The following is a 109,267-nucleotide window of genomic DNA, read 5'->3' as shown; positions in this document are numbered from 1 at the left end:
GGCAGCGCCACGCGGATTGCCGAGGACATTCGTCGGCGGGTGGCCCAGCAACTGCACATCACGGTGTCCGCCGGGGTGGCGCCGAACAAGTTCCTGGCCAAGATCGCCAGTGACTGGCGTAAACCCAACGGGCTGTTCGTCATCACTCCGGATCAGGTGGAAGAGTTTGTTTCCCACCTGCCGGTGGCGCGCTTGCACGGGGTTGGCAAGGTGACGGCGGACAAGCTCTCGCGCCTGGGGATCGACACCTGCCTGTCGCTGCGCGACTGGTCGCGGCTGGCGCTGGTTCGCGAGTTCGGCAGTTTCGGCGAGCGGCTGTGGGGGCTGGCGCGGGGGATCGACGAGCGTGCGGTACAGAACGACAGCCGGCGGCAGTCGGTGAGTGTCGAGAACACTTACGACCAGGACTTGCCTGATCTGAACAGCTGCCTGGAAAAACTGCCGGAGCTACTGGTCAGCCTGAACGAGCGGATAGCGCGGATGGACAGCAGCTATCGGCCCGACAAGCCCTTCGTCAAGGTCAAGTTCCATGACTTCAGCCAGACCACGATGGAGCAGGCGGGGGCGGGAAGGGATCTGGAGAGTTACCGTCAGTTGCTCAGCCAGGCGTTTGCCCGGGGTGGCAAGCCGGTGCGGTTGCTGGGGGTGGGGGTGAGGCTGCGTGATCTGCGCGGGGCGCATGAGCAGTTGGAGTTGTTCGACGATAAATAGAAGAGGGGCCGCCTTGCGGCCCATCGCGGGGCAAGCCCGCTCCTACAAAGCCAACACAGGACCTGTAGGAGCGGGCTCGCCCCGCGATGGGCTGCAAAGCAGCCCCTTTTCTGTTTACTGCACGCCCGGATCGGCTACCAGGCGCCCGGTGGCCTTGGTCAGGGTCTGCAGGAATTCCTGCTGCAGTTCCGGATCGTTGCGGGTCAGCTCGATCAGGCTCTGCTCCAGTTCACTGGCTTCTTCTTCCAGTCCCAGCTCCGACAGGCGCTTGACCCGGTGCACCCACTGGCCGACATCATCGTCCTCGAGATCGTCGAAGATCAGCTCGTGAGCCTCGAGCAGCTTGCCACGCAGGTTGCCACTGACCAGCAGGCTGGCGTCGCCGCGCACCTGGTTTTCCTCGTCGGCCACCTGCAGGTGCAGGGTGCCGATATGGTTGAGGTTCTGCTCGGAGAACGGGCTGTCGAGCAGGTTCAGGCGCAGCACACCGTTCTTGTCGGTGGTCAGCTCGTGGGTCATCTTGCCGGCTTTGACCTCAACCAGGCGCTCGTTCCACGGCAGGCTGATGGACTCCTCGCGCTTGCCCTTCTCGACCTCGTCGATACCGGCCAGGTTCTGCTGGGCGCGACCGTTGGACGGCACGTTCATGAACGGGTTGACGCCTGCCACGCCATAGCTGAGCCAGTCGTGGGTGACGCTGTCCGGCAGGTTGCCCAGGGCGAACACGTTGACCACATTGGCGCCGATACCGGCCACCACCGCTACCGCGCCAAGCGGGATCTCGTAGATCTCCCGCCAGGGTTGGTAGGGGGTGTAGCGGTCGTAGCGGCGGGTCACCTCGAACTCGGTGACCTCGAAGCGCTTGAGTTCATGGATGCGTACACGCCGTTGCGGAAGCTCCATCACCTTCGGCTCGCCGACGTCGATCTGCAGACTGTGCTCGAGCAGCTTGCGCTCGACGCGCTCCTCGTGGTCGCTGCGCTGGGACATCTGGTTGGCGCAGCCGCTGAGGAACAGGGCGCCGCACAGTGCGGCGCCCCCCAGGGTGTAGGTACTTCGCTTGGACATGATCACTCGCGTAACGGGTTATCAGCGGCGGATTTGGGCCTGCAGGAAGGACAGCGCGTCCGCGAGCGGCAGTGCCTGGGCCTCCGATTCGGTGCGGTGCTTGTACTCCAGGTTGCCTTCGGCCAGGCCGCGGTCGCTGACGACAATGCGGTGCGGAATGCCGATCAGCTCCATGTCGGCAAACTTGATGCCGGGGCTGGTCTTCTTGTCGCGGTCGTCCAGCAGCACTTCGAAGCCGGCAGCGGTCAGTTCGGCATACAGCTTGTCGGTGGCTTCGCGGACCACATCGGTTTCGTAGCGCAGCGGTACCAGAGCGATCTGGAACGGTGCCAGGGCGTCGTTCCAGATGATGCCTTTTTCGTCATAGCTCTGCTCGATGGCGGCAGCGACCACGCGGGACACGCCGATGCCGTAGCAGCCCATGGACAGCACGACAGGCTTGCCGTTCTCACCCAGCACCTGGCACTTGAGCGCCTCGCTGTACTTGGTGCCGAGCTGGAAGATATGGCCGACTTCGATGCCGCGCTTGATTACCAGGGTGCCCTGGCCGTCCGGGCTCGGGTCGCCTTCGACCACGTTGCGCAGGTCGGCAACTTGTGGAACCGGCAGGTCGCGCTCCCAGTTCACACCGAAGTAGTGCTTGTCGTCGATGTTGGCGCCGATGCCGAAGTCGCTCATCAGGGCGACCGAGCGGTCGATGATGCACTCCAGCGGCAGGTTCAGCGGGCCGAGGGAGCCTGCGCCGGCACCGATGGCGGCGCGCAGCTCGGCGTCGGACGCCATCACCAGCGGGTCGGCGACCTGCTCCAGCTTGGCGGCCTTGATCTCGTTGAGTTCGTGGTCGCCACGGACGATCAGGGCGACCAGCTTGCCTTCCTCGGCGCCATGCACGATCAGGGTCTTGACGGTCTTCTCGATCGCCAGGCCGAAGTTTTCCACCAGTTCGGCGATGGTCTTGGCATTCGGGGTGTCGACCAGGCGCAGCTCTTCGGTCGGGGCCGGGCGCACGGTTTCACGCGGGATGGCCTCGGCCTTCTCGATGTTGGCGGCGTAGTCGGAGCTGTCGCTGAAGATCACGTCGTCCTCGCCGGAGGAGGCGAGCACGTGGAACTCGTGGGAGTAGCTGCCACCGATGGAGCCGGTGTCGGCCTGCACTGGACGGAAGTCCAGGCCCAGGCGGGTAAAGATGTTGGAGTACGCCAGGTGCATGCGGTCGTAGGTTTCCTGCAGGGAAGCCTGGTCGGCATGGAAGGAGTAGGCGTCCTTCATGATGAACTCGCGGCCGCGCATCAGGCCGAAGCGCGGACGGATCTCGTCACGGAACTTGGTCTGGATCTGGTACATGTTCAGCGGCAGCTGCTTGTAGCTGGACAGCTCGTTGCGCGCCAGGTCGGTGATGACCTCTTCATGGGTCGGGCCGACGCAGAAGTCGCGCTGGTGGCGGTCCTTCAGGCGCAGCAGCTCGGGGCCGTACTGCTCCCAGCGGCCGGATTCCTGCCACAGTTCAGCCGGCTGGATGCTCGGCATCAGCACTTCGAGGGCACCGGCGGCGTTCATTTCCTCGCGGACCACGGCTTCGACCTTGCGCATCACCCGCAGGCCCATCGGCAGCCAGGTGTACAGGCCGGAGGCCAGTTTGCGGATCATGCCGGCACGCAGCATGAGCTGGTGGCTGATGACCACTGCATCGGCAGGGGTTTCTTTCTGGGTGGCGAGCAAATATTGACTGGTGCGCATGGTGGGCCGTGTCGATTGCCTGAATGTGAAATGACCCCGCATTGTACGGGGGCGAAACGAAAGCGTACAGAATGCAGCAGTCAGGCCTTTCTGTCAGCCAGGAAAAAGCCCGGCGATTGCCGGGCTTCTTCATTTGCAGAGCAATGCAAGCGCGGGCTTACAGGATGCTCAGCGGGTACTCGACGATCAGGCGCAGTTCGTCCAGCGAGTTGGAATAGACCGCGTCGGAGGAGCGATAGGTGGCCTGGCGGACACGGAAGCTCAGGTCCTTGGCAGGACCTTCCTGCAGGACGTACTTGACGTCCACGTCGCGTTCCCATTCCTTGCCGTCGTTGGTGTCGGCAGTGTGGGCGCCGGTGCCGCGGACGTAGCGGGTCATGAAGGTCAGGCCTGGCACGCCGAATTCGGCGAAATTCAGGTCGTAGCGGACTTGCCAGGATTTCTCGCCTTCGGCGTTGAAGTCCGAGCGGGCCACCGAGTTGGCCAGGAAGATACTGCCGCCACCGTCGATGCCGTATGCATATTCGCCGTCACCGGTGACTTTCTGGTAGGCCAGGGTGAAGGTGTGGGCGCCGATGTTGTAGGCGCCGGAGAAGCTGTAGGCGCGGTTGTCGAGCTTGTCGCCATCAGCGGCGGCGCGGTACAGGTTGTCGCCTTCGCCCTTGGTGTCATAGATGTTGAAGTCAAAGACCAGGCCTTGCTTGTCCGAGATCGGCAGCGCCCAGTTGACGTTGGCGTAGTACTTGCGCCAGTAGTCCTCGACCTTGGAGTAGTAGAGGCTGGTCGACAGACTGTCGGTGAAGGCGTAGGAGCCACCGAATACGTCAGCTTCCTTCAGGCCGCGGCGGCCGAGGCCGTCACTGATGCTGTCGCGGTCAGTTTCGGACTGGGCGGTCATGCTGGTGAAACGGCCGGCGTGCAGGGTCAGGCCCTTAATCTCGTTGCTGGTCAGCAATGCGCCTTCTGCGGTTTCAGGCAGCAGGCGGCTGTCGTCGGTGGCGAAGACCGGCAGCGCGGTGAACTGGTCGCCGACTTTCAGCACGGTGTCGGAAATGCGGAACTTGATGGCGGCGCCGCCCTTGGAGTAATCGTCCTGGGAGCGACGGTCTTCACCGGTAGGGAACAGGCCAGTGCCCGAGTAACCGCGGCCGCTGTCAAGTTTGAGGCCCAGCAGGCCGATGGCGTCGACGCCGACACCGACGGTGCCCTGGGTGAAGCCCGACTCGAAGGTGCCGATGAAGCCCTGGCCCCATTCGCGCTGATCGTGCCGCACGTTGGCCAGCCTGTTGGCGTTCGACTCAGTGTTGCGATAGTCACGGCTGAAGTACAGGTTACGCATCTTGACATTCAGCTTGCTGTCTTCGACGAAACCTTTCGATTCATCCTGCGAAGAGGCGACAGCCAGTTGCGAGGTCCCTGCCGCTACGGCCAGGGCGATCATGCTCCACTTCATCACGCGCATCGTGATTTGCTCCTTTGGTTTTTAGGAAGAGTACCGCCGCACCCGGGTATTTTAATTATGGGGCCGGCTCTTTCTTGTTATGTCGGCGAAAATGTATATCACGCGGACTATTCTTGGCGATATGGGCAGAAACAACCTTTCGGTAACTTTATGGCCATGTCGCTGTTGGTTGTCTCCATGTCGCAAATCACGCCTGTCATATAAGGGCGTACAACTCCAGCGCTGTCTCGAAACCGTCATATTTGTATAAATACAAAGTACGGCTTGTGAAACTCCCTGGTTTATCCGATGCCGCTGTTGTTATTTGTCGCGTTCACCCTGCGATGCAGGGGTCGTGCCGACTTGGCGTGAAGCGAATGCAACAAGCGTGCTCAAAATCACGAACGCTTGATGAAATTTTCACATTTGCCTCGAAAAGACCTGGGAAACCTCCGCAAACACGGGCTGCGGCCGGTATGTCGGTGGGTCGCGATCCTCCCTTGCGTTTGCCTGTGAAGCTGCCTTCCAAGTCAAGGTGTTACCGTCGATTGTTTATCCTGGCTGTTTTATGTGAAGGATGTGTGGCGCAGGCCTGACGAGCGGCATCATTTTGGTGCGAAAAGTAGCGCAGTGTTACCGAAGCGGGGCGTCGATGTTGTCATTCGCGTGCCACAAGTGCTTTGGGTCGACGTCGGCGGGTGTGGCGGCGGTCGAAGCGGAGTATCCTTGCGCACTTGTGCCCGACCGCTCGGGAGGGCTGTATCACTTGTAAGGAGGTTTGCCGTGTTTACCCTCGATTCGCGCCTGCAGCAGGATTCCCTGGTACTGGGCGATCTGCCGCTGTGCCGCCTGCTGCTGAGCAAGGATGCCAACTACCCCTGGTTCATCCTGGTGCCGCGTCGCGCCGATATCACTGAAGTGTTCGAGCTTGATGAGGCGGACCAGCAGCAGCTTTGGGTCGAAACGAGCGCCCTGGCAGAAGCGCTGAAGGATGCCTTCGCCGCAGACAAGATGAATATCGCGGCCTTGGGCAACGTGGTCAGTCAGCTACACATGCATGTGATCGTGCGTCGCCAGGGCGATGCCGCCTGGCCTGCCCCGGTGTGGGGCAAGGTGCCGGCCATCGGCTACACGCAGGAGCAGATCGACGGTATTCGCCAGCAAGTGCGCAAGCTGCTGGGCGAAAGCTTCAAGGAGACGTGAGGATGTCTCAGGAGCTGGAAATGCGCATGATCGAGCTGGAGACCCGCCAGGCGTTCCAGGATGACAGCTTGCAGGCGCTCAATGACGTGATTGTCGAGCAGAGCCGGGCGATCGAACGCTTGCAATTGCAGATGGCGGAGCTGATCAAGCGCTACGAGGAGATGGCCGGCCAGCAGGGCGGCGGGGGGGAGGAAGCGCCGCCGCCTCATTATTGAACGCGGCGGCGGCAAAGGGTCAGCGGCGCGCGACGGCGACCACGTCTTCGGCCTGCAGGCCCTTGTCGCGGTGCATCACCGAGAACTCCACGCGCTGGCCTTCGACCAGGACCCGGTGGCCCTCGCCGCGGATGGCGCGAAAGTGCACGAAGATATCGTCACCGGAGTCGCGGGAGATGAAGCCGAAGCCCTTGGAGGTGTTGAACCACTTCACGGTGCCGGTATCGCGATTGCCTGCGTCATGCGAGGTGCCCTGGGTGGAGCGGGCCTTTCGCGTGCCGCGAACGAAGCCGGCAATCAGGTGCAGGACGCAGGCCAGGACAGCACAGGCCAGGGCTGGCAGGTTGCCCAGCTCCGGGCGGGCCAGCAGGGTGACGGTCTGCAGCACCACGGCCAGCACCAGCAGCAGGCTGGCGGCGTGTTGCAGTTGCTGGCGCAGGCCTTTGTAGTACTGCGGCAGTACCGGGGCGATGACCAGGTTGATGAGCCCGAGCAGCGCCAGGTAGACGGCCTCGGGTTGTTGCAGGAAGGGTGTTGCGTCAGCTTTCAGGCTAGGTATGAGCGATAGCAGCAACGCCGCCAGGCCCGTCACCAGATGGACGATCTTGAACATTGGTTTGGCTCACATTGATAAGGCCGATCACAGGATGAGCTGGTCGCACGGTGCGCGTGAACGAGTAGGCGCGAAAACGTGGCGGGCCAGCCTATGCACCCGGCACTGACAATCCGCACGGGTGGCACAGTGCCTATTTAACAGCAAAGACGCAGGCTTCTCAAACCGGCTGGCACGGGCGGTCCTGTGCCGCATGCGCCAGCCGGAAACTCTTGTTAGAGTGTTTACTGCCCGCTTGATGATCAAGCCTTATGGAAAGGGGAGCTTCATGGCAATCGATATCGGTATCAGTGAAGAAGATCGCAAGTCCATCGTCGATGGGTTGTCCCGCCTGTTGTCGGATACCTACGTGCTGTATCTGAAAACCCATAACTTCCATTGGAACGTCACCGGTCCGTCGTTCCGCACCCTGCACCTGATGTTCGAGGAGCAATACAACGAACTGGCCCTGGCGGTCGATTCGATTGCCGAGCGCATTCGCGCCCTGGGCTTCCCGGCGCCGGGTTCCTACGCCTTCTATGCCCGCCACTCCTCCATCAAGGAAGAGGAGGGGGTGCCGCCCGCCGATGAAATGATCCGCCAGCTGGTGCAGGGGCAGGAGGCGGTGGTGCGCACCGCGCGCAGCATCTTCCCGGTGGTGGACAAGGTCAGTGACGAGCCGACCGCTGACCTGCTGACCCAACGCATGCAGGTCCACGAGAAAACGGCGTGGATGCTGCGAGTCCTGCTCGACGGGAACTGATTGCCGGTTGCTTGTCGTTCTACCCAGTGAATCCGGGCCCGATACCGCCAGCGGTATCGGGCCCGCGTGTTTGCGGGGAAGGGTTTGCCGCTGCTATCGGCCTGGCCGGTGGCGCTTCATGACGGTCATGGACCCATTCGGCTGACGAACGGGGTGTGGTTTCGTGACGATGGAGCGGTGCGATGGGCGATCCGATGCGTGGTATCGATGGTAATGCAAGGCAGGGGGGTGGCAACCCTCGTCTCGACCCGTTCAGGCGGGATTTCGACATGGCCCAGGCCGGGCCCGTGTCGCGCTCGGTGCGGCTCAACGGCTTTGCCACCTGCCTGCGCCTGGAAGTGGTGTACTGGCGCATCCTGGAGCGTATCGCCCAGGCCAACCGCTGTTCGGTGAGCGCCGTGTTGTCCTATGTGGATCGCGAGGTGCACCTGCGCCATGGCGGGGTGAGGAATTTCAGCGGCCTGGTCCGGGTGATCTGTGTCACTTGGCTGCAGGAAGCGCGAGACGCGCACTGATCGCCGGGCTGCGCTGCTCTCCTTTACCATATATAATCCCGCTCTTTGCTGCCTTGGGCAGCGTGCGATGTGGTTGACGAGAGACACCCATGCCCCTGTACGACTATCAATGTGCATCCTGCGAACACCAAATGGAGGTGTTGCAGAAGATCAGTGCCGCGCCGCTGACCGATTGCCCGGCGTGCCAGGCGCCGGCATTGAAGAAGCTGCTGTCGGTCCCCGGCTTTCGCCTGAGTGGCAACGGCTGGTACGAGACCGACTTCAAGACCGGGGCGAAAAAGAATCTGGCAGGCGGCGACAAGGCCGACTGAGTTGAATTGCACCCGCCAGGTCTTGCAGTATTAGCCCCTTGGGCGGCCAAGACCTCCACCGAACACACGAATCACGAGAAGCGAAACCACGATCATGATGCGCAGCCATTATTGCGGCCAACTGAACGAGTCCCTGGACGGCCAGGAAGTCACCCTTTGCGGCTGGGTCCATCGTCGCCGCGACCACGGCGGGGTGATTTTCCTCGACATCCGTGACCGCGAAGGCATGGCCCAGGTCGTGTTCGACCCGGATCGCGCCGAAACCTTCGCCGCCGCCGACCGCGTGCGCAGCGAATATGTCGTGCAGATCACCGGCAAGGTACGCAAGCGCCCTGACGGCGCGGTGAACGCCAACATGGCGTCCGGCGCCATCGAGATCCTCGGCTACCAGTTGAAGGTGCTCAACGAAGCGGAAACCCCGCCGTTCCCGCTGAACGAATACTCCGACGTCGGCGAGGAAACCCGCCTGCGCTATCGCTTCATCGACCTGCGTCGTCCGGAAATGGCCGACAAGCTGCGCCTGCGTTCGCGCATCACCAGCAGCATCCGTCGCTTCCTCGACGAGAACGGCTTCCTCGACGTCGAAACGCCGATCCTGACCCGTGCCACCCCTGAAGGCGCGCGTGACTACCTGGTGCCGAGCCGCACCCACGCTGGCAGCTTCTTCGCCCTGCCGCAGTCGCCGCAGCTGTTCAAACAGCTGCTGATGGTCGCCGGCTTCGACCGCTACTACCAGATCGCCAAGTGCTTCCGTGACGAAGACCTGCGCGCCGACCGCCAGCCGGAATTCACCCAGATCGACATCGAGACCAGCTTCCTCGACGAGTCCGAGATCATGGGCCTGACCGAAAGCATGATCCGCAAGCTGTTCAAGGAAGTGCTGGACCTGGAATTCGGTGAGTTCCCGCACATGACCTTCGAAGAAGCCATGCGCCGCTACGGTTCCGACAAGCCGGACCTGCGTATTCCGCTGGAACTGGTCGACGTCGCCGACCAGCTGAAGGATGTCGACTTCAAGGTCTTCGCCGGTCCCGCCAACGATCCGAAGTGCCGCGTCACCGCCCTGCGCCTGCCGGGCGGCGCCAGCATGCCGCGCAGCAAGATCGACGAGTACACCAAGTTCGTCGGCATCTACGGTGCCAAGGGCCTGGCCTACATCAAGGTCAACGAGCGCGCCAAGGGTGTCGAGGGTCTGCAGTCGCCGATCGTCAAGAACATCCCCGAGGCCAACCTCAACAACATCCTCGACCGCGTGGGCGCCGTGGATGGCGACATCGTGTTCTTCGGTGCCGACAAGTTCAAGATTGTCAGCGAGGCCCTGGGCGCGCTGCGTATCCGCCTGGGCCACGACTTCGAGCTGCTGACCTGCGAGTGGGCGCCGATGTGGGTCGTCGACTTCCCGATGTTCGAAGAGAACGAAGACGGCAGCTTCACCGCGCTGCACCACCCGTTCACCGCGCCGAAGTGCACCCCCGAAGAGCTGGAGGCCAACCCGGCCACCGCGCTGTCGCGTGCTTACGACATGGTCCTGAACGGTACCGAACTGGGTGGCGGTTCGATCCGTATCCACCGTAAAGAGATGCAGCAAGCGGTATTCCGCCTGCTGGGCATCGAGGCGGCGGAACAGGAAGAGAAGTTCGGCTTCCTGCTCGACGCCCTGAAGTTCGGCGCGCCGCCTCACGGTGGCCTGGCCTTCGGCCTGGATCGCCTGGTCATGCTGATGACCGGCGCCCAGTCGATCCGTGAAGTGATCGCCTTCCCGAAAACCCAGAGCGCCGCGTGCGTCATGACTCAGGCCCCAGGCCTGGTCGATGCCAAGGCCCTGCGTGAGCTGCACATCCGTCTGCGCGAGCAGACCAAGGTCGAGTGATCGACCGGGGCGCCTCGGTCACGGGGTGCCCCCGCGCTTGAGGCGCAGGATTCTTCACGTTCCGCCCTTCGGGGCGGAACCTGTTTCTGTTTCAAGGATTCGGAGTCGTTATGGCTGGTCATTCCAAGTGGGCGAACATCAAGCACCGCAAAGAGCGCCAGGATGCAAAAAGAGGCAAGATCTTCACCAAGTGGATCCGCGAGCTGACCGTCGCGGCCAAGCAAGGGGGCGGTGACCCGGCCTCCAATCCGCGTCTGCGCCTGGCGCTGGACAAGGCCCTGGGTGCCAACATGAGCCGCGACATCATCGATCGCGCCGTGGCCCGTGGTGCTGGCACCAACGAAAGCGACAACGTCGAAGAGCTGAGCTACGAGGGCTATGGCCCGGGCGGCGTGGCGATCATGGTCGAGGCCATGACCGACAACCGCAACCGTACCGCCGCCGCCGTGCGTCATGCCTTCACCAAGTGCGGTGGCAACCTGGGCACCGACGGCTCGGTGGCCTACCTGTTCGAGCGCAAGGGGCAGATCAGCTTCGCCGCTGAGCTTGCGGTCGACGAGGACGCACTGATGGAAGCCGCGATGGAGGCCGACGCCGACGACGTGGTGGCCAACGACGACGGCTCCTTCGAGGTGTTCACCTCGTTCAACAGCTTTTATGCCGTGCGCAATGCGCTCGAAGAGGCTGGCTTCAAGGCCTCGGACGCCGAGATCGTGATGCAGCCGACCACCAGTGCCGAGCTGGACAAGGATGGCGCGGAGAAGGTGCTCAAGCTGATCGACATGCTCGAGGACCTGGATGACGTGCAGAACGTCTACTCCAATGCGCAGATCTCGGATGAGATCATGGAAACGCTGGGCTGATAAGCTTTCGGCTACCTGTGCGCCTGTATTGGCGCAATCGCGGGGCAAGCCCGCTCCCACGAGACCGGCAAATGCTGGCGTGGGAGCGGGCTTGCCCCGCGATTGCGTCCAGCAAAACCTTATGCATCGACGACTGACTGCACACGCTATGACTCTGATTCTTGGTATCGACCCCGGCTCGCGCATCACCGGCTTCGGCGTGGTCCGCCAGACCGCCCGTGGTTGCGAATATGTGGCCTCGGGCTGTATCCGCACCGGCGGCGGCGAGCTGCCCGAGCGACTGCAGATCGTCTTTCGTGGCGTGAGCGAGATCATCCGTGAGCATGGCCCGGTGACCATGGGCATCGAACGGGTGTTCATGGCGCGCAATGCCGATTCGGCGCTCAAGCTGGGCCAGGCCCGGGGCGCGGCTATCGTTGCCGCGGCCGAGGCGGGCCTGGAGATCGCCGAGTACAGCGCCAGCCAGGTCAAGCAGGCCGTGGCCGGTACCGGCGGGGCCAATAAGGAACAGGTGATGATGATGGTCATGCACCTGCTCAAGCTGACCCAGAAGCCGCAGATCGACGCCTCCGACGCCCTGGCCATCGCCCTGTGCCATGCCCATACCCGTTCCAGCCTGATTCCCCATGGGCTGGCGACGGCGCGGCGGCGCGGCGGGCGCTTGCGTCTGTAACCGCTTCATGCGCTGATACACATTTTGTCCGGGTGGCGCGCGCTCCCGGCGCATTTGCTGATAGGGTGGACCGGTTTTCGACCGGCGCCCGAGAGGAAGGAACGGAACGTGATTGGACGTTTGCGTGGCACCCTGGCGGAAAAACAGCCGCCGCACCTGATTATCGACGTCAACGGCGTGGGCTATGAGCTCGAAGTGCCGATGACCACCCTGTACCGCCTGCCCAAGGTCGGCGAGGCAGTGACCGTGCACACCCACCTGGTGGTACGCGAAGACGCCCACCTGCTCTATGGTTTCGCGGAAAAGCGCGAGCGCGAGCTGTTCCGCGAGCTTATCCGCCTGAACGGCGTAGGGCCGAAGCTGGCGCTGGCGCTGATGTCCGGCCTGGAAGTGGACGAGCTGGTGCGCTGCGTGCAGGCCCAGGACGCTTCGGTCCTGGTGCGCGTGCCCGGTGTTGGCAAGAAGACCGCCGAACGCCTGCTGGTCGAGCTCAAGGACCGCTTCAAGGCATGGGAAACCTCCCCGGCGATGTTCACCCTGGTCTCCAACGGCCCTCTGCCGGCTGCCAGTGAATCCTCGGCCGAGGCCGACGCGGTCAGTGCCCTGGTCTCCCTGGGCTACAAGCCGCAGGAAGCGAGCAAGGCGATTGCCGCGATCAAGGACAAGGCCGGTCTGAGCAGCGAGGAACTGATCCGTCGCAGCCTTAAAGGGATGATTACCAAGTGATTGAGACCGACCGCCTGATCGCCGCCAGTGGGCGCGACCGCGAAGAAGTCCAGGACCGCGCGATCCGCCCGCTGCGCCTGGACGACTACATCGGCCAGCCGGTGGTGCGCGAGCAGATGGCGCTGTTCATCCAGGCCGCGCGCGGGCGCAACGAATCCCTCGACCATACGCTGATCTTCGGCCCGCCCGGCCTGGGCAAGACCACCCTGGCCAACATCATTGCCCAGGAGATGGGCGTGTCGGTCAAGAGCACCTCGGGCCCGATCCTCGAGCGCCCGGGCGACCTCGCGGCAATGCTGACCAACCTCGAGCCCCATGACGTGCTGTTCATCGACGAGATCCACAGGTTGTCGCCAGTGGTCGAGGAAGTGCTCTATCCGGCGATGGAAGACTTCCAGCTGGACATCATGATCGGCGAAGGCCCGGCCGCGCGCTCGATCAAGCTCGATCTGCCACCGTTCACCCTGGTCGGCGCCACCACCCGTGCCGGCATGCTGACCAATCCGTTGCGTGACCGCTTCGGTATCGTCCAGCGCCTGGAGTTCTACAGCAACAAGGACCTGGCAACCATCGTCAGCCGTTCGGCTGGTATTCTCGGGCTGCCGATGGACGACAAGGGTGCCTTCGAGATCGCCCGTCGGGCGCGGGGCACGCCGCGGATCGCCAACCGCCTGCTGCGGCGGGTGCGCGACTTTGCCGAAGTGCGTGGCAAGGGCGAGATCACCAAAGCCGTGGCGGACATGGCGCTGAACCTGCTGGATGTCGACGAGCGTGGCTTCGATCACTCCGACCGGCGTCTGCTGCTGACCATGATCGAGAAGTTCGACGGCGGTCCGGTGGGGCTCGACAACATTGCTGCGGCGATCGGCGAAGAGCGCCACACCATCGAGGACGTGCTCGAGCCCTATCTGATCCAGCAGGGCTACATCATGCGTACCCCGCGAGGCCGCGTGGTGACCCGACACGCCTACCTGCATTTCGGCCTGAACATCCCCGGGCGCTTCTGCGAAGGTGGCGAATATGCCGCCCAGGACGACGAATGACAGATCGAATCGGGAATTTCGTGGTCCTAGCGCTGGCACGCCGCAGGCTCGCTGGCAATAGGACATTATTGATGAAAAAACAGTTACCGCGGCGGATTGGCAAGTTCAGGAGTAACCACTAGAGTATGCGCGCGCAAAATGGGCTGGAACCGTTCGCACACCGCTGTCGCGTCTATTACGAGGATACCGACGCCGGTGGCGTGGTGTATTACGTCAACTACCTGAAATTCATGGAGCGCGCCCGCACCGAGCGGCTGCGTCACCTGGGGTTCTCCCAGGCCCAGCTGGCGCAGGACAACCTGCTGTTCGTGGTCCATTCCAGCGAGGCGCGCTACCACGCGCCGGCCCGCCTGGACGATGAGCTGCGGGTGACCGCGCAAGTGCTTGAACTGAATCGTGCCAGCCTGCGCTTCGTGCAGCAGGTGTGGCGAACACAGGATGAAGTGCTGCTCTGCGAGGGGCAGTTCCTGGTGGCCGCCGTGCGCGCCGACACTTTCAAACCCCGGGCCATTCCCCCAGAACTGCGCGACGCATTCCTGGCGGACGGCGCGGGTACTCAATCGAACGCAGGAGAATAAGCGTGGAAGCAAACGTCGTCGACCATACCTCCATGTGGAGCCTGGTCGCCAATGCCAGTGTCGTGGTTCAGCTGGTAATGCTGACCCTCGTGGCAGCCTCGGTGACCTCTTGGATCATGATCTTCCAGCGCAGCACCATGCTGCGCGCCGGTCGTCGTGCACTGGACGCTTTCGAAGAGCGCTTCTGGTCGGGCATCGACCTGTCCAAGCTGTACCGCCAGGCAGGTAGCAACCCTGATCCGGACTCGGGTGTCGAGCAGGTGTTCCGCGCCGGCTTCAAGGAATTCTCGCGTCTGCGCCAGCAGCCGGGTGTTGATCCGGACGCGGTCATGGAAGGTGTCGGTCGCGCCATGCGCGTGGCGATCTCCCGTGAGGAAGAAAAGCTCGAGCAGAGCCTGCCGTTCCTGGCCACCGTCGGTTCCACCAGCCCGTACATCGGCCTGTTCGGTACCGTGTGGGGCATCATGAACTCGTTCCGCGGCCTGGCCAGCGCCCAACAGGCGACCCTGGCCACCGTGGCTCCCGGTATCGCCGAGGCCCTGATCGCCACCGCGATCGGCCTGTTCGCCGCGATCCCGGCCGTTATCGCCTACAACCGTTTTGCCGCGCGCAGTGAAGTGCTGATTGGCCGCTACTACACCTTCGCCGACGAGTTCCAGGCGATCCTGCACCGCAAAGTACACACCAGCGAAGAGTGATCAGGTAGAAACCCATGGCCCGAGTTCGCCACAAACGCAAGCCGGTCGCCGAGATGAACGTGGTGCCCTACATCGACGTGATGCTGGTACTGCTGGTCATCTTCATGGTGACCGCCCCCATGCTCAACCAGGGCGTGAAGGTGGATCTGCCCAAGGTTTCCAGCGAAGCCCTGCCGCAGGACAACAACGTCCAGGTCCTGACCATCTCGATCAAGGCCGACAAGACCTACTACTGGAACCTTGGTAGCGAAGTAGACACCGACAAGCAGATGGACAAGGCCATGACCTTGCCGGAAATGACCGGTGCGGTGACCAAGATCATCGCCGCCGGCCGTGACCAGGGCAAACAGACCCAGGTCTTCATCCGTGGCGACAAGGCCGTCGACTACGGCGCGGTCATGGGCGCCATGGGCGGGTTGCAGAAGGCCGGTGTCGGTAACGTTGGCCTGATTACCGAGGCGCCCTGATGCAGCAGCGAGAGCCATCCGCCTCGGAAAGCTACTTCTGGCCCAGTGTCTGGGCCATCGGCCTGCATGTGCTGGTGTTCGGCATGCTGTTCGTCAGCTTTGCCATGACGCCCGAGCTGCCGCCGTCCAAGCCCATCGTCCAGGCCACGCTCTACCAGCTCAAATCCAAGAGCCAGGCGACCACCCAGACCAATCAGAAGATTGCTGGGGAAGCGAAGAAAACCGCCTCGCGCCAGACCGAGGTCGAGCAGCTGGAGCAGAAGAAGGTCGAGCAGGAGGCCGTGAAGGCCGCGGAACAAAAGAAAGCCGACGCCGCTCAAAAAGCCGAGGAGGCTCGCGAAGCCGCCGAGGCGAAGAAGGCTGAGGCCGCCGAGCAGAAGAAAGCCGCCGAGGCCAAGAAAGCCGAGGAAGCGAAGAAGGCCGCTGAAAAGCAACAGGCTGACATCGCCAAGAAGAAGGCTGAGGAAGAGGCCAAGAAACAGGCCGACGAAGAAGCCAAGAAACAAGCTGCGGAAGAGGCGAAGAAGAAAGCCGCCGAAGACGCGAAGAAAAAAGCTGCCGAGGACGCCAAGAAGAAAGCGGCGGCCGAGGACGCGAAGAAGAAGGCAGCTGAAGAGGCCAAGAAAAAGGCCGCGGCAGACGCCCAGAAGAAAAAGGCACAGGAAGCGGCCCGCAAGGCGGCGGAAGACAAGAAGGCCCAGGCGCTTGCCGAGCTGTTGTCCGACACCACCGAGCGGCAGCAGGCGCTGGCCGACGAGCAGGGTGACCAGGTGGCCGGCGACTTCGACGACCTGATCCGCATGCGCGCGGCCGAAGGTTGGGCGCGTCCGCCATCTGCGCGCAAGGGCATGACGGTAGTTCTGCAGATCAACATGCTGCCGGACGGCACCATCACCAACGTGAGTGTGGCCAAGTCCAGCGGTGACGGCCCGTTCGACAGCTCGGCCGTGGCCGCGGTGAAGAACATTGGTCGGTTGACCGAAATGCAGGGCTTGAAGCCGAGCGATTTCAATCCGTATCGTTCATTCAAGATGACATTTACACCTGAGGATCTAGCGTTGTGATTAAACGTCTGAGAGGACTCCTGGTCTTGCTCTGCTGCGTGGCAGGCATGGCCATGGCAGAGGAAAAGAACATCCTGGTCACCAGCGGTAGCGACCGGGCAACCCCCATTGCGGTAGTACCGTTCGGCGTGCAGGGCGGCAGCGTGCTGCCCGAGGACATGGCCGACATCATCAGCAACGACCTGCGCAACTCCGGCTACTATGGTCCGATCCCGCGGCAGAACATGATCAGCTTGCCAACCCAGGCCAGCGAAGTGATCTTCCGTGACTGGAAAGCCCTGGGCGCCCAGTACGTCATGGTCGGCAGCATCGTCCCGGCAGGCGGTCGCCTGCAGGTGAGCTATGCGCTGTTCAACGTCGCCACCGAGCAGCAAGTGCTGACCGGCAGCGTTGCCGGCGGCGTCGACCAGCTGCGCGACATGGCCCACTACATCGCCGACCAGTCGTTCGAGAAGCTCACCGGTATCAAGGGTGCGTTCTCGACCCGCATGCTGTATGTGACTGCCGAGCGTTTCTCGACCAACAACACCCGCTACACCCTGCAGCGTTCGGACTACGACGGTGCCCGTGCAGTGACCCTGTTGCAGTCGCGTGAACCGATCCTGTCGCCGCGTTTCGCGCCGGATGGCAAGCGTATCGCCTATGTCTCGTTCGAGCAGAAGCGCCCGCGCATCTTCATCCAGCACATCGACACCGGTCGTCGCGAGCAGATCACCAACTTCGAGGGCCTGAACGGCGCCCCGGCCTGGTCGCCTGATGGCACCCGCCTGGCGTTTGTGCTGTCCAAGGACGGCAACCCGGACATCTACGTGATGAACGTGGCTTCGCGCCAGATCACCCGCGTGACCGCAGGCCCTGGCATCAATACCGAGCCGTTCTGGGGCAAGGATGGCAACACCCTGTACTTCACCTCCGACCGTGGCGGCAAGCCGCAGATCTACAAGCAGTCGGTTGGTGGCGGTGGCGCCGAGCGCGTGACATTCGTGGGTAACTACAACGCCAACCCGAAACTGTCGGCGGACGAGAAGACCCTGGTGATGATTCATCGCCAGCAGGGTTTCACCAACTTCAAGGTGGCCGCTCAGGACCTGCAACGTGGAAGTGTAAAGATTCTCACCGAGACCAGTCTTGATGAGTCTCCCACTGTTGCGCCAAACGGCACCATGCTAATCTACGCCACCCGCCAGCAGGGCCGGGGAGTCTTGATGCTCGTGTCGCTTAACGGCCGCGTGAGGCTCCCACTTCCTACCGCTCAAGGCGAAGTCAGAGAACCGTCCTGGTCCCCTTACCTGAACTGATTGCGGCGTAACACGTTTTGCTTAACACACTGGGGTTTCATTAGGAGTTTCACGATGGAAATGCTGAAGTTTGGTAAATTCGCTGCGCTGGCTCTGGCCATGGCTGTAGCTGTAGGTTGCTCCTCGAAAGGCGGTGACAACGCTGGTGAAGGCGCTGTTGATCCGAACGCTGGCTACGGTGCCAACACTGGCGCTGTTGACGGCTCCCTGAGCGAAGAAGCCGCCCTGCGCGCAATCACCACCTTCTACTTCGAATACGACAGCTCGGACCTGAAGCCAGAAGCCATGCGCTCCCTGGACGTTCACGCCAAGGACCTGAAGTCCAACGGCAACCGCGTTGTCCTGGAAGGCAACACCGACGAGCGCGGCACCCGCGAGTACAACATGGCTCTGGGTGAGCGTCGTGCCAAGGCCGTTCAGCGCTACCTGGTTCTGCAGGGCGTTTCCCCTGCTCAGCTGGAACTGGTTTCCTACGGCGAAGAGCGTCCAGTTGCCACCGGCAACGACGAGCAGTCCTGGGCTCAAAACCGTCGCGTAGAACTGCGTAAGTAAGTTCTTATGCGTATGTGCCGTCGTGCTGTAACCGTCCTCGCACTCAGCCTGCCCCTTTCGGCGTGGGCTGCGGTTCCCGTAGTAGATGACAACGCGGGTGGCTATCCACCCGCGGGTTATGGCACGAGCGGCGCCTATGCCGGAGCAGGGGCTTCGGCCCCTGCTTCTGCAAATGGCCAGCTGTTCATGCAGCTGCAGCAGATGCAGGACCAGATTTCCCGCCAGCAAGGCATCATCGAAGAGTTGCAGAACGATGTGTCGCGCATGAAGCAGGAAAACCTCGAGCGCTACCAGGATCTCGACCGCCGCCTCAGCAGCGGTGCCGCGCCTGCCGCGACTCCAGACAATTCCTCCACCGGTGGCGCGAACAACGCAGCCACGGGTGCCGCTGCCGGCGCCAGCGCCGCGCAGCCACCGGCCGCCAGCAGCGAGCCGGGTGATCCGGCGAAAGAGAAGCTGTATTACGACGCCGCTTTCGACCTGATCAAGCAGAAGGACTTCGACAAGGCCAGCCAGGCCTTCAACGCCTTTCTGCGCAAGTACCCCAACAGCCAGTACGCCGGCAATGCCCAGTACTGGCTCGGCGAGGTCAACCTGGCCAAGGGCGACCTGCAAGGCGCCAGCCAGGCGTTCGCCGAAGTCGGCCAGAAGTACCCGAAACACAGCAAGGTGCCGGATTCGCTGTACAAACTGGCCGATGTCGAGCGCCGCATGGGCCACACCGACAAGGTCAAGGGCATCCTGCAGCAGGTCATCACCCAGTACCCCGGCACTTCCGCCGCACAACTGGCCCAGCGCGACCTGCAGAAGCTCTGAGCGACCCGTTGATGAAGAAACCCGCGCCTGTCGCGGGTTTTTTCGTTAGAATCACTGCCCTTTTTTCTTAAACACGCTGCCGCGGATAACGCCATGTCGAGTCCGCGACAGTGCCTGACGGAGGCGGACAGCCTGTTCAGCTGTCACGCCCGTGGCGATCATGCAAGACACATTACGCATCACCGAAGTGTTTTACTCGTTGCAGGGTGAAACGCGAACGGCCGGGCTGCCCACGGTTTTCGTGCGCCTGACCGGTTGCCCCCTGCGCTGCCAGTACTGCGACAGTGCCTACGCCTTCAGTGGCGGCACTATTCGCACCCTCGATTCGATCCTCGAGCAGGTTGCCGGCTTCAGGCCGCGCTACGTCTGCGTGACCGGTGGCGAGCCACTGGCCCAGCCCAATGCGCTGTCGTTGCTGCAGCGCCTGTGCGATGCCGGTTACGACGTGTCGCTGGAAACCAGCGGCGCCCTCGATATCAGTGGTGTCGACACCCGGGTCAGCCGCGTGGTCGACCTCAAGACCCCGGGCTCGGAAGAATCCCATCGCAATCGCTACGAGAACATCGAGCTGCTGACCGGCAATGACCAGGTCAAGTTCGTCATCTGTTCCCGCGAGGACTACGATTGGGCGGTTTCCAAGCTGATTCAGTACAACCTGGCCGAGCGCGCCGGGGAAGTGCTGTTCTCGCCCAGCCACCATCAGGTGAGCGCCACCGACCTGGCCGACTGGATCGTCGCCGACAACCTGCCCGTGCGTTTCCAGCTGCAGCTGCACAAGCTGCTGTGGAACGACGAACCCGGACGTTGAGGAGAAAAAAGACATGACTGACAAACGCGCGGTAATCCTGCTGTCCGGTGGCCTGGACTCGGCCACCGTGGTGGCCATGGCCAAGGCCGACGGCTACCAGTGCTACACTATGAGCTTCGACTACGGCCAGCGCCACCGCGCCGAGCTCAATGCCGCAGCGCGGGTGGCCCGTGACCTGGGCGTGATCGAACACAAGGTGATCGGCCTGAACCTCGACGGCATCGGTGGCTCGGCCCTGACCGACAGCAGCATCGATGTGCCCGAGGCGCCGAGCGAGGGGATTCCGGTCACCTACGTGCCGGCTCGCAACACCGTGTTCCTGTCCCTGGCCCTGGGCTGGGCGGAGGTGCTCGAAGCCCGTGACATCTTCATTGGTGTCAACGCCGTGGACTACTCCGGTTATCCGGACTGCCGCCCGGAATTCGTCGAGGCCTTCGAGCGCATGGCCAACCTGGCCACCAAGGCCGGTGTGGAAGGGCAGGGCTTCCGTATCCAGGCGCCGTTGCAGAACCTGAGCAAGGCGCAGATCGTCCAGGCGGGCATCGCCCGTGGCGTGGACTACAGCCTGACCGTCTCCTGCTACCAGGCTGATGACGACGGGCGTGCCTGCGGCAAGTGCGACAGCTGCCGTCTGCGTGCCGACGGCTTCAAGGCGGCCGGCATAAAGGACCCCACCCGGTATTTTTGAATTTTTTGCGATGGGGTGTTGATTTCCTCTGAGAAATCAGTAATATACGCGCCATCCAACGGGTCGTTAGCTCAGTTGGTAGAGCAGTTGGCTTTTAACCAATTGGTCGTAGGTTCGAATCCTACACGACCCACCATATGCAGTACGAAAGAGCCCGCCTTCATGGCGGGCTTTTTCATGCCTGTCGAAAAGTGCCCTGGCCCACTGTCAACGATTCAACCGCCGCGCATCGAAGGCATCACGCGCCTGGTAGGCAGTGTAGGTGGCCTGCGCGGCCACCAGGCCGGCCAGGCCGAAGGTACGGGCGAGGCCGAACTGGCTGAAACCGCTCGGGATCGGCAGGCGACGGGCGATGGCGTCCGCCAGCACTTCGCCGGCGACCGTGGTCGGGGCCATGCCGTGGCCGCCGAAGCCAACCGCGTGCCAGATGCCATTGTCGTCCTGGCCGATCTGCGCCATCTGGTGGCGTCCGTAGCTCATCAGGCCGCCCCAGGAATACTCCAATTCCACGTCCTCGAGTTGCGGGTAGACGCTTGCCAGGTCGGCCTTGAGCAGCCTGGCGATGGCCTGCGGCCCGCGATCGAGAATGGAGATGCGTCCCCCCCAGAGAATTCGGGTGTCTTTCAGCGGGCGGTAGTAATCGAAGGCGAAGCGTGTGTCGTAGATGGCCGACTGGCAGTTGATGGCCTCCGACAGGCGATCGCCCAGTGGTGGGGTGGTCACCACGTAGGTGGCGATCGGCAGCACGGCGCGTTCGATCGGGGCATAAACGCCGCGGCTATAGCCCCCTCCGGAGAACACCACTTCCTCGGCATGGACTTCGCCCTGGCCGGTGCGCACGATGTAGCCGCCAGCCTTCTTCTCGATGCCGGTCACCGGCGACTGCTCAAAGATCGTCACCCCGGCCTGGGACGCGGCCTGGGCGAGGCCGCAGACGTACTTGAGCGGGTGGAAGTGGAAGGCGTTGCGCTCCAGCAACCCGCCGTAATAGCGCTCGGTCCTGAGCTGTTCCTTCAGCTCGCCGGGTGCGATGTATTCCCAGTCGACGCCATAGGCCTGCTTCATCAGCTGGCGCGGTTTCTCCAGGCGCGACGGGTCGTTGAACCAGTTGGCGAGGATCACGCCCTGGTCGACCAGGTCGCAGTCGATGGTGTAGCGGCGGGTGCGTTCGCGGATCAGGTCGACGGCGTCGAGTGTCAGCCGATACAGCTTGCGGGCCTCGTGGGCGCCCAGCGCCGATAGCAGGTCGGCGTTGCCGAGGCTGTAGCCGCCGAAGACGAAGCCGCCGTTGCGTCCCGAGGCGCCATGGCCGACACGTTGCGACTCGAGCAGGGTCACATCGCTCACTCCGCGCTCGGCAAGCCCTATCGCGGTCGACAGGCCGGCCAGGCCGCCACCCAGGATGCAGACGCGGGTATCGGTGCGCCCACTCTGGGTGGGGTAGAAGGTTCTGCTGGCGGTGGCTTCGTAGTAGGAGTCGAAGGTGCTGTTCATCAGGGTCCCGGAGCAGTGGTGGGCGGACCGGAGCGGGTCCGCCAATGGAGTGTTCAGGCGGGCTGCTGGCTGGCTGCGAGCGCATCGCCGGCGGGCTCTGCCTTGCTGCGTTCGGCCTTGCGCATCTCGATGCTGGAGAAGTCCATTTCCCTGTAGCGCACCACCCTGGAACCTGTCATCAGCTTGTGCCCGAACCAGACCACCACGAACAGCACCAGACCGACGTAGGTGGCGAAGGCGCCGATCCAGTCGATCTGCCCGCCGATGAATGCCTGGTAGTTCTGTCCGAGCATCACCACCATGCACAGGCCGAAGGCGAACAGTGGGCCGAACGGGAAGTACTTCGACACATACGGCAGTTTCGCCAGGTCGTTGCCATGGAACAGGTAGCCGCGGCGGAAGCGGTAATGGCTGATCGCGATACCCAGCCAGGCGATGAAGCCAAGCATGCCGGAGGTGTTCAGTAGCCACAGGTAGAGCTTGCCGGGGCTGAACAGGAAGCTCAGCAGGCACAGGCCGGCGACTGCGGCGGTGGCCAGCAGCGCCCAGACCGGCGTGCCGCTGCGAGTTACCCTGGCGAAGATGGCCGGCGCCTTGCGCTCCAGTGCCAGGCTGTAGAGCATGCGCGAGGAGGCGTACATGCCCGAGTTGCCGGCGGACAGCACCGAGGTCAGGATCACCGCGTTCATCACGGCGGCGGCGGCAAGCATGTCGGCCTTGGTGAAGATCAGGGTGAACGGGCTAATGGTGACGTCCGACAGTCCGTCCTTGAGCAGCCGTGGGTCGGTGTAGGGGATCAGCAGGCCGATCACGACGATGGTCAGCACGTAGAACAGCAGGATGCGCCAGAAGATCTGGCGTACGGCCTTGGGAATATTGCGCCCCGGGTTTTCCGTTTCGCCGGCGGCGATGCCCACGAACTCGGTGCCCTGGAACGAGAAGCCGACGATCATCGCCACGCCGATCAGCGCTGGCAGGCCGCCGGCGATGGGCGCGTCGCCGATCTGCCAGAGATGGGCGCCGCCGTCCTGGCCGCCTTCGAGGATGCCCAGCAGCATCAGCACGCCCACGGCGATGAAGATGATGATGGTGATGACCTTGATCAGGGCGAACCAGAACTCGGCCTCGCCGAAGAAGCGCACCGAGGCGACGTTGAGGGCGAACAGCAGTACCAGGAAGGCCGCGCTCCAGATCACCCCGGGGGTGTCCGGGAACCAGTAGAGCATGATGATCTGCACGGCCACCAGGTCCACGGCGATGGTCACGGCCCAGGAGTACCAGTAGTTCCAGCCCAGGGCGAAGCCGAAGCTTTCTTCGACGTAGCGCGAGGCATAGGTGGAGAACGAGCCGCTGACCGGCATGCACGCGGCCATTTCGCCGAGGCTGGTCATCAGGAAGTAGACCATTAGGCCGATCACCGCGAAGGCCAGCAGCGCGCCGCCGGGGCCGGATTGGGCGATGGTGGCGCCGGAGGAGACGAACAGGCCGGTGCCGATGGAGCCGCCGATGGCGATCATGTTCAGGTGGCGGCTGGTGAGCGTGCGTTTGAGGTGTCCGGAAGGCGGGGTTGCGGCAGTCAAACTTGCGTTGTTGTTCGAATGGGTCATGGGCAACCTATTGGATCTGCATTCGGGTGAGTTGTTGTTTTTGTTGTGATCTGACCACTTCCAGTTGCAGTTGACGGGCGCGGTTTGGGCGCCGGTCGGCCGGCGGCTTCTCCAGTGCCGCGGCGGTCGCGATTGCATTGATTGAAATCAGTATTGGCGTTGAAAGGTGTTCGCAACAAACGACAATTAGTTGCTACATCATTCCGTTTTGGAATGTTTGATTTCGTCGTTTTGATGATGTGCCAATGCGGGTGTTTGCACGTACTCATTTGAATTGCCCATTATTACTGGGGTGTATTGACGTCATTGTGGAGTGGAATATTGTCGTTTTGTAATTGTCATGAAATGTACGAAACAATATGGCAGAAATTTATTCATCATTGATGCAGCAAAAAACCGATACCTGGGGGCCAGATATCGGTTCTTGGGGGGGGCGTGTCCCTTCAAGCGGAGGGACTGGTGTGAGGGGCGGCCTTGTCGCGGGCTGTCAGCCTTCGTCAGGGCGAACCGTGCTGCTGCTGGCGGTCCGCTGTTGCTGTTTCGCCCGGGTGTCGGGAAGGTTGTCGAACGCGTGCAGCCCGTTTTTCGCGTACGGGTCGCCGATCCAGCGTGGGCTGGCGGTGAACGCTTCGTTGACCAGGCTCTTGGCCGGCTCGTAGCGGTCGTAGCTCAGGCCCGCCAGGTCGGACAGGGTGTGGATCAGGTGTGCGCTGCTATAGGGGCGGTTGGTCATCGACTGCAGGTCGCGCGGGTGCCCCGCCTGCCAGCTGGGCGAGGTCCAGAGCAGGAAGGGGATGGTGTACATCGGCCGGGTCGGGGCGGCCTCGTTGCGGCCGAGGCGATCATGATTGCCGGAGCTGTAGACGTCCTCGCCATGGTCGGAGAGGTACAGCAGGAAGCCGTTCGGTGTGCTGGCCGAATAGCGCTTGATCAGGTCGGACACGACGAAGTCGTTGTAGCGCACGGCGTTGTCATAGAAGTTGTAGGTTCGTACCTGGTCGGGGGACAGCGCCGCCGGCGCGCCGGTGTTGTCCTTGAAGTGGTCGAAACCGGCCGGATAGCGGTAGCGGTAATCCATGTGCGTGCCGAGCAGGTGAACGATGATCAGCTTCTTGCCGGCCGGGTCCTGCAGGGCTTTTTCGAAGGGCTCCAGCACCACGCTGTCGTACTGGCTGGCGTTCTGGTTGCGCTGGTTGTTCAGGTAGACCGGCACGTCCGTCTGTTGCGAGAAGGTGGTGAGCATGGTGTTGCGCTTGGTCATCGTCTGCTGGTTGGTGATCCAGAAGGTCTTGTAGCCGGCCTGTTTCATCAGGTTGATCAGCGACGGGTCGGTGAGGAAGCGATCAGGATGCTGTTCATCGCCGAACGTCAGGATTTGCTGCATCACTTCGATGGTGTACGGACGTGGCGAAACGACGTTGCGGAACACGGTGAGGCCCTTGTCGCTGGCGGCCAGGGCATCGAGGTTCGGCGTGGTGTCGCGGTCGTAGCCGTACAGGTGCATGTGCTCGCGGGTGGTGGACTCGCCCAGTACCAGCACAAGTGTGCGTGGCGCGTCGCCGCTGTTGTCCTTGAGGTCCTGCAGCGGCGGCAGGGCGGCATTCTGTTCCAGCAGGGCCTGCATGTTGTCGAGCTGCTGGCGGTACTGCCGGTAGCCGACCACCAGTTGCCAGGGCACCGCGGCCGCCATGCGCTGTTCGACCTTTTCCTGGGCGTCGGCGAAGCTGCGTTGCTGGGAGACCATCTGTTTGTAGAACGGGTAGCCCAGGGTCGCTGTCAGCAACAGGACGACCACCGGCAGGCGGCTGTACCGTGGCAGGGTGACCGGGCGTATGCGTCGCCACAGCAGCACGGCGATCGCGCTGTAGAGCAGCAGCCCCAGGCACAGCCAGATACTGAAGTACTGGCTGAAGTATTCCCCGGCTTCGGCGGTGTTGGACTCGAACATCACGAAGATGACGCTTTGCGAGAACTCCTGGCGGTAGATGCCGAAATAGCTCAGGCCGACCAGCGAGCTGGCCCACAACACCAGCCCGATCAGCGCGGCGAGGGGGCGGGTCAGGCGTGGCAGCAGCAGTACTGGGGCCAGCCACAGGCTGCTGAGGAACAAGGCGTCGCGAAAGCCGGCAAAGCCGGTGGTGCCGCTGAACAGCAGCAGGGCCTGGGTGACGCCGGAGAAGTACCAGAAGAACAGCAGGAGCCAGCCGAGGCCAGACCAGTCGATGGATTTGCTAGCGGGGGGAGTTGTACGGGACACGTGTGCCTCAGAGAGCGGTTGCCTGCCGGATCGGTTGGCAGGCGACGCTAAAGGGGGGAGCGTGAAAAGATCGTCAACAATTCATGAAAGTCCCGGAGAGACCGACGAGTGAGATACAAGTAACTTGCTCTTGTTGTTCGCTCTTGTTGTTCGCTCTTGTTGTTCGCTCTTGTTGTTCGCTCTTGTTGTTCGCTCTTGTTGTTCGCTCTTGTTGTTCGCTCTTGTTGTTCGCTCTTGTAGTTGCTGTTTGCTTTTGCTTCTAAGCGCGCGGTAGATCAGGCAACACCAATTGCGACTTCAGGAGGCCGAGCGGAGTTCTTGCGAAGGGAGGTGACGGGCATGGATGCCCGTCAAGCGCTGCGCCCCAGGATGGGGCGTTCAGCGCGGTCCTCCCGGGAGCAAGAACGGAGCGAGGGAACCCCGGAGCGAAGCGTAGGGGCCGGATGATGGAGCGAGGATTTTTTGGTTCCTTTTTGATCCTTCAAAAAGGGACCCGCCGTAAGGGCGGAAAGGTGACTATGCGTCACCATCGCAAATGAATGCGCATATAGATTTCAAAACAGACTATTTAAAAGTCAAAGTCAAAGTCAAAGTCAAAGTCAAAGTCAAAGTCAAATGCGGTCGGCGTCGGTTTTAATAGTTGTAAGTGCATTCATTTGCGATGTCGACGCATAGTCACCTTTTCGCCCTTACGGCGAGTTCCTTTTTGAAGGATCAAAAAGGAACCAAAAAATCCTCGCGGTATGACTCACCCACATGGGTTACAAATCAGTTCACGCACATAGGTAACAGTCTTTAACTGGCAGGGCCGGTTTTCGAGGATCTGACCATGCCTTGGCGAGAGCTGAAACCTATGGACCTGAAAATGCTTTTCATCGCGGATTACCTACAGGGGGCGCCCAGCTTCAGCGCCCTGTGCCAGGCCTACGAGATCAGCCGAAAGACCGGCTACAAATGGGTCGAGCGATATGAGAAAGAGGGGCCTTCGGGGCTGGAAGAACGCAGCCGCCGCCGGTTGACCCAGGACTGGATCGTGCCTGTTGCAGTTCGCGAAGCCATTATCGAACTGCGCAGTCGAGGCGAAACGGAACCGGGTCCGAAAAAGATCCAGGCTGCGCTGCAGGAGCGTTTCCCTGATCAGGCGCCGCCGTCGAAGACAGCGATCTACAACATCCTCAAGAAGGCCGAGTTGGTCAAACCACGCCGCTTACGTCAGCGGGTAGCGGTCTATCCCAAGCCCCTGGAGAAGGCAGAGTCGCCTAACCAACTGTTCAGTGCGGACTACAAAGGCCAATTTCTGACAGGTGCAGGCGTCTGGTGCTATCCGCTGACGATCATGGATCACGCCAGTCGCTTCCTGCTCGCCTGCCACAGCATGCCCAACACCAATCTTCTGGAAACGCAGGCCGTTTTCACCCAAGTGTTCCGGGAGAATGGCCTGCCTGAGCGGATTCGTACCGATAACGGTGTGCCGTTTGCCAGTAAGGGACGTGCGGGACTTTCCCAGCTGTCGATCTGGTGGCTGCGTCTAGGCATCATTCCCGAGCGCATTGCGCCTGGTCGGCCTGAACAAAATGGCCGCCACGAACGCATGCATCGGACGCTCAAAAGCACGCTACCATCGCCGCCGGCAGTGGCCTGGGAGGCTCAACAACGGCACTTTGATCGCTTCCGGCAGCACTACAATCACGAGCGCTTGCATGAAGCGTTGAAGCAGAAAACACCGGCGTCTTGCTACCAACCCTCGCCGCGCCCATTCCCTGAAAAACTCCCCGAGATGACCTATCCCAGCCATATTGAGAGCTTGCCAGCGGATAGCTGCGGCATCATCAACCGCCGCGGCTTGAGGATCTACGTAGGTTATGTGCTCAAGCACCAGACCATTGGCCTGGAGCAGGTTGGGGATGGCGTCTGGGATGTTATTTTCGGTCCCATCATCCTTGGCAGGGTCGATGTGCGAGATGCCACTGATGGTTATGTAACACTCAAGGTGTTGTCACCTATGTGAGTGAACTTTTGTGTAACCCATGTGGGTGACCCGTACATCGCTCCATTCATCCGGCCCTACGATTCGCTCCGGGTACCCTCACTCCGGCCTTGCTCCCGGGAGGGCCGCGCTGCAGGGCCCATCCTGGGCCCCAGCGCTTGACGGGCATCCATGCCCGTCACCTCCCTTCGCAAGGCCTGCGTTTGAACTGGCCTAATGATTTTGGACACCTTCATCGGGCGCTATGATGGCGCCCAATTGGAGGCAAAATCAGTGCGTAAATCTTATTCAAGAGAATACAAAGTCCAAGCTGCCGAAATGGTGCTGGACGGTGGGCAGTCAGTTCCTGAGGTCTGTGCCGCCCTTGGGCTGGGCCCTACCGCGCTTCGCCGCTGGGTTGATCAGGTGCGTGAAGAGAGAGCCGGTAAGGTACCTGCTGGAGCCAAAGCGATCACACCCGAGCAGCAACGAATTGAAGAACTCGAAGCGCTGGTTCGGCAAAAGGATCGGGATATCGAAATCCTAAAAAAGGCCAGTGCTCTCCTGCTTCGGGACTCCAAAGATCGTTCTCGCTGATCAACGAGCTGAGTGAGCAATACCCTGTTGTCGACTGCTGCCGCGTGCTTGGGGTTAAGCGCAGCAGTTTCTATGCGTGGCGCAAACGGCAAGGACGTGAAAACCCGGCCAGAGATGCGCTACGCCTGCTGGTAATCAAGCACTTCAACGCATCGCGAAGTGCTTCTGGCTCGCGAACCCTGGCGCAGGAATTGCGGCACGAAGGCCATGAAATAGGACGATACAAGGTGCGTGCGCTAATGCGTGAAGCTGGCCTGAAGTGCAAACAGCGCAGGCCGCACCGCTATCGGTCATCAGGGGCAGAAGCGTTGATCGCCGAGAATCAGCTGAAGCGCAATTTCAAGGTTTCGGCGATCAATGAGGTTTGGTGTGGCGATGTGACCTATATCCAGGTTGGCAGGCGCTGGCTGTACCTAGCCGCCGTGATTGACCTCTATGCCCGTCGCGTAGTGGGTTGGGCATTCTCGATGATTGCAGATGCCAACTTAGCTTGTAACGCCCTGCGCATGGCCGCTGAATCGCGGGGTAGGCCGGCGGGCGTAATGTTTCATTCAGACCAGGGCTGTCAGTACACCAGCCATAAATTCAGAGCCGCGCTCGATGAGTACAACTTGAACCAGAGCATGAGCCATCGAGGCCAATGCTGGGATAACGCTGCCATGGAGCGATTCTTCGGAGCATTGAAATCAGAATGGGTGCCGGCAGAGGGTTACGAGACCGAAGCGCAGGCACGAGTGGATATCCAGGCTTATCTGATGCGCTACAACCTCAAGCGCCTCCACAGCTACAACGGCTATGAAACGCCAGTAGCCATGGAGGAAAAGCTCAAGGCAGCGGCATGAACCTTAACCGGTGTCCAAAATTACTTGACCAGTTCAGTTCGGCCTCCTGAAGTCGCGAAGTTACGGGCGGCGCCTGGGCTGACGCAGCTGTCGCTAGTGGGGAAGGGGTTAACCTTGCGATCAAGATCAAGATCAAGATCAACCAACGGCTACACTCGGAACTGCTCCATCAATACCTGCTGCTGGTTGGCCAAACGGTTCAGTGCCTGGCTGATCCGCGCCGATTCGTCGGCCTGACCTGCCAACGACTCGGTCACATCACGTATCCCCGCCACGTTGCGGTTGACCTCCTCGGCCACGGCGCTCTGTTCCTCGGCCGCCGAGGCGATCTGCAGGTTCATGTCGGTGATCACCGCCACCGCCTCGCCGATCCGCTGCAGTGCCGGCAACGTCTGCTCCATCTGCGCGGCGCTGTCCTGGGCCTGACGCTGGCCGGCGTGCATCGCGCCGACCACGTCCTGGGTACCTTGTTGCAGCCCCTCGATCACCTGGCGGATCTCCTCCACCGAGACCTGCGTACGCTGGGCCAGGTTGCGCACCTCGTCAGCGACCACCGCGAAACCACGCCCGGCTTCGCCCGCGCGGGCAGCCTCGATGGCGGCGTTGAGCGCCAGCAGGTTGGTCTGCTCGGCGATGGCGCGAATCACCTCGAGCACCGAGCCGATCTGCTCGCCACGGCTTTCCAGGGCGCGGGCCTCGTCCATGGCCGCATTCATGCCGCCGGCCAGCTCGCCGATCGCCTCGCGGGTGGCGGACACTCGCGCCAGGCCATCACGGGTTGCCTGGTCGGCGCCGCGCGCCGCTTGTGCCGCCTGGGCGGCATTGTGGGCGACGTCGTGGGCTGTGGCGCTCATCTCGTTGGCGGCGGTGGCCACCTGCTCGATCTCGCGGTGCTGTAGCTGCATGCCGTCACTGGTCTGGCTGGCGATCAGCGCCGACTGGTCGGCGGTGCCGCGGGCCTCCTGCAAGGAGCCCTTGAGCTGGGCGATCACCGGCTGGAGCTTGTCGAGGAAACGGTTGAACCAGCCGGTCAGCTGGCCCAGTTCGTCGTTGCGGGCGTAGTCCAGGCGCCGGGTCAGGTCGCCTTCGCCACTGGCAATGTCCTTCAGGCGCGCGGCCACGGCCAGGATCGGCCGGGTCACGCCACGGGCGGTCAGCCACACCAGCAGCAGCCCCAGCACGGCAGCGCCCAGGCCGATCAGCAGGCTGACCAGGTTGGCGCTCTGGTTCTGGCTGTCCAGGCGTTGGTTGAGGGCGACGGCGGGGGCCTGCAGCACCTGTTCGGGCAGCTCGAGCAGGACCTGCCACGGCGCCGCGCCGGGGATCGGGGCGAAAGGCCGGGAAATGCGCATGGTGCCGCCGTCCAGACGCTCGACCGCCTGCCCGGCGCGCAGCGAGTCGGCCAGGGCGGCGGCGCTGGCGCCGAAGGCCTGCTGCACGGTCTTGCTCAGCTGGCTGGCGTCCTGGCTGTGGCCGGCGAGCAGGCCTGAAGGGCTGACGATGCTGACCTGGCCCTGGCCATCGAACAGCTCCTGGCGGCCGGCCAGGCTCAGTCGCTGCAGATTGTCCAGGCCGATGTCCAGGCCGACCACGCCCACCACCTTGCCGTTTTCCAGCAGCGGCAGGGCGATGCTGGTCATCAGCACCTGGTGGCCGTTGACCTCGTCGAAGTACGGGTCGAGCACACAGGCCTTGGCGGTCTCCAGCGGGCAGGTCAGCCAGCGGTTGTAGGGCGAACCATTGGCGCCGATGCTGGTGTCGGCAAGCATCGACTCGGGCATCGCCTCCATCTCGAGGTTGCCGGTGCCGGGCTGCGACCAGTACAGGGAGAAGCGGCCGCTGTCGTTGCTGCCGTTGTCGACCTGGCCGACGAAGCGAGCGTCCTGCTGGTCCAGGGCGTTGGGTTGGAACACCAGGTACAGACCGATCAGGTCGGCGTTGCCAGCCAGGGCGGCGCGCGCCTCGCGGCTGAGTTCCGCGCGCAGGTCGGCGCCGCCGCGGGCCTTGAGCGCCTGCACCAGGCGGGCGAAGCCGTTGCCGTACTGGTAGGCGTCCATGAAGTAGCGCTGGATACGCAGGGCCTGGGTCTCGCCGTGGGCCTGCAGGCGCAGGCGGGCGCTGTGGTCGAGCAGCTCGGTGTTGGCCTGGAACACCTGCTCGGCGCTGCGCCGGGCCTGGGTGAGCGAGGTGGCCACCAGCAGGGCGACGATGGCCAGCAGGCACAGGCCGGCAAGCAGGGTGATCTTCCACTGGATGGAGAGACGGCGCAGCAACATGGGCTTTTCCTTCTCGGGCAAACAGGACGCCCGCGGTCAGGCGGGCGTCGGCGGGGTCAGTCGGCGATGCAGTTCGGTGGCGCTACCCTGAAGGCCTTGGTCAGCCAGGCCAGGTAGAGCACGCCAAGCAGGGCCCAGACACCGCCGAACAACAACGAGTGTTCGTTCAGGTCCAGCCACAGCGAGACGATGATGCAGAAGCCTATCGTCGGCGCCACCAGATACTTGAGGTTGTTCGTCAGGCCCTTGTTCCGGCCCTCGCGGATGTAGCAATGGTTGATCACCGACAGGTTGACGAAGCTGAATGCCACCAGTGCGCCGAAGTTGATCACCGAGGTGGCGGTGACCAGGTCGAAGAAGATCGCCGACAGCGAGATCAGGCCGACCACGGCAATGTTCAGCACCGGGGTCTTGTAGCGCGGGTGCAGGCGGGCGAATACCCCGGCCGGGATCACGTTGTCGCGGCCCATCACGTATAGCAGGCGCGACACGCTGGTCTGCGAGGCCAGGCCCGAGGCGATGGTGTTGATCACCGTGCAGGCGATGAACACCGATTGGAACAGCTTGCCGCCGACGTACAGGGCGATTTCCGGCAGGGCCGCTTCCTGGTCATGGAAGCGCGCCATGGTCGGGAAGTAGGCCTGGATGAAGTAGGACACGCCGATGAACACCACGCCGCCGATCAGCGCGGTGAGGAAGATCGCCCGGGGGATGGTCTTGCCCGGGTCGCGGGTCTCTTCCGACAGGCAGGTCACCGCGTCGAAGCCCAGGAACGAGAAGCACAGGATGGTCGCGCCGGCGGCCAGGGCGGCGAACTGGGTCTGGTCGTCGGCGAACGGCACCAGGTTCCAGGCGGTGCCCAGCCCTTCGCCGTGGTCCAGGCCACGCCAGCACAGGTAGATGAATACACCGATGATCGCCACCTGCACGGCGACGAACAACAGGTTGAAGTGCGCCACCAGGTTGACGCTGCGCATGTTGATCAGGCTGATCAGGGTGACGAAACCGGCCACCCACACCCAGGCCGCTACCTCGGGGAACATCGCCGAGAGGTAGAGCTTGGCCAGCAGCGCGTTGACCATGGGCAGCAGCAGGTAGTCCAGCAGCGACGACCAGCCCACCAGGAAGCCCACGTGCGGGTTGATGGCGCGCTGGGTGTAGGTATAGGCCGAGCCCGATTGCGGGAAGCGCCGCACCAGGGTGCCGTAGCTCACGGCGGTGAACAGGATACCGGCCAGGGCCAGGAGGTAGGCGCTGGGCACGTGCCCGGCGGTGATGCCGGAGACGATGCCGAAGGTGTCGAACACGGTCATCGGGGTGAGGTAGGCCAGGCCGATGATCACCACATGCCAGAGACGCAGGGACTTGCGGAATTGGGCGTTGCCGGGGGCGCTGTGGTCAGGCTGCATGCGGGCGCTGCTCCTTGATCGAAACAACGGGCACGGCGTATGACGGGCACGACAAGGTCGAGCGGATGGGCTCCATGTTGTTCACCTTTTATGTTGGAGCTGCGGGGTGCGCGAAATAAACAACGATGGTCGTTTGAGTGTCAAGTTAAACATGACAGAGTGCCAAGTGGATGGAAGGTGAATCGGTTTATTTGGCCGTTATGCATTGCTTTTGGCCGATTGAGCAGATCGTAAGTCGATTTTGATGTTCGTAAAAATTGACAATTTTTCTTTGGCAAACCAAGTGCCCGGCTGTGCGTCGACACACAAAATGCCTCACGCATTACCGCGTGGGCCGGGTGCCAATGGTATTCTTGCCATCTGCGCGCGGCCTCGTTTCCGTGGACCGCTCAAACGACCTCCTTATGGACAGCAATCGGTTCTATTCATGAAGAAATCAGTAGGCATCCTTTCCGGTCTGGCCGTGGCCATCGCCGTCGCAACCACCACTGGCGCCTGGTACACCGGCAAGCAGTTGCCCGCGGAGCTGGAGCGTTCCGTCGCCCGCGGCAACGAAGAGCTGAAGAAAGCCCTGGCCGGCAACGGCGGCAGCATGACCATCGAGCTGGTCTCGCTGGACCAGCACTTCTTCACCAGCACCGCGCACTACCGCCTGAAGGCCGAGAATGTGCAGCTCGGCGAAGCCGAGGCATTGAACTTCCAGGTGGGCGTGACCGACCAGATCGAGCACGGCCCGTTCCCCTGGTCGCGGGTCAAGGCCTTCAAGTTGATGCCGGTCATGGCCACCAGCAACAGCACGCTGGACAAGGATGACTTCACCAGCGGTTGGTTCGCCGCCGCCGGCGACAAGCCGCCGGTCACCGCCCAGGTCAGCCTCGGCTATGGCGGCAGCGTCGACAGCGACATCCGCCTGGCGCCAGTCACGATCAAAGAGGACGGCGGCAATGTCCTGGACTTCTCCGGCCTGCAGCTCGCGCTGCGCGGCGACCGCGAAGGCAAGGCAGTGGAGATCCACAGCAGCGCCGAGCACCTCGAGCTGAACTTCGTCGACGAGCAGCAGGCGCCGGTGAAGATCCTGCTCAACGGCTTCAAGGCCGGTGGCAAGCTCACTGAGACCGCCCACGACATGGTCTATGTCGGCAACTTCGACCTGGCCCTGGCCGACACCCAGGTGACCTTCGGGCCGAAGCAGGAAGTGCTGGTGCTCAAGGGCCTGCAGCAGAACAACTTGTACAACGCCGAGGGCGAGGCCAAGGACAAGCTGGCCGGGCGCCTGGAATACAAGGTCGACGACATCAGCTACGCCGGCCGCAAGGTGGGCAGCGCAGAGATGGTCCTGACCATGAAGTCCATCGACATTCCGGCCATGCAGGCGCTGATGGAGTGGTACCAGACCCAGCTGCCGCAGATGCAGCAGGCCGCCGCTGATGGCGAGGCTCCAGCGCTGGAGATGAGCCCCGAGGAGCAGGCCAAGGTCCAGGGCGACCTGCAGAAGCTGCTGGTGGCCAAGCCGCAGGTGGCGGTGGAGAAGCTGGCGTTCAAGACCGCCAATGGCGAGAGCCACTTCAATCTGGCGATGGATTTTGCCAGCCCGAGCTCGTTCGACCTGCCGCCTGACCAGTTGGGCAAGCAGCTGCTGACGCAACTGAAGGCCAAGCTCAGCGTTTCCAAGCCGATGGTCGCCGACCTGGCCACCTTGCAGGCGCTGCTCGAGGGCGAGACCGATGCCCAGGCCATCGCCCAGCAGTCCAGCCAGGCCGGTGAGATGGTCGGCATGATGGCGCTGCAGAGCGGCATGGCCACGGTGCAGGGAAGTGATGTGGTGTCGAGCCTGCAATACGCCGACGGCATGGTCGACTTCAACGGCAAGAAGATGACCGTCGAAGAGTTCGCCATGCTGATCAGCGGCCACCTGGCGGCACTCCAGCCGCAGGGCTGATCGCTGGCTCGCGGTCCCTTTCGCGGGGCAAGCCCGCTCCCACGAAGTCGCCATGAACTGGATGGCTTCGTGGGAGCGGGCTTGCCCCGCGACTGCATTGGGGCGGCCAACGCAAAAACCCCTTTTGCATCCCTCCGATTGCCTGTAGCCTTCGCGTCCGATAAGAATCCGCGCCCGCAGAGGGGCCGAGACGCTGGCCGTCCGGCACCATTAGCCGATCTGCCAGGGCCGGGTGATACACTCGACTGACGCGCTCAAGCGCCCCGCAGGTCCAGCGATCATGACCCAGATTTCCGAACGCCTGTTGGTCCAGGCCCACCTCGATGCCAAGCAGCCCAACCCGCTGACGCCCGCGCAGGAGGCCGAATACCGTGCGGCCATCGCCGCCGAGCTGAAAAAGCAGAACGCCGTGCTGGTGGCCCACTACTATTGCGACCCGGTGATCCAGGCCCTGGCCGAGGAAACCGGCGGCTGCGTGTCCGACTCGCTGGAGATGGCGCGTTTCGGCAAGAACCACCCGGCGCAGACCGTGGTGGTGGCGGGTGTACGTTTCATGGGCGAAACCGCGAAGATCCTCACCCCGGAAAAACGTGTGTTGATGCCCACCCTGGAGGCGACCTGCTCCCTCGACCTGGGCTGCCCGGTCAAGGAGTTCTCGGATTTCTGCGACCAGCATCCCGAGCGCACCGTGGTGGTTTACGCCAACACTTCCGCGGCGGTGAAAGCACGGGCCGACTGGGTGGTGACCTCCAGCTGCGCCCTGGAGATCGTCGAAAGCCTGATGGACAACGGCGAGACCATCATCTGGGGGCCGGACCAGCACCTGGGCCGCTATATCCAGAAGCAGACCGGGGCCGACATGCTGCTGTGGGACGGTGCCTGCATCGTTCACGAAGAGTTCAAGTCGCGCCAGCTGGCCGACATGAAGGCGCTGTACCCGGACGCGGCGATCCTGGTTCACCCGGAGTCTCCGGAAGCGGTGATCGAACTGGCCGACGCGGTGGGTTCCACCAGCCAGCTGATCAAGGCGGCGCAGACCCTGCCGAACAAGACCTTCATCGTCGCCACCGACCGCGGCATCTTCTACAAGATGCAGCAGCTGTGTCCGGACAAGGAATTCGTCGAGGCGCCGACCGCCGGCAACGGCGCGGCCTGCCGCAGCTGCGCGCATTGCCCGTGGATGGCGATGAACACCCTGGAACGCACGCTCGACTGCCTGCGCAAGGGCAGTAACGAGATCTTCGTCGAGCCTGCGCTGATTCCCAAGGCGATCAAGCCGCTGAACCGCATGCTCGACTTCACCCAGGCGGCGCGGTTGAAGTTATCAGGCAACGCCTGACATCACCTTGTAGGAGCGGCCTTGCGCCGCGAAAGGGCCGCAGAGCGGCCCCAGGATGTTCAGGGTCACGCAAAAAACAGGGGCCGCTCTGCGGCCCTTTCGCGGCGCAAGGCCGCTCCTACAGGGTTATCGGTTCTGACGCCTAGCGGCCCATCATCTCCTTGACCATCCGCTGCTGCTCCATGATCTCGCGCTGGCGCTGGTCGATCTGCGAGGCCAGCGGGAAGTTGCTGCCCGAGCGGCGCTTGGCGTAGTCGAGCTGCTGGATCGCCTGGTCGAAGTCGCCAACCAGGGTGAAGTACTCGGCGCGGGCGCGGTGCAGGCCGATGGTGTTGCCCGACAGCCCTCGCACTTCGGCGACGTCGTACCACACGTCCGGGTCGTCCGGGCGGTTCTTGACCAGGTCGTCCAGCACCTTCTCCGCCTCGGCCGGCTTGTTCTGCTTGATCAGCAGGTCGGCGCGCACCTGTTTCAACGGATAGTTGGCCGGGTACAGCGCCTGCATGCGCTGGGCGCGTTGCTGAGCGTCGGCCAGGCGGTTGTTGGTGATGTCCAGGTCGATCTGCGCGAGGTTGTAGGTAATGTCGTTGGGCGCCTTGGCCAGCAGCGGCTTGAGGTTCTCCCGCGCTTCGTTGAGCTGGCCACCCTTGATCTGTGCCAGCGCCAGGCCATAGCGCGCGGCGTCCATCTGGGGATTCTCGTCGAGCTGGGCGCGGAAGCGCTTGGCGGCCAGGCCCGGGGTGCCTTCATAGGTGAGCTGTACCCGTGCACGAATCAGCTGGTAACGCAGGCTGTCCTCGACGCCCCCCTTGGGCGCCTGCTCGGCACGGTTACGGGTATCGGCTACCCGCGACTCGGTCACCGGGTGGGTAAGGAGGAATTCAGGCGGCTTGGCGTCATAGCGGTACTGGCGCGCCAGGCGTTCGAACATGCTGGGCATGTTGCGTGGGTCGTAACCGGCCTTTTCCAGGTTCTGGATACCAATACGGTCGGCTTCCTGTTCGTTCTGTCGGGAGAAGCGCCGCTGCTCCTGGATCGCCGCCGCCTGGGTGCCGGCAATCACACCGATGCCGGCATCGCCGCCACCGCCGGCGGCCAGGACGATACCGGCAAGCAGCGCGGCCATCATGGGCAACTGCATGCGCTGCTGGGCTTCGACGCCACGGGCGAAGTGGCGCTGCGACAAGTGCGCCAGTTCGTGAGCCAGCACCGAAGCATACTCGCCTTCGGTCTGCGCATTGAGGAACAGACCGCCGTTGACCCCGACGATGCCGCCGGGCGCGGCGAAGGCGTTGAGTTCCTTGCTGTCGATGAGGATGAACTCCAGGCGCCGGTCCTGCAGCTGGCTGGTCTCGGCCAGTTTGTACACGCTGGTCTCGACGAAGTCTTTGAGCTGCGGGTCGTTCAGCTGGTTGACCTGGCCGCGCAACAGGCTCAGCCAGGCGCGACCGAGCTGGTGTTCCTGTTGCGGCGAGACGATCGCGGAGCTGGCGTCGCCCAGTGACGGCAGGTCGTCGGCGTGGCCGGGAAGGGCCATCAGGCAGGCCAGCGTCAACAGGGTAGGGCGCAGTAGATTCATGCAGAAGCTCGCGTCGGTCAAAAGCCTTACTGTAGCCGGGTCGCGCGATGCCGACCAGTGGCGGTATCCTACCAGACCTTTCTGTCCATACCCCGGAGACGCGCCCGATGAGTGACACCCCGACCAGCGACGCCGAGCTCGACGCCAGCGGGCTGAACTGCCCGTTGCCGCTGCTCAAGGCCAAGATGGAACTCAATCGCCTGGCCAGTGGCGCGGTGCTCAAGGTGATCGCCACCGACGGCGGCTCCCAGCGCGACTTCCGCACTTTCGCCCAGCTGGCCGGTCATACGCTGCTGCACGAAACGGCCGAGGCCGGCGTGTACACCTACTGGCTGCGCAAGGCCTGAGTCTTTCCCAAGGATCGTCAATGTTCAAAGTGCTTCGCGACTGGATGCAGCGCTACTTCTCCGACGAGGAGGCCGTGGTGTTGGCGGTCCTGCTGTTCCTGGCCTTCACCGTGGTGCTGACCCTGGGCGGCATGCTCGCGCCGGTGCTGGCGGGCATGGTCCTGGCGTTCCTCATGCAGGGGCTGGTCAATGCCCTGGAGCGCTTGAAGGTGCCCTCCAGGCTGGCGGTCTGGATGGTGTTCGCCCTGTTCATGGGCGCCCTGGCGGTGTTCATGCTGGTGCTGGTGCCGCTACTCTGGCATCAGCTGATCACCCTGTTCAACGAACTGCCGGGGATGCTCGGCAAGTGGCAGTCGCTATTGTTGCTCCTGCCTGAGCGCTATCCGCACCTGGTGTCGGACGAGCAGGTGCTGCGCGCCATCGAATCGGTGCGCGGCGAGATCGGCAAGTTCGGCCAATGGGCGCTGACCTTCTCGCTGTCGAGCCTGCCGTTGCTGGTCAACGCCATGATCTACCTGGTGCTGGTGCCGATCCTGGTGTTCTTCTTCCTCAAGGACCGCGAACTGATCGGGCGCTGGGTCAGCGGCTATCTGCCGCGTGAGCGCACGCTGCTCAACCGGGTGGGCGATGAGATGAACCGGCAGATCGCCAACTATATCCGCGGCAAGGGCATCGAGATCCTGATTTGCGGGATCGCCACCTATATCGCCTTCATCAGCCTGGGCCTGAACTATGCCGCCTTGCTGGCGCTGCTGGTGGGCCTGTCGGTGGTGGTGCCCTATGTCGGCGCGGTGGTGGTGACGGTGCCGGTGACGCTGATCGCGCTGTTCCAGTGGGGCTGGGGTGACCAGTTCATCTACCTGATGGCGGTGTACGCAATCATCCAGGCGCTCGATGGCAACGTGCTGGTGCCGCTGCTGTTCTCCGAGGCGGTGAGCCTGCACCCGGTGGCGATCATCTGCGCGGTGCTGCTTTTCGGCGGGCTGTGGGGGTTCTGGGGGATCTTCTTCGCGATCCCGCTGGCGACGCTGTTCAAGGCAGTGCTGGACGCGTGGCCGCGGCAGGACAGGTCTGTGGCGCCGATGTTGTAGGTCTGGGGCTGCTTTGCAGCCCTATCGCGGCACAAGGCCGCTCCTACAGGGGAACGCGATTCCTGTAGGAGCGGCCTTGTGCCGCGATAGGGCGCAAAGCGCCCTCAAGATCTCAAGCCTTATCGAGATTCTGCGCCGCCGCCAACACCGCATCCACATGCCCCGGCACCTTCACCCCACGCCATTCCTGGCGCAGCACACCGTCCTTGTCGATCAGGAAGGTGCTGCGGTCCACGCCCAGGTATTCCTTGCCGTACAGCTTCTTCAGCTTGATCACGTCGAACAGTTGGCACAGCGCCTCGTCCTTGTCGCTGATCAGCTCGAAGGGAAACGCCTGCTTGGCCTTGAAGTTCTCGTGCGACTTGATGCCATCGCGCGACACGCCGAACACCACGGTGTTGGCGGCCCGGAACGCCGCGTGCTGGTCGCGGAATCCCTGGCCCTCGGTGGTGCAGCCCGGGGTGCTGTCCTTGGGGTAGAAGTACAGCACCACCTGCTGGCCCTTCAGGTCAGCCAGGCTGACGGTCTGGCCGCTGGTGGCCTGGACCTGGAAATCGGCGACGGGTTGGTCGAGTGCTACGGCCATGGGGGTTTCCTTACATGGGGTTCTGTGGGCGCCACGGTTCGATCAGCGCGTCCAGGTTCAGAGCGTCGGCGAAGTCGAGGAACTGGTCGCGCAGCCAGCTGATCTGGGTGCCGGCCGGCAGGATCACGGTGAACTGGGCGTTGAGCATGCTGCTGCCGGTTTGCGGCGCGAGGTAGGTGTCGCAGGTCATCGCTTCGAGCTCGACGCGGTGGTCGAGGAAGAACTGGCACAGCTCGTTGATGATGTCCGGGCGATAGGCGGCGCTGACGTAGGCCACGTAGGGCAGGGCCTGCGGGCGCACTTCCTGATCGGCGCTGCGCACCACGTCCAGGGTCAGGCCGTGCTTCTTGCCCAGGCCCGGCAGGGTGGCTTCGAGGCGGGCCAGGGCATCCCAGCTGCCGCCGACCTGCAGCACCAGGGCGCTGGTCTCGCCGTGGCGCGACAGGCGCGAGGTGACCACCGCACAGCGGTTGTCGAAGGCCGCGCGGCTGAGAACGTTGGCCAGCTCCATGGGGTTGGGGCCCAGGGCGCTGATGACGAGGAATTGTTCGCGAACGGTGGGGGTGGACATGCAGCATTCCTAAAGCGATGAGCGGTCGATGCAGGACGGGGGCAAAGCCTCCTTTTTCAGCAGGGCCCGGGCCGGTTTTGGCGGCTGTGGACGCAGGCCGGGAGCACTGTCGACGGCCCGGCGGGCCGTGCTGCACCGATCAAAGGATCAAGGGTAGCGAAAAGCGGCGCGAAGGGGAATGCTCCGCCCGCCTGCTTCGCTTGTGCAAGGCCGATGGCGCCAGTACCATTACCGCTCTCTTTTTCCGGCAGGAGCAGTTACATGATTGCGGGCAGTATGGTGGCATTGGTCACTCCCATGGATGCACAAGGGCGTCTGGACTGGGACAGCCTCGACAAGCTTGTAGACTTCCACCTGGAAAACGGCACCCACGCGATCGTAGCTGTCGGCACCACCGGCGAGTCCGCCACGCTGGATGTCGAAGAACACATCCTGGTCATCAAGCACGTGGTCGAGCGGGTCAAGCACAGCAAGAAGCGGATCCCGGTGATCGCCGGTACCGGTGCCAACTCCACTGCCGAAGCCGTGCACCTGACCAAGAACGCCAAGAATGCCGGCGCCGACGCCTGCCTGCTGGTGGTCCCGTACTACAACAAGCCGACCCAGGAAGGCCTGTACCAGCACTTCAAGCACATCGCCGAAGCCGTCGACATCCCGCAGATCCTCTACAACGTGCCCGGCCGCACCTCCTGCGACATGCAGGCCGACACCGTGATCCGTCTGTCGAAGGTCAAGAACATCATCGGCATCAAGGAAGCCACCGGCGACCTGGTCCGTGCCAAGGCCATCCTGGACGGCGTCGACAAGGACTTCATCGTCCTGTCCGGCGACGATCCGACCGCCGTCGAGCTGATCCTGATGGGCGGCAAGGGCAACATCTCCGTCACCGCCAACGTCGCCCCGCGCGAAATGGCCGACCTGTGCGAGGCCGCCCTTGAGGGCAATGCCGAGAAGGCCCGCGCGATCAACGAAAAACTCATGCCGCTGCACAAAGACCTGTTCTGCGAAGCCAACCCGATTCCGGTGAAATGGGCGCTGGTGCAAATGGGCCTGATGCAGCAGGGCATTCGCCTGCCACTGACCTGGCTGAGCGAAGGCTGTCACGAAAAAGTCCGTACTGCCTTGCGCCAGTCCGGCGTACTGGTTTAATCGAGGAAGTACACCGCATGAAGCGACTGGCTGGTCTTTCCGCTCTCGCCCTGATCATCTCCAGCACCAGCGGGTGCGGCTGGCTGTGGGGCGAGGATGGCTATTTCCGCGACCGTGGCAGCGACTACCTGCAGGCGCAACCGACCGCGCCGATGCAGCTGCCGCCGGACGCCAGCAACGTCAAGCGCCTGGATCCGCTGCTGCCGATCCCGCGCAACGTGGCCGACGATCGCGCCACCGGCGAGTTCGAGGTACCCCGTCCACAGCCGCTGTCGGCCACCGCCGACATCAGCGATTTCAGCCTGCAGCGCAGCGGCAACAGCCGTTGGGTGCTGGCCCAGCGCTCGCCCGCCGAAGTCTGGCCGGTGACTCGCCAGTTCTTCGAGGACAACGGATTCCGCATTGCCGAAGAACGTCCGCAGACTGGCGAATTCAACACCACCTGGCAGCGTTTCGACGAGCTGTCGGCCTCCCTCGGCCAGCGCCTGGCCAGCACCTCCAGCAGCCCGGACAGCGAAGTCCGTGTGCGTGTGCGCATGGAACCCGGCGTGCAGCGCAACACCTCCGAGGTGTATGTGGTCAGCGTCGAACGTCCGGCCGGCAGCACTGCCGAGCCTGACTTCCCGTCCGCCTCCAGCAACACCGGCACCGACGCCCTGCTGGTCGACGAAATGCTCGCCAGCATGAACCGCAGCGCCGAGAAGGGCGGTTCGGTCTCGCTGCTGGCCGCGCGCGACTTCGATGCCCCGAGCCAGGTCAGCCTGAGCGAGGACGGCAGCGGCAACCCGGTGCTGTTCCTGGGTTCCGACCTGGACCGCGCCTGGTCCGGCGTCGGCCGCGCCCTGGAGCAGGGCGAGTGGCGTGTCGAGGACATCAACCGCAGCCTGGGCCTGTACTACATCAACCTGTCCGAGAAACCCGACGACAAGCAGAAGGAGCCTGGCTTCTTCAGCCGCCTGTTCGGCAGCGAGCCGAGCAAGGAAGAGCGTGAAGCCCGTGCCGAGCGCTACCAGGTGCGCCTGAGCAAGGTCGGCGACAACGTCCAGGTGACCGTCGAGAAGAACATCAACACCGTGGCTCCGGCCGATGTCGCCCGCCGCGTGCTGAGCGCGATCCAGGACCACTTGGGCTAAGTGCGCTTCGCGGTTCTAGGAAGCGGTAGCCAGGGAAACGGCACGCTCGTCGCCAGTGGTGAAACCTTCATCCTGGTCGACTGCGGCTTCTCCCTGCGCGAGACCGAGCGGCGCCTGGCGCTGCTCGGGGTATCGGCCGCGCAGCTGAGCGCGGTGCTGGTGACCCACGAACATGCCGACCACGTGCATGGGGTGGGGTTGCTCTCGCGCCGCTACAATGTACCGGTCTACCTCAGCCAGGGCACGTTGCGCGGCATGCGCAAGCCGGTGGAGGTGACCGGTTTTCTCGGTTGTGGCGATGTGCTGCAGATCGGCGATCTCAAGGTCAGCGCGGCACGGGTCGAGCATGACGCCTACGAGCCGCTGCAGTACGTGATCAGTGATGGTCGCCGGCGTTTCGGCATGCTCACCGACCTGGGCAGTTACGACGCCCGGCTGTTGGAGCGCTATCAGGGGCTCGATGCCCTGCTGATCGAGGCCAACCACTGCCGCGACCTGCTGGCCCGCGGGCATTACCCGCACTTTCTCAAGCTGCGGGTCGGCGGCAGCCAGGGACATTTGAACAACCACCAGGCCGCGAGCCTGGTGGCCGAGTTGGGCTGGCAGAACCTGCAGCACCTGGTGCTGGCCCACCTCAGCAGCAAGAACAACCTGCCACATCTGGCCCGCCAGTGCTTCGTCGACGCCCTCGGGTGCGATCCGGACTGGCTCCAGGTGGCGAATCAGGAACATGGGCTCGACTGGCGCCAAATCGCCTAGCCCACCCACTCAAGCAAGCGGAGCCCATCATGGAAAAACGCGACGAACTCTACCGCGGCAAGGCCAAATCGGTTTACCAGACCGACGACGCCGACCGCTTGATCCTGCTGTTCCGTAACGACACCTCGGCGTTCGACGGCAAGCGCATCGAACAACTCGACCGCAAGGGCATGGTGAACAACAAGTTCAATGCCTTCATCATGCAGAAGCTCGAAGAAGCTGGCGTGCCGACCCAGTTCGACAAGCTGCTGGGCGACAACGAGTGCCTGGTGAAGAAGCTCGACATGATCCCGGTCGAGTGCGTGGTGCGCAACTACGCCGCCGGCAGCCTGGTCAAGCGACTGGGCGTGGAGGAGGGCATCAAGCTGGAGCCGTCCACCTTCGAGCTGTTCCTGAAGAACGACGAGAAGGGTGACCCCTTCATCAACGAATCCCACGTTGTCGCCTTCGGCTGGGGCACCGCCGAGCAACTGGTCGAGATGAAGAAGCTGTCGCTGAAGGTCAACGAAGTGCTGAGCAAGCTGTTCGACGACGCAGGCCTGCTGCTGGTCGACTTCAAGCTGGAGTTCGGCGTGTTCCACGGCCAGATCGTTCTGGGCGACGAATTCAGCCCGGACGGCTGCCGCCTGTGGGACAAGGAGACCCGCAAGAAGATGGACAAGGACCGCTTCCGCCAGGGTCTGGGTGACGTGATCGAAGCCTACGAAGAAGTTGCCAAACGCCTGGGCGTGCCGCTGTAAGCGGCGCGTTCACGCAAGCGCCTGATACCACGCGAATTTTTTTCAAAAAAGGTTTGCCAGAAACGAAATCGCTGGTATGATGCGCGCCATTGGAGAGATGCCGGAGTGGTCGAACGGGACGGATTCGAAATCCGTTGTACTGGCAACAGTACCTAGGGTTCAAATCCCTATCTCTCCGCCATATGCGAAGTAGTCGGAGCCCCCGAAAACGTTGAGTTTTCGGGGGCTTCGTCGTTTCAGGGGGGCGCATGAAGGCAGTTTTAGGGCAGATGGAGCGGTTTGCCTTTACTCGTCGGCAGCGATGTGAACTGAGGCGGGGGCCTCTATCGCAAGTGACGACAGGGGCGGGATAGCGATGTCGCCTTTACCTGTTTGATAGAACGTCACGCTCAGAGCCGCCACCGTTACGCCCAGCGCAACAGCGGTAAGCATGGCTCCCCAGATATTCAGCTTCAGACTCCCCAATCGATCGATGTCGCGGCGCACACCTGCGATCGAGTCGTCCAAGCGCTTGTCGCGCTCACTCTGGGCAACGAGAAAACCATCGATTTTCGACGCGATGGCTTCTACCCGCGCGTCCATCTTGATCTCGATGGTCTCGAGCTTGGCGTTGAGTTCGTCACGGGGCAGGTCATTCATGGTTACGGTATCAATCTTCTCTGATGGCGAGTCATGTCTACCCAGGCTCATGCCTGCTGCATAAAGCCGTTGAAAATAGTTGGCCCAGGGCGCCTGCAGCCGGCTGTCTGGCATATCGTTTTGAGACATCTACGCCCTCCGCTTCGAATAGCGCCTGAAGCACCACGCTCTGCTCGTCCATGGTCTTCGATGCTGTTGGGCATCGTCCATACGGCTTGTGGGGCATCTGCAATGTTCTTGATGGTGCTGTCGATGTGGCAGCGATGAACAGAGCCTAGAGCGGTACCTGGTCAACGGCAATGCTTCGGCGGGCCTGGAAGCCCGATTCGGAAATGGACTACTCGCAACAGGGCGATAGGCTGTATAGCCAAATGCCACCGTTTGCGTACCTGCCGCGCCTTGTAGAGAATCGCACCCTTTGCCTCGAAAGGATGCGTGCAATGAAGTTCGAAGGGACTTTCCAATACATGGGCAATCACGGGATCGTCTTCAACGTCTCGCAGATCACCCTGACCGACAGTGAGCGCGGACGCCTGCGCGAGCTGCATTTCGGTGAGGCGAGAAGCGCCCATTACGAGGTCAACAGCAAGGTCGTCGAGACTTACGACAGGATGCTGGCCAAGGGGCTGCCCTGCGTGATGAAGATCGGTATCTCCAAGCCTTTGACCCGCCAGCAGGGCGATACCCTCAATGCCCAGCGCACCAAGGTCGCCAACCTTGCCGCCTCGGCGTTCGCCGCCGCCGCGAGTTCTGTGGCATCGCCCTATGTTGGCGTGCCGGTGGGCGCTGGGGTGCGCGCCTATGCCAATGATGTCCTGCCTACCTACCATGCCGGTGATGTATTGGTCAGCATCGAGGCGCAGGTCAATGGCGGCATCGGGCCACAGCACACCACTTCGACCCTGATCATCAAGACCTGAGGGAGACGCCTGTGTCCGAAATTACCTATGCGGTCATCGCTCTGGTGCTCTACGGCTTGCTGGATCGGTTTCTCAGGCCTTACGCGCTGCGCAAGTGGCTCGGGGTGGCGTTGGCGGTGGTTGGTGTCGTCGGTTGCATCCTTGTGAGCCAGATCCGTTCGTTCGGGTTGGACCTGGGATTGCTGTCGGTGCTTGCCACGGGGGTGGGCGTGGGCCTGTTCGTGAGGCGGCGGCGATTCGAGCAAGTTGGGTGATGCGATCAAGGTCCTTGCAGGTATCTTGGCTGAGGTTTTTCAAGGTGTTCGACGTTAGCGTTGCATCGCCTATCAGATCGAGCGCCGCCCGCGCGGCGCATCGCGGATGAATCCGCTCCTACATCTATGGTTACCCCCATTTCTGCAATACTGTACTGAGATGTGCGTGAGTTTGGTTTGCGTCAATCTATACGGCGTCGTGTGGGAGGTTGGTCCCGCGCCTCGATGAAAATCGCGCCCGACGAGCCTAGATATTTGTTCGGCTTCTGAAGCCGAGTAGGAGCTCAGGTTGATCGCCAGGCCGGTATACCGTTCACGTCATCTGTGTGCAGCATCGCAAAACCAGGTGGGTTGTTACTCGTGTGTCTGCAGGGTCAAGCGTTCATGGCGCTTGACCCTGCATCAAATTCGCTGTGGTGTGCCGTGATGGCCCAGGCGATTCGGGCCAGTTTGTTGGCGATAGCGCACACCACCAGGTTGGGGTGGTGAACACGTAGCAAGCCACGTACCCAGTCCGCCAGCTTGCCGGTTTTGCGCTCCAGCCCAATCAGATAGACCCTCGCGCACTGGATCAGCAGTCGTCGCTGATTGCCGTCGCCCCGCTTGCTGATTCGCCCCAGGCAAGGTTTGCCGCCTGTCGTGTGCTGCCTGGGAACCAGGCCTATGGAGGCTGAATAATTTCGCCCACAGCGGAACTGCTTACCATCACCCAATTCCGCAGCCAGGGCGGTAGCGGTGATCGGGCCAATACAAGGTATCGACATCAAACGGGAAGCAAGATCATCGCTAACGGCCTGGCTATGCACTTCCTTGTCCAGAGCCTTGATCCGATCATCGAGATAGCGGAAGTGGGCATGTAGGTCCAGCAACAGCTTCTTGATCAACGGTGAGAAGGTACTGTCGTCCAGCAGAATGGGGAGCTCCCGGACCGCCTTGAAGGTGGGTGCCAAACTGACCCCCACCTCGAGCAAATAAGCGTGGATGCGGCTCATGGTGGCAGTACGGTCTCTGATGAAGCTGTCGCGCAGTGAATTGAGCATCGCCAGCGCCTGCTGGGCCTCGGTTTTGGGAGGCACGAAGCGCATCTGATCGCGGGTTGCCGCCTCACCGATAGCGGCAGCATCGGCAAAGTCATTCTTGTTGCTTTTCACGTAGGGGCGAACGAACTGTGCGGGAATAAGTTTGGGCGTATGACCCTGTCTCGTCACCTCTCGCGCCATGAAATGAGAGCCACCACAGGCCTCCATCGCCACCGTACAGGGCGCAAGATTGGCAAGGTGGCGGATGAGTGACTCACGGTTGAACCTGCGGTGATAGAGCTCATGACCCCGATCATCCTGAGCGTGTACATGGAAGCTCAACTTTCCCAGGTCGATGGCGATGATGGCGACAGTGTTCATGGCGTTGCACTCCGATAGGCACCCTGTGAAAGCTTAGAGGGCTGACACAGGGTGGGGCGGGGGTAGCCATTTCATTATTTGTTGCAACGTGCCGAACCTGTAAGGCCATGGTTGCCCGCCTTGGTGCATGTCTTGAGATAGGTGGAGCGGCAGTGGTGCCCACACTGAGACCGCGTCGTACCCACAGGGCGGGCCCGGTAATGGCGCAGGATTGACTGGCCCGAAACAGATGTAGGAGCGGATTCATCCGCGATGCGCCGCGCGGGCGGCGCTCGATCTGGTAGGAGCTGCAAGGGGCGCGGCGGTTACCTGGTGGCCCTCACTCGGTCAAGCGCTCTTGCGCCTAAAGACCTTGAAATTGTTCCAGGGCATAGTCCATGGGGTGGCCTGCAACGACCTGAAATAGTGGGGTTTCGTTATCGATTTCACCACTTTCGCCAAAGCTGCCGATGCCGACGATGGTGATGCGCTTGTCTTGCGTCATGCCGGTACTCCTTGTTGTTGTCAGGGCGCTATCAATGCCTTGCCTGTACACGGCTCAAGGCCATTTCGACCAAGCTGCGTGCGTTGTCGATTTCATGCGCGGCGGTCAGGGCCATGACCTGGCCCGGCGGTTTGCTGTGGATCATGGCGGCGTGTTGGGCGGCGGTGAGGGCGCAGACGAGGTACTCGGCGATTTGGACGAGCAGATCCTCTAGGGTATGAGGCGAGTCGGATGCTTGTAGCGGAGGGTCGGGGACAATTTTTATCATGGTAGTAACCTGAGCAATTTGGGGCGTCCACCACAAGCTGTCAAACCAATGGAGGCAGCTGTACGTAGGTTGACAGACCGAGGCTCAGGTTCCCGGCGCACACGAATGTGCCCCACGCACAACTGCCATGAAGCAGCCATTGCGTTCTGAGCTTCGGCCTGTCAAAGCCGGTCGTTGAGTTGGCAACGACGGGTCGAGACTAGGCCGCGAACCGAGTAGCTGCAATGGCTTGAATGGGGAAAAAGTGTGCTTGGGAAATGGACTACAGGGAATCAGGAAAGTCTGATGAAAATCTGTAGGAAGCTGAAAGGAATTGCCAGCAAGTTGGTCTTCTCAATCCTCAGATCACTTATTGGCTCTTTGCGGGAAACTCCGTTTTCACTTCATGCTATCGCCTGTTTATCGGCTTCTCTTGCTGTAGAGGTTGCCGGACTCGAGCGGCCTTACTGTCAGCTCTACACCTAGTGCAAGCATCAGCTTCTGGACGGTAGCGAAGCGCGTCTTGTCCCCTCCCTTGAGCGTTTTATAGAGTGACTCGCGGTTAACGCCTGCATCTTGGGCAAACTGATTCACACCGATGGCCTTGGCAACTTCACCGATGGCCTGCATCAGCGTCTGGGCATCGTTGCTGTGCATGGCTTCTGCCAGGAAGGCAGCAATGGTTTCGGGGTTGTCGAGGAAGCGGGAGGCCTCGAAGCGGTTGGTGTTGCTCAGTTCCAGGTCAAGGATCGGCATATCGCCAGACTCGGCTTTTCTACTCATCTTCTTTTACCTCGCAGGGCATCGAGAATGTCCTTCGCTCGCTTGATGCCTCTGTCTTGATCAGTCTTGTCACTGCCGTAGAGCATCAAATAGCGCGCCATGCCTGTCCGCACATAGTAGATGCGGTAACCAGGCCCGATGAACACGCGCATTTCGCTGACACCGTCGCCGACGGGTTCGGTGTCACCGAAGTTGCCACCTTCTGCGCGGAGAATCCGTCCGGCGATCGCACCTTTGCCGATGGGGTCCTTGACGCCATCGAGCCAGGATTCAAATTCCGGCGTTGTGTCGATCAGGTTACTCATGCATGAAAGTAGCCTACTGGCTACTCCTTGTCCATGTGGGTGGTATTTTCGGATCAGGCGCCAAGCCGGACGACGCTCGATTCAGCGCAGTGACGGCCTGAGGCTAGAGAGCGATTCGGGCGGTTGCAATGCTTTGAAGGAAGGGGACATCCGACTGGGAAAAGGACTACGGACAGAGGGAAGTCCATGCTTTTCACTCGGGATAGGCATCAGTCCCAGGGAATCGAGCTATTTCCGGTAAGGGCGATCTGTGCGAACCACGCCAACCTGTAACGTTTTAGCAAGTAGTTCATTACACTTAGTTACCGTGCCGACAACTTGTTAGTTGACCCCCGTCAACTAGTGCATCTGTACTAACACCTTTCGCTCACACCCCCTTTTCCCGTATGATCCGCGCGCCATCAGTTTGATGGTGGATCATGGACTAAAGGATTTTTATGAAAAAGCTGATCAAAGCTACTGTCGCTGTTGCTGTCGTTTCGGGCGTTGCCCTGCTGTCCGGCTGCACCGGCCAGGTCTACAACCAGCCTAAGAACTGCTCGTACGACTACCTGTTCCACCCATCGGTTTCCATCTCCAAGATCATCGGCGGCTGCGGCCCGATCGATAAACTGCCTCAGCAGCAGTAATCTTGGAAATACCCTGATCGGGTCGTTCACGGCCTGATCCAAGACCCCCGGCCATGGATGTGGCCGGGGGTTTTTGTTTTCCGGGGCGTGGTGGCTTGTCGCGTGGCAACCTGTCGTCTTGACGCCCTGGCGCGCGTTTGTTTGTGCTGGCAATTCGGTTACAATCCGTAAATCGTTTCAGCCTTGTCGGTCAATCCGACCAAAGGCTGGCGCGTCCAATGTCTCTCTGGCTGCTGAACAATGATCACAACAAGCCTGCGCTGAAGAACATGGAATACCTGGGCCAGCCACAGGCCCACCCTCCGTTCTACTGACTGGAATCGATCAATGTTCAAGAAAGCTGGCAAGACCTTGCTGGGTCTGGCAGTCGCGGCGAGCTTCATGCAAGCGCACGCCGAAGACACCAAGAAAGTCGACGTGCTGCTGGTTGGCGGCGGCATCATGAGTTCCACCCTGGCGGTCTGGCTCAACGAGCTGGAACCGAGCTGGTCGATGGAAATGGTCGAGCGCATGGACGGCGTCGCCGAAGAAAGCTCCAACGGCTGGAACAACGCCGGTACCGGCCACTCCGCGTTGGCCGAGCTGAACTACACCCCGATGGACAAAGATGGCAAGGTCAACATCACCAAGGCCATCGAGATCAACGAGTCGTTCCAGATCTCCCGCCAGTTCTGGTCCTGGCAGGTACGCCAGGGCGTGCTGAAGAACCCGCACTCGTTCATCAACACCACCCCGCACATGAGCTTCGTCTGGGGCGATGACAACATCAAGTTCCTGAAGCAGCGCTACGACGCCCTGCAGGCCAGCCCGCTGTTCCGTTCGATGCAGTACTCGGAAGACCACGCGCAGATCGCCAAGTGGGTCCCGCTGATGATGGAAGGCCGCGATCCAAGCCAGAAGCTGGCCGTGACCTGGAGCCCGATCGGCACCGACGTCAACTTCGGTGAGATCACCCGTCAGTTCGTTGGTCACCTGAAGACCAAAGAGAACTTCGACCTGAAGCTGTCCAGCGAAGTGCAGGACATCACCCGCAACGAAGACGGCTCCTGGCACGTCGAGTACAAGAACCTGAAGGATGGCACCGAGCACGCCACCGACGCCAAGTTCCTGTTCATCGGTGCCGGCGGCGGCGCGCTGAAGCTGCTGCAGAAGTCGGGCATCCCGGAAGCCAAGGAATACGCAGGCTTCCCGGTGGGCGGCTCGTTCCTGGTGACCGAGAACCCGACCGTTGCCATGCAGCACATGGCCAAGGCCTACGGCATCGCCTCGACCGGCGCGCCACCCATGTCGGTTCCGCACCTGGACACCCGCGTGCTGGACGGCAAGCGCGTGATCCTGTTCGGGCCATTCGCCACCTTCTCGACCAAGTTCCTGAAGAACGGCTCGTACCTGGACCTGCTGAGCAGCACCACCACCCACAACGTCTGGCCGATGGCCCGTGTCGGCATCGATCAGTACCCGCTGGTCGAGTACCTCGCCGGCCAGCTGATGCAGTCCGACGACGACCGTTTCGCCGCCCTGCAGACCTACTTCCCGAACGCCAAGAAGGAAGACTGGAAACTGTGGCAGGCCGGTCAGCGCGTGCAGATCATCAAGCGTGATGCCGACAAGGGCGGCGTGCTGAAGCTGGGCACCGAGGTCGTGGCTTCCGAAGACCGCACCATCGCCGGCCTGCTGGGCGCCTCGCCAGGTGCCTCGACCGCCGCGCCGATCATGCTCAACGTGCTGGAAACCGTGTTCAAGGAGAAGGTCGCTACCCCTGAGTGGCAGGCCAAGATCAAGGAGATCGTCCCGAGCTACGGTACCAAGCTGAACGATTCGGCCGCCGCCACCCAGAAAGAGTGGGACTACACCGCCGAAGTCCTGCAGCTGGAGAAGCCGCCGGTGATCGACCAGAGCGTCAAGACCAGCGTGGCGCCAGCCGCACCGGTCGAGAGCAAGCCTGCGAACGACATGGCGCTGTAAGGCCAGACGGTTGCCGGACTTGCCCGGCAACACCCACCACGAGCGTCGCCACCGGCGGCCTCGTGGTTTTTTTATGCCTGAGAATCGGGCAAGGGATTGACGCCTACCCCTGTAGGAGCGGCCTTGTGCCGCGAAAGGGCTGCGAAGCGGCCCCAGCATCTCGGCGTTGAGCAACGATCGCCGGGGTCGCAATGCGGCCCTTTCGCGGCACAAGGCCGCTCCTACAGGGATTGCGCAAGGCTTGAGGTTGGCCTGGCCGGGTGCACCTCAACGCTGCTCGAGAATACTGCCCAGCAACCCCGGAAAGCGGCTTTCGAGTTCTTCGCTGCGCAGCGAGTTCATATGCGTGGTGCCGACATTGCGGGTGTGCACCAGCCCGGAATCGCGCAATACGCGAAAGTGATGGGACATGCTCGACTTGGGCCGGCCGCCGTCCAGCTCGCCGCAGCTGGCTTCGGCGACACCGGCCAGGCGACGGACGATTTCCATGCGCACAGGGTCGCTCAGGGCGTAGAGCAGGCGCTCCAGCGTCAGGTCTTCGGGGTTGGGGTGGGTATAGGCTCGCATGGACGACATGATAACGGGGGTTTCACAAATTGCCATAGTTCGAATATGATCGAACAATCGTATCCAACCCCCGTCCCTGGAGTTACCTCATGGCCGCCTTGTTCGAACCCTATACCCTCAAAGATGTCACCCTGCGCAACCGCATTGCCATTCCGCCGATGTGCCAGTACATGGCCGAGAATGGCCTGATCAATGACTGGCACCAGGTGCATTACGCGAGCTTGGCCCGTGGTGGCGCCGGCCTGGTGGTGGTCGAGGCCACCGCGGTGTCCCCGGAAGGGCGCATCACCCCCGGCTGCGCCGGCATCTGGAACGACGCCCAGGCCCAGGCCTTCGTGCCGGTGGTCAAGGCGATCAAGGCTGCCGGTTCCGTGCCAGGCATCCAGATTGCCCACGCCGGCCGCAAGGCCAGTGCCAATCGCCCCTGGGAAGGTGACGATCATATCGCCGCCGACAATGCCCGTGGCTGGGACACCATCGCCCCGTCCGCCATCGCCTTTGGCGGCCACCTGCCGAAAGTGCCCAAGGCCATGACCCTGGACGATATCGCCCGGGTCAAGCAGGACTTCGTCGATGCCGCGCGCCGTGCCCGCGATGCCGGCTTCGAGTGGATCGAACTGCACTTCGCCCATGGCTACCTGGGCCAGAGTTTCTTCTCCGAGCACTCCAACCAGCGTACCGACGCCTATGGGGGCAGCTTCGACAACCGTACGCGTTTCCTGCTGGAAACCCTCGCTGCGGTACGTGAAGTGTGGCCGGAGCACCTGCCGCTGACCGCTCGCTTTGGCGTGGTGGAATACGATGGCCGTGACGAGCAGACCCTGCAGGAGTCCGTTGAACTGGCCCGTCGCTTCAAGGCCGGCGGCCTCGATCTGCTGAGCGTCAGTGTCGGCTTCACTATTCCCCAGACCAACATCCCATGGGGCCCGGCATTCCTGGGGCCGATCGCCGAGCGGGTGCGCCGCGAGGCGAAGCTGCCGGTGACCTCGGCCTGGGGCTTTGGCACGCCGGAGCTGGCCGAGGGCGCGTTGCAGGCCAACCAGCTCGACCTGGTGTCGGTGGGGCGTGCGCACCTGGCCGACCCGCACTGGCCGTATGCTGCAGCCAAGGCCCTGGGCGTGGACAAGGCGGCGTGGACGCTGCCGGCGCCTTATGCGCATTGGTTGGAGCGTTATCGCTGATATCGCATGGGGCCGCTCTACGGCCCTTTCGCGGCACAAGGCCGCTCCTACACGGAACGCATCCCCCTGTAGGAGCGGCCTTGTGCCGCGAAAGGGGCGCAAAGCGCCCCCCGGCAATCTCAGAACCGATCCAACCGGTATGCCTGTTCCACCTCGGCCCCCCCAGCCAACCGCCCCACCCACTCCGCCGTCACCGCCGCCTGGGTCAACCCCAGGTGCTGATGCCCGAACGCCAGCAGCACCTTGCCATCGGCCACCCGGTCGATCACCGGCAGCGAATCCGGCAACGAAGGCCGGAACCCCATCCACGGCGTTGCCCCCTCGGCATCCAGCTCACGCCGGAACAAGCCCTTGCTCAACCGATGCAGTTGCCATGCCCGCTGCATGCTCGGCGGCGCCTCGAGCCCGGCGAATTCCACCGTGCCGGCCAGGCGCAGGCCGTCGGCCATGGGCGTCATGATGAACTTGCGCTCCAGCGAGGTGACGGCGAATGGCAGGCGTTGATGCTCCGCTGGCAGCATCAGGTGGTAGCCGCGCTCGGTATCCAGTGGTACCTGCCGACCGGTCAGGGCGGCCGTGAGCCTGGCCGAATGTGCGCCTGCGCTGATCAACACCTGGCGGGCCTCGAGGTTGCCCTGGTCGCTGGCGAGGCTGATGCCCTGGCCATGCACCCGGCCACCATCGACCTCGGCGCGCAGGAAGCGCACGCCGCTGGCCCTGGCGGCGCTGAACAGTTCGCAGACCACCTGGTAGGGGTCGAGGAAGTGACCGGTGCGCGGGAAGAACAGGCCGCCCAGGATCGACGGACTCAACTGCGGCGCCGCTTCGCTTACCGCCTCGGCCGACCACAGGTCCACGGGCACGGCCTGTGCCTGCAGGCGGGCGCGCAATGCCGCGAGCGCCTGGCGCGATTCGTGGCGTTCGAACACCAGCAGCGAACCGTCTTCCTTGAGCAGGTGGCTGCGGTCGATGGATGCAAGCAGCCGTTGCCAGGCGCCGAGGCTGCTTTCGTTCAACGTTCGAAGGCCTGCGACGCTGCGCTGGAACGGCGCCGGTCGCAGGTTGAGCAGCAGGCGGGTGAACCAGGGCAGGGCCCGTGGCAGGTACTTCCAGTCCAGGCGCAACGGGCCCATCGGGTCCAGCAGCATGGCCGGCAGGCGCTTGAGAATCGTCAGGTCGGCGATGGGAAACACCTGCTCGGTGGCCAGGTGCCCGGCATTGCCAAACGACGCACCGTGGCCCGGCGCCTGGCGATCGATCAGCAGCACCCGGCGGCCCTGGCGGGCCAGTTGCAGGGCGCAGGCGACGCCGACAATGCCGGCGCCGACCACGGCGATGTCCGTGTCAGTGGCGGTCATGGTTCAGCCTTCCCGTCGGCCATCGAGCAAGCGGCGCAGTTGCAGCGGGTTGCCCTGTTGCAGCGCATCGGGCAGCAGTGCATCGGGGAAGTCCTGGTAGCACACCGGGCGCAGGAAACGCAGGATCGCCGCAGTGCCTACCGAGGTGCCGCGGGTGTCGGAGGTGGCCGGGAACGGGCCGCCGTGGACCATCGCGTCGCACACCTCGACCCCGGTCGGCCAGCCGTTGACCAGAATCCGCCCGGCCTTGCGTTCGAGGGTAGGCAGCAGCTGGCGGGCGCAGTCGAGGTCGGCGGCGTCCAGGTGCAGGGTGGCGGTCAGCTGCCCTTCCAGGTGTTCGGCGACTTGGCGGACCTGTTCATCGCTGTCGCAAGCGACCAGCAGCGAGGCGGAGCCGAATACTTCGGCCTGCAGTGCCGGGTCGGCGAGAAACGCCTGGGCCGAGGTAACGAACAGGTGCGCCCGGCATTGGTTCGGGCCTTGATGGGGCTGACCGCTGGCGATCTGTCGGGCATTGCGGTTCTCAGCCAGTGCGGCGACGCCATTGGCATAGGCGCTGGCAATGCCGGGTGTGAGCATGGTCTGCGCCGCGGTTTGCCGGACATGCTCGGCGGCAGCATTGATGAAGCGTTCGAGGGCCGGCCCCTGACGGGCGATCAGCAGCCCGGGGTTGGTACAGAACTGGCCGGCGCCCTGGGTCAGTGAAGCGACGAAGGCTTGCGCCAGAGGTTCCGCTCGGGCTTGCAGGGCGGCTTCGAAGAGGAACACCGGGTTGATCGAGCTCATTTCGGCATAGACGGGGATTGGCTCCGGACGTGCCTGGGCGGCCTGGCACAAGGCGAGGCCGCCGCTGCGCGAGCCGGTGAAGCCGACGGCCTTGATGCGCGGGTCGCTGACCAGACCGATACCGGCCTCACGGCCGGCGCCGTACAGCAGTGAGAACACGCCTTCGGGCAGCTCGCACTGCGCGACCGCCCGAGCCACGGCCTGGCCTACCAGTTCGCTGGTGCCGGGGTGCGCGCCATGAGCCTTGACCACCACCGGACAACCGGCGGCCAGTGCCGAGGCGGTGTCGCCGCCGGCCACCGAGAAGGCCAGCGGGAAATTGCTGGCGCCGAACACCGCCACCGGGCCCAGGGCAACCTGTCGTTGGCGCAGGTCGGGGCGTGGCAGTGGCTGGCGCTCGGGCAGGGCGTTGTCCACCCGTACATCCAGCCATTCACCGGCCCGCACCACGCGAGCGAAGGTGCGCAGTTGCGCGCAGGTGCGGCCGCGCTCGCCCAGCAGACGCGCCTTGGGCAGGCCGGTCTCGGTGTTGGCGCGGTCGATCAGGGCATCGCCCAGGGCTTCGATCTGCTCGGCGATGGTGTCGAGAAAGTGGGCACGTTGTTCGAGGGTGGTTTCGCGGTAGGCATCGAAGGCTGCCCAGGCCAGGGTGCAGGCCTGGGTTACCTGCTCGGCGCTGGCGCCGGCGTAGGCGGGTTCTAGGGCCTGGTTGCTGGCCGGATCGATGGCGCGGATCGGTGCTTCGGTGCCGACCACGGAGCGTTGGCCGATTAGCAGGTTGCCGGTGAGGGGCATGAGGACATCCTTTGGAATTAAATTCAGACTCAAGGGCGTACCGCAGCCCTGCGGGAGCGGGTTTACCCGCGAAACAAGCAACTCGGTGCATGGCACCGGCCTTGCCGGTGTTCGCGGGTGAACCCGCTCCCACAGGGGGGCGGGCTGTCCTCGATATCAAGCCTGGTTCTGCTCGGCCGACCAGCTGGCGTACCAGGTGCGGAACAGCGCGTACTGCTGTTCGGCGTAGTGGCGCTGGGCGTCGGTGAGGGCGTCGGTTTCGTTGAAGTGCAGGCGGTACTCGGTGTCGCCGTTGAGCACCATCAGGTGCTTGTAGTACAGCACCAGGTCGCAGCCTTCATCGAACGACGACAGCACCGCCAGCGCCGATTCCAGCTCCCGGGCCTGGCGTCGGGCCTTGGCATCACCCTTGGCGGCGCGCTTGCTCAAGCTGACCAGTTGCAGCACTTCGCGCGGCAGCGCGTTGCCGATGCCGGTGATGGCGCCGGTGGCGTTGCAGTTGACGAAACCATGCACCACTTGCGTGTCGACGCCGACCATCAGGGTCACGTCATCGTCCTGGGAGGTGATGTGTTCGGCGGCATAGCGCAGGTCGGCGGCGCCGCCGAACTCCTTGAAACCGATCAGGTTGGGGTACTCGCGACGCAGGGCGAAGAACAGGTCGGCGCGGGTGGCGAAACCGTAGTAGGGGCTGTTGTAGATCACCGCCGGCAGCTTCGGCGCGGCGGCGAGAATGGCCGAGAAGTGATGCTGCTGGGCGGTCAGCGAGGCGCCGCGGGACAGCACCCGGGGGATGACCATCAGGCCGGCGGCGCCGACCTTGGCGGCGTGGGCAGCGTGGGACACCGCTTCACGGGTGTTCACCGCGCCGGTGCCGACGATGGTCGGGATGCCGGCGGCCACCAGGCGCGCCACGCCTTCCTGGCGCTCGGCCTCGGTCAGCAGCGGCCAGTCGCCCATCGAGCCGCAGTACACCACCGCGCTCATGCCGGCGTCGATCAGTTCGCGGCCCTTGCGCACCAGGGCGTCGAAGTCCGGCTTGCGCTCGGCGGTGCAGGGGGTCATCAGGGCGGGCATGGTGCCGGTGAAGATGTTGTCGGTCATTGTTGTCACTCCTGGCGGTATTCAGTGGGAAATGAAGGGGTCAGATGCCCCAGGCGAACGGATCCTGCTCGTCGATCAGCAGGGTGCTGTCGGCGGTCATGTGGGCGCGGCCGGTGATGAACGGGCGAATGCGTTCACCGTCGCGTTCGTAGCGGCCGTGGAACTGGCTGCCGGTGATGCTGGCCTGGACCCAGGTCTGGCTTTCGGCGAGCTTGCCGTCGGCGGCCAGGCACGCCAGCTTGGCGCTGGTGCCGGTGCCGCAGGGCGAGCGGTCGTAGGCCTTGCCGGGGCACATGACGAAGTTGCGGCTGTCGGCGTTGGCGTCGTCGGCGAACAGCTCGACATGGTCGATCGGGGCACCGTGTTCGCCGGTGATGCCCTGGGCCTCGAGGGCCTTGAGCAGGGTCCAGGTGTAGTCGGTGAGGGCTTCGCGGTTGTCCAGTTCGATGCGCTGGCCGTGGTCGGAAACCAGGAAGAACCAGTTGCCGCCCCACGCGATGTCGCCATGCACCAGGCCATGGCCCGGCACGTCCACTGCCACCTGCCGGCGGTAGCGGTAGGACGGCACGTTGCCGACAGTGACGGCGCCGTCGTCATGCAGGGTGGCGCTGACCTGGCCGACCGGCGTGTCGATCTTGTGCACCCCCGGTTCGATCAGGCCCAGGTGGTGCAGCGAGGCGACCAGGCCGATGGTGCCGTGGCCGCACATGCTCAGGTAGCCGGCGTTGTTGAAGAAAATCACCCCGCAGGTGGCATCCGCAGAGATCGGCGGGCAGTACAGCGCGCCCACCAGCACATCGTTGCCGCGAGGCTCCAGCAGGCAGGCGCGGCGCCAGCGGTCGTGCAGCTCGCGCAGTTCGTCGCGTTGCTCGGCCATGCTGCGGCCGTGCAGGGGCGGGAAGCCTTTCATCACCAGGCGGGTCGGTTCGCCGCCGGTGTGGGAGTCGATGACGTGAATCTCTTTCATAGGTCAGTTCATTCCAAAGTGTGGGGCAATCGTGGGAGCGGGCTTGCCCCGCGATGAGGTCGCTTGCCCTGAATCGCGGGGCAAGCCCGCTCCCACGAGTTCCCGTCAGTTCTCAGGAGGCCAGTGCAGCCGGCTCGTGCCCGCGATTGGCTTCGGTACCCGCTTCGCTTTCATCCTCGCCATCGAGCCGCACCAGCCGGGCCGGCACGCCGGTGGCCGCGCCCCAGTAGTAGATGCCCAGGGCACTGGCGGCGACGATCACCGTGTCCAGCGGATGGCCGATCACACCCAGGCCGCCGAAGCTGCCCAACCAGGAGAGGAAAATGGTCACGGCGTAGAAGCCGATCAGCCAGGCCGACGAGCGCACCTGTTGGCCCAGCGACAGGTGTTCGGTGGGCACGAAGCGGCGGCACAGCAGGTACAGCACGAACATCACGATCTGCAGCGCCAGCAGCCAGGACACGGTGTTCCAGCCCGACCAGTAGACGATCAGCGCGGCGATGATGAACGACAGCGGGCCGAGCACGCCCATGCCCATGACCCGGAACGGCCGGGCCATGTCCGGGGCATTGCGGCGCAAGGCGGCGACCGACACCGGGGCCACCGCGTAGCTCAGCACCAGGGCGGCGGACACCACGTTGATCAGCGCTTCCCAGGACGGGAACGGCAGGGTCCAGAACACCGCCAGGCCGAAGGTCAGCCACAGCGCCGGGCGCGGAATGCCGGACTGCTCGTCGATGCGGGTGAAGTACTTGAAGAAGGTGCCGGTCTGCGCCCAGCCATAGATCACCCGTGGGGTGGCATTCATGTAGATGTTGCCGCAGCCGCTGGGCGAGATCACCGCGTCGGCCACCACCAGGTAGGCCAGCCAGCCGACGCCCAGGGCCAGGGCGATGTCACGGTAGGGCAGGGCCAGCTCCTTGGTCACTCCGGCCCAGCCGTTGGCAATCATCTCGGTCGGCACGCTGCCGAGGAACGCCAGTTGCAGCAGGGCATAGATCGCGGTGGACAGCAGCACCGAGAGAATCAGCGCGATAGGGATGGTGCGCTGCGGGTTCTTCACCTCGCTGGCCACCGAGATGATCGGCGTAAGCCCCAGGTAGGCGAAGATGATGCCGCCGGCCGACACCGCCATTTCCACGCCGGACAGGCCGAACGGCGCGAAACCCTGGACCTCGAAGTTCTCCGGCTTGAAGACGGTGAACAGCACGCCGATCACCAGCAGCGGCACGATGAACTTGAACACGCTGACCAGGTTGTTGGCCTTGGCGAAGGTCTTCACGCTGCGGTAGTTGAGCAGGAAGAACAATCCGAGCAGGGCGAACTGCACCAGCCAGCCGAGCACCGTCGGGTCGCTGGAGCCGGTCTTGGTCAAGGCCGGGAACCAGGCTGCGGCGTACTGGCGCGAGGCGACCACCTCGATGGCGATCAGGCTGGAGAAGGCGATCAGGGTAATGAAACCCATCAGGTAGCCCAGCAGCGGGCCGTGGGAATACACCGGGTAGCGCACCACGCCGCCGGCCCGTGGCAGGGCGGCGCCGAGCTCGCAGTAGACGATGCCCAGCAGCAGCACCGCAAAGCCGCCGAGGAACCAGGAGAGGATGCCGGCCGGGCCGGCGATGGCCGAGACGTGGCTGGCGGCGAACAGCCAGCCGGAGCCGAAGATGGCGCCCAGGCCGATGAAGGTGAGGTCCAGCAGGGACAGCTGTTTCTTGAATTTGCCTGACATGGTTGCGCCTTTTTGTAGGTTTTGGATAGGCAGGTCTGATGTCACGATGCGGCGGCATGCGCCGCGTTCTAGTAAGTCATGGGGCGGCTTGCGTGGGGCATAGAGTGGACCGATCGGGGCGTCGGTTCTTGATGGTTTTCTGCAAGGTGGGTGACGAAATCGGCACAGTTGAAGAAAAGGCTGGCGAGATTGGGCGGTGGCTGGATAGGCTGGATCGTATAGCCGGCAAGGGCTGGAGAGATGCAGTGGCAATACCGGCCTCTTCGCGGGACAAGCCCGCTCCTACAGGTATTGCGCGTGCTTCGAGATCGGCGCGATTCCTGTAGGAGCGGGCTTGTCCCGCGAAGAGGCCGGCCCTGCCACCGGAGACCTGATTGAATGTCACACGACTCACTGGCAACCCTGTACCAGACCCTCGACCAGCACCGCCCCGAATCCCTCGAGGCCCTGCTCACCGGTGTGGTCTGGCTGCTGCCCATGCTCGACGTGATCGCCAATGCGGCGATCTTCATCAAGGACGACCAGGCCCGCTACGTCCTGGCCAACCGCACACTGGTCCAGCGCTGCGGCCTGAAACACCTGCAACCGCTGCTGGGCAAGACCAGCGCCGAGGTGTTCCCGGCGCGCCTGGGCCCCGGCTACACCGAGCAGGACCGACGGGTGCTGGAGCAGGGCCTGGTGCTGGAGGACCAGCTGGAGTTGCACCTGTACGGCAGCCGCGAACCGGGCTGGTGCCTGACCCACAAGCGTCCGCTGTACGATCCGGCGGGGACGATCATCGGCCTGGTGGGCATTTCCGTCGACCTGCAGTCAGCCGCCGACACCCACCCCGCCTACCAGCGCCTGGCGGCGGTGGATGCGCATATCCGCGCGCATTTCCACCAGCCGATCAGCATGGGCGAGCTGACCCGCATCGCCGGGATCTCGGTGGCGCAGCTGGAACGCTACTGCAAGCGGGTGTTCCACCTCACTCCCCGGCAGATGATCCACAAGGCCCGCCTGGAGCATGCGCACCAGTTGTTGCACAGCGACCTGCCGATCATCGAGGTGGCCCTGCGCTGTGGCTACACCGACCACAGCGCCTTCAGCCGGCAGTTCAGGCAACTGACCGGTTTCACGCCGCGGCAGTACCGCCAGGCGACAGCTCAGGAGGGTTGAAACAGAGCGCGGGCCTCGTCGAAGCACTGCTCGGCGATGGCCGAGCGCGGCTCGCTGCGGCGCAGCAGCAGGCCGACCGGGCTGTGGATGCTGGCTTCCTGCACCGGGATGATGCGCATGTGCTTGCTGAGGTCTTCCAGGCCGCAGTCCAGCGGCATGATCGCGCAGCACACGCCGGTGTTGATCGCCTGGATCAGCTGGAAGGTCGAGTCGCTCTCGAGCACGGCATTGGGCGCCAGGCCCCGGCTGCGCAAGCTCAGGTCGAGGGACTGGCGGTAGTGCATGCCCTTGCTCAGCAGGCCCAGCGGCAGCTCGCCGAGGTCTTCCCAGCGCAGGCTATCGGCCTCGAACTGGAAGTGCCGGGTGTCGTGCAGCAGGCCCATGGTGGTGGTGCTCAGCTCGATCACTTCGAAGAAGCTGGTGTTAACCTGGTCGAGGTAGCAGATGCCCAGGTCGAGCTGGTTGCGGCTCAGGCCGTCGATCACCTGCTCGGAGCTCAGCGACGACAGCTGGAAGTGCAGCTCGGGGTACTTCTCGCGCAGCGGCATCAGCAGTTGCATGGGGTTGAAGCTGGCCAGCGGCACGGTGCCCAGGCGCAGGCTGCCGACCACCTGGCCGCGGCAGCTGGCGGCCTCGGCCTGCAGGCCGTCATGGGCGGCGAGCAGGGTGCGGGCCCAGGCCAGGATGCGCTCGCCGGCTTCGGTGAAACCTTCGAAGCGCTGGCCGCGCTTGACCAGCACCAGGTCCAGTTCGTCCTCGAGGTTGCGCAGGCGCATGGACAGGGTCGGCTGGGTAATGTGGCACAGCGCCGCGGCCTGGCCGAAGTGGCGGGTCTGGTCGAGGGCGATGAGGAACTTGAGCTGTTTGATGTCCATGGTGCGGCCTGGGGTTGCGGGGTGGGTAGACCTTAACCAAGAGTGAAGCACCTGGCTAATCCTTGATGTACATTTCACCGACCCGGTCGTGGGGCCGATAGCGGCGATAGAAATCGTCGATCATCCGGTACGTCCTATCGATTGGACGCTGCCGGGGCTTGTCTCTACCGTGGCCGCGAAGCCAATCCTGGAGCAAAGGCCATGAGCGTGAAACCGGACGCGGTGTTCGTACCGCTGAACATCGCGGTGCTGACCGTCAGCGACACCCGCACCTACGACACCGACACTTCCGGCGAGCTGCTGGCCAGCCGCGCCGTCGGCGTGGGCCACCGCCTGGTGGCGCGGGAGCTGCTCAAGGACGACCTTTACAAGATCCGCGCCCAGGTCGCCACCTGGATTGCCGATGACCAGGTGCAGGTGGTGCTGATCACCGGCGGCACCGGTTTCACCGGACGCGACAGCACGCCGGAGGCGGTGGACTGCCTGCTGGACAAGCGCATCGATGGGTTTGGCGAGCTGTTCCGCGCCCTGTCGATCCTCGATATCGGCACCTCGACCGTGCAGAGCCGGGCCTTGGCCGGCATGGCCAACGGCACCCTGGTGTGCTGCCTGCCGGGCTCGACCGGCGCCTGCCGCACGGCCTGGGAAGGTATCCTGGCCGAGCAGCTGGATGCGCGGCACCGGCCGTGCAACTTTGTCGCGCACCTGAAGCCGATCGCGGCCTGCGAAAGTCGCAGTTAATCTCCAGGACCTATCGCGGGGCAAGCCCGCTCCCACGCCAATACAGATCAGTGTCTTATTGGCGTGGGAGCGGGCTTGCCCCGCGATGGTTTTTCAGCTCAGTACATGATCCACCGGCACCAACGCCGGTGGCAGCGGCTCATGCCCCAGCGCCGCCAGGACATCGCGTTCGACGGTGCGCACCATCGCATCGGTCGGCAGGTCGTTCTCGTCCCGGCCGAACGGGTCTTCCAGTTCGTTGCCGATCGCATCCAGGCCAAAGAACGTGTAACTGACAATGGTGGTGAACAACGGTGCCAGCCAGCCCAGCGGTTCTGCCAGGGCAAACGGCAGCAGCAGGCAGAAGATGTAGATGGTGCGGTGCAGCAGCAGGGTGTAGGGGAACGGCAGCGGCGTGCCCTTGATCCGCTCGCAGGTAGCCTGCACGTCCGACAGGCCGGCCAGGCGCTGTTCGAAGAGGGTGTAGCGGAATTCGCTGATCGCGCCGTCCTTCGCCAACCGTGAACACTGGGCACCGATATCGCGCAGGATGCCATCACACACGTTGTGCGCGGTGATCGGCGCACCCTCGGCCAGCCAGGTGCGTGCCAAGGGCAGTTCGTCTTCGTTGCGCAGTCGGGCATTCAGGGCATGGGCGAAGCCGCACAGGCCCCGCAGCATCTGCGCGCGCAACTGCTGATCCTCGATCGCCACGCTTTCGCGCACGAACGAGCGCACCTCGATGATCATCCGCCCCCAGGCCTTGCGACCCTCCCACCAGCGGTCGTAGCAGGCGTTGTTGCGAAAGCTCATGAAGATCGACAGCGACAGCCCCAGCAGGGTGAAGGGCGTGGCGCTGACCGGGTAGAACAGCGCCGGATAGTGCCGCTCGATCAGCACGATCAGCGCCGCCAGCAAGGTCACCGCCAGGCAGCGCAAGGCGATGCGCTGGACGATCGAGCCCTTGAGGGTGAACAGCACGCGCAGCATGTCGGGGCGTGAGTGGACGATCAAGACGGTTCCAGAGGCGGCCGATCAGCCGCCGGTCATGTTCATGAAGCGCAGGATCTGCACCTCGCCGCCCACTTCGAAGTGGTGGCGGTAGGGCTTGAGCTGCATGGCGTCGCGCAGGGTCTTTTCCAGGCGGGCGCTGTCGCCGGGGTGTTGGCGCAGGACCTGCTTGAGGTCCTCCGAGTGCTCGTTGCCCAGGCACAGCAGCAGGCGGCCTTCGACGGTCAGGCGCACGCGGTTGCAGGTGGCGCAGAAGTTGTGGCTGTGCGGCGAGATGAAGCCGACCCGGGTATCGGGGGCTTCGGCCAGGCGCCAGTAGCGCGCCGGGCCCTGGGAGGATTCGGCTGACTCGACCAGGGTGAAGTGCTCGGCCAGGCGGGCGCGCACGTCGTCGCTGGAGCAGAAGGACTCGCCGCGCTCGTGCTCGCTGATGACGCCCAGAGGCATTTCTTCGATAAAGGAGATGTCCAGCTCGCGGTCGATGGCGAAGCGCACCAAGTCGACGATTTCGTGGTCGTTGCGGCCCTTGAGCACCACCGCGTTGAGCTTGGTGCGGCGAAAGCCCGCGGCGCGCGCGGCATCGATCCCCGCGATCACCTGCTTGAGGTCGCCAGTGCGGGTCAGGGCACGAAAGCGCTCGGGGTCAAGGCTGTCGAGGCTGATGTTCAGGCGCGAGACGCCGGCATCGAACAGCGGCTGGGCCAGGCGGCCGAGCTGCGAGCCATTGCTGGTCAGGCACAGTTCGCGCAGGCCGGGCAGGGCGGCGATGCGCTCACACAGCCCGACGATGCCCTGGCGCACCAAGGGCTCGCCACCGGTCAGGCGGATCTTGCGGGTGCCCAGGGCGACGAAGCGCTCGGCGACCAGGTACAGCTCCTCGAGGCTGAGAATCTGCTGGCGCGGCAGGAACTGCATGTCTTCGGCCATGCAATAGACGCAACGAAAATCGCAGCGGTCGGTGACCGACATCCGCAGGTAATCGACTTTGCGGTTGAAACCGTCGATCAGGGCCTGGGGGTTCTTTTCCACGTTCGCGCTCGACCTGTGCAGTGGCTGGGGGCGGCGAAAGGCCGCAGACAAGGTTCAAGCTATAACCTGCGCCCAGTGACGTCAAATTGCTTTCCCCGACCGTTCGATCAGTCTCGTCTATCACGGCTGCAGGCCACGGAGCTCAAGGGCTATACCGGGTGATCGAGACGGTTTATCACGCTGTCATTTATTTCGATTGGACGCACTGGGAGCGGCTTCTTAGGCTGGAAAAAACACCGTGCGGAGAAGCGCAGCATGAGCCAGGACGAACACATCAGGGACTACAAGGGGCCGGCCGCCGGCTGGGGCGCGCTCAAAAGCGTGACCAAGAGCTGGCTGGGCAGCGAGAACGCCTTCAAGAACCTGCGGGCCATGCTCAAGACCAACCAGAACGGCGGTTTCGACTGCCCGGGCTGTGCCTGGGGCGAGTCGCCGGAAAGTGACATGGTCAAGTTCTGCGAGAACGGCGCCAAGGCGGTCAACTGGGAGGCCACCGGCCGCTCGGTGGATCCGGCGTTCTTCGCCCGCTACAGCGTCAGCGCCCTGCTCGAGCAGACCGACTACTGGCTCGAATACCAGGGCCGCATCACCCACCCGATGCGTTACGACGCAGCCACCGACCATTACGTCGAAACCAGCTGGGACGAGGCGTTCGCCCTGATCGCCCGGCACCTCAACGGCCTCGAGTCGCCGGCCCAGGCCGAGTTCTACACCTCGGGCCGGGCCAGCAACGAGGCGGCGTTCCTCTACCAGTTGTTCGTGCGCGCCTATGGCACCAACAACTTCCCCGACTGCTCGAACATGTGCCACGAGGCCAGCGGCGTCGGCATGGCCGAAACTCTCGGCGTGGGCAAGGGCACCGTGGTGTTCCATGACCTGGAGCTGGCCGATGCGATCTTCGTCATCGGCCAGAACCCTGGCACCAACCACCCGCGCATGCTCGAACCGCTGCGCGAGGCGGTCAAGCGCGGCGCCCAGGTGGTCTGCTTCAACCCGCTCAAGGAGCGGGGCCTGGAGCGCTTCCAGCACCCGCAGCACCCGTTCGAGATGCTCAGCAACGGCTCCGAACCGACCAACACCGCCTACTTCCGTCCAGCACTGGGCGGCGACATGGCGGCCATGCGCGGGATCGCCAAGTTCCTCCTGCAGTGGGAGCGCGAGGCGCAGTTGAACGATGAGCCACCCGTGTTCGATCACGCATTCATTGCCGAGCACACCAGCGGTGTCGAGGATTACCTGACGCTGGTTGATACCACGCCGTGGGAACACATCATCGAGCAGTCTGGCCTGAGCAAGGCCGAGATCGAGCTGGCCGCGCGCATGTACCGCAAGGCCGAGCGGGTGATCATGTGCTGGGCCATGGGCGTGACCCAGCACCGCCATTCGGTGCCGACCGTGCAGGAAATCGTCAACCTGCAGCTGTTGCGCGGCAACGTCGGCAAGCCAGGTGCCGGCCTGTCGCCGGTGCGTGGCCACAGCAACGTGCAGGGCGACCGCACCATGGGTATCGACGAGAAGCCCAAGGCGGCGCTGCTCGATGCACTCGAGAAACGCTTCCAGTTCAAGGTACCTCGCGAGCATGGCCACAATGCGGTGCTGGCGATCCAGGCCATGGAGGAGAGACGGGCCAAGGTGTTCATTGCCCTGGGCGGCAACTTCGCCCAGGCGACTCCGGACACTCCGCGTACCCACGCGGCGCTGCGCAACTGCGAACTGACCGTGCAGATTTCCACCAAGCTCAACCGCTCGCACCTGGTGACTGGGCGTGATGCGTTGATCCTGCCGTGCCTGGGCCGCACCGAGATCGACATCCAGGCCGAAGGGTCGCAAGGCGTCACCGTGGAAGACACCTTCAGCATGGTGCATATCTCCCATGGCCAGCTGAAACCGCGCTCGCCGCTGCTGCGCTCGGAGCCGGCCATCGTCGCCGGCATGGCCAAGGCCACCTTGGGCAGCAAGCCGATTGACTGGGACTACGCGATTGCCGACTACGCTCGCATCCGCAGCATGATCGCCGACGTCATCCCGGGCTTCAGCGAATTCAACGAGCGCCTGCAGCATCCGGGTGGCTTCCACCTAGGCAACAATGCTGCGGACCGTAATTTCCGCACCGCCACCGGCAAGGCGCGGTTCACCGCGAACGTGCTGCCCGAGCAGTTGGTCAACGCCCAGGTGCTGGCCCGTGGCGACAAACCCGACCTGATTCTGCAGACCCTGCGTTCCCACGACCAGTACAACACCACGTTGTACGGGCTGGACGACCGCTACCGTGGGGTGTTCGGCCTGCGCGAGGTGGTGTTCGTCAATGAGGCGGACATCCGCCGGCTGGGCTTCGAGCCGGGCGAGCAGGTGGACCTGGTGTCGCTCTGGGAGGATGGTCGCGAGCGGCGGGTCTCGGGGTTCCGCCTGGTGGCCTATGACGTGCCGCAAGGCCAGGCGGCGGCCTACTATCCGGAGACCAACCCGCTGGTGCCGCTGGAGAGTTATGGCGAGGGGACCTATACGCCGACCTCGAAGTTCGTGGCGATCAAGCTGGAGAAGGCCAGGGCCGGGAACCGGATCGAGGCGATCACCACGGAGGTGTAGGAGCGGCCTTGTGCCGCGAAAGGGCTGCGTAGCAGCCCCGACAATCTCACATGATGCCGAAAACCTGGGGGCGCTGCGCGCCCCTTTCGCGGCACAAGGCCGCTCCTACAGAAGAGGGGCGCGCTGTTGCACTTTCAGCGACGTACCGGATACGCCGTGGTGTACTTCATCTGCTCCATGGCAAAGCTGGAGGTGATGTTCGACAGCCCGTCGGTGCTGGTAATCAGCTTCTTGTAGAAGCGGTCGTAAGCGGCGATGTCGCCCACCACCACCCGCAGCATGTAGTCCCAGTCACCGGACATGCGGTACACCTCCATCACCTCCTCGAATGCCGTCACCGTGGCGGCGAACTGCGCCAGCCAGGCGCTGTCGTGGCGCTGGGTCTTGAGCTGGACGAACACCGTCAGGCCCAGGCCCAGGCGCTCGGGGTCGAGCAGGGCGACGCGGCCGCGGATGTAGCCTTCCTCTTCCAGGCGCTTGACCCGCTTCCAGCACGGCGTGGTAGACAGGTTGACCGCCTCGGCCAGGTCCTTGAGGGACAGCGACGCATCACGTTGGAGCAGGGTGAGGATGTGCTGGTCGAAATTGTCCATGGCGTCATCTGGCAGGTTTGAGGGAAAGTTTTCCAAGGTTAGCCGTACGAGGCGAACGTTGAAAGCCTTTCGGCTGGTTCTTCGACAGCAACGTTCTGTTGGCGCCCGGGCCTTGCGGATATGAGATAGTGGCGGTTTTCCATCCTCAGTCAATGGACCCGACCATGTCCGACAAACCGCGCAATTTCGCCACCCGCACCATCCACGCCGGTGAGCAGTCCAGCGTCGCCGACAACGCCATCTTCCCGGCCATCGTCACTTCCAGCTCGTTCATCAAGCGCGGCCTGGACGACAACCCCGAATACGCCTACAGCCGTGTCAGCAACCCGACCCGGCACGCCTACGAGACCTGCGTGGCCGCACTGGAGGAGGGCGTCGGCGCGGTCGCCTGCGCCTCGGGCGTCAGCGCCACCGCCACGGTGCTCGAGCTGCTGTCCAAGGACGCCCACGTGGTGGTGATGAACGGTGTCTACGGCGGCACCTTCCGCCTGCTGGAAGACTACCGCGGGCGCACCTCGGGCCTGACCACCACCTATGTCGACCTCAACGACGTCGAGGCCGTGGCCGCGGCGATCCGCCCGGACACGCAACTGATCTGGATCGAGTCGCCGACCAACCCGCTGCTGCACCTGGTGGACATCAAGGCGGTCTGCGACCTGGCCCGCGCCCGTGGGGTGATGACCTGCATCGACAACACCTTCTGCTCGCCCTGGAACCAGCAGCCGATCACCCTGGGCGTGGACCTGGTGATGCATTCGGCGAGCAAGTACATCGGCGGCCACTCCGACCTGACCGGTGGCGTGGTGGTGGCGGCCAATCACGAACTGCTGGGCCGTTTGCGCAAGATCAGCATGGCGGTCGGCGCGATCCAGGGGCCGTTCGACTGCTACCTGGCGCTGCGCGGGCTGAAGACCCTCGACGTGCGCATGGAGCGCCAGAGCGCCAACGCCCTGCGCGTGGCGCAGTTCCTCGAACAGCATCCGCAGGTCGAGCAGGTCTACTACCCGGGGCTGGAAAGCCACCCGCAGCATGAGTTGAGCAAGCGCCAGATGCGCACCGGCGGTGCGGTGGTGGCGCTGCGCATCAAGGGGGATCGGGCCGCGGTCAACCGCCTGGTCGAGGCGCTGTCGATCTTTGTCCTGGCCGATTCGCTGGGTGGGGTGGAGAGCATGATCAACCACTCCTGGAGCATGTCGCACAACTCCCTGAGCCCGGAGCAGAAGGGCGTGATGGGGATCAGCGAGAATCTGGTGCGGTTGTCGATCGGGATCGAGGATTACCGGGACCTGATCGAGGACCTGGACGCGGCGCTGAAGGCTTCAGCTTCCGTGTGATGGCTGCCGGCCCATTCGCGGGTAAACCCGCTCCCACAGGTACTGTACTGATTTCAATGTGGGTGGTGGCCCTGTGGGAGCGGGTTTACCCGCGAAGAGGCCGGCAAATGTTCTGGTTCAGTCAGGATTTGGGCGGATGGACGATCCGTTCGATCTCTTCCTTGATCAGAGCGCGTTCTTTTCGAAGTCGATTGAGGTTGTCATCCGTAGTGAGGCCGGTTTTCTCAACGTTCTCAATGTCATGATCCTTCTCGGTGTAGCGTTTCTTCAGCTCTGCGAGTTTGTGGTTTTCCTTCGCAAGCGCATTGAAGTCATCTTCCTTTACGCCAAGGTCTTCAAATAGATTGTGCGGAACTGGCATTTCTCCACCTCTCTCAGGGTTGGTAAGCGAACCTGAACCAAGAGGATAGTCGCCTTTGCCGCATTGCGGGACTGGGTTAGGCTGTCGCCCATCCCTGCGTAACCGGAACCTGCGCCATGCCTCACTTGAACCTGGAATACAGCGACAACCTGCGCGAGCTCAATGTCGACGTGCTGCTGCTGCGCCTGAACCACGCCCTGGTCGGCAGCGGCCAGTTTGCCGAAGAGCTGGACATCAAGAGCCGTGCCCAGGCCTTCGCCCAATACCGGGTCGGTACCGCGCCGGGCGAGCGGGCCTTCGCCCATGTGCGCCTGGCGATCCTCAGCGGGCGCACGCCGCAAGTTAAACAGCAGCTGTCCAACAGCCTGCTCGAGGTGCTGCGCGAGGCGATCCCCGGCCAGCCCGGCCTGGACATCCAGCTGTGCGTGGAGGTCCTGGATATCGATCGCGAGCCGTACGCCAAGCTTCGCCTGCCTGGCTGAATGGCAGCTGAATGAAAGTTGTTTAATGGATGAAAGACGTCGGCATACTAATTGTTGGCGTCTTTTTCACAAAAAATTGATGCTAGGCTTTCTAGAGTTCGGCCAACTTCCCAACCTGCCCGTCCGGGCGTGTTGGCCGCTGATGAACTCTTGTTGCGAACGCCATGCTGAAACTCAAATCCCTGCGGACCGAATGGGTCACGTTGCTGGCCAGCCTGTACCTGTTGATCGGCTTCAATAGCTTGCTTTGGCAACACCTGGAATCCATCGTGCCGCCGGGCATGGTGGGGCTGTGGCTGAGCCTGGCGTTCGCCGTGCTGATGCTGTTCGCCTTCAATCTCATACTTACCTTGCTGGCGTTTCGTTATGTCCTGAAACCGGTATTGATCGTGTTGTTCCTCAGCGGTGCAAGTGTCGCTTACTTCATGAATCAATATGGTGTGCTTATTGATGCCGGCATGTTCCGCAATGTTGCCGAAACCAATGTGGCAGAAGTACGCGATCTGCTCTCGCTGAAGTTTGCCCTGTATATCCTGCTGCTCGGTGTGCTGCCGTCAGTGCTGGTGTGGAAGGCCAGGATCGCCTATCGCCCCTGGCACCGCGAACTGCTGGGCAAGCTGGTGGTGAGTGGGGCCTGCGTCGCGGCCCTGGGCTCGGTGGCGCTGGTCAACTACCAGGGGTTGGCGTCGTTGTTTCGCAATCACCATGAACTGCGCCTGATGCTCACGCCGAGCAACATTGTCGGGGCCTCCATCGGTTATGTCAGCGAACAGGTGGGCAGCGCCACCCGGCCATTTCAGCGCTATGGCGAAGATGCCCGTCGCGATAGCGCCTGGCAGCAGCATGCGCGCAAGTCGCTGACCGTGCTGGTGGTCGGCGAGAGTGCCCGGGCGGACAACTTCGGCCTGCTCGGCTATGCCCGCGACACCACGCCACGACTGGCCAAGGAGCAGGGCCTGCTGAGTTTCACCGACGTCCACTCCTGTGGCACCGAGACCGCCGTGTCGGTGCCCTGCATGTTTTCCGGCATGCCGCGCAAGGACTACGACGCCCGCGTGGCCAAGAACCGCGAGGGCCTACTCGACATCCTCCAGCGCGCGGGCCTGGCGGTGCAGTGGCGTGACAACCAGTCCGGCTGCAAGGGCACCTGCGACCGGGTGCAGTTCATCGATGTGAGCAACCTCAAGGACCCGGCGCTGTGCGCCAGTGGCGAGTGCCATGACGAGATCCTGCTGCAGGGCCTGGCCGAGCTGCTGGACAACCTCGACCAGGACACCGTGCTGGTGCTGCACCAGATGGGCAGCCATGGCCCCGAATACTTCAAGCGCTACCCCGCGGGCAACGAACCCTTCTCCCCGGTGTGCCGCAGCAACGCCCTGAACCAGTGCAGCCAGCAGGAGATCGTCAACGGCTACGACAACACCCTGGCCTACACCGACAAGGTGCTGGCCACCCTGATCGATACCTTGCGCAGCCGGCAGGACAAGGTCGACACCGCGATGATCTATCTTTCAGACCATGGCGAGTCGCTGGGCGAGTACAACCTGTTCCTGCACGGCACGCCCTACATGATCGCGCCGGACCAGCAGAAGCACGTGCCACTGCTGGCCTGGTTCTCCGACAGCTACCGCCAGGACTTCGGCCTGGACACCGAATGCCTGGGCAAGCTGCGCGATGCGCCGTTGTCCCAGGACAACCTGTTCCACTCGATGCTCGGCCTGCTGCAGGTGCGCACCGAGGTCTACCAGCGATCGCTGGACATGTTCGCCAGCTGCCGGCCGTGGCTGGCGGCCAAACGCTGAGCGGTCGACCGCCCGGCACCATGGATGGCGCGAGGTTTCACCCCCAGGGGCCGCGCCGTATATAATGCGCGCCAATGTTAGTGGGAGAGCCTCGTGGCCATCGAAATACACTGGATCCGTGACGACCAGACCCTGGCCGAACACTGCCGAAGCTGGCGCGAACAGCCCTTCGTGGCCCTCGACACCGAATTCATGCGGGTCGACACCTTCTACCCCAAGGCCGGCCTGATCCAGATCGGCGTCGGCCAGTGCGCCTATCTCATCGACCCCCTGCTGATCCGCGACTGGCAGCCGCTGGCCGGGCTGCTCGAGGACAGCGGCGTGGTCAAGGTGCTGCATGCCTGCAGCGAAGACCTGGAAGTATTGCTGCGACTGACCGGCAAGCTGCCCCAGCCGCTGTTCGACACCCAGCTGGCCGCCGGCTACCTGAACATCGGTTTCTCCATGGGCTACTCGCGCCTGGTGCAAGAGGTGCTGGGGCTCGAACTGCCCAAGGGCGAGACCCGCTCGGACTGGCTGCAACGCCCGCTGTCGGACACCCAGGTGAGCTACGCCGCCGAAGACGCCGTGCACCTGGCCGAACTGTTCGACGCCCTGCGCCCGCGCCTGTCGGATGACAAGTACGCCTGGGTGCTGGAAGACGGCGCCGAACTGGTCGCCGCGCTGCGCCGCGAAGTCGAGCCCGAAACCCTGTACCGCGACGTCAAGCTGGCCTGGAAGCTCGGTCGCCAGCAACTGGCCGTGCTGCGCGAACTGTGCGTCTGGCGCGAGCGCGAGGCCCGCCGCCGCGACGTGCCGCGCAACCGCATCCTCAAGGAACACTCGCTGTGGCCCATGGCCAGGAGCCAGCCAGACAGCCCGTCGGCGCTGGCGAAAATCGACGAGATGCACCCGCGCACCATCCGCCAGGACGGTGAGCAGCTGATCCAGCTGATCAAGCGCGCCGCCAGCCAGCCCCAGGAGCAGTGGCCCGAGCCGCTGCCCGAGCCTCTGCCGATCGAAGCCGCCGGCATTCTCAAGCGCCTGCGCGCCATCGGCCAGGCCGAAGGCGAGCGGCTGGGCATCGCCCCGGAACTGATGCTGCGCAAGAAAGCCCTCGAAGCCCTGCTCAAGAGCGGCTACCCCGACGGCCCCTATCAACTGCCCGATGCGCTGCGCGGCTGGCGTCGCGAGCGCATGGGCCAGGCCCTGCTGGACGACCTGGCGGGCGCCGGAGATTCCCGATGAAACGTATCTGCTCGATCTACAAGAGCCCACGCAAGAACGAAATGTACCTCTACGTGCTCAAGGCCGAGGGGCTGGAGCGTGTGCCTGAGGCGCTGCTGCCATTCTTCGGCAAGCCGGTGCATGCCTTCGACCTGGTGCTGACGCCTGAGCGCACGCTGGCCCGCGAGGACATCGCCAAGGTGCTGGAGAACCTCGACAAGCAGGGCTACCACCTGCAGATGCCGCCGCCGGATGACGACTACATCGAGCACCTGCCCGAAGAACTGCTGCGCCGCAACGACCCGGCCTGATCCAGGCACGGTCCCCTCTCTGATTGCGGCCCGCCTGGCGGGCCGCTTCCGTTGTTTGCCAAGGTTGTGTTTCACATGCGCGTTCTGATCGCTGAACAGGATCATGCCAACTATGCTCGCCTGCTGGGCGAGGCGGCGCCGGACCTGGAGGCCCTGACCAGCGGCGACTCCGCCGAACTGGCGCGCCTGGCCCCCGACTGCCCGGTGTGGCTGGGCCAGCCGGACCTGCTGGCCAGTCTGTTGCGCCAGGGCCACAAGCCTCGCTGGATGCAGTCGACCTGGGCTGGTATCACCCCGTTGCTGGCCGACGGCCTGCCACGCGACTACCGCCTGACCCGGGCGGTGGGCATCTTCGGCCAGGTGATGGCCGAGTACATGCTGACCTACATGCTCGGCCATGAGCGCGATGTGCTGTCGCGCCTGGTCAGCCAGGTCGAAAGGCGCTGGGATGACCGTCCTGGGCGGACCCTGGAGGGACGGCGGGTGCTGATCGTTGGTACCGGCGACATCGGCCAGCGCGTGGCGCAGTTCCTCGTGCCGTTCGGTGTTATCCTGCAAGGCGTGGCCAGCAGCGCCCGCGAGCAGGCACCCTTCGTCGAAGTGGCGGGCCTCGACCAGTTGCCGCGCCTGGTCGGCCAGGCCGACTACGTAATCAACCTGCTGCCCGATACCCCGGCCACCCACGACCTGTACGATGCGGCGCTGTTCAAGTGCTTCCGCCCCAGCGCCTTGTTCATCAATGCCGGGCGTGGCGTGGCGGTGGTCGATGCCGACCTGGTCGAGGCGCTCAAGCAGGGCCACCTGGCTGGCGCGGTGATCGATGTCTGTCGCCAGGAACCCTTGCCCCAGCGCCATCCGTTCTGGACCGCCTGGGGGCTGCTGCTGACCGGACACAGCTCGGCGCCGACCTCGCCGACGGCGATGGTGCGGTTGTTCGTCGCGAATGCGCGGGCGTATGTGGCGGAGCAGGCACTGCGGGGCGAGGTGGATTTCCAGCGAGGCTATTGACCTGAACCGGCCTCTTCGCGGGTAAACCCGCTCCCACAGGGATATCACCGCTCACAAGAGCAGTGACACACCTGTGGGAGCGGGCTTGCCCGCGAAGAGGCCGGCCCAGGCGACAGAGAATTACAGGCTGAACTCACCCTCGGCCGCCAGCTCGCTCAGCGGCCGGCGCGGGCTCGGCACTTCGCGGGCCTGCAGGCCTTCGGCCAGGGTCGCCTTGTCACCCAGCTTGCCGATCGCCACCATTGCATGCAGCGCGTAGCCCTCGGGAATTTTCAGCTCGCGGCGGGCCAGGTCCTGGTCGAAACCGGCCATGCCGTGGCTGTGCCAGCCGCTGATGCTCGCCTGCAGCGCCAGATGGCCCCAGGCCGAACCGGTATCGAAGGTGTGCCACAGCGCAGGCTTCTCTTCATCGGAGCCGGGCGCGGCGAAGGTGGTCTTGGAGATGATCAGCACCAGGGCCGAGGCGTGCTGCGCCCAACTGCGGTTGAACTCGTTGAGGATGCCCAGGTAGCGCTCCCAGCTTGGCGTATCGCGGCGGGCGTAGAGGAACCGCCACGGCTGCGAGTTGTAGGCCGAAGGCGCCCAGCGCGCGGCCTCGAGGAAGCTCAGCAGGGTTTCCTGGCTGATCGGCTCGGCGGTGAAGGCGCGGGGCGACCAGCGATTGATGAACTGCTCGTTGATGGCATAGTCGGCGATGCGTGGGGTGGCGCTCATGGGTGCTCCTGCAAGGGCGGGGGGAAATACCGCACGCTACTGCGTCCGGTGAGCACTGACAAGCGGTCTGGCGTTGCCGTCGGACTGCCTCTAGACTGGCGCCGCCGCGCGCCGCGGCTTGACGTTGACTGCAGGAAACCGTGTGATGATCGCCGATACCGCGCCCTTCTGGCGGCGCAAGACCCTCGACCAGCTCGATGACCAGGAGTGGGAGTCGCTCTGCGACGGCTGTGGCCTGTGCTGCCTGCAGAAACTCGAGGACGAGGAAGACAACAGCGTCTATTACACGAGCATCGCCTGCAAGCTGTTGGACCTGCAGACCTGCCAGTGCAGCGACTACCCCAATCGCTTCGAACACGTTCCCGACTGCATCCAGCTCACCCCCGGCAAGGCCGACCAGTTCAAGTGGCTGCCGCCCACCTGCGGCTATCGCCTGGTCAGCGAAGGACAGGACCTGCCGGCCTGGCACCACCTGATCAGCGGTGATCGCCAGCAGGTGCACGAGCAGCGTATTTCCCGGTCGGGGCGCATGCTCAGCGAAAACGACGTGGATGAAGACGACTGGGAAGACCATCTGATCTTCCGCGCGGGTTGAGTGTCCGGGAAACAAGGAGTTTTTTATGCCTCGCCCGTTGTTGCTGATTGTCGGCCTGCTGGCCAGTTCGCAGGTCCTGGCGAAGAAAGTCGACCTCGATTATCAGGTGCGCCTGCTGCCGCAGAGCGGCCAGGCCGAGGTGCGCCTGACCCTGGCCGACGGCAGCGCGGTGCGCAGCCTGGACTTCGACCTGGGCAAGCCCGGTGCCTACAGCGATTTTCTCGCCGATGGCCAGTGGCAGGTGCAGAACGGGCGTGGCGTCTGGCACCCGGCGGCGGGCAAGACCAGCCTCAGTTACCGTGTGCTGCTCGACCAGCAACCCCGAGGCGCCGCCCATGAGGCACGCATCACGCCGCACTGGGCGCTGTTTCGCGGCGACCAGCTGGTGCCGCCGGCGCGCCTCGACCAGCAGGACGGCACCGAACTGGTCTCGCGGCTGACCTTCGACCTGCCGGCGGGCTGGAAAAGCGTCGAAACCGCCTGGCCACGCATCGGCCGGCAGAAATTCCGTATCGACGATGTGTCGCGGCTGTTCGACCGCCCCACCGGCTGGATGCTCGCCGGCAACCTGGGCAGCCGTCGGGCGCGCCTGGGCGACACCGAGGTGACCGTGGCCGCGCCGCAGGGCCAGGGTATGCGGCGCATGGACACGCTGACCTTGCTGACCTTCGTCTGGCCGCAGTTGCAGGCGGTGTTCCCGCGCAACCCGCCGAAGCTGCTGCTGGTCGGTGCCCGGGACGAGATGTGGCGGGGCGTGCTGGCTGGCAACAACTCGCTGTACCTGCACAGCACGCGCCCGCTGGTCAGCGAAAATGGCTCCAGCCCGGTGCTGCGCGAACTGGTGCAGTTGTTCGCCCAGATCAACGACCGCGACGGCAGCGACTGGCTGGGCGAGAGCCTGGCCGACTACTACGCCACCGAGCTGCTGCGCCGCGCTGGCGGCATGAGCGATGATCGCTACGAGGCGCTGCAGGCCCGTCAGCACAAGCTGGCGGCCAAGGTGACCCACCTGAAGGGTGCCAAGGCCGATGCCGCGCAGGTGGCCCGTGGCGTGCTGCTGCTCCAGGCGCTGGATCGCGAGATTCGCTTGCACCACCACGACAAGCGCTCGCTGGACGACGTCGCCCGCGCGCTGATGCGCCTGTCGAGCGTCAGCACCGAGGAGTTCGTGCAGATCAGCGAGAACGTGCTCGGGCGACAGTCCGAGGTGCTGCAGAGCAAGGTGCTGCGCTAGTACGCTCCGCTGTAGGAGCGGCCTTGTGCCGCGAAAGGGCTGCAAAGCAGCCCCAGGTTTTCAGCGTCAAGGCAGAAATTGCCGGGTCCGCTGCGCGGCCCTTTCGCGGCACAAGGCCGCTCCTACAGGGGGGGGCAAGGCGCGATGGTTACTTGAACTTCGGCCCCGAGCGGGTATTCAAGCCTTTGGCCATGCGGTCGTACAGCACCACATTCACCGTCGCCGCCAGGTTCATGCAGCCTTCTGTCGGGATGTAGATCGTCTCTTCGCACCAGCCCCGCACGTCTTCACTCAACGAGCCATCCTCGGGCCCGAAGATGTAGATCGCCCGGTCCGGGTGGGTGTACTCAGGCAATGGCCGTGCGCCTTCCACCAGCTCCACGGCCACCGGGGTGCAGCCCAGGGGAATGATGCGCTGCAGGTCGTCGATGCCGATCAGCGGGATGTCGTAGTGCACACGCTTGGTGTCGGTGACGAAGTCGCGGGCGCGCTCATAACGCTTGCCGGTGTAGAACACCGAGTTGACGCCATAGCAGCCCGCGGCGCGCATCACCGAGCCCACGTTTTCCGCGGATTTGGGGTTGAACAGGCCGATGCAGCTGTACCGTTTGTTCGCCACGTGTCGGGGCCCTTCGCAAAAAAAGAGCGCGATTATACGGGCTTGCCGGCACGCCGGGGGCGCGAATCGACGTTCAGTCCTTCTTCATCAGCGCGGCCAGGTTGGCGAACGGGTTGTGGGTGGCCACGGCGACTTTCGGCGTGCTCAGCGAGCCTTCGCTGAAATACTGCTGGTCGGTGTAGCGGGCGTGCTCGTTGTCGTGGCAGTACAGGCACAGCAACTCCCAGTTGGAGCCGTCCTGGGGGTTGTTGTCGTGGTTGTGGTCGCGGTGGTGCACGGTCAGTTCCGACAGGCGCTTGCCGGAGAACTCGCGGGTGCAACGACCGCAGACGTGGGGATACATCTTCAGCGCCTTGTCGCGGTAGCCCATTTCCTTGTCGCGCTTGGCGTCGGCGAGGATGCGGTCGAGGCGGGCGGTGGCGTCGGAGGTGGAGCTCATGGTGTTACCTTTTTTCTGATCAGGGCAATGACGGTTATGCCTTTGAGTCTAGCGCGCCTGTGGGGCGGGCGGACAGGCAAAATCACGCCATTGGGCGTAGCCTGTAGGGTCTGTACGAAATGTGTCTGCGCGAAGGCCAGACAAGGCGAAACGGGGGGAGGAAGCGGAGTGTACTGGAGTACATGAGCATTCCGAGCCCCGTTTCAACGCAGTATGGGCGAGTGCAGATACATTTCGTACAGAGCCTAGGAAGGTTTCTGACAGGAGGCTGCCGATGTTGCATGCGATCCTCGCCGCGCTGTTGCTTGGCGCTGTATCCACGGCCGACGCCGCGGGCCAGCAGCGGCCGCTCACGACGGTCCCCGGGGCACCCGGCACCGCGACGCCGACACCTTACCCGCAGATCACCCCGAGCACGCCGCCCAAGGCCGGCGCCAACCGGCCGGGCGCGCCGCTGTTGCCGCCGATGCCGCTGCCGGGCCCACCCAAGGACCAGCCGTTGCCCGGGTTGAGCCAGGACCCGCCGAAGCCGCCTGACAAGGGGCGCTAGACCTGCTGCGCCAGGCGCTGGCCATCCTGCATGCGCAGGCGTTTTGACAAGGCCACGGCGAGGGCGCGGATGATCCGTGCGGCGATGCGCGGCGCTTCGTTGAGCATCTTTTCCAGCGCGTCCTTGCCCAGGGTCAGCAGTTGGCAGTCGCTGGCCGCCACGCAGGTGGCCGAGCGGCGTTCGCCATCGAGCACGGCCATCTCGCCGAAGGCCCGGCCCTTGCGCAGGGTGGCGATCTCCACCTGGACGCCGTTGCCGTCGGTCTTGCGCACCGAGACCACGCCGCGATGGAGGATGCACATGAAAGTGCCGGCGTCGCCTTCGCTGAACAGGGTCTGGCCCTGGGCGACGGCGGTGAGGCTGAAGTAGCCGGCGGCGGCGAGGAAGTCACCGGGCTGCAGGGTGTCGAACAGGCCGCAGTCCATGAGCATGTCGCGGATCTCGGCGTTCAGGTGCTGGGTGTCGGGCATGTGTTGTTCTTCTTCGAATGTCTGGAAAGCGCCACAAACTGCTGGGTAGGTAGTGAGGCATCGTGGGAGCGGGGCAAGCCCGCTCCCACGTCAGCTTGACGCTATGACAACGAAAATCGCGTTTTACGCCACGCCCAGCTCATTGAAGACGAACGCATACTCCAGCGCCACGTCGCGCAGCCCCTGGTAGCGCCCGCTCATGCCGCCGTGGCCCGCGCCCATCTCGGTCTTGAGCAGCAGCAGGTTGTCGTCGGTCTTGCGCGTGCGCAGGCGCGCCACCCACTTGGCAGCCTCCCAGTACTGCACGCGACTGTCGTTGTAGCCGGCGACCACCAGCAGCGCCGGGTAGGCCTGCGCCTTGACGTTCTCGTAAGGGGCGTAGGCCTTGATCCGTTCGTACACCTCAGGCTCCTCGGGGTTGCCCCATTCGTCGTACTCGGTGACGGTCAGCGGCAGCTCGGGGTCGAGCATGGTGTTGAGCACATCGACGAACGGCACTTCGGCGATGGCACAGCGGAACAGCTCGGGGCGCAGGTTGAGCACTGCGCCCATGAGCAGGCCACCGGCACTGCCGCCGCTGATCGCCAAGCGCTCGCGGCTGGTCACGCCTTCGGCGACCAGGTGTTCGGCGCAGGCGATGAAGTCGTCGAAGCTGTTGTGCTTGTGCTCCTGCTTGCCGGCCCGGTACCAGGCCTCGCCCAGCTCGCCGCCGCCGCGCACATGGGCGATGGCGAAGGCCACGCCACGCTCCAGCAGGCTCAGGCGAGCGTGGGAGAACCACGGGTCAAGGCTCTCGCCGTAGGCGCCGTAGCCGTAGAGGTAGAGCGGCACGCACTTGCCCTCGTCGACACGGCGGCGCACCAGGCTGATCGGCACCCGCGTGCCATCCTTGGCCACCGCCCACAGGCGCTGGCTGACGTAGTCGTCGGCGTCGAAGGCGCCGAGCACCGGGGTCTGCTTGAGCACCTGCTGGTCACCCGTGGCCAGCTCCAGCTGGCGCACCTGGGCCGGGCGGTTGAGCGCTTCGTAGCGCAGGCGGATGCGCGTGCTGGCGAATTCCAGGCTGTCCTGCACGTAGAGGCTGTAGGCGGCGTCTGGCAGTTCCACGCGGTAGGCCGGCAGGCCTTGCGGGTGCACTTCGATGATCGGCAGGCCGCCTTCGCGCAGGCTCAGGGACAGCGCCGTGGCATTGAGGCTGAGCCCTTCGAGCATGACGTCGTCGCGGTGCGGTACCAGTACCTGCCACTGCGCGCGGGTCGGCACGCTGTCGGCCGGCGCGTGGTACAGGGCGAAGTTGATGCCGTCCTGGTTGCTGCGCACGAACCAGCGCCACTGGCCGTCGAGCTGGCCGTGGTCGGGGAAGTATTCATGGCCTTCGACCCGCGGCGCCAGGCAGGTGAAATCAGCCTGTGGCGTGGCGGCATCGAGCACCCAGGCCTCGCTGGTGGTCTTGCTGTTGAGCAGCAGCACCAGCTGGCGCTCGGAGCTGGCGCGGTAGCAGTGCAGGAAGAAGCGTCCGTCGGACTCCTCGAACACCGTGATGGCGCCAGCCTCGCCCAAGGTGTGGCGGCGCAGGCGCCAGGGGCGGTGGGTGTCGTCCAGTTCGGCGAAGAACAGCGTCTGGCTGTCGTTGGCCCAGGTCATGCTGCCGTCGCAGTCGTCGAAGGGCAGGGCGCTCAGCGCGCCGCTGGCCAGGTCCTTGACGTACAGGGTGTAGATCTCGTCGCCGCTGCTGTCCAGGCTGTAGGCCAGCAGGCGGTGGTCGGGGCTGACGCTGAAGGCGCCGAGGGAAAGAAAGCCGCCATTGGCCAGGGCGTTGGGGTCGAGCAGCAGCTCCTCGCAGCTTTCATCGACGGTGTTGCTGTCGTCGGCCGGGCGCGGGCAGCGGTAATGACGCGGGTATTCGTCGCCCGCGGTGGTACGGGTGTAGTAGAGGTACGGGCCCCAGGGCGAGGGCAGCGACAGGTCGGTCTCGAGGATGCGGCCCTTGATTTCTTCGAACAGCTGTTCACGCAGCGGCGCCTGGTCGGCGAGGACGGCTTGCTGGTAGGCGTTTTCCGCTTCCAGGTAGGCCAGGACCTCGGGGGTGTCGCGCTGCTGCAGCCACGCATAGGGGTCGGTGCCTTCGGCCTGGCGGGCGATGGGGGGGCGGGGGGCATTCGGCATGGGAGATCTCTTGGTTGGGGCCTCTGGCCTCTTCGCGGGTAAACCCGCTCCCACAGGTAAAGTGTTAGCCTGTGGGAGCGGGTTTACCCGCGAAGAGGCCCTGACAGGCTAGGGGCAGCCTGCGCCGGGAAAAGTGTTTATCATAGGCATCTCTTTGCCTGGCTTGCACCCACACCATGACCGAACACGACTATACCCTCGCCTGGGGCCTGTACGCCGTTGCCGCCCTGGGCTGCCTGCTGGTGGGCTTCAAGCTGACCGGCTGGATGTGGCGCTGGCTGCGCGAGCCGCTGCGGGTGATCATCGCCGTATTGCTGTTCTCGCCGACCATCGTCGACCCGGTCAAGGAAAGCTTCGCCCCGGCCATCGCCATCACCGCGCTGGACGTCGCCTTCAAGGTCGGCAACAACGCCTGGCGCGCCGCCTCCGACCTGGCCATGTACGGCATGCTCGCCTTTGCCCTGTACATCGTCTTCGTGCTGATCCGCTGGCCGCTGGAAAAGCGTGCCCGCGAGCGCCGAGCCCAGCGTGAGGCCGCCGCCCAGCGCCAGGCCAAGGAAGAAGACGAGGTCGTGGCCGAAGCGTCCCTGGCCGCCAACCGTCAAGACCGCTACCGCGACGATCCTCCGCCCGCCCCAGTACGCCGCTCCGGCCCCGGGCAGGGCCGCGTCGAACCCCGTCTGTAAACCAGGAGCCGCAACATGTGCGAACTGCTGGGCATGAGCGCCAACGTCCCCACCGACATCGTCTTCAGCTTCACCGGCCTGATGCAGCGCGGCGGGCGCACCGGCCCGCACCGCGATGGCTGGGGCATCGGTTTCTACGAAGGGCGCGGCCTGCGTCTGTTCCAGGATCCGGCGGCGAGCAGCGAGTCGGAAGTGGCCAACCTGGTGCAGCGTTACCCGATCAAGAGCGAAGTGGTCATCGGCCATATCCGCCAGGCCAACGTCGGCAAGGTCTGCCTGTCCAACACTCACCCGTTCGTGCGTGAGCTGTGGGGCCGCAACTGGTGCTTCGCGCACAACGGCCAGCTGGGCGATTTCAGCGGCCAGCGCACGTTCTACCGGCCGATCGGCGACACCGACAGCGAAGCGGCCTTCTGCGACCTGCTCAACCGCGTGCGCGAAGCCTTCCCCGAGCCGGTCGAGGTCGAGCAGTTACTGCCGGTACTGGTCGAAGCCTGTGCCGGTTACCGTGGCCAGGGCGTGTTCAACTGCCTGCTCAGCGACGGCGACTGGCTGTTCTGCTTCTGCTCGACCAAACTGGTGCACATCACCCGCCGCGCACCGTTCGGCGCGGCGCGGTTGAAGGATGTCGACCTGATCGTCGACTTCCACACGCAAACCACCCCCAACGACGTGGTCACGGTGATCGCCACCGAGCCGCTGACCGAGAACGAGACCTGGAACCGCTACGAGCCGGGTCAATGGGGGCTGTGGCGGCATGGCGAGTGCATTGCCCACGGCCATAGTTAAGGACGCTCCATGTTCAGAAGTTACCTGCGTTTGCTGTTGTTCACCTTCGGCCTGCTGGCCGGTCTCCAGGTGCCGGGGCTGGTCAAGGACTACAGCCAGCGCGTCGAGGCGCACTTGCTCGAATCGCGCCAGGCGCTAGACGGCTTCCGCCAGACCGCGCAGCGTTTCTTCAACGGCGACCTGCAGGCGCTGGTGCGGCATTACCGGGGCAGCGACGATCCTGTGTTCAACAGCGATGCCAACAGCATCGAGAGCCTGTTGATTCGCAACCAGTTGCTTGAGCATGAATGGCAGGCCCTGCAAGGCTCGTGGGTGAGCCGCACCTGGCATGTGCTGGTGCAGCCGGAGCCGGCACTGCGCGAGGAAACGCTCAAGGGCTACAGCTATCAGATTCTGCTGGTACCGGAGGCGATCGGCTGGGGGATCGGCAGCGGGTTCGTGCTGGCGTTTGTGGTCGAGAGCCTGTTGCTGGTGATTGGTTGGGTGATTCTTGGCGGGCGGCGCAAGGTGGTGAAGGAAAGCTGGCGCTAGTTTTTCCGGCCCTGCGGCAGCGTTTCTCAGATCAGCACAATCCGCTGCCCGCCCACATCCCGCGCATAGCGCTCCAGCACCTGCCGGCACACGCCCACCACCTCGTCCACCAGCGCCACACCGGTCTGCCAGGCCACCACCAGCTCCAGGCTCGGCGGTGGCTGCAAGCCTTCCAGCAACACCAGCTCGCCACGGCTTAGTTCGCTATCCACCAATGCCGGCGGCAATGCGCCAATACCGAAGCCGTCGCGCAGCAGGCGGGTGATGGCCGCCACCGAGTTCACGCAGTTCAGGCGCGGCGCCTCGGCTCCGGCGGCCTGCAGCAGGCCGAGCACTTCCTGGTGCGGCCGCGAGTTCTTCGAGAAGGTGACGATGCGCTCGCGGGCCAGCTCCGCCAGCGAGGCGTAGGTACGGTGGTGCGGCGAGCCGGCGGCGACGATCCAGCCCATCGGGTAGCGCGCCAGGTCGTGGCTGCGGATCGACTGCTCGCGCAGCAGGTCGGTCTGCAGGATCACGTCGAGAAAACCCTTCTGCAGCTGTTCGCGCAGGTTCAGCGCGGTATCGGCCACCAGCTCGATCTCCACCTGCGGGTAGCGCTCGCCCAGCTCCGCCACCAGGGCGCTCATCCAGGTGTGGATGACCGTGTCCATCACCCCCAGGCGGATGCGCCCGGTCTTGGCCCGGTCGCTGTCCAGCGACTGTTTCATGGCCTTGGCGGTGTCGAGCATGCGTTCGGCGTACTCCAGCACCTTGGCGCCCTCTGGCGTCAGGCTGACCCCGCGGGAGTCGCGCAGCAGCAGTTTCACGCCCAGGTCGGCTTCCAGCGCGGCGATGCGGCTGGACACCGAGGCCTGGGTGGTGAACAGCTTCTCGGCGGTGAGGCGGAAGCTCCTGAGCCGGGCGACCCAGACGAAGGTTTCGAGGAAACGAAGGTTCATGATCAGTTTTTCTTGTTCCAGACCGGCGGTTTTTCTCGTTGGACGCAGGCGACGCGGCCTCTGAACATGAAGCCCAGGCCGCGACGCCCGACGTCGCCCATAGAACAATACCAACAAGCCGAGGCAACCATGAACCCGACCGGCGTGCAGCAGCAGGCCCCCGCCCGAACCTCGAGCGGCCCCTTCGCCTGGTACCGCGACATCGACTCCCAGCAACGACGCACCTTCTGGAGCTGCAAGATCGGCTACGGCCTGGACGGCATGGATACCCAGATGCTGAGCTTCGTCATCCCCACCCTGATCATGCTGTGGGGCATCAGCACCGCCGAGGCCGGGTTGATCCACACCAGCACGTTGATCGCCTCGGCCCTGGGCGGCTGGATCGCCGGCATCCTCTCCGACCGCATCGGGCGAGTGCGCACCCTGCAGCTGACGGTGCTGTGGTTCGCCTTCTTCACCTTCCTCTGCGGCTTCGCCCAGAGTTACGAGCAACTGCTGATCGCCCGCACCCTGATGGGCTTTGGTTTTGGCGGCGAATGGACCGCTGGCGCGGTGCTGATCGGCGAGGTGATCCGTGCCCAGGACCGCGGCAAGGCGGTGGGCATGGTGCAATCGGGCTGGGCCATCGGCTGGGGCCTCACGGCGATCCTCTATGCCCTGCTGTTCTCCTGGCTGCCGGCCGAGCAGGCCTGGCGCGCGCTGTTCCTGCTGGGCCTGCTGCCGGCGATCTTCGTGATCTTCGTCCGGCGCCTGGTCAAGGACCCGGAGATCTACCGTCAGGCCAAGGCCGTGGAACAGGCCGAGGCGCCTGCGCAGTTCTACGAGATCTTCGCCCCCGGCATGCTCTGGACCACGATCCGCGCTTCCTTGCTGACCACCGGTGCCCTGGGCGGCTACTACGCCATCACCTCGTGGCTGCCGACCTTCCTCAAGAACGAGCGCGGTCTGAGCGTGCTGGGCACCGGCGGCTACCTGGCGATGGTCATCGTCGGCTCCTACATCGGCTACGTGGTCAGCGCTTACCTGTGCGACCTGCTGGGGCGCAGGAAGAATTTCATCCTGTTCGCCGTGGGCTCGTTCGTCATCGTCCTGCTCTACACGCAGATGCCGGTCAGCGACGGGGTGATGCTGTGGCTGGGCTTCCCCCTGGGCTTCTTTGCCTCGGGCATCTTCAGTGGCATGGGCTCGTTCCTCACCGAATTGTTCCCGACCCGGATCCGCGGATCGGGGCAAGGCTTCTGCTACAACATCGGCAAGGTGGTCGCCGCCATGTTCCCGCTGCTGATCGGCCTGCTCGGCGAGAAAGTGCCGTTGGGCCTGGGAATTGGCGCCTTTGCCGCGGTGTCCTACGGTGTGGTGATCGTGGCGGCCCTGAGCTTGCCGGAAACCCGCGGCAAAGCACTCCAGGCGCGCTAAGGTAGGCACCATGAACATTGATACGGAGGTCCGCCAGGTGAAACGCCTGCTACTCAATTGCGACATGGGCGAGAGCTTCGGCAACTGGCGCATGGGCCAGGACGCCAAGGTCATGCCATTCATCGACTGCGCCAACATCGCCTGCGGCTACCACGCCGGCGACCCGGGCACCATGCGTCGCACCGTGGCCCTGGCCCTGGAGCACCGGGTGGCCATCGGCGCGCACCCGGCCTACCCGGACCTGATGGGCTTCGGCCGCCGCTCCATGGCATGCAGCAGCGACGAGATACGCGACCTGCTGCACTACCAGATCGGTGCCCTGGACGGCATCTGCCGGGTGCTCGGCGGCCGGGTGGCCTACGTCAAGCCCCACGGCGCGCTGTACAACGACATGATGGCCAACCCGGACATCCTGCGCACCGTGCTCGAAGCGGTGGCGGCGTTCGACAGCGGTCTGCCGCTGATGCTCATGGCCACCGCCGACGACAGCGCCGCCCAGGCCCTGGGCGATGAAGTCGGCGTACCGCTGTGGTTCGAGGCCTTCGCCGACCGTGGCTACACCGCCAGCGGGCACCTGATGTCGCGGCGCCTGCCGAACGCGGTGCACCACGATCCGGCGCTGGTGGTCGAGCAGGCCTTGCGCCTGGCCAAGGGCGAGGCCCTGGTGGCTGACGACGGCAGCGACGTGCGCTTGAACGCCAGCACCCTGTGCGTGCACGGCGACAACGACGGCTCGGTGGCCGCCGTGCGCCAGATCCGCCAGGCCCTGGATGCACTGGAGCAAGCATGACGCCACGTATCGAGGTGGTGGCCATCGACAGCCTGATGGTGCGGCTGTTCGATGCCATCGATGAAGGCAACATGCCGTGGATCCTCGCCGCCAGCCAGCGCTTGCGGGAGGCTTTCGGCCAACAGTTGATCGACCTGGTGCCGTCCTACACCACGCTGATGGTGCAGTTCGACCTGGCGCCGGGCGAGGCGCGCCAGCGTATCCAGCACGCGCTGGAGGGCCTGCGGCCGGATGCCGGCCAGGCCGGGCGTCGGCACGAGATCCCGGTGTGGTACCACGCCAGTGTCGGCCCCGAGCTGCCGGTGCTGGCCGCGCGCGGCGGGATGAGCGAGGCCGAGGTGATCCGCCTGCATTGTGCTCGCGACTACCCGGTGTTCGCCCTGGGTTTCGCGCCGGGCTTCGGCTTCATGGGCCTGGTCGACGAACGCCTGGCCACGCCGCGCCTGAGCACCCCGCGCAAGCGCGTGGCAGCGGGCAGCGTCGGCATCGCCGAACGCCAGACTGCCGCCTATCCCGCCGTGTCGCCGGGCGGCTGGAACCTGATCGGTCGCACGCCGGTGCGCCTGTTCGACCGCGAGCGCGAGGGCTACAGCCTGCTGCAACCTGGCGATCGGGTGCGTTTCGTGGCCGTCGAGCGGGCCGAATTCATCAACCTGGGCGGTGACGACAGCCCGCTGGAGGCCCAGGCATGAGCCAGTTGCGAGTCGAGGCCAGCACCGCGCTGTGTCTGTTGCAGGATGCCGGGCGTTTCGGTGTGCGGCACCTGGGCGTGACCCAGGGTGGCGCGCTGGACTGGGTGGCGATGCGCTGGGCCAACTGGCTGTTGGGCAATGCCCTGGACAGCGCCGTGGTGGAGATCGCGCTTGGCGGCTTCAGCGTGGTTGCCGAGCAGGACTGCGTGCTGGCGCTGGCCGGGGCCGACCTGGATGCGCAGGTCGACGGACAGGCCGTGGCGCCCTGGACCAGTTTCAACCTGGGCAAGGGCCAGCGCCTGACGCTGCGTCAGCCTCGTCAGGGCGTACGTGCTTACCTGGCGGTGCCGGACGGGTTCGTGGGGGAGTCGGTGCTGGGGAGTTGCGCCACCGTGGTACGGGAAGAGCTGGGCGGGGTAGATGGCCAGGGCCGGGCGTTGGTGAAAGGGGAGGTACTGCATGCTGCTGGATCCATCGCGGAAGTAGCCCGCTCCCACGTGCCCGAAACGCTGCGGCCGGTGTATGCCGAGAAACCGGTATTGGACCTGGTGATGGGCGCGCAGATCGGTGACTTCAGCGGCATCAGCCTGTTCGAGGTGTTCAACCGTGACTGGACGCTGGACAGCCGTGCCGACCGCATGGGCATTCGCCTGCTCGGGCCACAACTGGTCTACCAGGGCGCGCCGATGATCTCCGAGGGGATCCCCCTCGGCGCCGTGCAGGTGCCGCCGGATGGACAGCCGATCGTGTTGCTCAATGACCGGCAGACGATCGGTGGATATCCGCGCCTGGGGGCGTTGACGCCGTTGGCGCTGGCGCAGCTGGCGCAGTGCATGCCGGGGAGTGCGGTGCGGTTTCGGGCAGTGGTGCAGGATCTGGCATGGACCGAGCTGAAAGCTTATAGCGAGCGCTGGCGGTAATCGCTGAGTTGACAGCGGCAAGGATTGCTTTCAGGTAACTGGTAGTTTTGTCAGTTGTAGCTCCCTGGGCCTCTTGTCAGCATTTACCAATACCACTCAGGTGTGATCGGAACGGGAGGCAGCCGATGGCTGCGCGATGCAAGATTGAGCTGTTAGCTGTCGACAGGTCCCGCTCGATAATGGCTGGCCAGCCAGCAGCTAGGCAGCCTGCATACAGTGCGTACGGCTACTGCGCAGATGCCGGGGAGGCAGCTTTTCTTGCGTTCAATGGAGAGTATTGGGACGTAGATACCGAGGGTTACCTGCTGGGTAACGGGTACCGTTTGTACAGCCCTTCCTTGTTGCGTTTTTCATCTGCGGATGAGATGAGTCCATTCGGCAAGGGGGGGATCAATGCTTATGCCTATTGTGGTGGGGATCCGATAAATAACGTCGACCCCTCCGGCCGAGGGCTTTTGCCGGTGAAGTGGGCTCATGCAATCAATTCAAAGGCGCAAAGAACCCTTTTTAATGCGGGGACGTTAACTCCGTTCAGAAATCTGGGTATGGCTGAAACTGTTGATCCGTACCGACTGAAGGGGAGCTTCAAACGAGGTAATGTAGGGGCAGTAGTCGAGCAGGTGGGTATAGGTTATTTTCATAACTTACTGGATAAATTTCCGGGACAGACAAAAAATGTCCTCATTCACCTTACTGAAACTGCACTTGATTTGGTAGTGAGAGGCAATGCTGCTGTTAAATCTGGAAAGCCAATCAATCTCAAGAAACAAGGGCCTTATGGCATCGCAGCTGAGGATGCAAAGGTCCTGGCTTCGCTAGCTAATCAACTCAAGGATTCGTCTCAGAGGGCAGGGCATGTGTCGCTGGAGGAGAGCACGGTCAACGACCTGAACCCTGGGGAAAAAGTCCAGGCCGTACTTGAGCTGAGACTGGAGTCTCTTAGGGCGGGAAAGGATATTATTGCCAACGACTGGTATGCCAGTGAGTTCAACAGTTTAATGAGGCGAGCAGGGCCTTGAGCTTTTAAGTTAGAAAGGGGGTGCTACCACTTCCAGTGGCTAGCGCAGCGCCCCCTTACTTGGACAGGTAACGCATCCCGTCCTCCAACCCCTGCAAGGTCAGCGGAAACATCCTGTCCTCGATCAGGTCCCGCACCAGATGGGTCGAAGCGGTGTATTCCCAGGCCTGCTTCGGATACGGGTTGATCCAGATGATCTTCCTGAACTTCTCCATGAAGCGCTGCATCCACACATACCCGGCCTCTTCGTTCCAGTGCTCGACGCTGCCACCCGGCTGGGTGATCTCGTAGGGCGCCATGGCCGCGTCGCCGACGAACACCACCTTGTAGTCGTCACCGTACTTGTGCAGCAGGTCGAAGGTGGAGAAGCGCTCGGAAGTCCGGCGCAGGTTGTTCTTCCACACCGACTCGTAGATGAAGTTGTGGAAGTAGTAGTACTCCAGGTGCTTGAACTCGGTCTTGCAGGCCGAGAACAGTTCCTCGCAGACCTTCACGTGGGCGTCCATCGAACCGCCGATGTCGAACAGCAACAGCAGCTTGACCGTGTTGCGTCGCTCGGGGCGCATCTGGATGTTCAGCAGGCCTGCGTCACGGGCGGTGTGGTCGATGGTGCCGTCGATATCCAGCTCCTCGGCGGCGCCTTCGCGGGCGAACTTGCGCAGGCGGCGCAGGGCCAGCTTGATGTTGCGCGTGCCCAGCTCGACCTGGTCGTCGAGGTTCTTGTACTCGCGCTGGTCCCACACCTTCACCGCCTTGCCCTGACGCTTGCCGGCCTCGCCGACGCGGATGCCCTCGGGGTTGAAGCCGCCGGAGCCGAACGGGCTGGTGCCGCCGGTGCCGATCCACTTGTTGCCCCCGGCGTGGCGCTCCTTCTGCTCCTCAAGGCGTTTCTTGAACTCCTCGATCAGCTTGTCCAGGCCGCCCAGGGACTGGATCTGCGCCCGTTCCTCGTCAGTCAGCGAGCGCTCGAACTCCTTGCGCAGCCAGTCGTCGGGAATCAGGGCCTCGATATGCCGGTCGAGGTTTTCCAAGCCCTTGAAGTAGGCGGCGAATGCGCGGTCGAACTTGTCGAAATGGCGCTCGTCCTTCACCAGGATGGCCCGGGCCAAGTAGTAGAAGGCGTCCATGTCGGCGAACACCACGCCCTTCTGCAGGGCATGGTGCAGGTCGAGCAGCTCGCGCACCGACACCGGTACCTTGGCCGCGCGCATTTCATTGAACAGGTTGAGCAGCATGGCCCGGCTCCTGTCAGCGGTTGCCGCGCCGGCTCATGAAGGCCAGGCGCTCGAGCAGTTGCACGTCCTGCTCGTTCTTGACCAGGGCACCGGCCAGCGGCGGGATGGCCTTGGTCGGGTCGCGTTCGCGCAGCACGGCCTCACCGATGTTGTCGGCCATCAGCAGCTTGAGCCAGTCGACCAGCTCGGAGGTGGACGGTTTTTTCTTCAGGCCCGGGACCTTGCGCACGTCGAAGAACACGTCCAGTGCCTCGCTGACCAGCGACTGGCTGATATTCGGGTAGTGCACGTCGACGATCTGCTGCAGGGTGGCGCGGTCGGGGAAGGCGATGTAGTGGAAGAAGCAGCGGCGCAGGAAGGCGTCGGGCAGTTCCTTCTCGTTGTTGGAAGTGATGATGATGATCGGGCGTTGCTTGGCCTTGATGGTCTCGTCGATCTCGTAGACGTAGAACTCCATCTTGTCGAGTTCCTGCAACAGGTCGTTGGGGAACTCGATGTCGGCCTTGTCGATTTCGTCGATCAGCAGGATCACCCGCTCGTCGGCCTCGAAGGCCTCCCACAGCTTGCCCTTCTTCAGGTAGTTGCGCACGTCGTGGACCTTGTCCACGCCCAGCTGCGAGTCGCGCAGGCGGCTGACCGCGTCGTACTCGTACAGGCCCTGGTGAGCCTTGGTGGTGGACTTGATATGCCAGGTGATCAGGCGGGCGCCGAAGGAGGCGGCGAGCTGCTCGGCGAGCATGGTCTTGCCGGTGCCCGGCTCGCCCTTGACCAGCAGCGGGCGCTCCAGGGTGATGGCCGCGTTGACCGCCAGCTTCAGGTCGTCTGTGGCGACGTAGTCGCGGGTGCCTTCGAACTTCATGAACCGATCCTCTGGGTGGCTGGGCCCGACTCATCGCGGGGCAAGCCCGCTCCCACAGGATTTGAGCGCAACCTGTGGGAGCGGGCTTGTCCCGCGATGAGGGCGGTGCAGCCAACGCATGTTTATTGATGTGTCAGCGACTATAACCCCGCACCCGTCGCCTGCAAACGCAGACCGGGTATTCAGTCCCTGAGTGATGGTCCACAATTCGACTACTGAATTTTGCTACAGTGCACGCCGCCCAAGGGTTCCAGGGCAGTGGGCGTTGGGGCACGTACAGCCAAATCTCACCATCAGCCCCGAGCACGCGCCGGGGACACGTGCACCATTGGAGACAGCATGTCCTACGTCACCCGCCGCGACTGTCGCTACTTCTATCGTCGGCGGTTCCCCGCTGATGTCGCTGCCATTGTGGGCAGAGCGGAGTTCCGCAAGGCGCTGGGTACTGCCGACCGCAAGGAGGCACTACAGCTTGCCCGTATGGTATCGGTGGAGTTCGACCGGACCTGCGCCGAAGCCCTGGCGGGGAGCGCCTGCGGTGGCGGTACAGGGGCGACGCAGGCGCAGGGTGAACCTGCCCCAAGGGTCACGGCAGAGCGCATTCTAGAGCGCCTACGGGGCGTTGTAGACGTTGCTACCCGGTCGGCTATCGAAGCCCTGGAACCGAGCCAACGGCAGGCCCCGACCTGGGCGGCAGAGATGGTGTGGCGCAAGGCCGCGCTCCAGGCAATTGCAGAGGGGAAACACCCCGGCGCTGCTGACTACAATCCTGCCGAAGCTTTGGCCGCACTGCGCGCCCTTGAGAGCCTGGAGAGGGGAGAGGTGCCGAGCCTGAGCCAACCCCCCAGCGCACCAGAGAGGCCCGCGAACGCGGCCCCTGGCGCCCCCGCTAGCAGCCCGGATACGCGTACAGCTGGGGAGTTCGCCGGGGCCCTGGACGGGTATTGTTCCAGGGTCAGTGAAGGCCGTGCAGGCATCGTGCGCTCGCTGGCGGCAAAGGTGCTGCGCTGGCCATCCACGCAGGATGAACAGGTACAACGGATCATGCAGTTTGCGGAGGAGCGACTGAGCGCGGGTGGCAAGGCGAGTAGCGTGCACAACCAAGCCGCTGGGCTCATCACTGTGCTGCGGGAGCTGCCGGGCTGGGAACGCGTTGCCCTGCCGCGTAACGGCGCTGTAGCTCGTGCCGTTCGCCAAGGTGGCCAGCTCCAAGCCGACGCTAGGGACTCGATGCCATTGGCGGTAGTGAGTGATGTACTGCAAGCCTTCGATGCGCGCGGCGATGCCGTGGATGCCGCCGCCGCCCGGTTACTCGTGCGCTACGGCTTGCGACCGCTGGAGTTGTTGCAGGAAGGTCCCGAGGCGCTGGTCATCCGGGAAGACATTCTGCACAACAAAGAGCTGGTGTTTCACGCTGGCTTGTCCGGTGCCAAGAACAGCGCCAGTCGGCGGAGCCTGCCGGTGCATGCCGATGACGCGGAGTTGTTCCGGTTGGTACTGGGCGACCGAGGCGCGGCGGATGCGAAGCGCGCTAGGGCTAGGGTCAAACGACTAGGGGACGCGATGCGAATTGCCCTGCGCGGCAGGTCCGGCAAGCTCTCGCTCTACAGTCTTCGACACACTTGCGCGGACCTGCTCCGGGCTGCTGGCGCTACGCCGGACGAGGTGGGTGGAGTCCTCGGGCATACGGCCAAGGGCAGCAAGGCGACCAGCATATACGGCGGCAAGGCACCGCTACACCGGCCTAGGGCATTGCTGGCACAAGTCCGCGAGCTGCTGGAGCATGGCGCCGAACTCGAAAGCCCTGCGGCCTAAATTTGTTGTGGTTGCGCGAGGGGAGGGTCTGACCCGAGCGCGTCCAGAATCCCCCATGGGGCTTTCGCAGCCGGGTGGGGAGTGGCCCGAGCGGGGAATGCAACGGGCCCTGCTCAATACTACTTGCGCAGACGGTCGTAGTCGTCGTCCCCAATGACGGGCGCATTCGGTCCCTGCTCTTTGAGCAAGCTGATAGCGTGCTCGCAATCCGTTAGGTTTTGGTAGCTCTCAGAGCTAACGGCAATGGTCTTGGAGTTCTTTGCGACAAACTTCCAACGCCATTCCTTTGCAGCATCCTTGTATATCTTGAAGTACGCAACGTCGGCCATCGGTGACTCTCCATTTGCGATTAGGAGTGCTGACGCTAGCAATTGGCCATGGCTCCTGTCTACTGTCGCCAGTCATGGAAGGGCATTTAACAAACCCTTGTCACCGATCATAACAATCCATTGACGAACGACAATGGTATGTTAATACTGATTCCAAGCCCCCCAGCAAGGAGTCACCAGCATGCATGTCGTCGCCTACTACCGCGTGTCCACTGAGAAGCAAGGGCGCTCCGGTCTGGGCCTGGAGGCACAACGAGAGTACGTCCAGGCTGCTGCCGAGAGTGAGGGGTGGGAAGTGATCGCCAGCTTCGAGGATCACGCCAGCGGCACTATCAGCCCTGCCGACCGGGAGCAGTGCGCCAAGGCGCTGGAGCTGTGCAGGCGGACAGGCGCCGTGTTGGTGGTGGCTAAGCTGGACCGCCTGAGCCGCGATGTTGCAGATATTGCGGGGCTGATGAAGGTGGCCGATTTCAAGGTGGCGACGATGCCTCAGGCGGATAAGTTCCAGTTGCATATCTATGCCGCCCTGGCGGAGCAGGAACGCACGTTCATCAGCCAGCGCACTAAGGCAGCTCTGGCGTCTCTCAAAGCGCGTGCCGATGGAGGGGACGCTGATGCCCAGGCCAAGGTAGAACGCCGCTCTATGGGGCGCGTAGCGGGCCAGATGGCGGGGCAAGCCGCTGCTGTAGATGCGGTTAAGGCAAAGGCTGATCGCTGGGCCGAGAGCATGGCCTCCCACGTCAAAGCTGGGATGTTCGATGGCTGCCGCACATTGGCAGCCATGGCCGCTTGGCTGAATGCCAAGGGGCATCGCACTGCCCGTGGGGCTGAGTTCAATCCGATGCAGGTTAAGCGCCTGGTCGAGCGCCTGGGGATTGCCTTCCCGTGAGCTGGTGCCGTCCTGCACTCTCGGCCTGATCCGCGCGGGCCTCGCGCCTGGCGGCCTCTCCTGGCCCTTCCTGGACCACCTGCCGCCAGCCCTTGCGCCATGGGCCTTTGGCTATTCCTGGGGATCGTTCCCGGAAACTGTCACATTCTCAGAAGACAGATAGGCACACGCCAACCCTATCGACCGGTGTTGTACGTTACACCTACGTGTTTGTGAGGCCCGCCGCCCCAGCAGGTCTCACACTTTTACCCTGTATCGAACTTCGTCGTTGTCCGCCCGGCCATGCAACGGCCAGGGCATACGAGCCCACCTTTGGCGATTTCTGAGATACCGAACGGGGCTCGTTGTCTTCTTGGATAGGTTCGATAGCAACACCCTGCACACCGCGCCGCTCTTGGCGTTTCCCTTTTTGAATAACGCGACCAGCATCCTGTTAAGGAGGATTCACCGTGTCCGATCTGTATAAGCGGCGAGGCCGCAAGCCCTTGGCCGCTGCCCGTATCGTCGAGGTTATGCGCCGTTTGGCAACCCAAAATGCACCGGTTACCACCGCTGTGCTGCGCAAGCATCTGCCCGACCTTCCAGCGTCAAGTCTGCTCCGTGCTGTGCAGTGGCTGCGCGATGAGGCTGGTCTGTTCGTCCGAAACATCAATGGCACCAACGTGCGCGAGTACCTACTTGGCACGCAGCACAGAACCTGGGCGATCAACCTATCGCCTGAGCAAGTGCGGCAGTCCGCTCGTGTCGAAACGACCCTACTCATCGTGCTCCAAGATGCCGAGCGGAGTAAGTCCTGATGGCCCGTAGAAAGAAGATTGACCTCGACAGGCTGGGTCTTGAGCTGCTCGCCGAGACGATTGAAGGCACCAAGAAACGATACGCAGATGCGAAGGCAGAAGGTTACCCAGTGGACGCTGCCACGATTTCGGCGAGTGTGTCGTTGTTAAAGCTGATCGAGGCGACAAAGGCGGCTCGGGAGATTGATACCGCCGCAGAGTTGGAGCGCCTTCGCGAACAGTTCAAACGTCCGCCAGCCAGCCAACCCGTTGGCCCTGCATTAGCAATCCAGCATGAACCAGCCAGCCGCGCAGCACTTCTTGCTGAATATGGCTTGGCCGATCCCGATTCCCCAACCTGATACACGCCGATGCGACGGAGGGCTACTGCCTGAAACCTTCGGCACGATATGCGAGGACCGTATGACCACCGCACGAATCCCGGCGCGCTTTGCTGCCGCCATTGAAACGACTCACCTGCTGTATGCCGTGCACGCCCTGTTGCCGCTCAAAAGCCAACGCCAGGTAGCCGCAGAGCTGGGCATTAGCCGCCGCCGTGTTGCGGTGCTGGCGCAGTTGCCCGCACCGCTGGATATGAGCGCCACTGCCGACCCAACCGCTTTCTGGACTTCGCAAGAGGTAGCCCCGACCATGAAACGTACCGATGCTGTAGACGCTATCCTGGCCCTGGCCACCCGCCCCGAGGGCGTCCGATACCATGAGTACGCAGACATCCTAACGGCGCTGTTTGGCGTAGCTGCTGACGGCTCGTTGAGCATGCAGGAGCCCGAGCACCGTAGCCTGCGTGCCGACGTGAAGCGCAAGGCCAAGGGCCGTGGGCAAACTGCCCTGTTCGTGCCTGCCTGGATTGCTGCCCATGATCCACGAGGCAGCCACCGCGCCATGCTGGACGCTGCTCAATCTGTCTTTGAAGCCATTGAGCATGCCGCCTTGGCGTTTGCTCAGAGCTTCCCAGGCGTGCCGCACCAGTCGGTTATGCATGAACTACGTTGTATGGCGATTCCCGGTTTCAGCAATGAGCCCCTCGGCCAGCGCCTGGACCGTACCGCCGCCATCGTGAACCACCTCGCGAGCCATCCCATTACTATAGTGCAGCAAATGGCCCGCCCAGTATCCATGCGGGTTCCAGGGGGGGCAGTACCCGAAGTGGCCCAAGATGATTCCGAACTGGCCCACCTCTGCATCTGATTAATAAACGACCAGCTCACTAAGGCCGCCACAGGCCCATATAGCGCGTTTCAGCGCACCCACCAGCAAACCTACCCACCGCCTAGCCGATGAGCCAAGGACGCTCAGGCGCAGCCGTGGGCGCGATTCAAGGAGAACACCATGACCACCCGCTATACCCGGATTGTGAAGGAAGATCCCACCGCCAGTATGACCCTCGACCACAAGGCTTTGGCCGTCGTCCTGAGCATGATGACCCGCGACAAGGTGCGCGGCATGTCGCTGACTAAACGCCTGACCTGGGTGGCCCACGTTCAGCGCAACGGTGTGCTGTATCAAAAGGAGTTCCCGTTCGGGGAGAGGGCTCAGGCGATTGCCTGGCTGCTTTGCACACGCGCCCAGCTCCAGCTTGAGGGCAACGATATCAACCAGCGCGGCAGGTGGAAGCGCTCGCCAGCGGTGGCCGCATGATCCACCAACTGATCCAAATGATCCAATCGGTGCAGCACACGCCCAATGCGGAGGTAGCCAGTACCGAAGTACAGGCCAGGCGGCAAGGTGGCCTGACCGAAGCCGACTTGGCGAGCCTGTCGATGTCGGCCTACCAGTTGAGGCAAGCCCGCGAAGCTGCGCTGGCCAGCGCGCAGTCGGCCCAAGCCCGTGCATCTGTCGAACAGTACACCCTTGAGGTTGGAGCAGGCAGCAACGCCGCAAGCACTCGCCGCCAGCACCCAGGCTCCTCGCTCGGCATCAATACCTGACTGCCTGCACCCAATCCAAATCCAGACCTAATACACGAACCCGCACCGGAGAGAACACAATGAGCAAACCCAACAATCAAGTCATCAATGCAACCGTATCGTCGCGCACCCAAGCCTTGCTTGGCGCCCTCCGAACCGCCATTACCCTGGACCGTATCGACGTGCCGGATTTGGCCGCGCCCGCTGTCCCCAGCAACTATGCTGACGTGAAGGCCGGGCTCAGTAGTATGGCTGAACACTTCATCGACCCGGCCCGAGCCGAAGGCAAACGTACTGGCGCGGATGACGTGGCAAGGGAGTTGGGCGCTGTGCTCGCACAGGCTGCGCGTTCCGGCATGCCGCTGGCTGACCTACCCGCCGCTCTGGACTATGACGCCGCGATGCAGCAATACCGGGGGCAGCAGGCCCACTACCTTCGATCCAGCGACGAACACGCTGCCCGCCAGGCTGAGGCGGTCCAGGCCTGGCTGGCTGACCTTCTGGCTGTGCTGAGCGTTCGTGGTGTGCTGGGCGATGACGTGGTGCAGGATGCCGCTGGCGCCGGTAACAAGACCATGGCCGCAACCGCGCTGGACCTCGTGGCCCGCGAGAAACTGAACACCGCTGGTGCCGCCGACCTGCCTGTCATGGCCGCCGGTCGTGGCCTGATGGTACTTCTTGCCGCTGGCGTTGATCCCGCTGAACTGGTGCTGACCGACCTGGAAGTACTGGTGGCGCTGGCGGGGATCGAGATCATCCCGGCCACCTTGCCCGGTGCTGGCCTGTCCGCTGCGGACCTTTCGTTCCGTGCCGGTACGTCGCTGGTGAAGGTGAGCACCCGTGGTGCCGTCCTCTATCGTGAGGCCGAAACCCAAGGTGGCCGTGTCGTTCTGCCACACAGTGTCCTGGTGGCGGTGAGCCCGGATGCCATGGAGCAGTTGCAGGCGGAGGTAGGCGAGCGTCTGGCTCGCACACCGCATCGCTTCCAAGAGGCCGCCGTGGGCAATAGCTCCCTGGACCGTAGCCGCCGCGTAGTACATGGCGGTGGCCTGAATGCCTTTGCAGCTAGCATCGGCTGATTGCTCAGCGGGTGTAGGACTTCTCGAAGGTATCCAAGTCGAGTGCGATACCTTCCTCTACCAGACCATTGAGCATATCCGCGTAGGCCTGCATTCGTGGTTGATCACCGAGCCGGGAAGCAATGCGGATATTCTTGAGCAAGTTCTCGGTGACTACATGGCGTGGGAAGGTGCGCAGCGTGAACATGCAGTTGCGCGCCTCCCGCTCGATATCCGCCAGCCTTGCAGGTGGTAAGTAGCTCCCGGTCGGTGTCTTGTTCCGGTTCACTTCCTCTAGCAGATTCGCCAATTTGGTCATTGCGCGTCCTGCTTTAAACGATGCTATCCAGCCCATTCGCCACCTCGCCAAATTCCCGTGCGGGAAGTATTGGCGAGAAGTCTGGGTCTGTCATAGCTTACCGCCACCAATGCTTGGTAGGGTTTGCGTTCACGTGGGGCACACGCTTCGGCCCCATGCCCACAGCATGCGTTTCGGTAAGCCTGGAAGCCCCGTATTTAAAGGCTTTGTGCAAAATTCACTTGTTAGTCCCTGAATGGTCCGTCACCCCCGGTAACAGAGCGGGCTTTACGCCCCACCCCGGCAGGCTTACCCTTTTAGGTCCACCTGCCAGCCCTGCATTCAAGGACCCCTGCCATGAGCCGTATCTACGCCGACAACGCACATTCCATCGGCAACACGCCGCTGGTGCAGATCAACCGCATCGCCCCGCGCGGAGTGACCATCCTGGCCAAGATCGAGGGGCGCAACCCGGGTTATTCGGTGAAGTGCCGGATCGGCGCGAGCATGATCTGGGACGCCGAGGACAGCGGTAAGCTCAAGCCAGGCATGACCATCGTCGAGCCCACCTCGGGCAACACCGGCATCGGCCTGGCCTTCGTTGCCGCCGCCCGTGGCTACCGCTTGGTGCTGACCATGCCGGACTCGATGAGCCTGGAGCGGCGCAAGGTGTTAAAGGCTCTGGGCGCCGAGCTGGTGCTGACGGACAAGGCCAAGGGCATGAAGGGGGCCATCGAGAAGGCTAACGAAATCGTTGCTTCCGACCCTGCCAAACACTTTCTGCCGGGCCAGTTCGACAACCCGGCCAACCCGGCCATTCATGAGAAGACCACCGGCCCGGAAATCTGGAACGACACTGATGGCGCGGTTGACGTGCTGGTGGCCGGGGTCGGCACCGGCGGCACCATCACCGGGGTGTCGCGCTACATCAAGCACACCCAGGGCAAGCCGATCCTGTCGGTGGCTGTGGAGCCGGTGAACTCGCCGCTGATCAGCCAGACCCTGGCCGGTGAGGAACTCAAGCCCAGCCCGCACAAGATCCAGGGCATCGGTGCCGGTTTCGTGCCGAAGAACCTCGACCTGTCGATCGTCGACCAGGTCGAGACCGTCACCGAGGACGAGTCCAAGGCCATGGCCATCCGCCTGATGCAGGAGGAGGGCATCCTCTGCGGCATTTCCTGTGGCGCGGCGATGGCGGCGGCGGTGCGCCTGGCCGAGAAACCGGAGATGCAGGGCAAGACCATCGTGGTGATCCTGCCGGACTCGGGCGAGCGCTACCTGTCGAGCATGCTGTTCAGCGACATGTTCACCGAGCAGGAGAACCAGCAGTAAGTCTGGGGCTGCTGCGCAGCCCATCGCGGCACAAGGCCGCTCCTACAAGGACGCGATTGCCTGTAGGAGCGGCCTTGTGCCGCGAATGGGGCCCGGGATATACGGGCCACCGCTGATCCGGCGCAATGTCGGTCTCTCCCGTTTATTGCACAATCCTTGACACTGCGATCCGGCACCGGTTGTTTTTACCCGGCCCGGATGGGTTTATGATGTCCGGCTATCTGGGGATGGCCAGATTTCCCCTCCAAGGAGTGTTGCATGACCTTTTCCTTCGTCGCCAAGGCAGGTGTCCTGCTGGTGTTCTTCGCCAGCGTGCTGTTCGTGCACCTGCGCGGCAAGGCACGCCTGCCGGTGTTGCGCCAGTTCGTCAACCATTCGGCGCTGTTCGCCCCCTACAACAGCCTGATGTACCTGTTCTCCGGCGTGCCTTCCAAGCCCTACCTGGACCGCCAGCGCTTCCCCGAGCTGGACGTGCTCAAGGACAACTGGGAAGTGATCCGCGAAGAGGCCATGCGCCTGTTCGACGAGGGTTACATCCGTGCTGCCGAGAAAGACAACGACGCCGGCTTCGGTTCGTTCTTCAAGAAAGGCTGGAAGCGTTTCTACCTGAAGTGGTACGACAAGCCGCTGCCTTCGGCCGAGGCGCTGTGCCCGAAGACTGTCGAACTGGTCAGCAGCATCCCCAACGTCAAGGGCGCGATGTTTGCCTTGCTGCCCGGTGGCAGCCACCTGAACCCGCACCGTGACCCGTTCGCCGGCTCCCTGCGTTACCACCTGGGCCTGTCCACGCCGAACTCGGACAACTGCCGCATCTACGTCGATGGCCAACCCTACGCCTGGCGTGACGGCGAGGACGTGATGTTCGACGAGACCTTCGTGCACTGGGTCAAGAATGAGACCGAGGTCACCCGCGTGATCCTGTTCTGCGACGTCGAGCGCCCGCTCAACAGCCCGCTGATGACCCGCATCAACCGCAAGGTCAGCGCCTTCCTCGGCCGCGCCACTGCGCCGCAGAACACCGATGACGAGCGCGTCGGCGGGATCAACCAGGCCTACGCCTGGAGCAAGCGCTTCAGCAATGTCATCAGCACCCGGGTCAAGCAGTTCAAGCGCGCCAACCCCAAGGCCTACCGCGTGCTGCGGCCGGTGCTGGCGGTTGTCGTCGCCTATGCGCTGTACCGCTGGCTGTTCTGATCGGGGCAGGCATCTTCCCGGGCAGGTCCGGCCTTTTCGCGGGTACACCCGCTCCCACAGGTACTCCATGGCAGCTAATCCAGCGAGATACTTGTGGGAGCGGGTTTACCCGCGAAGAATCCACCGCTATAGTCCAGTCCATTCACTTTCCAGAAGACCTGTTCATGCCCGCCATCCCTTCCACCACCGCTTACGTTCTCGCGCCTGTCGCGGGCGTGGTCGTGCGTGGCAGCCAGCAGCCGGCCATGATCAGTCACTACCCACCACCTGTCAGTGGCGTCGTAGGCGGCGTAGCTCCGCCTCCTTGCGCAGTCGTGGTGCTGGGCTGATCGGCCGCAGGCCGCTCCCCACCGCACTCGCAACCTACTGAACACGGTCGGCTATCCCCGCAAGACGCGATAGGCCCTCCGTACGGCTCATTTGCCCGTATACAGGTGGCAATACATGTCTGTTTTCAACAAAGCATCCGTGGCCTCGGCGGCCACCACCAGCCTGTTCGTCCTGCTGTGGAGCAGCGGGGCGATCGTTTCCAAGCTCGGCCTGGCCCAGGCCAGTCCCTTCGCCTTCCTGCTGCTGCGCTCGGCCCTGGCGCTTTTCGGTCTGTTGTTGATCGGACCGCTGCTCGGCTTGCGCTGGCCACGTACCCGGGGCGGCATTGTTCGCGCTTTGGGGACCGGCTGCGTGTTGCTGGGCGCCTACCAGATCTTCTACCTGCTGGCACTCAATACCCATGTCACCCCCGGCGTCATGGCCACGGTCATGGGCGTGCAACCGATCCTTACCGTGGTGCTGATGGAGCGCCAACGCTCCTGGAGCCGGCTGTTCGGCCTGGGCCTGGGGCTTGGCGGCCTGGTGATGGTGGTCTACCAGGGCATCAACCTTGGCGGGGTATCCCTGACGGGCATGCTGTTCGCCCTGCTGGCGTTGGCCAGCATGACCTTCGGCTCGATCCTGCAGAAGCGCATCACCGACAACCCGATGGGCACCTTGCCGCTGCAGTACCTGGCCGGTTTTGCCCTGTGCGCGCTGTTCGCGCCGTTCCAGCCGCTGCAGGTCGAGTGGAACGCCAGCTTCGTCGGCGCGCTGCTGTGGATGGGGCTAGTGGTTTCGCTGCTGGCCACGCTGCTGCTGTACCGGCTGATCGCCCGTGGCAACCTGGTCAATGTCACCAGCCTGTTCTACCTGGTGCCGGCGGTGACGGCGGTGATGGACTTCGCCATTTTCGGTAACCGCCTGGCGCCGCTCAGCCTGCTGGGAATGGGGTTGATCGTGGTCGGGTTGCTGTTCGTGTTCCGCAAGCCGGCGTTGCGCGCGGCCGAGGCCTGAGTAAAGAAATGCTGGGAGCGGGGCAAGCCCGCTCCCACATCACGACCGTGCAGGGCGCAGCACCAGCCAGAGCGCCGCGGCGATCAGCAGGCCGCCGTACAGGTGCGCCATCGACAGCGGCTCATCCAGCAGCCACGCCCCCCACAGTACGCCGAACACCGGGATCAGGAAGGTCACGGTGCTGGCCTTGACCGGCCCGATTTCGTTCAGCAGGCGGAAGTACAAGATGTAGGCGAACGCCGTGCACAGTAGCCCCAGGCCCAAGAGCGACAGCCATACCTGCCAGCCGCCCCAGCTGGCAGGCGGCTGGGTCAGCGCGCTCCAGGCGAACAGCGGGCTCAGCAGCAGGGTGGCGCCGAGCATGCTGCCCAGGGCAGACAGACGGCTGTCCAGCGTTCCCACCCAGCGCCGCGCGAGGAAACCCGCGAAACCGTAGCAGGTGGTCGCCGCCAGGCACGCCAGGGCGCCTTGTACCAGGGCCATGTCCAGCGCCACCGGGCCGGCGCCGCTGAGGATGCCTACGCCGAACAGGCCGAGGAAGATCCCGCAGAGCTTGGGCAGGGTCATCGCCTCGCGGAAGAACAAGGTGCCGATCAGCACGCCCATCAGTGGCGTGGTGGCGTTGAAGATCGCCGAGTAGCCCGCCGGCAGCACCTGCGCCGCCACGGAATAGAACGTGGCCGGAATGCCGGAGTTGATCATGCCCAGCACCAGGCAGGCACCCAGCTTGCCCTCGAAATTCCAGCGCACCCGGGCGGCGGCGAGGATGGCGATCAGCCCCAGGCAGGCGATCGACACGCGGAAAAAGGCGGTCGGCACGGTGCCGAGCTCGGGAGCGATGATGCGCATGAACAGGAAGCTGGCACCCCAGACGGCGGCAAGGGTCAACAGACGGGCAAGGGCGATGGGGCTCACGGGTGGTCTCCGGCGGTGGGGCAGGGGCGCGAGTGTACGTCAGTGGGCAAGCGGGATTCTTGTGCTTTCTTGCTGTGTAAGCCTTATCGCGGGGCAAGCCCGCTCCCACGTGTGGAACACTGGCGGCGTGGGAGCGGGCTTGCACCGCGATAAGGTCCACACTGCCTGCGAGCCGCTTACGGACGACTAAGCTATCTAACTCAACTTGCCATGAGATCCCGCGCATGACCCAACCCTGGCCCGCCGCCGACATCGCCCGGATGATCCTCGATGGCTTCGACGACTACCGCGAGCATTTTCGCCGCATCACCCTCGGTGCCCGCGAGCGTTTCGAGCAGGCGCGCTGGCAGGACATCCAGCGTGCCGCGGCGGCGCGGATCAACCTCTATGAAGAGAAGGTCGCCGAGGTCAACGGCTGGCTGCGCCAAGGCTTCGAGACCTCCCAACTGCTGGACGTCGAGCAGTGGCCATTGGTGAAGAACGCCTACATCCGCCTGATCGACCCGCGGCTGGACGATGAGCTGTCCGAGACCTGGTACAACTCGCTGTTCTGCAGCCTGTTCAGCCATGACCAGATCAGCGACGGCTGCATGTTCATCCACACCACTCGCCCGTCCATGCGCGGCCACGAGCGCGCGGCGCAGACCCGCACCTATGCGCTGGACGGTGGACTGAAGGGGCTGTTGCGGGCAATCTTCGCCGATTACCGCTTCAACGTGCCCTACGGGGACCTGGAGGGCGACCTGTCGCGGTTGCAGGACCAGCTGCGTGAATGCCTGCCCGACTGGGTGTGCAAGGACCCGGCGCTGGCAGTGGAGCTGTTCACCCCGGTGCTCTACCGCAACAAGGGCGCCTACCTGGTCGGGCGCCTGTACACCCCCGACGAGCAGTGGCCGCTGGTGATCCCGCTGCTGCACCGCGAAGGCCATGGCATCGAGGCCGATACGCTGATCACCGATGAGGCGGAGGTGTCGATCATCTTCTCCTTCACCCGTTCGTACTTCATGGTCGATGTGCCGGTGCCGGCGGAGTTCGTCAACTTCCTCAAGCGCATCCTGCCGGGCAAGCACATCGCCGAGCTGTACACCTCGATCGGCTTCTACAAACACGGCAAGTCGGAGTTCTACCGCGCACTGATCAACCACCTGGCCAACAGCGACGACCGCTTCATCATGGCGCCGGGGGTGCGCGGGATGGTGATGAGCGTGTTCACCCTGCCGGGCTTCAACACGGTCTTCAAGATCATCAAGGACCGTTTCTCGCCGTCCAAGACTGTTGATCGCGCCACGGTGATTGAGAAATATCGCCTGGTGAAGAGCGTGGATCGCGTCGGACGCATGGCCGACACCCAGGAGTTCGCCGATTTTCGCTTCCCCCGCGCCAAGTTCGACCCCGACTGCCTTGCCGAGCTGCTGGAAGTGGCGCCCTCCACCGTGGCGCTGGAGGGGGACACGGTACTCATTCGTCACTGCTGGACCGAGCGACGCATGACCCCGCTCAATCTCTACCTTGAACAGGCCAGCGAAGCCCAGGTGCTGGAAGCGCTGGAGGACTACGGGCTGGCGATCAAGCAGCTGGCGGCGGCCAACATCTTCCCCGGTGACATGCTGCTGAAGAACTTCGGCGTTACTCGCCATGGCCGGGTGGTGTTCTACGATTACGACGAGATCAGCTACCTCACCGAGGTCAACTTCCGCCATATCCCGCCGCCGCGCTACCCCGAGGACGAGATGTCGGGCGAACCGTGGTACTCGATCGGGCCGCACGACGTGTTCCCCGAGGAGTTTCCACCGTTCCTGTTCGCCGATATCGGCCAGCGCCGCTTGTTCAGCCGACTGCATGGCGAGTTGTATGACGCCGATTACTGGAAAGGGCTGCAGGAGGCGATCCGCGCGGGGAAGGTGATCGATGTTTTTCCGTATCGGCGCAAGGGGCGCTGAATGGCGCCCAAACATGTAACCCTGTAGGAGCGGCCTTGTGCCGCGAAAGGGCCGCAACGCGGCCCCGGCATTTTCGCTGCGAAGCTGAAATCCTGGGGCTGCTTTGCAGCCCTTTCGCGGCACAAGGCCGCTCCTACATGGGGGGTATGGCTTGAGCAGCCCAGCTAACTTCAACCTCTCAGGCACTTGAGCTCACTGAAATCCGCCCGCACCTTGCCCAGGCGCTGCTGCAGGAACTGCTTCTGCGCAAGGCTGCTTTGCTTCATCAAGTCGACCAGCAGGCTGCGCGCCTGCTGTTCACTGTTCTCATAGGCCTGGCGGTACTCCGCCGTCCACAAACTTTCCTTGCGCTGCAGCAGTTGCGCCAGGCGCGGTTCGAAGCCGGGCGTGGCGCGCTGGTCCATTGCCAGCACCAGCTGCTGCTGCCAGTGCGCGCGATTGGCGATCGACTGGCGGTTCTGGTCGCCCAGGGCCTGGGACCAGCTCATCACCCGCAAGCGTTGCTGGGCGCTGAGTTCACCCAGCCAGGGTTCCAGGCGCTTCTGCATGCGTGCGGCGCGTTGTTCGATCTGTTTGGGCAGCGGGGTTTCGTCATAGGTTTTGCGGCGCTTGTCGATGTCGGCGCGAAACGCCAGGCGCATCTCGGCGACCTGGGTGTCGCTCATCCCGCGCAGCAGTTCGGTGGCCGAGGGGGTGATCGCCGTGGCCACCCGGCCGATGGCCTGGCGGGCTTCGAGGGTGCGTTGCTCCAGGGCCTGGTCGGTGACTGCGTCTTCGGCCACCATCAGCCGCACCCGGTCGAGCCAGTCGAGGTAGCCGGGCAGCTGCGTCTTGCAGTGCCAGGCCAGTTGTTCTCTGAGCCGTTCGTCGAGCAGCTGTTTCTGCTCGCGGTTCATGTCCAGGTAGTCGTCCAGCGACCAGGGCACCAGGCGGTCAAGGTTGCGGTAGGCCAGGTCGATGCGGCTGCAGGCCACAAGGGCCAGGGCGAAGCCAATGACGAGCAGCAGGGTTTGGGGCAGGCGTCGGGGCATGAGCGAATCCTTGCACAGGCTGGCCAGGCGGTGGACGCAAGGTGGGCCCGAGGGTTCCGGCGCATGCGCGCTCGGGCGGACGGGCGGGTCAAGTGTTAGAATAGCCGCCTTGTCTTGAGGATCTTCGGAAATGGCTCTGCTTGGGCGTTACAACAGTTTGCAAATCGTGAAACACGTGGAATTCGGCCTGTACCTGGACGGCGGTGCCGACGGCGAGATCCTCCTGCCACGGCGCTACTTCCCCAAGGATGCCGAACTCGAGCTGGACGACTGGCTCAACGTGTTCATCTACCTCGACAGCGAGGACCAGCTGATCGCCACCACCGAGAAGCCGAAGATGCAGGTGGGCGAGTTCGCCAGCCTCAAGGTCAAGGACATCAACGGCGCGGGCATCTTCCTCGACTGGGGCCTGTCCAAGGACCTGCTGATGCCCTACTCGGAAGAGTCCCGGCCACTGAAGATCGGTGACTACTGCGTGGTCCACGCCTACCTGGACAAACGCACCCGGCGCATCACCGCCACCGCCAAGCTGGACCGTTACCTGGACCGCACCCCGGTGGACTACCAGGTCGGCCAGCCGGTCGAGCTGCTGGTGGCCGGCGAGACGCCGATGGGCTTCAAGGCAATCATCAACAACCGCCACTGGGGCCTGATCCACAAGAACGAAGTGTTCAAGTTCCTGCGTTCGGGCATGCACGAGAAGGGCTTCATCAAGGAAGTGCGCGCCGATGGCAAGATCGCCCTGAGCCTGCAGCCGGTGGGCCAGGCCCTGGCCGACGGCTTGTCCGAGCAGATCATGCAGCGCCTTGAAGCCAATGGCGGCGTGCTGGCGGTGTGCGACAAGAGCGATCCGGCGCTGATCAGCCAGATGTTCAATGTCAGCAAGGGCAACTTCAAGAAAGCTATCGGCGCACTGTTCAAGCAGGGCCGGATCGTCATCCATGACGATCGCATCGAGCGGGCCTGATCAGGCCTGCACGAAGGTGCTGAAGTCCAGCTGCTCGCCACCCGGGCGGCTGTCGCGCAGCAGCGAGTCGCGGTCGGCGCTCAGGGCCAGGCTGATGGTCGAGCGGCGTTTACCGGCGTTGCGCACTTCCATCTGCTCCTGGTGAGCGCGCAGGAAGTTGGTCGGTACCTTCAGGTGCTGCAGTTCATCGGTTTCCGGGGTGTGCAGCAGCAGGTTGACCCAGTCTGGCTGGCCTTTGCGCAGCAGCGCCACCGGCACCTCGAACCACCACAGGTTGCGCTTCTTGTCGAGGATGGCGAACATGGTGTTGTCGCGGTTGAGCACCGGCCGGGTCAGTGCTTCGTTGCGGCGAGCGATGGCGGTGGGTTTGTCGAGTTTCATGCAGGTTCCTGCGGGTTGACGCTAGATTGGCCTGATATTGTGCGGGTGGGCTCATCGCGGGGCAAGTCGCATCGGCACGCCGCTGCTCCCACGGGGAAAACGCGAGGCCGTTGGGCTGGGACCAGGCAAACTAATTGAAACTCCTGCGAGCGGCCGTGGGTCGATCAGGTGTCGACACGATTTCCCGTGTCTTTCCGGCAAGGAGACATCCCATGAGCGGCACCAAGGATAAAGCGAAAGGCCTGGCCAACGAGGCCGTGGGCAACATCAAGCAGGGCGTCGGCAAGGTGACCGACAACGACAGGCTGCGCGCCGAGGGCAAGGCCCAGGAGTTGAAGGGCGAGGCGCAGCAGGCCGTGGGCAAGGTCAAGGATGCCGTGAAGAAACCTTGATCGCAGTGGCATAGTCGCGGGGCAGTGCGCTCTCACGCGGTGGGAGTGGGCTTGCCCCGCGATTGCTTTGTGCGTTCGGCAACGCGCCAGCGAACAGCACGCTCGCCGCCTGGTCTATTAGACTTGTTGCATTGCCAACCCGATCAAGCGGCGAAAGGAGACGCTATGATTTTCCCCGACCTGCGCGGCCTGCCCCTGCACCGCGTGCTGGTGCGCACCGTCAAGGAGTTCCTCGACGACGAGATGTCCACCTATGCCTCCGCGCTGGCCTACCAGATGCTGTTCTCGCTGTTTCCGTTCCTGCTGTTCCTGATTGCCCTGATCGGTTTCCTGCACCTGCCGGACTTCTTCTCCTGGCTGCGCCTGCAGTCCGAGCTGGTGCTGCCGCCCCAGGCCCTGGAGCAGGTCAACCCGGTGATCGACCAGTTGCAGCAGTCCAAGGGCGGACTGCTGTCGGTGGGTATCGTGATCGCCCTGTGGACCGCCTCGGCCGGCGTGCGCCTGATGATGAGCGCGATGAACGCCGCCTACGACGTGCCTGAAGGGCGACCGGTGTGGAAGCGTATCCCGCTGTCGATCATCTATACCGTCGGCGTCGCCGGCATGCTCCTGGCGGCCGCCGCGCTGATGGTACTGGGGCCGCAGGTCATGGAGTGGATCGCCTCCCAGGTGGGTCTGGAAGAGGCGGTGGTGGTCGTCTGGACCATCCTGCGCTGGCCGGCGATCATCATCCTGATGATGGTGGCGGTGGCGCTGATCTACTACGTGATGCCCGATGTGAAGCAGAAATTCCGCTTCATCACCCCGGGCTCGGTGCTGGCGGTAGTGGTGTGGATCGTCGCGTCGCTGGGTTTTGCCTACTACGTGAAGACCTTCGCCGACTACAACGCCATGTATGGCAGTATCGGGGCGATTATCGTGCTGCTGCTGTATTTCTACATCTCCGCCGCGGTGCTGCTGCTGGGGGCCGAGATGAACGCGGTGATCGAGCACATGTCCGCTGAGGGCAAGAACCCCGGCGAAAAGGAGTTCGCCCAGGACAATCCGCAACAGAGCATCACCGTG

The 109,267-nt window shown here is 63.6% G+C and carries 112 protein-coding genes, 2 tRNA genes and 2 pseudogenes (2 of these 116 cut by a window edge); 73 read left to right on the top strand and 43 right to left on the bottom strand.

Features of this window, described 5'->3' with window-relative positions; translation table 11 throughout:
• Positions 1–711, top strand: partial view of a DNA polymerase IV gene (dinB, locus tag PRtIB026_RS23250; protein ID WP_203652607.1) — the 3' portion only. Its footprint begins 348 nt before the window's first position; 711 of the gene's 1,059 nt are visible here — the last part of the coding sequence; its start codon lies off the left edge, out of view; the stop codon is at positions 709–711.
• Between the two features lie 114 nt (positions 712–825).
• Here the strand turns inward: dinB and PRtIB026_RS23245 are convergent, their stop codons facing one another.
• From PRtIB026_RS23245 to PRtIB026_RS23235, 3 genes are all read right to left on the bottom strand, one after another.
• Positions 826–1,779 (bottom strand): hypothetical protein, encoded by a 954-nt coding sequence (locus tag PRtIB026_RS23245; protein ID WP_203651239.1) that lies wholly within the window; start codon positions 1,777–1,779, stop codon positions 826–828.
• Positions 1,780–1,800: 21 nt separating this feature from the next.
• Positions 1,801–3,516 carry a proline--tRNA ligase gene (locus tag PRtIB026_RS23240; RefSeq protein WP_203651240.1) on the bottom strand — a complete coding sequence of 572 codons (1,716 nt, stop codon included), beginning with the start codon at positions 3,514–3,516 and terminating at the stop codon, positions 1,801–1,803.
• Positions 3,517–3,673: 157 nt separating this feature from the next.
• Entirely contained in the window at positions 3,674–4,978 is a 1,305-nt protein-coding gene (locus PRtIB026_RS23235; protein WP_203651241.1) for an OprD family porin, read from the bottom strand.
• A 762-nt stretch (positions 4,979–5,740) separates the two neighbouring features.
• On the opposite strand from PRtIB026_RS23235, the gene PRtIB026_RS23230 reads away from it, so the two are divergent.
• Positions 5,741–6,160: an HIT family protein gene (locus tag PRtIB026_RS23230; protein ID WP_203651242.1), complete on the top strand. Its 420-nt coding sequence runs from the start codon at positions 5,741–5,743 to the stop codon at positions 6,158–6,160.
• Between the two features lie 2 nt (positions 6,161–6,162).
• Positions 6,163–6,375 (top strand): SlyX family protein, encoded by a 213-nt coding sequence (locus tag PRtIB026_RS23225; RefSeq protein WP_232857160.1) that lies wholly within the window; start codon positions 6,163–6,165, stop codon positions 6,373–6,375.
• 19 nt (positions 6,376–6,394) lie between these two features.
• On the opposite strand, the gene PRtIB026_RS26510 is transcribed toward PRtIB026_RS23225, so the two are convergent.
• A complete protein-coding gene (locus PRtIB026_RS26510; protein WP_324256554.1) occupies positions 6,395–6,988 on the bottom strand; it encodes a cold-shock protein in 594 nt (197 codons plus the stop codon).
• Between the two features lie 268 nt (positions 6,989–7,256).
• On the opposite strand from PRtIB026_RS26510, the gene PRtIB026_RS23215 reads away from it, so the two are divergent.
• From PRtIB026_RS23215 to PRtIB026_RS23130, 18 genes are all read left to right on the top strand, one after another.
• A complete protein-coding gene (locus PRtIB026_RS23215) occupies positions 7,257–7,730 on the top strand; it encodes a Dps family protein (protein WP_084854477.1) in 474 nt (157 codons plus the stop codon).
• A 182-nt stretch (positions 7,731–7,912) separates the two neighbouring features.
• Positions 7,913–8,245, top strand: coding sequence for a ribbon-helix-helix domain-containing protein (locus tag PRtIB026_RS23210; RefSeq protein WP_203651244.1), 333 nt, complete (start codon positions 7,913–7,915; stop codon positions 8,243–8,245).
• Positions 8,246–8,334: 89 nt separating this feature from the next.
• Positions 8,335–8,556: an FmdB family zinc ribbon protein gene (locus PRtIB026_RS23205; RefSeq protein ID WP_050704473.1), complete on the top strand. Its 222-nt coding sequence runs from the start codon at positions 8,335–8,337 to the stop codon at positions 8,554–8,556.
• A gap of 94 nt (positions 8,557–8,650) precedes the next feature.
• Complete coding sequence (gene aspS / locus PRtIB026_RS23200) at positions 8,651–10,426, top strand: aspartate--tRNA ligase (protein ID WP_203651246.1); 1,776 nt, start codon at positions 8,651–8,653, stop codon at positions 10,424–10,426.
• Between the two features lie 110 nt (positions 10,427–10,536).
• A complete protein-coding gene (locus PRtIB026_RS23195) occupies positions 10,537–11,289 on the top strand; it encodes a YebC/PmpR family DNA-binding transcriptional regulator (RefSeq protein WP_203651247.1) in 753 nt (250 codons plus the stop codon).
• Positions 11,290–11,437: 148 nt separating this feature from the next.
• A complete protein-coding gene (ruvC, locus tag PRtIB026_RS23190) occupies positions 11,438–11,962 on the top strand; it encodes a crossover junction endodeoxyribonuclease RuvC (RefSeq protein ID WP_050704476.1) in 525 nt (174 codons plus the stop codon).
• 108 nt (positions 11,963–12,070) lie between these two features.
• Entirely contained in the window at positions 12,071–12,688 is a 618-nt protein-coding gene (gene ruvA / locus PRtIB026_RS23185) for a Holliday junction branch migration protein RuvA (RefSeq protein ID WP_203651249.1), read from the top strand.
• Complete coding sequence (ruvB, locus tag PRtIB026_RS23180) at positions 12,685–13,731, top strand: Holliday junction branch migration DNA helicase RuvB (protein ID WP_203651256.1); 1,047 nt, start codon at positions 12,685–12,687, stop codon at positions 13,729–13,731. The genes ruvA and ruvB overlap by 4 nt, the downstream gene beginning before the upstream one ends.
• A gap of 125 nt (positions 13,732–13,856) precedes the next feature.
• Positions 13,857–14,309 (top strand): tol-pal system-associated acyl-CoA thioesterase, encoded by a 453-nt coding sequence (gene ybgC, locus PRtIB026_RS23175; RefSeq protein WP_186733987.1) that lies wholly within the window; start codon positions 13,857–13,859, stop codon positions 14,307–14,309.
• 2 nt (positions 14,310–14,311) lie between these two features.
• The gene (gene tolQ / locus PRtIB026_RS23170) at positions 14,312–15,007 is read left to right on the top strand and encodes a protein TolQ (RefSeq protein ID WP_023628695.1); all 696 of its coding nucleotides are present in this window, start codon (positions 14,312–14,314) and stop codon (positions 15,005–15,007) included.
• Between the two features lie 14 nt (positions 15,008–15,021).
• Entirely contained in the window at positions 15,022–15,474 is a 453-nt protein-coding gene (gene tolR / locus PRtIB026_RS23165) for a protein TolR (RefSeq protein WP_011535155.1), read from the top strand.
• Positions 15,474–16,538, top strand: coding sequence for a cell envelope integrity protein TolA (gene tolA / locus PRtIB026_RS23160; RefSeq protein ID WP_203651263.1), 1,065 nt, complete (start codon positions 15,474–15,476; stop codon positions 16,536–16,538). The genes tolR and tolA overlap by 1 nt, the downstream gene beginning before the upstream one ends.
• Positions 16,539–16,585: 47 nt before the next feature.
• Positions 16,586–17,836 (top strand): Tol-Pal system beta propeller repeat protein TolB, encoded by a 1,251-nt coding sequence (gene tolB / locus PRtIB026_RS23155; protein ID WP_050704479.1) that lies wholly within the window; start codon positions 16,586–16,588, stop codon positions 17,834–17,836.
• 54 nt (positions 17,837–17,890) lie between these two features.
• Positions 17,891–18,388, top strand: a complete 498-nt coding sequence (pal, locus tag PRtIB026_RS23150) for a peptidoglycan-associated lipoprotein Pal (RefSeq protein WP_011535152.1) — start codon at positions 17,891–17,893, stop codon at positions 18,386–18,388.
• 6 nt (positions 18,389–18,394) lie between these two features.
• Positions 18,395–19,204, top strand: a complete 810-nt coding sequence (gene ybgF / locus PRtIB026_RS23145) for a tol-pal system protein YbgF (protein ID WP_050704480.1) — start codon at positions 18,395–18,397, stop codon at positions 19,202–19,204.
• A gap of 160 nt (positions 19,205–19,364) precedes the next feature.
• Positions 19,365–20,012 carry a 7-carboxy-7-deazaguanine synthase QueE gene (gene queE, locus PRtIB026_RS23140; protein WP_203651267.1) on the top strand — a complete coding sequence of 216 codons (648 nt, stop codon included), beginning with the start codon at positions 19,365–19,367 and terminating at the stop codon, positions 20,010–20,012.
• A gap of 13 nt (positions 20,013–20,025) precedes the next feature.
• The gene (queC, locus tag PRtIB026_RS23135; protein WP_203651270.1) at positions 20,026–20,700 is read left to right on the top strand and encodes a 7-cyano-7-deazaguanine synthase QueC; all 675 of its coding nucleotides are present in this window, start codon (positions 20,026–20,028) and stop codon (positions 20,698–20,700) included.
• A 60-nt stretch (positions 20,701–20,760) separates the two neighbouring features.
• A tRNA-Lys gene (locus PRtIB026_RS23130) sits at positions 20,761–20,836 on the top strand.
• Between the two features lie 71 nt (positions 20,837–20,907).
• On the opposite strand, the gene PRtIB026_RS23125 is transcribed toward PRtIB026_RS23130, so the two are convergent.
• The 3 genes from PRtIB026_RS23125 to PRtIB026_RS23115 form a co-directional block, all read right to left on the bottom strand.
• Complete coding sequence (locus PRtIB026_RS23125; protein WP_203651271.1) at positions 20,908–22,194, bottom strand: NAD(P)/FAD-dependent oxidoreductase; 1,287 nt, start codon at positions 22,192–22,194, stop codon at positions 20,908–20,910.
• A gap of 53 nt (positions 22,195–22,247) precedes the next feature.
• Positions 22,248–23,801 (bottom strand): amino acid permease, encoded by a 1,554-nt coding sequence (locus PRtIB026_RS23120; protein ID WP_203651272.1) that lies wholly within the window; start codon positions 23,799–23,801, stop codon positions 22,248–22,250.
• Positions 23,802–24,288: 487 nt separating this feature from the next.
• Positions 24,289–26,058, bottom strand: coding sequence for a phosphoethanolamine transferase CptA (locus tag PRtIB026_RS23115; RefSeq protein ID WP_203651273.1), 1,770 nt, complete (start codon positions 26,056–26,058; stop codon positions 24,289–24,291).
• An 829-nt stretch (positions 26,059–26,887) separates the two neighbouring features.
• Here PRtIB026_RS23115 and PRtIB026_RS23110 point away from each other — a divergent pair.
• The 3 genes from PRtIB026_RS23110 (at position 26,888) to PRtIB026_RS23100 (ending at position 29,463) form a co-directional block, all read left to right on the top strand.
• Complete coding sequence (locus tag PRtIB026_RS23110; RefSeq protein WP_203647529.1) at positions 26,888–28,066, top strand: integrase core domain-containing protein; 1,179 nt, start codon at positions 26,888–26,890, stop codon at positions 28,064–28,066.
• Positions 28,067–28,261: 195 nt separating this feature from the next.
• A complete protein-coding gene (locus tag PRtIB026_RS23105; RefSeq protein WP_075043813.1) occupies positions 28,262–28,621 on the top strand; it encodes a transposase in 360 nt (119 codons plus the stop codon).
• Entirely contained in the window at positions 28,618–29,463 is an 846-nt protein-coding gene (locus tag PRtIB026_RS23100) for an IS3 family transposase (RefSeq protein WP_324256565.1), read from the top strand. The genes PRtIB026_RS23105 and PRtIB026_RS23100 overlap by 4 nt, the downstream gene beginning before the upstream one ends.
• A gap of 149 nt (positions 29,464–29,612) precedes the next feature.
• Here PRtIB026_RS23100 and PRtIB026_RS26755 read toward each other — a convergent pair.
• From PRtIB026_RS26755 to PRtIB026_RS23090, 3 genes and pseudogenes are all read right to left on the bottom strand, one after another.
• Positions 29,613–30,119, bottom strand: a pseudogene (locus PRtIB026_RS26755) (methyl-accepting chemotaxis protein); the annotation flags it as partial.
• A 399-nt stretch (positions 30,120–30,518) separates the two neighbouring features.
• Positions 30,519–31,520, bottom strand: a pseudogene (locus PRtIB026_RS26750) (PDC sensor domain-containing protein); the annotation flags it as partial.
• 275 nt (positions 31,521–31,795) lie between these two features.
• Positions 31,796–33,148 carry an APC family permease gene (locus PRtIB026_RS23090; protein WP_203651277.1) on the bottom strand — a complete coding sequence of 451 codons (1,353 nt, stop codon included), beginning with the start codon at positions 33,146–33,148 and terminating at the stop codon, positions 31,796–31,798.
• Between the two features lie 427 nt (positions 33,149–33,575).
• On the opposite strand from PRtIB026_RS23090, the gene PRtIB026_RS23085 reads away from it, so the two are divergent.
• Both PRtIB026_RS23085 and nadA read left to right on the top strand, forming a co-directional pair.
• Complete coding sequence (locus PRtIB026_RS23085; protein ID WP_203651279.1) at positions 33,576–35,087, top strand: YdgA family protein; 1,512 nt, start codon at positions 33,576–33,578, stop codon at positions 35,085–35,087.
• 280 nt (positions 35,088–35,367) lie between these two features.
• Positions 35,368–36,426 (top strand): quinolinate synthase NadA, encoded by a 1,059-nt coding sequence (gene nadA, locus PRtIB026_RS23080; protein WP_203651281.1) that lies wholly within the window; start codon positions 35,368–35,370, stop codon positions 36,424–36,426.
• A gap of 142 nt (positions 36,427–36,568) precedes the next feature.
• Here nadA and PRtIB026_RS23075 read toward each other — a convergent pair whose 3' ends face one another.
• Entirely contained in the window at positions 36,569–38,005 is a 1,437-nt protein-coding gene (locus PRtIB026_RS23075) for a M48 family metalloprotease (protein ID WP_203651283.1), read from the bottom strand.
• A 107-nt stretch (positions 38,006–38,112) separates the two neighbouring features.
• Between PRtIB026_RS23075 and PRtIB026_RS23070 the strand changes: the two genes are divergently transcribed.
• Positions 38,113–38,352, top strand: a complete 240-nt coding sequence (locus PRtIB026_RS23070) for a sulfurtransferase TusA family protein (protein ID WP_028692991.1) — start codon at positions 38,113–38,115, stop codon at positions 38,350–38,352.
• A 20-nt stretch (positions 38,353–38,372) separates the two neighbouring features.
• Positions 38,373–39,443: an AI-2E family transporter gene (locus tag PRtIB026_RS23065; RefSeq protein ID WP_203651285.1), complete on the top strand. Its 1,071-nt coding sequence runs from the start codon at positions 38,373–38,375 to the stop codon at positions 39,441–39,443.
• Between the two features lie 112 nt (positions 39,444–39,555).
• On the opposite strand, the gene PRtIB026_RS23060 is transcribed toward PRtIB026_RS23065, so the two are convergent.
• Both PRtIB026_RS23060 and PRtIB026_RS23055 read right to left on the bottom strand, forming a co-directional pair.
• Positions 39,556–40,029, bottom strand: a complete 474-nt coding sequence (locus tag PRtIB026_RS23060; RefSeq protein WP_203651287.1) for a peroxiredoxin — start codon at positions 40,027–40,029, stop codon at positions 39,556–39,558.
• A 10-nt stretch (positions 40,030–40,039) separates the two neighbouring features.
• Positions 40,040–40,600, bottom strand: coding sequence for a glycine cleavage system protein R (locus PRtIB026_RS23055; RefSeq protein ID WP_028692994.1), 561 nt, complete (start codon positions 40,598–40,600; stop codon positions 40,040–40,042).
• A 261-nt stretch (positions 40,601–40,861) separates the two neighbouring features.
• Between PRtIB026_RS23055 and dapA the strand changes: the two genes are divergently transcribed.
• The 5 genes from dapA to PRtIB026_RS23030 all read left to right on the top strand — a co-directional run bounded on the left by dapA (position 40,862) and on the right by PRtIB026_RS23030 (position 44,562).
• Entirely contained in the window at positions 40,862–41,749 is an 888-nt protein-coding gene (gene dapA / locus PRtIB026_RS23050; RefSeq protein WP_203651288.1) for a 4-hydroxy-tetrahydrodipicolinate synthase, read from the top strand.
• Between the two features lie 17 nt (positions 41,750–41,766).
• The gene (bamC, locus tag PRtIB026_RS23045; RefSeq protein ID WP_046856746.1) at positions 41,767–42,882 is read left to right on the top strand and encodes an outer membrane protein assembly factor BamC; all 1,116 of its coding nucleotides are present in this window, start codon (positions 41,767–41,769) and stop codon (positions 42,880–42,882) included.
• A complete protein-coding gene (locus PRtIB026_RS23040; RefSeq protein ID WP_203651289.1) occupies positions 42,883–43,641 on the top strand; it encodes an MBL fold metallo-hydrolase in 759 nt (252 codons plus the stop codon).
• A gap of 29 nt (positions 43,642–43,670) precedes the next feature.
• Positions 43,671–44,381, top strand: coding sequence for a phosphoribosylaminoimidazolesuccinocarboxamide synthase (gene purC / locus PRtIB026_RS23035; protein ID WP_016392503.1), 711 nt, complete (start codon positions 43,671–43,673; stop codon positions 44,379–44,381).
• 91 nt (positions 44,382–44,472) lie between these two features.
• Positions 44,473–44,562: transfer RNA gene (locus PRtIB026_RS23030), tRNA-Ser, on the top strand.
• Between the two features lie 104 nt (positions 44,563–44,666).
• On the opposite strand, the gene PRtIB026_RS23025 is transcribed toward PRtIB026_RS23030, so the two are convergent.
• On the bottom strand, positions 44,667–45,149 hold the full coding sequence (locus tag PRtIB026_RS23025; RefSeq protein WP_203651290.1) for a hypothetical protein: 483 nt from the start codon (positions 45,147–45,149) through the stop codon (positions 44,667–44,669).
• Between the two features lie 311 nt (positions 45,150–45,460).
• Here PRtIB026_RS23025 and PRtIB026_RS23020 point away from each other — a divergent pair, with 311 nt between their 5' ends.
• Positions 45,461–45,940 carry a hypothetical protein gene (locus PRtIB026_RS23020; RefSeq protein WP_050704288.1) on the top strand — a complete coding sequence of 160 codons (480 nt, stop codon included), beginning with the start codon at positions 45,461–45,463 and terminating at the stop codon, positions 45,938–45,940.
• Positions 45,941–45,951: 11 nt separating this feature from the next.
• Positions 45,952–46,194 (top strand): hypothetical protein, encoded by a 243-nt coding sequence (locus PRtIB026_RS23015; RefSeq protein ID WP_203651291.1) that lies wholly within the window; start codon positions 45,952–45,954, stop codon positions 46,192–46,194.
• Between the two features lie 374 nt (positions 46,195–46,568).
• Here PRtIB026_RS23015 and PRtIB026_RS23010 read toward each other — a convergent pair whose 3' ends face one another.
• The 5 genes from PRtIB026_RS23010 to PRtIB026_RS22990 form a co-directional block, all read right to left on the bottom strand.
• Positions 46,569–47,594, bottom strand: a complete 1,026-nt coding sequence (locus tag PRtIB026_RS23010) for an IS110 family transposase (RefSeq protein ID WP_203651292.1) — start codon at positions 47,592–47,594, stop codon at positions 46,569–46,571.
• 343 nt (positions 47,595–47,937) lie between these two features.
• Positions 47,938–48,078, bottom strand: coding sequence for a hypothetical protein (locus PRtIB026_RS23005; protein ID WP_203651293.1), 141 nt, complete (start codon positions 48,076–48,078; stop codon positions 47,938–47,940).
• A 31-nt stretch (positions 48,079–48,109) separates the two neighbouring features.
• Entirely contained in the window at positions 48,110–48,346 is a 237-nt protein-coding gene (locus PRtIB026_RS23000) for a hypothetical protein (protein WP_203651295.1), read from the bottom strand.
• 399 nt (positions 48,347–48,745) lie between these two features.
• Positions 48,746–49,108, bottom strand: a complete 363-nt coding sequence (locus PRtIB026_RS22995) for an addiction module antidote protein (protein WP_203651296.1) — start codon at positions 49,106–49,108, stop codon at positions 48,746–48,748.
• The gene (locus PRtIB026_RS22990) at positions 49,105–49,413 is read right to left on the bottom strand and encodes a type II toxin-antitoxin system RelE/ParE family toxin (protein WP_050704293.1); all 309 of its coding nucleotides are present in this window, start codon (positions 49,411–49,413) and stop codon (positions 49,105–49,107) included. The genes PRtIB026_RS22995 and PRtIB026_RS22990 overlap by 4 nt, the downstream gene beginning before the upstream one ends.
• A gap of 437 nt (positions 49,414–49,850) precedes the next feature.
• Here PRtIB026_RS22990 and PRtIB026_RS22985 point away from each other — a divergent pair, with 437 nt between their 5' ends.
• Together PRtIB026_RS22985 and mqo are read left to right on the top strand one after the other, a co-directional pair.
• Positions 49,851–50,042, top strand: a complete 192-nt coding sequence (locus PRtIB026_RS22985; protein WP_023630554.1) for a DUF4223 family protein — start codon at positions 49,851–49,853, stop codon at positions 50,040–50,042.
• A gap of 327 nt (positions 50,043–50,369) precedes the next feature.
• Positions 50,370–52,007 (top strand): malate dehydrogenase (quinone), encoded by a 1,638-nt coding sequence (mqo, locus tag PRtIB026_RS22980; protein ID WP_198744485.1) that lies wholly within the window; start codon positions 50,370–50,372, stop codon positions 52,005–52,007.
• Positions 52,008–52,274: 267 nt separating this feature from the next.
• On the opposite strand, the gene PRtIB026_RS22975 is transcribed toward mqo, so the two are convergent.
• On the bottom strand, positions 52,275–52,610 hold the full coding sequence (locus PRtIB026_RS22975) for an ArsR/SmtB family transcription factor (RefSeq protein ID WP_052896291.1): 336 nt from the start codon (positions 52,608–52,610) through the stop codon (positions 52,275–52,277).
• 53 nt (positions 52,611–52,663) lie between these two features.
• On the opposite strand from PRtIB026_RS22975, the gene PRtIB026_RS22970 reads away from it, so the two are divergent.
• Entirely contained in the window at positions 52,664–53,755 is a 1,092-nt protein-coding gene (locus tag PRtIB026_RS22970) for an NADH:flavin oxidoreductase/NADH oxidase (RefSeq protein WP_203651297.1), read from the top strand.
• A gap of 119 nt (positions 53,756–53,874) precedes the next feature.
• Here the strand turns inward: PRtIB026_RS22970 and PRtIB026_RS22965 are convergent, their stop codons facing one another.
• The 5 genes from PRtIB026_RS22965 to PRtIB026_RS22945 all read right to left on the bottom strand — a co-directional run bounded on the left by PRtIB026_RS22965 (position 53,875) and on the right by PRtIB026_RS22945 (position 60,494).
• Positions 53,875–55,113 carry an NAD(P)/FAD-dependent oxidoreductase gene (locus PRtIB026_RS22965; RefSeq protein WP_203651299.1) on the bottom strand — a complete coding sequence of 413 codons (1,239 nt, stop codon included), beginning with the start codon at positions 55,111–55,113 and terminating at the stop codon, positions 53,875–53,877.
• A gap of 3 nt (positions 55,114–55,116) precedes the next feature.
• Positions 55,117–56,694: an aldehyde dehydrogenase (NADP(+)) gene (locus PRtIB026_RS22960; RefSeq protein WP_203651301.1), complete on the bottom strand. Its 1,578-nt coding sequence runs from the start codon at positions 56,692–56,694 to the stop codon at positions 55,117–55,119.
• A gap of 156 nt (positions 56,695–56,850) precedes the next feature.
• Complete coding sequence (locus PRtIB026_RS22955; RefSeq protein WP_203651303.1) at positions 56,851–57,798, bottom strand: dihydrodipicolinate synthase family protein; 948 nt, start codon at positions 57,796–57,798, stop codon at positions 56,851–56,853.
• A 40-nt stretch (positions 57,799–57,838) separates the two neighbouring features.
• On the bottom strand, positions 57,839–58,765 hold the full coding sequence (locus PRtIB026_RS22950; RefSeq protein ID WP_203651306.1) for a 4-hydroxyproline epimerase: 927 nt from the start codon (positions 58,763–58,765) through the stop codon (positions 57,839–57,841).
• 112 nt (positions 58,766–58,877) lie between these two features.
• Positions 58,878–60,494, bottom strand: coding sequence for an APC family permease (locus PRtIB026_RS22945; protein WP_203651307.1), 1,617 nt, complete (start codon positions 60,492–60,494; stop codon positions 58,878–58,880).
• 378 nt (positions 60,495–60,872) lie between these two features.
• Here PRtIB026_RS22945 and PRtIB026_RS22940 point away from each other — a divergent pair, with 378 nt between their 5' ends.
• On the top strand, positions 60,873–61,652 hold the full coding sequence (locus tag PRtIB026_RS22940; RefSeq protein ID WP_203651308.1) for an AraC family transcriptional regulator: 780 nt from the start codon (positions 60,873–60,875) through the stop codon (positions 61,650–61,652).
• On the opposite strand, the gene PRtIB026_RS22935 is transcribed toward PRtIB026_RS22940, so the two are convergent.
• Positions 61,640–62,527, bottom strand: a complete 888-nt coding sequence (locus PRtIB026_RS22935; RefSeq protein WP_203651309.1) for a LysR family transcriptional regulator — start codon at positions 62,525–62,527, stop codon at positions 61,640–61,642. The two genes, PRtIB026_RS22940 and PRtIB026_RS22935, sit on opposite strands and share 13 nt — an antisense overlap.
• A gap of 201 nt (positions 62,528–62,728) precedes the next feature.
• Here PRtIB026_RS22935 and moaB point away from each other — a divergent pair, with 201 nt between their 5' ends.
• Positions 62,729–63,268 (top strand): molybdenum cofactor biosynthesis protein B, encoded by a 540-nt coding sequence (gene moaB / locus PRtIB026_RS22930; RefSeq protein ID WP_203651311.1) that lies wholly within the window; start codon positions 62,729–62,731, stop codon positions 63,266–63,268.
• 93 nt (positions 63,269–63,361) lie between these two features.
• Here moaB and PRtIB026_RS22925 read toward each other — a convergent pair whose 3' ends face one another.
• Both PRtIB026_RS22925 and moaA read right to left on the bottom strand, forming a co-directional pair.
• Positions 63,362–64,237 carry a bestrophin family protein gene (locus PRtIB026_RS22925; protein WP_203652609.1) on the bottom strand — a complete coding sequence of 292 codons (876 nt, stop codon included), beginning with the start codon at positions 64,235–64,237 and terminating at the stop codon, positions 63,362–63,364.
• Positions 64,238–64,282: 45 nt separating this feature from the next.
• The gene (moaA, locus tag PRtIB026_RS22920) at positions 64,283–65,287 is read right to left on the bottom strand and encodes a GTP 3',8-cyclase MoaA (protein ID WP_203651312.1); all 1,005 of its coding nucleotides are present in this window, start codon (positions 65,285–65,287) and stop codon (positions 64,283–64,285) included.
• 255 nt (positions 65,288–65,542) lie between these two features.
• Between moaA and PRtIB026_RS22915 the strand changes: the two genes are divergently transcribed.
• Positions 65,543–67,873 carry an FdhF/YdeP family oxidoreductase gene (locus tag PRtIB026_RS22915; protein ID WP_203651320.1) on the top strand — a complete coding sequence of 777 codons (2,331 nt, stop codon included), beginning with the start codon at positions 65,543–65,545 and terminating at the stop codon, positions 67,871–67,873.
• 134 nt (positions 67,874–68,007) lie between these two features.
• Here the strand turns inward: PRtIB026_RS22915 and PRtIB026_RS22910 are convergent, their stop codons facing one another.
• Entirely contained in the window at positions 68,008–68,466 is a 459-nt protein-coding gene (locus PRtIB026_RS22910; RefSeq protein ID WP_203651322.1) for an Lrp/AsnC family transcriptional regulator, read from the bottom strand.
• 152 nt (positions 68,467–68,618) lie between these two features.
• On the opposite strand from PRtIB026_RS22910, the gene PRtIB026_RS22905 reads away from it, so the two are divergent.
• Positions 68,619–69,800, top strand: a complete 1,182-nt coding sequence (locus tag PRtIB026_RS22905; protein WP_203651326.1) for a trans-sulfuration enzyme family protein — start codon at positions 68,619–68,621, stop codon at positions 69,798–69,800.
• 121 nt (positions 69,801–69,921) lie between these two features.
• On the opposite strand, the gene PRtIB026_RS22900 is transcribed toward PRtIB026_RS22905, so the two are convergent.
• Positions 69,922–70,161: a YdcH family protein gene (locus tag PRtIB026_RS22900; protein ID WP_081100331.1), complete on the bottom strand. Its 240-nt coding sequence runs from the start codon at positions 70,159–70,161 to the stop codon at positions 69,922–69,924.
• A 116-nt stretch (positions 70,162–70,277) separates the two neighbouring features.
• On the opposite strand from PRtIB026_RS22900, the gene PRtIB026_RS22895 reads away from it, so the two are divergent.
• The 5 genes from PRtIB026_RS22895 to PRtIB026_RS22875 all read left to right on the top strand — a co-directional run bounded on the left by PRtIB026_RS22895 (position 70,278) and on the right by PRtIB026_RS22875 (position 74,970).
• Entirely contained in the window at positions 70,278–70,643 is a 366-nt protein-coding gene (locus PRtIB026_RS22895) for a 5-carboxymethyl-2-hydroxymuconate Delta-isomerase (RefSeq protein ID WP_050704312.1), read from the top strand.
• 164 nt (positions 70,644–70,807) lie between these two features.
• On the top strand, positions 70,808–72,445 hold the full coding sequence (locus PRtIB026_RS22890) for a phosphoethanolamine transferase (RefSeq protein WP_203651327.1): 1,638 nt from the start codon (positions 70,808–70,810) through the stop codon (positions 72,443–72,445).
• A gap of 93 nt (positions 72,446–72,538) precedes the next feature.
• On the top strand, positions 72,539–73,672 hold the full coding sequence (gene rnd / locus PRtIB026_RS22885; protein ID WP_203651329.1) for a ribonuclease D: 1,134 nt from the start codon (positions 72,539–72,541) through the stop codon (positions 73,670–73,672).
• Positions 73,669–73,962, top strand: coding sequence for a YcgL domain-containing protein (locus PRtIB026_RS22880; RefSeq protein WP_110739238.1), 294 nt, complete (start codon positions 73,669–73,671; stop codon positions 73,960–73,962). The genes rnd and PRtIB026_RS22880 overlap by 4 nt, the downstream gene beginning before the upstream one ends.
• Before the next feature lie 75 nt (positions 73,963–74,037).
• Entirely contained in the window at positions 74,038–74,970 is a 933-nt protein-coding gene (locus PRtIB026_RS22875; protein ID WP_203651330.1) for a D-2-hydroxyacid dehydrogenase, read from the top strand.
• A 120-nt stretch (positions 74,971–75,090) separates the two neighbouring features.
• On the opposite strand, the gene PRtIB026_RS22870 is transcribed toward PRtIB026_RS22875, so the two are convergent.
• Positions 75,091–75,684: a nitroreductase family protein gene (locus PRtIB026_RS22870; protein ID WP_203651331.1), complete on the bottom strand. Its 594-nt coding sequence runs from the start codon at positions 75,682–75,684 to the stop codon at positions 75,091–75,093.
• 145 nt (positions 75,685–75,829) lie between these two features.
• On the opposite strand from PRtIB026_RS22870, the gene PRtIB026_RS22865 reads away from it, so the two are divergent.
• Entirely contained in the window at positions 75,830–76,279 is a 450-nt protein-coding gene (locus PRtIB026_RS22865; protein WP_203651332.1) for a YcgN family cysteine cluster protein, read from the top strand.
• A 25-nt stretch (positions 76,280–76,304) separates the two neighbouring features.
• Positions 76,305–77,513, top strand: a complete 1,209-nt coding sequence (locus tag PRtIB026_RS22860) for a hypothetical protein (protein WP_203651333.1) — start codon at positions 76,305–76,307, stop codon at positions 77,511–77,513.
• 148 nt (positions 77,514–77,661) lie between these two features.
• Here the strand turns inward: PRtIB026_RS22860 and PRtIB026_RS22855 are convergent, their stop codons facing one another.
• Positions 77,662–78,132: an RNA methyltransferase gene (locus PRtIB026_RS22855; RefSeq protein ID WP_028693028.1), complete on the bottom strand. Its 471-nt coding sequence runs from the start codon at positions 78,130–78,132 to the stop codon at positions 77,662–77,664.
• A gap of 73 nt (positions 78,133–78,205) precedes the next feature.
• On the bottom strand, positions 78,206–78,571 hold the full coding sequence (locus tag PRtIB026_RS22850; protein WP_050704320.1) for a YajD family HNH nuclease: 366 nt from the start codon (positions 78,569–78,571) through the stop codon (positions 78,206–78,208).
• A gap of 274 nt (positions 78,572–78,845) precedes the next feature.
• Between PRtIB026_RS22850 and PRtIB026_RS22845 the strand changes: the two genes are divergently transcribed.
• Positions 78,846–79,121, top strand: a complete 276-nt coding sequence (locus PRtIB026_RS22845) for a hypothetical protein (protein ID WP_028693029.1) — start codon at positions 78,846–78,848, stop codon at positions 79,119–79,121.
• On the opposite strand, the gene PRtIB026_RS22840 is transcribed toward PRtIB026_RS22845, so the two are convergent.
• Both PRtIB026_RS22840 and PRtIB026_RS22835 read right to left on the bottom strand, forming a co-directional pair.
• Positions 79,118–79,591, bottom strand: a complete 474-nt coding sequence (locus PRtIB026_RS22840; protein WP_203651334.1) for a cyclic nucleotide-binding domain-containing protein — start codon at positions 79,589–79,591, stop codon at positions 79,118–79,120. The two genes, PRtIB026_RS22845 and PRtIB026_RS22840, sit on opposite strands and share 4 nt — an antisense overlap.
• A gap of 123 nt (positions 79,592–79,714) precedes the next feature.
• Positions 79,715–81,757, bottom strand: a complete 2,043-nt coding sequence (locus PRtIB026_RS22835; RefSeq protein ID WP_267813031.1) for a S9 family peptidase — start codon at positions 81,755–81,757, stop codon at positions 79,715–79,717.
• 176 nt (positions 81,758–81,933) lie between these two features.
• Between PRtIB026_RS22835 and PRtIB026_RS22830 the strand changes: the two genes are divergently transcribed.
• The 3 genes from PRtIB026_RS22830 to PRtIB026_RS22820 are packed head-to-tail and all read left to right on the top strand — an operon-like array spanning position 81,934 to position 83,763.
• Positions 81,934–82,443 (top strand): hypothetical protein, encoded by a 510-nt coding sequence (locus PRtIB026_RS22830; RefSeq protein WP_062360569.1) that lies wholly within the window; start codon positions 81,934–81,936, stop codon positions 82,441–82,443.
• A 15-nt stretch (positions 82,444–82,458) separates the two neighbouring features.
• The gene (locus PRtIB026_RS22825; protein WP_203651335.1) at positions 82,459–83,232 is read left to right on the top strand and encodes a class II glutamine amidotransferase; all 774 of its coding nucleotides are present in this window, start codon (positions 82,459–82,461) and stop codon (positions 83,230–83,232) included.
• Between the two features lie 9 nt (positions 83,233–83,241).
• Complete coding sequence (locus tag PRtIB026_RS22820; RefSeq protein WP_062574848.1) at positions 83,242–83,763, top strand: DUF2937 family protein; 522 nt, start codon at positions 83,242–83,244, stop codon at positions 83,761–83,763.
• Positions 83,764–83,789: 26 nt separating this feature from the next.
• On the opposite strand, the gene PRtIB026_RS22815 is transcribed toward PRtIB026_RS22820, so the two are convergent.
• Positions 83,790–84,701, bottom strand: a complete 912-nt coding sequence (locus tag PRtIB026_RS22815; protein ID WP_203651337.1) for a LysR family transcriptional regulator — start codon at positions 84,699–84,701, stop codon at positions 83,790–83,792.
• A 129-nt stretch (positions 84,702–84,830) separates the two neighbouring features.
• Between PRtIB026_RS22815 and PRtIB026_RS22810 the strand changes: the two genes are divergently transcribed.
• From PRtIB026_RS22810 to PRtIB026_RS22790, 5 genes are all read left to right on the top strand, one after another.
• On the top strand, positions 84,831–86,117 hold the full coding sequence (locus PRtIB026_RS22810; protein ID WP_203651339.1) for an MFS transporter: 1,287 nt from the start codon (positions 84,831–84,833) through the stop codon (positions 86,115–86,117).
• 10 nt (positions 86,118–86,127) lie between these two features.
• On the top strand, positions 86,128–86,907 hold the full coding sequence (locus PRtIB026_RS22805) for a 5-oxoprolinase subunit PxpA (RefSeq protein WP_198745408.1): 780 nt from the start codon (positions 86,128–86,130) through the stop codon (positions 86,905–86,907).
• Entirely contained in the window at positions 86,904–87,599 is a 696-nt protein-coding gene (gene pxpB / locus PRtIB026_RS22800) for a 5-oxoprolinase subunit PxpB (protein WP_203651345.1), read from the top strand. The genes PRtIB026_RS22805 and pxpB overlap by 4 nt, the downstream gene beginning before the upstream one ends.
• Positions 87,596–88,519: a biotin-dependent carboxyltransferase family protein gene (locus PRtIB026_RS22795; protein ID WP_203651347.1), complete on the top strand. Its 924-nt coding sequence runs from the start codon at positions 87,596–87,598 to the stop codon at positions 88,517–88,519. Before pxpB ends, PRtIB026_RS22795 begins: the two co-directional genes overlap by 4 nt.
• Before the next feature lie 179 nt (positions 88,520–88,698).
• Positions 88,699–89,538: an RHS repeat-associated core domain-containing protein gene (locus PRtIB026_RS22790; protein WP_267813025.1), complete on the top strand. Its 840-nt coding sequence runs from the start codon at positions 88,699–88,701 to the stop codon at positions 89,536–89,538.
• A 55-nt stretch (positions 89,539–89,593) separates the two neighbouring features.
• Here PRtIB026_RS22790 and PRtIB026_RS22785 read toward each other — a convergent pair whose 3' ends face one another.
• Entirely contained in the window at positions 89,594–90,772 is a 1,179-nt protein-coding gene (locus tag PRtIB026_RS22785; protein ID WP_050706827.1) for a vWA domain-containing protein, read from the bottom strand.
• A gap of 13 nt (positions 90,773–90,785) precedes the next feature.
• On the bottom strand, positions 90,786–91,631 hold the full coding sequence (locus tag PRtIB026_RS22780) for an AAA family ATPase (RefSeq protein WP_011535085.1): 846 nt from the start codon (positions 91,629–91,631) through the stop codon (positions 90,786–90,788).
• Positions 91,632–91,970: 339 nt separating this feature from the next.
• On the opposite strand from PRtIB026_RS22780, the gene PRtIB026_RS22775 reads away from it, so the two are divergent.
• Entirely contained in the window at positions 91,971–93,446 is a 1,476-nt protein-coding gene (locus PRtIB026_RS22775) for a DUF6538 domain-containing protein (RefSeq protein ID WP_069016999.1), read from the top strand.
• Between the two features lie 119 nt (positions 93,447–93,565).
• On the opposite strand, the gene PRtIB026_RS22770 is transcribed toward PRtIB026_RS22775, so the two are convergent.
• Complete coding sequence (locus PRtIB026_RS22770; protein WP_203651350.1) at positions 93,566–93,775, bottom strand: YegP family protein; 210 nt, start codon at positions 93,773–93,775, stop codon at positions 93,566–93,568.
• A 181-nt stretch (positions 93,776–93,956) separates the two neighbouring features.
• Here PRtIB026_RS22770 and PRtIB026_RS22765 point away from each other — a divergent pair, with 181 nt between their 5' ends.
• The 7 genes from PRtIB026_RS22765 (at position 93,957) to PRtIB026_RS22735 (ending at position 98,447) form a co-directional block, all read left to right on the top strand.
• Entirely contained in the window at positions 93,957–94,664 is a 708-nt protein-coding gene (locus PRtIB026_RS22765; RefSeq protein ID WP_203651353.1) for a recombinase family protein, read from the top strand.
• A gap of 449 nt (positions 94,665–95,113) precedes the next feature.
• A complete protein-coding gene (locus PRtIB026_RS22760; RefSeq protein ID WP_203651355.1) occupies positions 95,114–95,461 on the top strand; it encodes a hypothetical protein in 348 nt (115 codons plus the stop codon).
• The gene (locus PRtIB026_RS22755) at positions 95,461–95,802 is read left to right on the top strand and encodes a hypothetical protein (protein ID WP_203651358.1); all 342 of its coding nucleotides are present in this window, start codon (positions 95,461–95,463) and stop codon (positions 95,800–95,802) included. The genes PRtIB026_RS22760 and PRtIB026_RS22755 overlap by 1 nt, the downstream gene beginning before the upstream one ends.
• 61 nt (positions 95,803–95,863) lie before the next feature.
• The gene (locus PRtIB026_RS22750; RefSeq protein ID WP_069016990.1) at positions 95,864–96,649 is read left to right on the top strand and encodes a hypothetical protein; all 786 of its coding nucleotides are present in this window, start codon (positions 95,864–95,866) and stop codon (positions 96,647–96,649) included.
• Between the two features lie 141 nt (positions 96,650–96,790).
• Entirely contained in the window at positions 96,791–97,099 is a 309-nt protein-coding gene (locus PRtIB026_RS22745) for a hypothetical protein (RefSeq protein WP_069016986.1), read from the top strand.
• Positions 97,096–97,389 (top strand): hypothetical protein, encoded by a 294-nt coding sequence (locus PRtIB026_RS22740; RefSeq protein ID WP_069016984.1) that lies wholly within the window; start codon positions 97,096–97,098, stop codon positions 97,387–97,389. Before PRtIB026_RS22745 ends, PRtIB026_RS22740 begins: the two co-directional genes overlap by 4 nt.
• A gap of 59 nt (positions 97,390–97,448) precedes the next feature.
• A complete protein-coding gene (locus PRtIB026_RS22735) occupies positions 97,449–98,447 on the top strand; it encodes a hypothetical protein (protein WP_069016980.1) in 999 nt (332 codons plus the stop codon).
• 4 nt (positions 98,448–98,451) lie between these two features.
• On the opposite strand, the gene PRtIB026_RS22730 is transcribed toward PRtIB026_RS22735, so the two are convergent.
• A complete protein-coding gene (locus PRtIB026_RS22730) occupies positions 98,452–98,745 on the bottom strand; it encodes a hypothetical protein (protein WP_203651362.1) in 294 nt (97 codons plus the stop codon).
• Between the two features lie 336 nt (positions 98,746–99,081).
• On the opposite strand from PRtIB026_RS22730, the gene cysK reads away from it, so the two are divergent.
• The 3 genes from cysK (at position 99,082) to PRtIB026_RS22715 (ending at position 102,576) form a co-directional block, all read left to right on the top strand.
• Positions 99,082–100,056, top strand: a complete 975-nt coding sequence (cysK, locus tag PRtIB026_RS22725) for a cysteine synthase A (protein WP_203651363.1) — start codon at positions 99,082–99,084, stop codon at positions 100,054–100,056.
• A gap of 258 nt (positions 100,057–100,314) precedes the next feature.
• Positions 100,315–101,250 (top strand): aspartyl/asparaginyl beta-hydroxylase domain-containing protein, encoded by a 936-nt coding sequence (locus PRtIB026_RS22720; protein ID WP_203651369.1) that lies wholly within the window; start codon positions 100,315–100,317, stop codon positions 101,248–101,250.
• Between the two features lie 444 nt (positions 101,251–101,694).
• Positions 101,695–102,576: a DMT family transporter gene (locus PRtIB026_RS22715; protein ID WP_203651370.1), complete on the top strand. Its 882-nt coding sequence runs from the start codon at positions 101,695–101,697 to the stop codon at positions 102,574–102,576.
• Between the two features lie 39 nt (positions 102,577–102,615).
• Here the strand turns inward: PRtIB026_RS22715 and PRtIB026_RS22710 are convergent, their stop codons facing one another.
• Positions 102,616–103,491: a DMT family transporter gene (locus PRtIB026_RS22710; protein WP_110739181.1), complete on the bottom strand. Its 876-nt coding sequence runs from the start codon at positions 103,489–103,491 to the stop codon at positions 102,616–102,618.
• Positions 103,492–103,715: 224 nt separating this feature from the next.
• Here PRtIB026_RS22710 and aceK point away from each other — a divergent pair, with 224 nt between their 5' ends.
• Positions 103,716–105,431 (top strand): bifunctional isocitrate dehydrogenase kinase/phosphatase, encoded by a 1,716-nt coding sequence (gene aceK, locus PRtIB026_RS22705; RefSeq protein ID WP_203651371.1) that lies wholly within the window; start codon positions 103,716–103,718, stop codon positions 105,429–105,431.
• 170 nt (positions 105,432–105,601) lie between these two features.
• Here the strand turns inward: aceK and PRtIB026_RS22700 are convergent, their stop codons facing one another.
• Positions 105,602–106,462, bottom strand: a complete 861-nt coding sequence (locus PRtIB026_RS22700) for a DUF6279 family lipoprotein (RefSeq protein WP_203651372.1) — start codon at positions 106,460–106,462, stop codon at positions 105,602–105,604.
• Positions 106,463–106,592: 130 nt separating this feature from the next.
• On the opposite strand from PRtIB026_RS22700, the gene PRtIB026_RS22695 reads away from it, so the two are divergent.
• On the top strand, positions 106,593–107,429 hold the full coding sequence (locus PRtIB026_RS22695; protein ID WP_110739178.1) for a S1 RNA-binding domain-containing protein: 837 nt from the start codon (positions 106,593–106,595) through the stop codon (positions 107,427–107,429).
• Here PRtIB026_RS22695 and PRtIB026_RS22690 read toward each other — a convergent pair whose 3' ends face one another.
• Positions 107,430–107,810: a hypothetical protein gene (locus tag PRtIB026_RS22690; protein ID WP_203651373.1), complete on the bottom strand. Its 381-nt coding sequence runs from the start codon at positions 107,808–107,810 to the stop codon at positions 107,430–107,432.
• 212 nt (positions 107,811–108,022) lie between these two features.
• On the opposite strand from PRtIB026_RS22690, the gene PRtIB026_RS22685 reads away from it, so the two are divergent.
• Complete coding sequence (locus tag PRtIB026_RS22685; RefSeq protein ID WP_050706819.1) at positions 108,023–108,202, top strand: CsbD family protein; 180 nt, start codon at positions 108,023–108,025, stop codon at positions 108,200–108,202.
• 165 nt (positions 108,203–108,367) lie between these two features.
• A protein-coding gene (locus PRtIB026_RS22680; RefSeq protein WP_232857274.1) for a YihY/virulence factor BrkB family protein crosses the window boundary here: on the top strand, positions 108,368–109,267 show its 5' portion. 57 nt of this gene lie beyond the right edge of the window; the window shows 900 of its 957 coding nt (coding positions 1–900); the start codon lies at positions 108,368–108,370; its stop codon lies beyond the right edge, outside the window.

The organism is Pseudomonas sp. RtIB026, from assembly GCF_016861355.2.
Lineage (GTDB): Bacteria > Pseudomonadota > Gammaproteobacteria > Pseudomonadales > Pseudomonadaceae > Aquipseudomonas > Aquipseudomonas peradeniyensis.
This window is presented reverse-complemented; position numbering and strand designations above follow the sequence as displayed.

What these genes read in the sequence shown, in the direction of transcription:
- PRtIB026_RS22830 (WP_062360569.1), top strand. Translation starts at nt 81,934, where the DNA reads ATGACCGAACACGACTATACCCTCGCCTGGGGCCTGTACGCCGTTGCC.
- PRtIB026_RS22810 (WP_203651339.1), top strand. Translation starts at nt 84,831, where the DNA reads ATGAACCCGACCGGCGTGCAGCAGCAGGCCCCCGCCCGAACCTCGAGC.
- tolR (WP_011535155.1), top strand. Translation starts at nt 15,022, where the DNA reads ATGGCCCGAGTTCGCCACAAACGCAAGCCGGTCGCCGAGATGAACGTG.
- PRtIB026_RS22895 (WP_050704312.1), top strand. Translation starts at nt 70,278, where the DNA reads ATGCCTCACTTGAACCTGGAATACAGCGACAACCTGCGCGAGCTCAAT.
- PRtIB026_RS22850 (WP_050704320.1), bottom strand. Translation starts at nt 78,571, where the DNA reads ATGAGCTCCACCTCCGACGCCACCGCCCGCCTCGACCGCATCCTCGCC.
- PRtIB026_RS22720 (WP_203651369.1), top strand. Translation starts at nt 100,315, where the DNA reads ATGACCTTTTCCTTCGTCGCCAAGGCAGGTGTCCTGCTGGTGTTCTTC.
- PRtIB026_RS23215 (WP_084854477.1), top strand. Translation starts at nt 7,257, where the DNA reads ATGGCAATCGATATCGGTATCAGTGAAGAAGATCGCAAGTCCATCGTC.
- ybgF (WP_050704480.1), top strand. Translation starts at nt 18,395, where the DNA reads ATGCGTATGTGCCGTCGTGCTGTAACCGTCCTCGCACTCAGCCTGCCC.
- PRtIB026_RS23245 (WP_203651239.1), bottom strand. Translation starts at nt 1,779, where the DNA reads ATGTCCAAGCGAAGTACCTACACCCTGGGGGGCGCCGCACTGTGCGGC.
- pal (WP_011535152.1), top strand. Translation starts at nt 17,891, where the DNA reads ATGGAAATGCTGAAGTTTGGTAAATTCGCTGCGCTGGCTCTGGCCATG.
- PRtIB026_RS22840 (WP_203651334.1), bottom strand. Translation starts at nt 79,591, where the DNA reads ATGCCCGACACCCAGCACCTGAACGCCGAGATCCGCGACATGCTCATG.
- PRtIB026_RS22735 (WP_069016980.1), top strand. Translation starts at nt 97,449, where the DNA reads ATGAGCAAACCCAACAATCAAGTCATCAATGCAACCGTATCGTCGCGC.
- PRtIB026_RS22770 (WP_203651350.1), bottom strand. Translation starts at nt 93,775, where the DNA reads ATGGCCGACGTTGCGTACTTCAAGATATACAAGGATGCTGCAAAGGAA.
- PRtIB026_RS22910 (WP_203651322.1), bottom strand. Translation starts at nt 68,466, where the DNA reads ATGGACAATTTCGACCAGCACATCCTCACCCTGCTCCAACGTGATGCG.
- PRtIB026_RS22805 (WP_198745408.1), top strand. Translation starts at nt 86,128, where the DNA reads ATGAACATTGATACGGAGGTCCGCCAGGTGAAACGCCTGCTACTCAAT.
- PRtIB026_RS26510 (WP_324256554.1), bottom strand. Translation starts at nt 6,988, where the DNA reads ATGTTCAAGATCGTCCATCTGGTGACGGGCCTGGCGGCGTTGCTGCTA.
- aspS (WP_203651246.1), top strand. Translation starts at nt 8,651, where the DNA reads ATGATGCGCAGCCATTATTGCGGCCAACTGAACGAGTCCCTGGACGGC.
- PRtIB026_RS22955 (WP_203651303.1), bottom strand. Translation starts at nt 57,798, where the DNA reads ATGACCGACAACATCTTCACCGGCACCATGCCCGCCCTGATGACCCCC.
- PRtIB026_RS22820 (WP_062574848.1), top strand. Translation starts at nt 83,242, where the DNA reads ATGTTCAGAAGTTACCTGCGTTTGCTGTTGTTCACCTTCGGCCTGCTG.
- PRtIB026_RS22915 (WP_203651320.1), top strand. Translation starts at nt 65,543, where the DNA reads ATGAGCCAGGACGAACACATCAGGGACTACAAGGGGCCGGCCGCCGGC.
- PRtIB026_RS22825 (WP_203651335.1), top strand. Translation starts at nt 82,459, where the DNA reads ATGTGCGAACTGCTGGGCATGAGCGCCAACGTCCCCACCGACATCGTC.
- PRtIB026_RS23065 (WP_203651285.1), top strand. Translation starts at nt 38,373, where the DNA reads ATGTTCAAAGTGCTTCGCGACTGGATGCAGCGCTACTTCTCCGACGAG.
- ruvC (WP_050704476.1), top strand. Translation starts at nt 11,438, where the DNA reads ATGACTCTGATTCTTGGTATCGACCCCGGCTCGCGCATCACCGGCTTC.
- nadA (WP_203651281.1), top strand. Translation starts at nt 35,368, where the DNA reads ATGACCCAGATTTCCGAACGCCTGTTGGTCCAGGCCCACCTCGATGCC.
- PRtIB026_RS23070 (WP_028692991.1), top strand. Translation starts at nt 38,113, where the DNA reads ATGAGTGACACCCCGACCAGCGACGCCGAGCTCGACGCCAGCGGGCTG.
- PRtIB026_RS23055 (WP_028692994.1), bottom strand. Translation starts at nt 40,600, where the DNA reads ATGTCCACCCCCACCGTTCGCGAACAATTCCTCGTCATCAGCGCCCTG.
- PRtIB026_RS23000 (WP_203651295.1), bottom strand. Translation starts at nt 48,346, where the DNA reads ATGATAAAAATTGTCCCCGACCCTCCGCTACAAGCATCCGACTCGCCT.
- PRtIB026_RS22900 (WP_081100331.1), bottom strand. Translation starts at nt 70,161, where the DNA reads ATGCCAGTTCCGCACAATCTATTTGAAGACCTTGGCGTAAAGGAAGAT.
- PRtIB026_RS22860 (WP_203651333.1), top strand. Translation starts at nt 76,305, where the DNA reads ATGCCTCGCCCGTTGTTGCTGATTGTCGGCCTGCTGGCCAGTTCGCAG.
- mqo (WP_198744485.1), top strand. Translation starts at nt 50,370, where the DNA reads ATGTTCAAGAAAGCTGGCAAGACCTTGCTGGGTCTGGCAGTCGCGGCG.
- PRtIB026_RS22950 (WP_203651306.1), bottom strand. Translation starts at nt 58,765, where the DNA reads ATGAAAGAGATTCACGTCATCGACTCCCACACCGGCGGCGAACCGACC.
- PRtIB026_RS22730 (WP_203651362.1), bottom strand. Translation starts at nt 98,745, where the DNA reads ATGACCAAATTGGCGAATCTGCTAGAGGAAGTGAACCGGAACAAGACA.
- PRtIB026_RS22990 (WP_050704293.1), bottom strand. Translation starts at nt 49,413, where the DNA reads ATGAGTAACCTGATCGACACAACGCCGGAATTTGAATCCTGGCTCGAT.
- PRtIB026_RS22965 (WP_203651299.1), bottom strand. Translation starts at nt 55,113, where the DNA reads ATGACCGCCACTGACACGGACATCGCCGTGGTCGGCGCCGGCATTGTC.
- PRtIB026_RS22845 (WP_028693029.1), top strand. Translation starts at nt 78,846, where the DNA reads ATGTTGCATGCGATCCTCGCCGCGCTGTTGCTTGGCGCTGTATCCACG.
- PRtIB026_RS22925 (WP_203652609.1), bottom strand. Translation starts at nt 64,237, where the DNA reads ATGCTGCGCGTGCTGTTCACCCTCAAGGGCTCGATCGTCCAGCGCATC.
- PRtIB026_RS22935 (WP_203651309.1), bottom strand. Translation starts at nt 62,527, where the DNA reads ATGGACATCAAACAGCTCAAGTTCCTCATCGCCCTCGACCAGACCCGC.
- PRtIB026_RS22740 (WP_069016984.1), top strand. Translation starts at nt 97,096, where the DNA reads ATGATCCACCAACTGATCCAAATGATCCAATCGGTGCAGCACACGCCC.
- PRtIB026_RS23105 (WP_075043813.1), top strand. Translation starts at nt 28,262, where the DNA reads ATGATTTTGGACACCTTCATCGGGCGCTATGATGGCGCCCAATTGGAG.
- aceK (WP_203651371.1), top strand. Translation starts at nt 103,716, where the DNA reads ATGACCCAACCCTGGCCCGCCGCCGACATCGCCCGGATGATCCTCGAT.
- PRtIB026_RS22685 (WP_050706819.1), top strand. Translation starts at nt 108,023, where the DNA reads ATGAGCGGCACCAAGGATAAAGCGAAAGGCCTGGCCAACGAGGCCGTG.
- PRtIB026_RS23235 (WP_203651241.1), bottom strand. Translation starts at nt 4,978, where the DNA reads ATGCGCGTGATGAAGTGGAGCATGATCGCCCTGGCCGTAGCGGCAGGG.
- PRtIB026_RS23075 (WP_203651283.1), bottom strand. Translation starts at nt 38,005, where the DNA reads ATGAATCTACTGCGCCCTACCCTGTTGACGCTGGCCTGCCTGATGGCC.
- PRtIB026_RS22960 (WP_203651301.1), bottom strand. Translation starts at nt 56,694, where the DNA reads ATGCCCCTCACCGGCAACCTGCTAATCGGCCAACGCTCCGTGGTCGGC.
- ybgC (WP_186733987.1), top strand. Translation starts at nt 13,857, where the DNA reads ATGCGCGCGCAAAATGGGCTGGAACCGTTCGCACACCGCTGTCGCGTC.
- PRtIB026_RS22745 (WP_069016986.1), top strand. Translation starts at nt 96,791, where the DNA reads ATGACCACCCGCTATACCCGGATTGTGAAGGAAGATCCCACCGCCAGT.
- PRtIB026_RS22945 (WP_203651307.1), bottom strand. Translation starts at nt 60,494, where the DNA reads ATGTCAGGCAAATTCAAGAAACAGCTGTCCCTGCTGGACCTCACCTTC.
- PRtIB026_RS23025 (WP_203651290.1), bottom strand. Translation starts at nt 45,149, where the DNA reads ATGTCTCAAAACGATATGCCAGACAGCCGGCTGCAGGCGCCCTGGGCC.
- dapA (WP_203651288.1), top strand. Translation starts at nt 40,862, where the DNA reads ATGATTGCGGGCAGTATGGTGGCATTGGTCACTCCCATGGATGCACAA.
- PRtIB026_RS22715 (WP_203651370.1), top strand. Translation starts at nt 101,695, where the DNA reads ATGTCTGTTTTCAACAAAGCATCCGTGGCCTCGGCGGCCACCACCAGC.
- PRtIB026_RS22940 (WP_203651308.1), top strand. Translation starts at nt 60,873, where the DNA reads ATGTCACACGACTCACTGGCAACCCTGTACCAGACCCTCGACCAGCAC.
- pxpB (WP_203651345.1), top strand. Translation starts at nt 86,904, where the DNA reads ATGACGCCACGTATCGAGGTGGTGGCCATCGACAGCCTGATGGTGCGG.
- PRtIB026_RS23110 (WP_203647529.1), top strand. Translation starts at nt 26,888, where the DNA reads ATGCCTTGGCGAGAGCTGAAACCTATGGACCTGAAAATGCTTTTCATC.
- queC (WP_203651270.1), top strand. Translation starts at nt 20,026, where the DNA reads ATGACTGACAAACGCGCGGTAATCCTGCTGTCCGGTGGCCTGGACTCG.
- PRtIB026_RS22985 (WP_023630554.1), top strand. Translation starts at nt 49,851, where the DNA reads ATGAAAAAGCTGATCAAAGCTACTGTCGCTGTTGCTGTCGTTTCGGGC.
- moaB (WP_203651311.1), top strand. Translation starts at nt 62,729, where the DNA reads ATGAGCGTGAAACCGGACGCGGTGTTCGTACCGCTGAACATCGCGGTG.
- PRtIB026_RS22700 (WP_203651372.1), bottom strand. Translation starts at nt 106,462, where the DNA reads ATGCCCCGACGCCTGCCCCAAACCCTGCTGCTCGTCATTGGCTTCGCC.
- PRtIB026_RS22780 (WP_011535085.1), bottom strand. Translation starts at nt 91,631, where the DNA reads ATGAAGTTCGAAGGCACCCGCGACTACGTCGCCACAGACGACCTGAAG.
- PRtIB026_RS22775 (WP_069016999.1), top strand. Translation starts at nt 91,971, where the DNA reads ATGTCCTACGTCACCCGCCGCGACTGTCGCTACTTCTATCGTCGGCGG.
- PRtIB026_RS23240 (WP_203651240.1), bottom strand. Translation starts at nt 3,516, where the DNA reads ATGCGCACCAGTCAATATTTGCTCGCCACCCAGAAAGAAACCCCTGCC.
- PRtIB026_RS22995 (WP_203651296.1), bottom strand. Translation starts at nt 49,108, where the DNA reads ATGAGTAGAAAAGCCGAGTCTGGCGATATGCCGATCCTTGACCTGGAA.
- PRtIB026_RS22755 (WP_203651358.1), top strand. Translation starts at nt 95,461, where the DNA reads ATGGCCCGTAGAAAGAAGATTGACCTCGACAGGCTGGGTCTTGAGCTG.
- PRtIB026_RS22695 (WP_110739178.1), top strand. Translation starts at nt 106,593, where the DNA reads ATGGCTCTGCTTGGGCGTTACAACAGTTTGCAAATCGTGAAACACGTG.
- PRtIB026_RS23225 (WP_232857160.1), top strand. Translation starts at nt 6,163, where the DNA reads ATGTCTCAGGAGCTGGAAATGCGCATGATCGAGCTGGAGACCCGCCAG.
- PRtIB026_RS23205 (WP_050704473.1), top strand. Translation starts at nt 8,335, where the DNA reads ATGCCCCTGTACGACTATCAATGTGCATCCTGCGAACACCAAATGGAG.
- PRtIB026_RS22970 (WP_203651297.1), top strand. Translation starts at nt 52,664, where the DNA reads ATGGCCGCCTTGTTCGAACCCTATACCCTCAAAGATGTCACCCTGCGC.
- PRtIB026_RS22975 (WP_052896291.1), bottom strand. Translation starts at nt 52,610, where the DNA reads ATGGCAATTTGTGAAACCCCCGTTATCATGTCGTCCATGCGAGCCTAT.
- PRtIB026_RS22750 (WP_069016990.1), top strand. Translation starts at nt 95,864, where the DNA reads ATGACCACCGCACGAATCCCGGCGCGCTTTGCTGCCGCCATTGAAACG.
- PRtIB026_RS22790 (WP_267813025.1), top strand. Translation starts at nt 88,699, where the DNA reads ATGGCTGGCCAGCCAGCAGCTAGGCAGCCTGCATACAGTGCGTACGGC.
- PRtIB026_RS22905 (WP_203651326.1), top strand. Translation starts at nt 68,619, where the DNA reads ATGGACCCGACCATGTCCGACAAACCGCGCAATTTCGCCACCCGCACC.
- PRtIB026_RS23125 (WP_203651271.1), bottom strand. Translation starts at nt 22,194, where the DNA reads ATGAACAGCACCTTCGACTCCTACTACGAAGCCACCGCCAGCAGAACC.
- PRtIB026_RS22890 (WP_203651327.1), top strand. Translation starts at nt 70,808, where the DNA reads ATGCTGAAACTCAAATCCCTGCGGACCGAATGGGTCACGTTGCTGGCC.
- PRtIB026_RS22875 (WP_203651330.1), top strand. Translation starts at nt 74,038, where the DNA reads ATGCGCGTTCTGATCGCTGAACAGGATCATGCCAACTATGCTCGCCTG.
- PRtIB026_RS23020 (WP_050704288.1), top strand. Translation starts at nt 45,461, where the DNA reads ATGAAGTTCGAAGGGACTTTCCAATACATGGGCAATCACGGGATCGTC.
- PRtIB026_RS22795 (WP_203651347.1), top strand. Translation starts at nt 87,596, where the DNA reads ATGAGCCAGTTGCGAGTCGAGGCCAGCACCGCGCTGTGTCTGTTGCAG.
- bamC (WP_046856746.1), top strand. Translation starts at nt 41,767, where the DNA reads ATGAAGCGACTGGCTGGTCTTTCCGCTCTCGCCCTGATCATCTCCAGC.
- purC (WP_016392503.1), top strand. Translation starts at nt 43,671, where the DNA reads ATGGAAAAACGCGACGAACTCTACCGCGGCAAGGCCAAATCGGTTTAC.
- PRtIB026_RS23120 (WP_203651272.1), bottom strand. Translation starts at nt 23,801, where the DNA reads ATGACCCATTCGAACAACAACGCAAGTTTGACTGCCGCAACCCCGCCT.
- tolA (WP_203651263.1), top strand. Translation starts at nt 15,474, where the DNA reads ATGCAGCAGCGAGAGCCATCCGCCTCGGAAAGCTACTTCTGGCCCAGT.
- PRtIB026_RS22870 (WP_203651331.1), bottom strand. Translation starts at nt 75,684, where the DNA reads ATGAGCGCCACCCCACGCATCGCCGACTATGCCATCAACGAGCAGTTC.
- PRtIB026_RS22815 (WP_203651337.1), bottom strand. Translation starts at nt 84,701, where the DNA reads ATGAACCTTCGTTTCCTCGAAACCTTCGTCTGGGTCGCCCGGCTCAGG.
- PRtIB026_RS22765 (WP_203651353.1), top strand. Translation starts at nt 93,957, where the DNA reads ATGCATGTCGTCGCCTACTACCGCGTGTCCACTGAGAAGCAAGGGCGC.
- tolB (WP_050704479.1), top strand. Translation starts at nt 16,586, where the DNA reads ATGGCCATGGCAGAGGAAAAGAACATCCTGGTCACCAGCGGTAGCGAC.
- PRtIB026_RS22880 (WP_110739238.1), top strand. Translation starts at nt 73,669, where the DNA reads ATGAAACGTATCTGCTCGATCTACAAGAGCCCACGCAAGAACGAAATG.
- PRtIB026_RS23060 (WP_203651287.1), bottom strand. Translation starts at nt 40,029, where the DNA reads ATGGCCGTAGCACTCGACCAACCCGTCGCCGATTTCCAGGTCCAGGCC.
- PRtIB026_RS22690 (WP_203651373.1), bottom strand. Translation starts at nt 107,810, where the DNA reads ATGAAACTCGACAAACCCACCGCCATCGCTCGCCGCAACGAAGCACTG.
- PRtIB026_RS23195 (WP_203651247.1), top strand. Translation starts at nt 10,537, where the DNA reads ATGGCTGGTCATTCCAAGTGGGCGAACATCAAGCACCGCAAAGAGCGC.
- PRtIB026_RS23010 (WP_203651292.1), bottom strand. Translation starts at nt 47,594, where the DNA reads ATGAACACTGTCGCCATCATCGCCATCGACCTGGGAAAGTTGAGCTTC.
- PRtIB026_RS22785 (WP_050706827.1), bottom strand. Translation starts at nt 90,772, where the DNA reads ATGCTGCTCAACCTGTTCAATGAAATGCGCGCGGCCAAGGTACCGGTG.
- cysK (WP_203651363.1), top strand. Translation starts at nt 99,082, where the DNA reads ATGAGCCGTATCTACGCCGACAACGCACATTCCATCGGCAACACGCCG.
- queE (WP_203651267.1), top strand. Translation starts at nt 19,365, where the DNA reads ATGCAAGACACATTACGCATCACCGAAGTGTTTTACTCGTTGCAGGGT.
- PRtIB026_RS23210 (WP_203651244.1), top strand. Translation starts at nt 7,913, where the DNA reads ATGGGCGATCCGATGCGTGGTATCGATGGTAATGCAAGGCAGGGGGGT.
- PRtIB026_RS22835 (WP_267813031.1), bottom strand. Translation starts at nt 81,757, where the DNA reads ATGCCGAATGCCCCCCGCCCCCCCATCGCCCGCCAGGCCGAAGGCACC.
- PRtIB026_RS23085 (WP_203651279.1), top strand. Translation starts at nt 33,576, where the DNA reads ATGAAGAAATCAGTAGGCATCCTTTCCGGTCTGGCCGTGGCCATCGCC.
- PRtIB026_RS23005 (WP_203651293.1), bottom strand. Translation starts at nt 48,078, where the DNA reads ATGACGCAAGACAAGCGCATCACCATCGTCGGCATCGGCAGCTTTGGC.
- PRtIB026_RS23090 (WP_203651277.1), bottom strand. Translation starts at nt 33,148, where the DNA reads ATGCAGCCTGACCACAGCGCCCCCGGCAACGCCCAATTCCGCAAGTCC.
- PRtIB026_RS22865 (WP_203651332.1), top strand. Translation starts at nt 75,830, where the DNA reads ATGATCGCCGATACCGCGCCCTTCTGGCGGCGCAAGACCCTCGACCAG.